This is a genomic window from Rhodoferax sp. TS-BS-61-7 (assembly GCF_002943465.1).
GTDB lineage: Bacteria > Pseudomonadota > Gammaproteobacteria > Burkholderiales > Burkholderiaceae_C > Allorhodoferax.
The window spans coordinates 340,262-454,264 of the sequence record NZ_PTQY01000002.1 but is presented as its reverse complement, the minus strand read 5'-3'; the positions used below and the strand labels follow the sequence as shown (position 1 = coordinate 454,264).

General features: G+C 62.9%; 107 protein-coding genes, 1 tRNA gene, 1 pseudogene and 1 riboswitch (2 of these 110 only partly in view). Of the genes and pseudogenes, 37 read left to right on the top strand and 72 right to left on the bottom strand.

Translation table 11 applies throughout. The features are described from left to right. Positions 1-1,088 carry the 5' end (the start) of an EAL domain-containing protein gene (locus C5F53_RS08000; RefSeq protein WP_161499902.1) on the bottom strand. The gene continues 1,942 nt to the left of window position 1, outside the view, so 1,088 of the gene's 3,030 nt are visible here — the first part of the coding sequence; the start codon lies at positions 1,086-1,088; its stop codon lies off the left edge, out of view. A gap of 167 nt (positions 1,089-1,255) precedes the next feature. Continuing rightward, positions 1,256-1,543: a hypothetical protein gene (locus tag C5F53_RS07995; protein WP_146097323.1), complete on the bottom strand. Its 288-nt coding sequence runs from the start codon at positions 1,541-1,543 to the stop codon at positions 1,256-1,258. A gap of 162 nt (positions 1,544-1,705) precedes the next feature. Between C5F53_RS07995 and ompR the strand changes: the two genes are divergently transcribed. Together ompR and C5F53_RS07985 are read left to right on the top strand one after the other, a co-directional pair. Then, entirely contained in the window at positions 1,706-2,437 is a 732-nt protein-coding gene (gene ompR / locus C5F53_RS07990) for a two-component system response regulator OmpR (RefSeq protein ID WP_105260824.1), read from the top strand. 17 nt (positions 2,438-2,454) lie between these two features. After that, positions 2,455-3,864, top strand: a complete 1,410-nt coding sequence (locus tag C5F53_RS07985) for an ATP-binding protein (RefSeq protein WP_105260823.1) — start codon at positions 2,455-2,457, stop codon at positions 3,862-3,864. Here C5F53_RS07985 and ispF read toward each other — a convergent pair. Genes ispF through ispD form a run of 3 tightly spaced genes read right to left on the bottom strand, consistent with a single transcriptional unit; the run spans position 3,851 to position 5,650 of the window. After that, positions 3,851-4,333, bottom strand: coding sequence for a 2-C-methyl-D-erythritol 2,4-cyclodiphosphate synthase (gene ispF / locus C5F53_RS07980; protein WP_105260977.1), 483 nt, complete (start codon positions 4,331-4,333; stop codon positions 3,851-3,853). The genes C5F53_RS07985 and ispF overlap by 14 nt on opposite strands. A gap of 16 nt (positions 4,334-4,349) precedes the next feature. Beyond that, positions 4,350-4,937, bottom strand: coding sequence for an adenylate/guanylate cyclase domain-containing protein (locus C5F53_RS07975; RefSeq protein ID WP_105260822.1), 588 nt, complete (start codon positions 4,935-4,937; stop codon positions 4,350-4,352). Between the two features lie 5 nt (positions 4,938-4,942). Then, positions 4,943-5,650, bottom strand: coding sequence for a 2-C-methyl-D-erythritol 4-phosphate cytidylyltransferase (ispD, locus tag C5F53_RS07970; protein WP_105260821.1), 708 nt, complete (start codon positions 5,648-5,650; stop codon positions 4,943-4,945). Between ispD and C5F53_RS20245 the strand changes: the two genes are divergently transcribed. From C5F53_RS20245 to serB, 4 genes are all read left to right on the top strand, one after another. Next, on the top strand, positions 5,649-5,804 hold the full coding sequence (locus C5F53_RS20245; RefSeq protein WP_161499901.1) for a hypothetical protein: 156 nt from the start codon (positions 5,649-5,651) through the stop codon (positions 5,802-5,804). The two genes, ispD and C5F53_RS20245, sit on opposite strands and share 2 nt — an antisense overlap. Positions 5,805-5,838: 34 nt before the next feature. After that, positions 5,839-7,998, top strand: coding sequence for a bifunctional diguanylate cyclase/phosphodiesterase (locus C5F53_RS07965; RefSeq protein WP_105260820.1), 2,160 nt, complete (start codon positions 5,839-5,841; stop codon positions 7,996-7,998). A 103-nt stretch (positions 7,999-8,101) separates the two neighbouring features. After that, positions 8,102-11,584, top strand: coding sequence for a transcription-repair coupling factor (gene mfd / locus C5F53_RS07960; RefSeq protein ID WP_105260819.1), 3,483 nt, complete (start codon positions 8,102-8,104; stop codon positions 11,582-11,584). 68 nt (positions 11,585-11,652) lie between these two features. After that, positions 11,653-12,375, top strand: coding sequence for a phosphoserine phosphatase SerB (serB, locus tag C5F53_RS07955; RefSeq protein WP_105260818.1), 723 nt, complete (start codon positions 11,653-11,655; stop codon positions 12,373-12,375). 23 nt (positions 12,376-12,398) lie between these two features. On the opposite strand, the gene C5F53_RS07950 is transcribed toward serB, so the two are convergent. Further along, entirely contained in the window at positions 12,399-13,955 is a 1,557-nt protein-coding gene (locus C5F53_RS07950; protein WP_105260817.1) for an alkaline phosphatase, read from the bottom strand. Between the two features lie 9 nt (positions 13,956-13,964). After that, positions 13,965-14,609, bottom strand: a complete 645-nt coding sequence (locus C5F53_RS07945; protein WP_105260816.1) for a DsbA family oxidoreductase — start codon at positions 14,607-14,609, stop codon at positions 13,965-13,967. Between the two features lie 111 nt (positions 14,610-14,720). On the opposite strand from C5F53_RS07945, the gene C5F53_RS07940 reads away from it, so the two are divergent. Further along, entirely contained in the window at positions 14,721-15,311 is a 591-nt protein-coding gene (locus tag C5F53_RS07940; RefSeq protein ID WP_161499900.1) for a response regulator, read from the top strand. On the opposite strand, the gene C5F53_RS07935 is transcribed toward C5F53_RS07940, so the two are convergent. Beyond that, positions 15,308-16,045 (bottom strand): YoaK family protein, encoded by a 738-nt coding sequence (locus C5F53_RS07935; protein ID WP_105260814.1) that lies wholly within the window; start codon positions 16,043-16,045, stop codon positions 15,308-15,310. The two genes, C5F53_RS07940 and C5F53_RS07935, sit on opposite strands and share 4 nt — an antisense overlap. A 6-nt stretch (positions 16,046-16,051) precedes the next feature. Continuing rightward, positions 16,052-17,239, bottom strand: coding sequence for a PLP-dependent aminotransferase family protein (locus C5F53_RS07930; protein WP_105260813.1), 1,188 nt, complete (start codon positions 17,237-17,239; stop codon positions 16,052-16,054). A 122-nt stretch (positions 17,240-17,361) separates the two neighbouring features. Here C5F53_RS07930 and C5F53_RS07925 point away from each other — a divergent pair, with 122 nt between their 5' ends. The 5 genes from C5F53_RS07925 to C5F53_RS07905 are packed head-to-tail and all read left to right on the top strand — an operon-like array spanning position 17,362 to position 21,601. Further along, the gene (locus C5F53_RS07925; protein ID WP_105260812.1) at positions 17,362-18,165 is read left to right on the top strand and encodes an HDOD domain-containing protein; all 804 of its coding nucleotides are present in this window, start codon (positions 17,362-17,364) and stop codon (positions 18,163-18,165) included. Further along, positions 18,165-18,809 (top strand): endonuclease III, encoded by a 645-nt coding sequence (nth, locus tag C5F53_RS07920; protein WP_105260811.1) that lies wholly within the window; start codon positions 18,165-18,167, stop codon positions 18,807-18,809. The genes C5F53_RS07925 and nth overlap by 1 nt, the downstream gene beginning before the upstream one ends. Before the next feature lie 15 nt (positions 18,810-18,824). Beyond that, positions 18,825-19,646 (top strand): HDOD domain-containing protein, encoded by an 822-nt coding sequence (locus C5F53_RS07915; protein WP_105260810.1) that lies wholly within the window; start codon positions 18,825-18,827, stop codon positions 19,644-19,646. 9 nt (positions 19,647-19,655) lie between these two features. Beyond that, a complete protein-coding gene (locus C5F53_RS07910; RefSeq protein ID WP_105260809.1) occupies positions 19,656-20,801 on the top strand; it encodes a GGDEF domain-containing protein in 1,146 nt (381 codons plus the stop codon). Beyond that, positions 20,798-21,601, top strand: coding sequence for an ABC transporter substrate-binding protein (locus tag C5F53_RS07905; protein ID WP_105260808.1), 804 nt, complete (start codon positions 20,798-20,800; stop codon positions 21,599-21,601). The genes C5F53_RS07910 and C5F53_RS07905 overlap by 4 nt, the downstream gene beginning before the upstream one ends. A gap of 22 nt (positions 21,602-21,623) precedes the next feature. Here the strand turns inward: C5F53_RS07905 and C5F53_RS07900 are convergent, their stop codons facing one another. The 23 genes and pseudogenes from C5F53_RS07900 to C5F53_RS07795 all read right to left on the bottom strand — a co-directional run bounded on the left by C5F53_RS07900 (position 21,624) and on the right by C5F53_RS07795 (position 46,625). Then, on the bottom strand, positions 21,624-22,178 hold the full coding sequence (locus C5F53_RS07900; RefSeq protein WP_105260807.1) for a histidine phosphatase family protein: 555 nt from the start codon (positions 22,176-22,178) through the stop codon (positions 21,624-21,626). Continuing rightward, complete coding sequence (locus C5F53_RS07895) at positions 22,175-23,044, bottom strand: adenosylcobinamide-GDP ribazoletransferase (RefSeq protein WP_105260806.1); 870 nt, start codon at positions 23,042-23,044, stop codon at positions 22,175-22,177. The genes C5F53_RS07900 and C5F53_RS07895 overlap by 4 nt, the downstream gene beginning before the upstream one ends. Positions 23,045-23,055: 11 nt before the next feature. Beyond that, positions 23,056-24,144: a nicotinate-nucleotide--dimethylbenzimidazole phosphoribosyltransferase gene (gene cobT / locus C5F53_RS07890; protein ID WP_105260805.1), complete on the bottom strand. Its 1,089-nt coding sequence runs from the start codon at positions 24,142-24,144 to the stop codon at positions 23,056-23,058. A gap of 36 nt (positions 24,145-24,180) precedes the next feature. After that, positions 24,181-25,095, bottom strand: coding sequence for a signal peptidase I (lepB, locus tag C5F53_RS07885; RefSeq protein ID WP_105260804.1), 915 nt, complete (start codon positions 25,093-25,095; stop codon positions 24,181-24,183). A 12-nt stretch (positions 25,096-25,107) separates the two neighbouring features. Further along, positions 25,108-26,715, bottom strand: a complete 1,608-nt coding sequence (locus C5F53_RS07880; protein WP_105260803.1) for a cobyric acid synthase — start codon at positions 26,713-26,715, stop codon at positions 25,108-25,110. Then, entirely contained in the window at positions 26,712-27,698 is a 987-nt protein-coding gene (locus C5F53_RS07875; RefSeq protein ID WP_105260802.1) for an aminotransferase class I/II-fold pyridoxal phosphate-dependent enzyme, read from the bottom strand. The genes C5F53_RS07880 and C5F53_RS07875 overlap by 4 nt, the downstream gene beginning before the upstream one ends. Further along, positions 27,695-28,657, bottom strand: coding sequence for an adenosylcobinamide-phosphate synthase CbiB (cbiB, locus tag C5F53_RS07870; RefSeq protein WP_105260801.1), 963 nt, complete (start codon positions 28,655-28,657; stop codon positions 27,695-27,697). Before cbiB ends, C5F53_RS07875 begins: the two co-directional genes overlap by 4 nt. A gap of 14 nt (positions 28,658-28,671) precedes the next feature. Continuing rightward, complete coding sequence (gene bioB, locus C5F53_RS07865; RefSeq protein ID WP_105260800.1) at positions 28,672-29,703, bottom strand: biotin synthase BioB; 1,032 nt, start codon at positions 29,701-29,703, stop codon at positions 28,672-28,674. Positions 29,704-29,773: 70 nt separating this feature from the next. Further along, on the bottom strand, positions 29,774-30,604 hold the full coding sequence (locus tag C5F53_RS07860; RefSeq protein WP_105260799.1) for a CbtA family protein: 831 nt from the start codon (positions 30,602-30,604) through the stop codon (positions 29,774-29,776). 28 nt (positions 30,605-30,632) lie between these two features. Continuing rightward, on the bottom strand, positions 30,633-30,824 hold the full coding sequence (locus C5F53_RS07855) for a CbtB domain-containing protein (RefSeq protein WP_105260798.1): 192 nt from the start codon (positions 30,822-30,824) through the stop codon (positions 30,633-30,635). A 95-nt stretch (positions 30,825-30,919) separates the two neighbouring features. Then, entirely contained in the window at positions 30,920-31,459 is a 540-nt protein-coding gene (locus tag C5F53_RS07850; protein WP_236635314.1) for a VWA domain-containing protein, read from the bottom strand. 128 nt (positions 31,460-31,587) lie between these two features. Further along, the gene (locus C5F53_RS07845; protein ID WP_105260796.1) at positions 31,588-32,655 is read right to left on the bottom strand and encodes an ATP-binding protein; all 1,068 of its coding nucleotides are present in this window, start codon (positions 32,653-32,655) and stop codon (positions 31,588-31,590) included. Further along, the gene (cobN, locus tag C5F53_RS07840; RefSeq protein WP_105260795.1) at positions 32,652-36,470 is read right to left on the bottom strand and encodes a cobaltochelatase subunit CobN; all 3,819 of its coding nucleotides are present in this window, start codon (positions 36,468-36,470) and stop codon (positions 32,652-32,654) included. The genes C5F53_RS07845 and cobN overlap by 4 nt, the downstream gene beginning before the upstream one ends. An 18-nt stretch (positions 36,471-36,488) precedes the next feature. Then, on the bottom strand, positions 36,489-37,559 hold the full coding sequence (cobW, locus tag C5F53_RS07835; protein WP_105260794.1) for a cobalamin biosynthesis protein CobW: 1,071 nt from the start codon (positions 37,557-37,559) through the stop codon (positions 36,489-36,491). A 14-nt stretch (positions 37,560-37,573) separates the two neighbouring features. After that, on the bottom strand, positions 37,574-38,428 hold the full coding sequence (locus tag C5F53_RS07830; protein ID WP_236635291.1) for an ABC transporter substrate-binding protein: 855 nt from the start codon (positions 38,426-38,428) through the stop codon (positions 37,574-37,576). 4 nt (positions 38,429-38,432) lie between these two features. Further along, a complete protein-coding gene (gene cobO / locus C5F53_RS20320) occupies positions 38,433-39,002 on the bottom strand; it encodes a cob(I)yrinic acid a,c-diamide adenosyltransferase (RefSeq protein ID WP_201740822.1) in 570 nt (189 codons plus the stop codon). Positions 39,003-39,026: 24 nt separating this feature from the next. Next, positions 39,027-39,827 (bottom strand): annotated as a pseudogene (locus C5F53_RS20315) (ABC transporter ATP-binding protein); the annotation flags it as partial. Continuing rightward, entirely contained in the window at positions 39,824-40,903 is a 1,080-nt protein-coding gene (locus tag C5F53_RS07820) for an iron ABC transporter permease (protein ID WP_105260792.1), read from the bottom strand. The gene C5F53_RS07820 and the pseudogene C5F53_RS20315, both read right to left, overlap by 4 nt. After that, the gene (locus C5F53_RS07815; protein ID WP_105260791.1) at positions 40,900-41,904 is read right to left on the bottom strand and encodes an ABC transporter substrate-binding protein; all 1,005 of its coding nucleotides are present in this window, start codon (positions 41,902-41,904) and stop codon (positions 40,900-40,902) included. The genes C5F53_RS07820 and C5F53_RS07815 overlap by 4 nt, the downstream gene beginning before the upstream one ends. Further along, on the bottom strand, positions 41,901-42,485 hold the full coding sequence (locus C5F53_RS07810) for a bifunctional adenosylcobinamide kinase/adenosylcobinamide-phosphate guanylyltransferase (protein WP_105260790.1): 585 nt from the start codon (positions 42,483-42,485) through the stop codon (positions 41,901-41,903). The genes C5F53_RS07815 and C5F53_RS07810 overlap by 4 nt, the downstream gene beginning before the upstream one ends. Beyond that, positions 42,482-43,330, bottom strand: coding sequence for an ABC transporter substrate-binding protein (locus C5F53_RS07805; protein WP_105260789.1), 849 nt, complete (start codon positions 43,328-43,330; stop codon positions 42,482-42,484). The genes C5F53_RS07810 and C5F53_RS07805 overlap by 4 nt, the downstream gene beginning before the upstream one ends. Next, positions 43,327-44,769 carry a cobyrinate a,c-diamide synthase gene (locus C5F53_RS07800; RefSeq protein ID WP_105260975.1) on the bottom strand — a complete coding sequence of 481 codons (1,443 nt, stop codon included), beginning with the start codon at positions 44,767-44,769 and terminating at the stop codon, positions 43,327-43,329. Before C5F53_RS07800 ends, C5F53_RS07805 begins: the two co-directional genes overlap by 4 nt. A gap of 5 nt (positions 44,770-44,774) precedes the next feature. Next, positions 44,775-46,625, bottom strand: coding sequence for a TonB-dependent receptor domain-containing protein (locus tag C5F53_RS07795; RefSeq protein WP_105260788.1), 1,851 nt, complete (start codon positions 46,623-46,625; stop codon positions 44,775-44,777). Positions 46,626-46,696: 71 nt separating this feature from the next. Beyond that, positions 46,697-46,935: riboswitch (cobalamin riboswitch) on the bottom strand. A 36-nt stretch (positions 46,936-46,971) separates the two neighbouring features. Between C5F53_RS07795 and zapB the strand changes: the two genes are divergently transcribed. The 3 genes from zapB to C5F53_RS07780 all read left to right on the top strand — a co-directional run bounded on the left by zapB (position 46,972) and on the right by C5F53_RS07780 (position 48,595). Further along, entirely contained in the window at positions 46,972-47,196 is a 225-nt protein-coding gene (gene zapB / locus C5F53_RS07790) for a cell division protein ZapB (RefSeq protein WP_105260787.1), read from the top strand. Continuing rightward, positions 47,193-47,537 (top strand): cell division protein ZapA, encoded by a 345-nt coding sequence (locus tag C5F53_RS07785; protein WP_105260786.1) that lies wholly within the window; start codon positions 47,193-47,195, stop codon positions 47,535-47,537. The genes zapB and C5F53_RS07785 overlap by 4 nt, the downstream gene beginning before the upstream one ends. Before the next feature lie 242 nt (positions 47,538-47,779). Further along, positions 47,780-48,595, top strand: coding sequence for a sulfite exporter TauE/SafE family protein (locus C5F53_RS07780; protein ID WP_105260785.1), 816 nt, complete (start codon positions 47,780-47,782; stop codon positions 48,593-48,595). Here C5F53_RS07780 and C5F53_RS07775 read toward each other — a convergent pair. From C5F53_RS07775 to C5F53_RS07755, 5 genes are all read right to left on the bottom strand, one after another. Then, a complete protein-coding gene (locus C5F53_RS07775) occupies positions 48,592-51,021 on the bottom strand; it encodes an EAL domain-containing protein (protein WP_105260784.1) in 2,430 nt (809 codons plus the stop codon). The genes C5F53_RS07780 and C5F53_RS07775 overlap by 4 nt on opposite strands. Continuing rightward, a complete protein-coding gene (locus C5F53_RS07770; RefSeq protein ID WP_105260974.1) occupies positions 51,018-52,310 on the bottom strand; it encodes an HD-GYP domain-containing protein in 1,293 nt (430 codons plus the stop codon). Before C5F53_RS07770 ends, C5F53_RS07775 begins: the two co-directional genes overlap by 4 nt. A gap of 192 nt (positions 52,311-52,502) precedes the next feature. Further along, positions 52,503-53,240, bottom strand: coding sequence for an acetoacetyl-CoA reductase (gene phbB / locus C5F53_RS07765; protein WP_105260783.1), 738 nt, complete (start codon positions 53,238-53,240; stop codon positions 52,503-52,505). A gap of 96 nt (positions 53,241-53,336) precedes the next feature. Beyond that, on the bottom strand, positions 53,337-54,515 hold the full coding sequence (locus C5F53_RS07760) for an acetyl-CoA C-acetyltransferase (RefSeq protein ID WP_105260782.1): 1,179 nt from the start codon (positions 54,513-54,515) through the stop codon (positions 53,337-53,339). Positions 54,516-54,545: 30 nt separating this feature from the next. Next, a complete protein-coding gene (locus C5F53_RS07755; RefSeq protein ID WP_105260781.1) occupies positions 54,546-56,279 on the bottom strand; it encodes an alpha/beta hydrolase in 1,734 nt (577 codons plus the stop codon). Between the two features lie 92 nt (positions 56,280-56,371). On the opposite strand from C5F53_RS07755, the gene C5F53_RS07750 reads away from it, so the two are divergent. Then, positions 56,372-56,695, top strand: coding sequence for a hypothetical protein (locus C5F53_RS07750; protein ID WP_105260780.1), 324 nt, complete (start codon positions 56,372-56,374; stop codon positions 56,693-56,695). Here the strand turns inward: C5F53_RS07750 and pgeF are convergent. Together pgeF and maiA are read right to left on the bottom strand one after the other, a co-directional pair. Further along, the gene (gene pgeF / locus C5F53_RS07745) at positions 56,627-57,439 is read right to left on the bottom strand and encodes a peptidoglycan editing factor PgeF (protein ID WP_105260779.1); all 813 of its coding nucleotides are present in this window, start codon (positions 57,437-57,439) and stop codon (positions 56,627-56,629) included. The genes C5F53_RS07750 and pgeF overlap by 69 nt on opposite strands. Next, positions 57,436-58,089 carry a maleylacetoacetate isomerase gene (maiA, locus tag C5F53_RS07740; protein ID WP_105260778.1) on the bottom strand — a complete coding sequence of 218 codons (654 nt, stop codon included), beginning with the start codon at positions 58,087-58,089 and terminating at the stop codon, positions 57,436-57,438. The genes pgeF and maiA overlap by 4 nt, the downstream gene beginning before the upstream one ends. Before the next feature lie 72 nt (positions 58,090-58,161). On the opposite strand from maiA, the gene C5F53_RS07735 reads away from it, so the two are divergent. From C5F53_RS07735 to C5F53_RS07700, 8 genes are read left to right on the top strand one after another with little or no spacing between them, the layout of a single operon-like run. Next, on the top strand, positions 58,162-58,464 hold the full coding sequence (locus C5F53_RS07735; protein ID WP_105260777.1) for an antibiotic biosynthesis monooxygenase: 303 nt from the start codon (positions 58,162-58,164) through the stop codon (positions 58,462-58,464). Positions 58,465-58,477: 13 nt separating this feature from the next. Continuing rightward, a complete protein-coding gene (locus C5F53_RS07730; RefSeq protein ID WP_105260776.1) occupies positions 58,478-59,173 on the top strand; it encodes a fumarylacetoacetate hydrolase family protein in 696 nt (231 codons plus the stop codon). Between the two features lie 8 nt (positions 59,174-59,181). Next, positions 59,182-59,727, top strand: a complete 546-nt coding sequence (locus C5F53_RS07725) for an NUDIX hydrolase (RefSeq protein WP_105260775.1) — start codon at positions 59,182-59,184, stop codon at positions 59,725-59,727. Between the two features lie 6 nt (positions 59,728-59,733). Then, positions 59,734-60,861 (top strand): exonuclease domain-containing protein, encoded by a 1,128-nt coding sequence (locus C5F53_RS07720; protein ID WP_105260774.1) that lies wholly within the window; start codon positions 59,734-59,736, stop codon positions 60,859-60,861. Next, positions 60,854-61,432: a hypothetical protein gene (locus C5F53_RS07715; RefSeq protein WP_105260773.1), complete on the top strand. Its 579-nt coding sequence runs from the start codon at positions 60,854-60,856 to the stop codon at positions 61,430-61,432. Before C5F53_RS07720 ends, C5F53_RS07715 begins: the two co-directional genes overlap by 8 nt. 45 nt (positions 61,433-61,477) lie before the next feature. After that, on the top strand, positions 61,478-62,368 hold the full coding sequence (locus tag C5F53_RS07710) for a phosphatase PAP2 family protein (protein WP_105260772.1): 891 nt from the start codon (positions 61,478-61,480) through the stop codon (positions 62,366-62,368). 40 nt (positions 62,369-62,408) lie between these two features. Beyond that, on the top strand, positions 62,409-62,987 hold the full coding sequence (locus tag C5F53_RS07705) for a thymidine kinase (protein ID WP_105260771.1): 579 nt from the start codon (positions 62,409-62,411) through the stop codon (positions 62,985-62,987). After that, positions 62,974-63,303 carry a hypothetical protein gene (locus C5F53_RS07700; protein WP_105260770.1) on the top strand — a complete coding sequence of 110 codons (330 nt, stop codon included), beginning with the start codon at positions 62,974-62,976 and terminating at the stop codon, positions 63,301-63,303. Before C5F53_RS07705 ends, C5F53_RS07700 begins: the two co-directional genes overlap by 14 nt. Positions 63,304-63,326: 23 nt before the next feature. Here the strand turns inward: C5F53_RS07700 and C5F53_RS07695 are convergent, their stop codons facing one another. The 19 genes from C5F53_RS07695 to C5F53_RS07605 all read right to left on the bottom strand — a co-directional run bounded on the left by C5F53_RS07695 (position 63,327) and on the right by C5F53_RS07605 (position 83,840). Continuing rightward, entirely contained in the window at positions 63,327-63,752 is a 426-nt protein-coding gene (locus tag C5F53_RS07695) for a DNA-binding transcriptional regulator (RefSeq protein ID WP_201740816.1), read from the bottom strand. Between the two features lie 132 nt (positions 63,753-63,884). Continuing rightward, a tRNA-Pro gene (locus tag C5F53_RS07690) sits at positions 63,885-63,961 on the bottom strand. Between the two features lie 37 nt (positions 63,962-63,998). Beyond that, a complete protein-coding gene (locus C5F53_RS07685) occupies positions 63,999-64,448 on the bottom strand; it encodes a MerR family transcriptional regulator (protein ID WP_105260769.1) in 450 nt (149 codons plus the stop codon). Between the two features lie 102 nt (positions 64,449-64,550). Beyond that, positions 64,551-64,886 carry an integration host factor subunit alpha gene (locus C5F53_RS07680; protein ID WP_105260972.1) on the bottom strand — a complete coding sequence of 112 codons (336 nt, stop codon included), beginning with the start codon at positions 64,884-64,886 and terminating at the stop codon, positions 64,551-64,553. 34 nt (positions 64,887-64,920) lie between these two features. Then, positions 64,921-67,356 (bottom strand): phenylalanine--tRNA ligase subunit beta, encoded by a 2,436-nt coding sequence (pheT, locus tag C5F53_RS07675; protein ID WP_105260768.1) that lies wholly within the window; start codon positions 67,354-67,356, stop codon positions 64,921-64,923. 51 nt (positions 67,357-67,407) lie between these two features. After that, positions 67,408-68,478 (bottom strand): phenylalanine--tRNA ligase subunit alpha, encoded by a 1,071-nt coding sequence (gene pheS / locus C5F53_RS07670; protein ID WP_105260767.1) that lies wholly within the window; start codon positions 68,476-68,478, stop codon positions 67,408-67,410. Between the two features lie 136 nt (positions 68,479-68,614). Continuing rightward, positions 68,615-68,974 carry a 50S ribosomal protein L20 gene (gene rplT / locus C5F53_RS07665; protein WP_105260766.1) on the bottom strand — a complete coding sequence of 120 codons (360 nt, stop codon included), beginning with the start codon at positions 68,972-68,974 and terminating at the stop codon, positions 68,615-68,617. Between the two features lie 25 nt (positions 68,975-68,999). Then, positions 69,000-69,203, bottom strand: a complete 204-nt coding sequence (rpmI, locus tag C5F53_RS07660; protein WP_094481090.1) for a 50S ribosomal protein L35 — start codon at positions 69,201-69,203, stop codon at positions 69,000-69,002. A 165-nt stretch (positions 69,204-69,368) separates the two neighbouring features. After that, complete coding sequence (gene infC, locus C5F53_RS07655; protein ID WP_105260765.1) at positions 69,369-69,959, bottom strand: translation initiation factor IF-3; 591 nt, start codon at positions 69,957-69,959, stop codon at positions 69,369-69,371. An 88-nt stretch (positions 69,960-70,047) separates the two neighbouring features. Beyond that, positions 70,048-71,961, bottom strand: coding sequence for a threonine--tRNA ligase (gene thrS / locus C5F53_RS07650; protein WP_105260764.1), 1,914 nt, complete (start codon positions 71,959-71,961; stop codon positions 70,048-70,050). A gap of 273 nt (positions 71,962-72,234) precedes the next feature. After that, entirely contained in the window at positions 72,235-73,566 is a 1,332-nt protein-coding gene (gene aceA, locus C5F53_RS07645; RefSeq protein ID WP_105260763.1) for an isocitrate lyase, read from the bottom strand. Between the two features lie 292 nt (positions 73,567-73,858). Beyond that, positions 73,859-75,187 (bottom strand): type III glutamate--ammonia ligase, encoded by a 1,329-nt coding sequence (locus C5F53_RS07640; RefSeq protein WP_105260762.1) that lies wholly within the window; start codon positions 75,185-75,187, stop codon positions 73,859-73,861. Positions 75,188-75,285: 98 nt separating this feature from the next. Continuing rightward, positions 75,286-76,755: an aldehyde dehydrogenase gene (locus C5F53_RS07635; RefSeq protein ID WP_105260761.1), complete on the bottom strand. Its 1,470-nt coding sequence runs from the start codon at positions 76,753-76,755 to the stop codon at positions 75,286-75,288. A gap of 45 nt (positions 76,756-76,800) precedes the next feature. Next, entirely contained in the window at positions 76,801-77,652 is an 852-nt protein-coding gene (locus C5F53_RS07630; RefSeq protein ID WP_105260760.1) for an ABC transporter permease, read from the bottom strand. A 10-nt stretch (positions 77,653-77,662) separates the two neighbouring features. Beyond that, the gene (locus tag C5F53_RS07625; protein ID WP_105260759.1) at positions 77,663-78,583 is read right to left on the bottom strand and encodes an ABC transporter permease; all 921 of its coding nucleotides are present in this window, start codon (positions 78,581-78,583) and stop codon (positions 77,663-77,665) included. Between the two features lie 8 nt (positions 78,584-78,591). Further along, positions 78,592-79,692 (bottom strand): ABC transporter ATP-binding protein, encoded by a 1,101-nt coding sequence (locus tag C5F53_RS07620; RefSeq protein WP_105260758.1) that lies wholly within the window; start codon positions 79,690-79,692, stop codon positions 78,592-78,594. Between the two features lie 87 nt (positions 79,693-79,779). Beyond that, the gene (locus C5F53_RS07615; RefSeq protein ID WP_105260757.1) at positions 79,780-80,940 is read right to left on the bottom strand and encodes an extracellular solute-binding protein; all 1,161 of its coding nucleotides are present in this window, start codon (positions 80,938-80,940) and stop codon (positions 79,780-79,782) included. A 111-nt stretch (positions 80,941-81,051) separates the two neighbouring features. Beyond that, a complete protein-coding gene (locus C5F53_RS07610) occupies positions 81,052-82,446 on the bottom strand; it encodes an aspartate aminotransferase family protein (RefSeq protein WP_105260756.1) in 1,395 nt (464 codons plus the stop codon). Positions 82,447-82,472: 26 nt separating this feature from the next. Next, positions 82,473-83,840, bottom strand: coding sequence for a glutamine synthetase family protein (locus C5F53_RS07605; RefSeq protein WP_105260755.1), 1,368 nt, complete (start codon positions 83,838-83,840; stop codon positions 82,473-82,475). A 174-nt stretch (positions 83,841-84,014) separates the two neighbouring features. Here C5F53_RS07605 and C5F53_RS07600 point away from each other — a divergent pair, with 174 nt between their 5' ends. Then, a complete protein-coding gene (locus tag C5F53_RS07600) occupies positions 84,015-85,502 on the top strand; it encodes a PLP-dependent aminotransferase family protein (protein ID WP_105260754.1) in 1,488 nt (495 codons plus the stop codon). Positions 85,503-85,515: 13 nt separating this feature from the next. Here C5F53_RS07600 and C5F53_RS07595 read toward each other — a convergent pair whose 3' ends face one another. Together C5F53_RS07595 and speB are read right to left on the bottom strand one after the other, a co-directional pair. Continuing rightward, positions 85,516-86,817: an FAD-binding oxidoreductase gene (locus C5F53_RS07595; protein WP_105260753.1), complete on the bottom strand. Its 1,302-nt coding sequence runs from the start codon at positions 86,815-86,817 to the stop codon at positions 85,516-85,518. A gap of 10 nt (positions 86,818-86,827) precedes the next feature. Then, the gene (gene speB / locus C5F53_RS07590) at positions 86,828-87,748 is read right to left on the bottom strand and encodes an agmatinase (protein ID WP_105260752.1); all 921 of its coding nucleotides are present in this window, start codon (positions 87,746-87,748) and stop codon (positions 86,828-86,830) included. Between the two features lie 127 nt (positions 87,749-87,875). On the opposite strand from speB, the gene C5F53_RS07585 reads away from it, so the two are divergent. Continuing rightward, positions 87,876-88,844 (top strand): DMT family transporter, encoded by a 969-nt coding sequence (locus C5F53_RS07585; protein ID WP_105260751.1) that lies wholly within the window; start codon positions 87,876-87,878, stop codon positions 88,842-88,844. On the opposite strand, the gene rraA is transcribed toward C5F53_RS07585, so the two are convergent. Next, a complete protein-coding gene (rraA, locus tag C5F53_RS07580; protein ID WP_105260750.1) occupies positions 88,828-89,349 on the bottom strand; it encodes a ribonuclease E activity regulator RraA in 522 nt (173 codons plus the stop codon). The genes C5F53_RS07585 and rraA overlap by 17 nt on opposite strands. On the opposite strand from rraA, the gene C5F53_RS20240 reads away from it, so the two are divergent. From C5F53_RS20240 to C5F53_RS07550, 7 genes are all read left to right on the top strand, one after another. Beyond that, a complete protein-coding gene (locus C5F53_RS20240; protein ID WP_161499899.1) occupies positions 89,348-89,500 on the top strand; it encodes a hypothetical protein in 153 nt (50 codons plus the stop codon). The two genes, rraA and C5F53_RS20240, sit on opposite strands and share 2 nt — an antisense overlap. Positions 89,501-89,526: 26 nt before the next feature. Beyond that, positions 89,527-89,961 (top strand): SWIB/MDM2 domain-containing protein, encoded by a 435-nt coding sequence (locus C5F53_RS07575; protein ID WP_105260749.1) that lies wholly within the window; start codon positions 89,527-89,529, stop codon positions 89,959-89,961. A gap of 180 nt (positions 89,962-90,141) precedes the next feature. Next, positions 90,142-91,713, top strand: a complete 1,572-nt coding sequence (locus C5F53_RS07570) for an ABC transporter substrate-binding protein (protein ID WP_105260748.1) — start codon at positions 90,142-90,144, stop codon at positions 91,711-91,713. A gap of 64 nt (positions 91,714-91,777) precedes the next feature. Next, complete coding sequence (locus tag C5F53_RS07565) at positions 91,778-92,758, top strand: ABC transporter permease (RefSeq protein ID WP_105260747.1); 981 nt, start codon at positions 91,778-91,780, stop codon at positions 92,756-92,758. A 40-nt stretch (positions 92,759-92,798) separates the two neighbouring features. Further along, complete coding sequence (locus tag C5F53_RS07560; protein WP_105260746.1) at positions 92,799-93,710, top strand: ABC transporter permease; 912 nt, start codon at positions 92,799-92,801, stop codon at positions 93,708-93,710. Positions 93,711-93,716: 6 nt separating this feature from the next. Next, positions 93,717-94,688 carry an ABC transporter ATP-binding protein gene (locus C5F53_RS07555; RefSeq protein ID WP_105260745.1) on the top strand — a complete coding sequence of 324 codons (972 nt, stop codon included), beginning with the start codon at positions 93,717-93,719 and terminating at the stop codon, positions 94,686-94,688. Beyond that, complete coding sequence (locus C5F53_RS07550) at positions 94,685-95,689, top strand: ABC transporter ATP-binding protein (RefSeq protein ID WP_105260744.1); 1,005 nt, start codon at positions 94,685-94,687, stop codon at positions 95,687-95,689. Before C5F53_RS07555 ends, C5F53_RS07550 begins: the two co-directional genes overlap by 4 nt. 17 nt (positions 95,690-95,706) lie before the next feature. On the opposite strand, the gene C5F53_RS07545 is transcribed toward C5F53_RS07550, so the two are convergent. Both C5F53_RS07545 and C5F53_RS07540 read right to left on the bottom strand, forming a co-directional pair. Next, a complete protein-coding gene (locus C5F53_RS07545; RefSeq protein WP_105260743.1) occupies positions 95,707-97,860 on the bottom strand; it encodes an NAD(P)-binding protein in 2,154 nt (717 codons plus the stop codon). A gap of 53 nt (positions 97,861-97,913) precedes the next feature. Further along, positions 97,914-99,491, bottom strand: coding sequence for a winged helix-turn-helix domain-containing tetratricopeptide repeat protein (locus tag C5F53_RS07540; protein WP_105260742.1), 1,578 nt, complete (start codon positions 99,489-99,491; stop codon positions 97,914-97,916). A 134-nt stretch (positions 99,492-99,625) separates the two neighbouring features. Between C5F53_RS07540 and C5F53_RS07535 the strand changes: the two genes are divergently transcribed. Then, positions 99,626-100,264 (top strand): hypothetical protein, encoded by a 639-nt coding sequence (locus C5F53_RS07535; RefSeq protein WP_146097322.1) that lies wholly within the window; start codon positions 99,626-99,628, stop codon positions 100,262-100,264. Between the two features lie 82 nt (positions 100,265-100,346). Here C5F53_RS07535 and C5F53_RS07530 read toward each other — a convergent pair whose 3' ends face one another. Continuing rightward, the gene (locus C5F53_RS07530; RefSeq protein WP_105260740.1) at positions 100,347-100,871 is read right to left on the bottom strand and encodes a GNAT family N-acetyltransferase; all 525 of its coding nucleotides are present in this window, start codon (positions 100,869-100,871) and stop codon (positions 100,347-100,349) included. 6 nt (positions 100,872-100,877) lie between these two features. Next, positions 100,878-102,626: a thiamine pyrophosphate-binding protein gene (locus tag C5F53_RS07525; RefSeq protein WP_105260739.1), complete on the bottom strand. Its 1,749-nt coding sequence runs from the start codon at positions 102,624-102,626 to the stop codon at positions 100,878-100,880. 254 nt (positions 102,627-102,880) lie between these two features. Here C5F53_RS07525 and C5F53_RS07520 point away from each other — a divergent pair, with 254 nt between their 5' ends. After that, positions 102,881-103,990: an SEC-C metal-binding domain-containing protein gene (locus tag C5F53_RS07520; protein WP_105260738.1), complete on the top strand. Its 1,110-nt coding sequence runs from the start codon at positions 102,881-102,883 to the stop codon at positions 103,988-103,990. Between the two features lie 144 nt (positions 103,991-104,134). On the opposite strand, the gene C5F53_RS07515 is transcribed toward C5F53_RS07520, so the two are convergent. Beyond that, positions 104,135-105,706, bottom strand: a complete 1,572-nt coding sequence (locus C5F53_RS07515; RefSeq protein ID WP_105260737.1) for an aminotransferase class V-fold PLP-dependent enzyme — start codon at positions 105,704-105,706, stop codon at positions 104,135-104,137. Positions 105,707-105,833: 127 nt separating this feature from the next. On the opposite strand from C5F53_RS07515, the gene C5F53_RS07510 reads away from it, so the two are divergent. Then, positions 105,834-106,292: an Lrp/AsnC family transcriptional regulator gene (locus C5F53_RS07510; protein WP_105260736.1), complete on the top strand. Its 459-nt coding sequence runs from the start codon at positions 105,834-105,836 to the stop codon at positions 106,290-106,292. Between the two features lie 39 nt (positions 106,293-106,331). Here C5F53_RS07510 and phhA read toward each other — a convergent pair whose 3' ends face one another. From phhA to hppD, 4 genes are read right to left on the bottom strand one after another with little or no spacing between them, the layout of a single operon-like run. Beyond that, positions 106,332-107,177: a phenylalanine 4-monooxygenase gene (gene phhA / locus C5F53_RS07505; RefSeq protein WP_105260735.1), complete on the bottom strand. Its 846-nt coding sequence runs from the start codon at positions 107,175-107,177 to the stop codon at positions 106,332-106,334. A gap of 11 nt (positions 107,178-107,188) precedes the next feature. Continuing rightward, positions 107,189-108,469: a fumarylacetoacetase gene (fahA, locus tag C5F53_RS07500; RefSeq protein ID WP_105260734.1), complete on the bottom strand. Its 1,281-nt coding sequence runs from the start codon at positions 108,467-108,469 to the stop codon at positions 107,189-107,191. Beyond that, a complete protein-coding gene (locus C5F53_RS07495; RefSeq protein WP_105260733.1) occupies positions 108,466-109,011 on the bottom strand; it encodes a VOC family protein in 546 nt (181 codons plus the stop codon). The genes fahA and C5F53_RS07495 overlap by 4 nt, the downstream gene beginning before the upstream one ends. Positions 109,012-109,043: 32 nt before the next feature. Then, positions 109,044-110,132, bottom strand: a complete 1,089-nt coding sequence (hppD, locus tag C5F53_RS07490; RefSeq protein WP_105260732.1) for a 4-hydroxyphenylpyruvate dioxygenase — start codon at positions 110,130-110,132, stop codon at positions 109,044-109,046. A 108-nt stretch (positions 110,133-110,240) separates the two neighbouring features. On the opposite strand from hppD, the gene C5F53_RS07485 reads away from it, so the two are divergent. Further along, complete coding sequence (locus C5F53_RS07485; protein WP_105260731.1) at positions 110,241-110,747, top strand: Lrp/AsnC family transcriptional regulator; 507 nt, start codon at positions 110,241-110,243, stop codon at positions 110,745-110,747. A gap of 14 nt (positions 110,748-110,761) precedes the next feature. Here C5F53_RS07485 and kdpE read toward each other — a convergent pair whose 3' ends face one another. Further along, positions 110,762-111,463 (bottom strand): two-component system response regulator KdpE, encoded by a 702-nt coding sequence (gene kdpE / locus C5F53_RS07480; RefSeq protein WP_105260730.1) that lies wholly within the window; start codon positions 111,461-111,463, stop codon positions 110,762-110,764. 5 nt (positions 111,464-111,468) lie between these two features. Next, positions 111,469-114,003, bottom strand: partial view of a DUF4118 domain-containing protein gene (locus C5F53_RS07475; RefSeq protein WP_105260729.1) — the 3' portion only. 231 nt of this gene lie beyond the right edge of the window; the window shows 2,535 of its 2,766 coding nt (coding positions 232-2,766); its start codon lies off the right edge, out of view; it ends in the stop codon at positions 111,469-111,471.

Genomic DNA, 114,003 nt, shown 5'->3' with positions numbered 1-114,003 from the left:
TCGGCGGTATAGCCATACAAGCGCTCGGAGGCCGCATTCCAGTAAGTGATCGTGCCATCGGGGGTGTAGCCCTGCACCGCCACCGCCCCCACGTTTTGCAGCAGACTGCGAAAACGTTTTTCAGACGCCTGTAAGGCCGCTTCGGCTTCACTGCGCTCGGTGACATCCCGCGCCAGCAGCACCAGGGTACGCGGCTGGCCAGGCGCCTGCTTGAGGGCGTGGGCCCGGCCTTCAAACCGGCGAACGCCCTGTTTGGACTGCAGGTCAAACACAAATGTCTGGGTGGTTTGCAAAGCCAGGGTGCGCTGCAGATGCACTAGCAGTGGCTCGGCATCCTCGGGCGGCAGCACGTCGTGCAAGCGTTTGCCCAGCAGATTCTGGCCCCGGCCGCCACGCAACAGCGCCGCGTCGGACAAGACCTCCACAAAAGTGCCATGTTCGTCCAGCACATAAAGTAAATCAGGGATGGCACCGATGGTGGCCCGCAAACGCTCCTCTTGGCTACCCAGGGCCGCCTCGGTCTGCAAGCGCGCACGCACGTCCTGCAGGATCAACCCCATCAACAAAGTAGCCGGCGAAAAAACCAGCAACATTGGCAGAGCCAGGGCCTGCAGCACAGCTGCCCCCAAATCGCCAGGCAACCAAGTGAACAGGTAAATTTCGACGCAGTGCACCAGCAGGCCAAACAGCAGCAACTGCCACCACCCCAAACCCATCCAACCCCGTTGGTGCAGCACGTAATAGGCCAGCCCCAGCCCATAACAAGCCAGCACCACCGCTACGCCCACTGTGGCGCCCACACCGCCCAGGTACCAGCGGTACACCGCGGCAATGCTAGCGGCAAGCGTTCCCACCCAAGGCCCGCCAAACAGGCTGGCCATGCTGAGAACCACGGAGCGTGCATCAAAAATGACACCGGACACGATCTGCAGCGGCATCATCATGCCAACCACACAGATACCGCCAAACAGCAGCCCACCCACGCCCTGACTGAGCCAAGGGTGCTGGCGCAAGGCGCGCACGCTATAACTGTAGAGCTGGCTCAAAGCCAGCAACAGTGCAACGCCCTTGGCAAGCTCTAATAGCAAGGGAGTCTCCTGCAGCCCGGAACGCCAAAGCACGCCAAACGCCCTCCCGCACAAGTGTTGTTGCAAACATTATGGCGCGCGGCAAGGCATTTGCGGCAGGTTTTGCGCCTCCTCTGTATGGCGTCAGGCGCGGGTGCCGGGGCTGGGTGTCTGGTTGGGCGGCAGCCTCAGGGGGCAGACTGGTCGCGCAGCTGGCGGCGCAACTCGGCACGCTCGGAAGGACTCAGCTGGCGGGCGGGTGCCCCGTCAGGCATGGCGGGCACGGCCTCTTGCCGTTGCACCAAGGCCTGGCGCAAAGCGGCCCGACGCTGGTCTTTGCTTTGCTCCGCACGTGCACCTTCTGGCAACAGCTCTCTGCCCTGCGGCTGAACAGGTGCGGCCGCGCCATTGGCAGGCCCGGCCATGCCCCCCAGGGGGAAAGCAGCCAGCGCAGCAACGAGTAAAAGATGGTGCATGGTGGTGTAACGCAAGAGAACCGGACAGTGGTGACATTGTTGGAGCCGGTGCCTGTGTATGGGCTTGCTTATTTGTAACATAGTGTCAAAGTACGGCCTGTCTACGGCATTCGCAGGCGAGTGCAACGCAAAATCGCGCCTGTTACAAATTCAGAGTACCCCATGCAACCCAACGCAAACCGTCCCAACAAGATTCTGGTGGTCGATGACGATGCCCGCATTCGGGACCTGCTGCGCCGCTACCTCACGCAAGAAGGCTTTGATGTGCTGCTGGCCGAAGACGGCAAGTCGCTCACCCGCATCATGCTGCGCGAAACGGCCGACCTGATTGTGCTGGACCTGATGATGCCCGGCGAAGATGGCCTCTCCATTTGCCGCCGCTTGCGCGCCGCCAACGATGTGACCCCCATCATCATGCTGACCGCCAAGGGGGAGGACATTGACCGCATCGTGGGCCTGGAAGTGGGAGCCGATGATTACCTGGGCAAGCCTTTCAACCCGCGCGAATTACTGGCCCGCATCCACGCCGTGCTGCGTCGCCGCCCCGCCACCGAAGTGCCGGGCGCGCCCTCCAGTGACAACGAGGTCGTCAAGTTCGGCACTTTTGTGTTTGACCTGGGCGCACGTACCCTGACCAAGGCCGGCCAGGAGTTGACCCTGACCACTGGCGAATTTGCCATGCTCAAGGCGCTGGTGCGGCACCCACGCATTCCACTGTCGCGGGAAAAACTGGCACAGCTGTCACGCGGTCGCGAGTTCGAACCCTTTGACCGCAGCCTGGACGTGCAGGTGTCGCGCCTGCGCAAACTCGTGGAAAGTGACGCCACCACCCCCCGCTTCATCCAGACCGTGTGGGGCGTGGGTTACGTGTTTGTGCCTGACGACGCGGCCTAAAGCCGGGCTTTGCCGCTGTGGCCAAAACCGAGCATGCCGACTTTGACGCCAGTGCACCTGCAGCGCTAGCCGAAGGCGAAATAACTGCAGGCCGATGGCGCTTTACGCGCCTGAGCCTGTTCTGGCGAACCTTCTTTTTGCTGGCCCTTTTGCTGCTAGGCAGCATTCTGGCTTGGCTGCAAACCTTGCGTTCGCTGGAGTTCGAGCCGCGTGCCCTGCAGACGGCGCAGCAACTCGCCTCCCAGGTCAACCTGAGCCGGGCCGCGCTGATCCACGCCGACGGCATTGCCCGTATCTCGCTGATCAAGACCATGAAAGACGAGGAAGGCCTGCGTATCGTGCCGCGCGAGCCCACGGACCAGTTTTCCCTGCTGGACAACGATGCCCTGAGCCGCCGCGTGGCCCTCGATATGAGCGAGCGGCTGGGCAAAGGCACCATCGTAGCGAGCAGGGTGAACGACCAACCTGGACTGTGGGTAAGCTTTGTGATTGACGGCGACGAGTACTGGCTGCAGACCGACCAAAACCGGGTGTCTATCGCTGGCGGCGCTACCTGGATGATCTGGTTATTTGTGGCTGCCGTCTTGTCCCTGGCCGGTGCGGCGCTGATTGCGGGTTTGATCAACCGGCCACTCAAGGATCTGTCGTTTGCCGCGAGCCGGGTGCGCGAGGGCAACTTCAGCGCCAGCCAGCTCGACGAACATGTCAACACCAGCGAGATCCGCGAGGTCAATATCGGCTTCAACCGCATGGCACAAAAACTGGCCAAGGTGGAGCAAGACCGGGCCGTGATGCTGGCCGGCATCTCCCACGACCTGCGCACGCCCTTGGCGCGCCTGCGGCTGGAGACCGAGATGAGCGTGGCCGAAGAAAGCGCCCGCGCCTATATGGTGGCCGACATCAATCAGCTCGACGCCATCATTGACAAGTTTCTGGACTACGCCCGGCCCGACCGCGTGGCGCTGGCCCCGGTGGTGCTGGGTGACGTGGTGGACGCTTGCGTGTATTCATTGCAAAAGCTGCCTGATGTGCGCATCAAGATCGACATGCAGGACGACCTGCTGGTACTGGCCGACGAGGTGGAGTTGGGGCGCGTGTTGTCCAACCTGCTGGAAAACGCCAGGCGCTACGGAAAATCGGTCCACACCGGGGTTGCCATGATCGACATTGCCGCCATTGCGCGCGAAAAGTGGGTGCTGATCAAGGTGCGCGACCACGGCATTGGCGTGGGCGAAGAGCAGCTGCACCAACTGACCCAGCCGTTTTACCGCGGCGAAGCCGCACGCACTGCGGCTAACGGTGCCGGACTGGGGCTGGCGATTGTGGACAAGACCATCCAGCGCATGGGTGGCATGTTCCGGCTCACCAACTCCACGTCAGGCGGCCTGGCCGCCCAGATCCGCCTGCAACGCGCTACGCGGCTTTGAACAACAGCACGACGGCGCGTGCTTCCATGGCACGGCCCTCACCCACCGGGCCCATTTTTTCAGCCGTCTTGGCCTTCACGTTCACCTGGCCCACATCCACCCCCAACACCGCCGCCACGCGCTCGCGCATGGGCACGATGTAGGGCGCCAGCTTGGGGGCCTGGGCGATGATGGTGCTGTCCACGTTGCCAATGGCATAACCCAGCGCCCGGATATCGGCCGCCACCTTGGCCAGCAGCAGTGCCGAATCGGCCCCCTTGTACTGGGCGTCGGTGTCGGGAAAATGCTTGCCGATGTCACCCAGCGCAGCGGCGCCCAAGAGCGCATCGGTGATAGCGTGCAGCAGCACATCGGCATCGGAATGCCCCAGCAAGCCCTTGTTATGGGGCACCTCCACGCCGCCCAGCATCAGTTTGCGCCCTTCCACCAGTTGGTGCGTATCCCAACCCTCGCCAATCCGCATTGTCATGAATTGCATTCCTGTGTCATGGGGTCGGGGTCACCGTGTAGGTGGTGACCTCCATACCCGAAATGGAAACCTGCATGGGCTGAAAACCCAGCCCCGCAGGGTCGCCCAATAGCTCGCGCACGCGTTGGGTCACCAGCACCTCGCCCGGGCGGGCAATGTCTTCGCCCAGTTTGTAGGCCAGGTTGACGGCATCGCCAAAGCAGTCCACCGCCTCCAGCAGCAAGATGTCGCCCACATCAATGCCCACGCTGAACGCCAGCAGCGGGGCATGCCCCTCTACCTGAGCGGCATTCACCATGGCCAGGGCCGCGGCCACTGCATCCGCCACATCATCAAACACGGCGAGCAGGTTGTCCGCCTCGTTCTTCACCACCTCGCCATGGTGGGCCAGCACCAGGGGTCTGGTGATTTTGTGCATGCGCCGGATCTGGCACAGGTAGGCCAGAATGCCGTCGCGCCGCACCGTCAGCGTGAAGCCGCTCATGTCCAACGCCAGCACCGCCTTGCGACGCTGGAAGGTGTCCAGAATCATTTGTTCCACCGCGGGCTTGCGCGCCTGCGGCGCAGCAATCAGGGTGTCCATCAGGGCGTCAAAGGCATGCATGGCGGTTACTCCTGGATGCGGGCCGCGAGCACGGCCTGGGCTAGCGCAAAGTCTTGCGGGTAGGTGACCTTGAAATTCTGCGCGCTGCCTTCTACCAGCAACGGAGCCTGCCCCATGAACTCCATGGCGCTGGCCTCGTCGGTCACGGCCTCGCCCGCCGCGTGCAAAGCGGTCTGCAAATCACCCAGGCGAAACATCTGCGGTGTCTGGGCCAGCCACTTGTCGCTACGGTCCACCGTGGCGGCCACCCGGCCACCCTGCTCCCGCTTTAGCGTGTCGGGCAGCTTCAGGGCCAGCAAGCCACCTACCGCGTCGCCCTGGCAGGCGTCGATCAGGGCATTGATTTGGGCGGGCGTAACGAGGCAGCGCGCAGCGTCGTGCACCAGCACCCAGTCATGCGCCACGGCCCCCTGGGCCATCAGCGCAGAAATACCATTCAAAACGCTTGCAGCTCTTGTGGAACCTCCGCAAGCAGCTATCGAAAAAATAGCATTCAGCGGTCGATCGGGCGCATCAAAAAACGTATCTCCAGCGCTCACCACCACCAGAATGCCGCCCAGCCGTGGCACCGCAGCAAAGGCGGCCAGCGTGTGCAGCACCATGGGCTGGCCGGCAATGGATTGGTACTGCTTGGGGCCTGCGGCCCCCGATCGGCTGCCGTTACCCGCACAAGGAATGAGTGCAAAAAACCGCGAGGCTGGCGTCTGCTGCATGGTCAATACCGTTCCAGGGCGGGGTGGTCAGTGGGAGATCTGCAGGTCGCGAACCCGCAGAAAGAACAAGAAAGAAAACAAACAGCTGTGGCAGAATTTCTCCATCCACCTGCAGGGCAACGATCCACCGGAATCGGTGAAAAAATGGCTGTAACCCAACACAGCGATGCATCATATCAACTGAGCCCATGCCAGCCTATCTCGTTCCCCAGTACGACCTCAGCACCGTCGCCTTGTCGCTGCTGATCGGTTGTTTTGCGTCTTTTGTCACGCTGGAACTGGCCAAACGCATGCGCTCGCCGGATCAGGCGCTGGCCCGTTTCTGGTGGCTTGGTGGGGCCATCACCATGGGTACGGGCATTTGGTCCATGCACTTTGTGGGCATGTTTGCATTTACCTTGCCCATTGAGCTGGGCTACCGGGGCCTGGAGACCTTTCTGTCCTGGGTCGCCGCCATCGTGGTGTCGGCGATTGCGCTGGGGGCCGCCAACCAGGGGCAACTCAGCCGCCCACGGCTGGTCATCAGCGCGCTGTTGATGGGTGCGGGGATTTGTGCCATGCACTACACCGGCATGGCTGCGCTGGACATGGCGCCGGGCATCGTCTGGAATGGCTGGCTGGTCGCAGCATCTGCCCTGATTGCGGTCACGGCCTCGGCGGTGGCATTGCTGATCTTCTTCTGGCTGCGCCAGGTCAACCGCCGACACCTGTGGGCCTACCAGCTCGCCGCCGCCATGGTGATGGGCGTGGCCATTACTGGCATGCACTACACCGGCATGGCAGCAGCCCAGTTTCCTGCGGGCTCCATGTGCCTCAGTGTGGACGCACTGGCGGGGCGCGAGCTGGGCGTGTTTGTGATCCTGGGCACCTTAATGCTCCTGAGCATGACCATGGTCACCGCCATTTTGGATGCACGCATGCAAAGCAAGGCGTCACGGCTCTCAAACAAACTGCAGTCCACCAACGCCGAGCTACAAAAAGCCAACGAAGTCCTGCAGCAGCATGCGTTTACCGACGCCCTGACGGGCCTGCCCAACCGCCTGCTGCTGGAAGACCGGTTGCGTCATGCCATCAGCCGCTTCGAGCGCCAGGACAAGTCGCCGGCATCGCGCAACCTCAAACGCATCGCCGTGCTGTTCATTGACCTGGACGGTTTCAAACCCATCAACGACACCTTTGGACATGCCACTGGCGACAAGGTGCTCCAACACGTGGCGCAGCGGCTACGCCAATGTGCACGCGAGGTCGACACCGTGGCACGACTCGGTGGCGACGAGTTTGTGATCTTGCTGGAGGATCTGGGCAACACCGCCGATGCGGTGACTCTGGCCCAGCGGGTGATCAACCAGTTTGCGGCCCCGCTGGAGATCGATGACCGCGCCATGCACCTGGGTGCGTCCATCGGCATTGCGCTCTGCCCCGACCATGCACAGAGCGAAAAACTGCTGGTGCATGCCGATGCCGCCATGTACGCCGCCAAACGCATGGGCGGGCGCAACTACGCCCTGTTTGAAGCCCATATGGATGCCAGCAACCACGGCGAGGTCAGCCTGCATGCGGACCTGAGCCAAGCCCTGGCCCGGGGCGAAATATCCCTGCACTACCAGCCCAAGGTGGAAAACCGGCGCGGCACCATCCGCGGCGTGGAAGCCCTGCTGCGCTGGCAGCATCCGCAGCGCGGCGCAGTGGGGCCGCACATCTTCATCCCGATTGCCGAGCGCTACGGCCTGATCAACGCATTGGGCGACTGGGTCATCAACGAGGCCTGCCGGCAAATGCAGGTCTGGCAGGCCGCAGGGCTGAACATCTCGGTGGCCATCAACCTGTCGGTCTACCAGCTGCGCCAGGACAACCTGGGCGAACGCATTGCCGCCGCCCTGCAGCGGCATGACGTTCCTGCCGAGCGCCTGGTGTGCGAAATCACCGAGTCGGTGGCCATGGAGGACATCCGCGCCACACAAACCGCCTTCGATGCCATCAGCAGCCTGGGCGTACTGCTGTCCATCGACGACTTCGGCACCGGCTACTCCAGCCTGAGCTACCTGCGCCAGCTGCCCGCCAAACAGCTCAAGATTGACCGCAGCTTCATTCTGGACATTGAAGACAGCGTGGATGCGCGCGCCATTGTGGACGCCGTCATCAAGCTCGCCCACGCGCTGGGCCTGAGTGTGGTGGCCGAAGGGGTGGAGACTGCAGCCCAGCGTGATATTTTGCTGGCACTGGATTGCGACGAAATGCAGGGCTACCTGTTTGCCCGCCCCATGACGTCTGCGGCACTGCTGGACATGGCGCGCAGCGCCCCAGGTGAAGGCCACACGGGTTTCTCCCCCTCGGTGCTGGAACCTTGAACGCCCCTTAAAATACCTGCAGCCAGCACCCGCCAGGCTTTTTCACACCCCCTACGCCACCGTTTGGGGGTGTTTTGCATTTCTTGCCGCATTCGATACCGTTATGGATTTACCTAAACTCACCAGCGGCAAACGCTACACCCTGCCCCGCCCGGCAGGTTCGGCAGATGCCCTGCTGCTGGCCCGTCTGGGCGAACGTGAAAAAACCGCTGGCCACCCCATGACGGTGGTGACGGCCAACGCGAGTGACGCTCAGCGCCTGCTGGAAGAAATCGCCTTTTTTGCCCCCACGTTGCGTTGCGCTCTGTTTCCCGACTGGGAAACCCTGCCCTACGACACGTTTTCGCCGCACCAGGACCTGATCAGCGAACGCCTGGCCACCCTGTGGCGTATTAGCCAGCGCGACAAGGAAACCGGGGCCGACGTCGTCATCGTGCCTGCCACCACCGCGCTGTACCGCCTGGCACCTCCCAGTTTTCTGGCCGGCTACACCTTTGAATTCAAGGTCAAGCAGAAGCTGGACGAGGCCCGCCTCAAAGCCCAGCTCACGCTGGCCGGCTACAGCCATGTCACGCAGGTGGTAAGCCCCGGCGAATACGCCGTACGTGGCGGACTCATTGACCTGTTCCCCATGGGCAGCGCAGTGCCGTATCGGGTGGACCTGTTTGACGACGAAATCGACAGCATCCGCACCTTCGACCCCGACAGCCAGCGCAGCCTCTACCCCGTGCCCGAAGTGCGCCTGCTGCCGGGCCGCGAATTTCCCATGGACGACGAGGCACGCGCCAAGTTCCGCAGCCGCTGGCGCGAACTGCTGGACGGCGACCCCACCAAGAGCCGGATTTACAAGGACATTGGCAATGGCGTGGCCACGGCCGGCATTGAGTACTACCTGCCCTTATTTTTTGAAGAAACCGCCACCGTGTTTGACTACGTGGGCGCAGACGCCACCGTGGTGCTGCACGGCGACCTGGAACCGGCCTTCCAGCGCTTCTGGCAGGACACCAAGGACCGCTACCGCCTGGTGCAGGGTGACCCAGACCGCCCCGCCCTGCCCCCGGAGGCATTGTTTCTGGGTACCGAGCAGTTCTACGCACGTGCCAACGCGCACGCCCAGTTGGCCATCCGCGCGCCCGGTGAAGGCGACGCGTTTGTCGAGTTCACGGGCCTGCCCCCGCTGTCGGTCGAGCGCGGCACCGAAGACCCGCTTTCCCGCCTGAAGACCCATGCCCGCAACACGCAGCACCGCATCCTGGTGCTGGCGGAGAGCGATGGCCGGCGCGAAAGCCTGCTGGACTTTGTGCGCGCCAGCGGCATCTCGCCGCCCGCGTTTGACTCACTGGCCGAATTCCAGGCCAGCGACGAAAAATTTGGCATTGCCACCGCCGGACTGACAGTCGGCTTCAGCTGGCTCGAATTCGGCATTGACCTGCTCACCGAGACCGAGCTGTTTGCTGCCGGCCCCACCACGCGCCGCCGCAAAAAGCAGGAGCAGGTCAGCGATGTGGAAGCGCTGATCAAGGACCTGAGTGAGCTCAATGTGGGCGACCCGGTGGTGCACAGTTCACACGGCATTGGGCGTTACCGCGGCCTGATCAACATGGACATGGGCAACAAGAATGCCCAGGGGGAACCCGAGCTGCAAGAGTTTTTGCACCTGGAGTACGCCGACAAGGCCACGCTGTATGTGCCCGTGAGCCAGCTGCAGCTCATCAGCCGCTACACCGGCGTGAGCGCCGACGAGGCGCCCCTGCACCGCCTGGGCAGCGGCCAGTGGGAGAAAGCCAAACGCAAGGCGGCCGAGCAGGTGCGCGACAGCGCGGCCGAGCTACTCAACATCTACGCGCGCCGCGCCGCGCGCGAAGGCCACGCCTTCCGCTACAGCCCGGGCGACTACGAAACCTTTGCCAATGACTTTGGCTTTGAGGAAACCGCTGACCAGAAGGCCGCCATCCACTGCGTGATCCAGGACATGATCAGCCCCCGCCCCATGGACCGCCTGGTTTGCGGCGATGTGGGCTTTGGCAAAACCGAAGTGGCGTTGCGCGCCGCCTTTGTGGCGGTCACGGGCGGCAAACAAGTGGCTTTCTTGGCCCCCACCACGCTGTTGGCCGAGCAGCACTACCAGACGCTGGTGGACCGCTTCGGCAAATGGCCCGTGAAGATTGCGGAGATGAGCCGCTTTCGCAGTGGCAAGGAAATCACCGCCGCGCTCAAGGGCGTGGCCGATGGCACGGTGGACATTGTGGTGGGCACGCACAAGCTGCTGAGCCAGGACACCAAGTTCGCCAACCTGGGCCTGCTCATCATCGACGAGGAACACCGCTTTGGCGTGCGCCACAAGGAGCAGATGAAGGCGCTGCGCGCAGAGGTAGATGTGCTCACACTGACCGCCACCCCCATCCCGCGCACGCTGGGCATGGCGCTGGAAGGGCTGCGCGACCTGAGTGTGATTGCCACCGCCCCCCAGCGCCGTCTGGCCATCAAGACCTTTGTGCGGTCCGAGGGCAACGGTGTAATCCGCGAGGCCGTGCTGCGCGAATTGAAGCGCGGCGGCCAGGTCTACTTTCTGCACAACGAGGTAGAAACCATCGAGAACCGCCGCCAGAAGCTCGAAGAGTTGCTGCCCGAAGCCCGCATTGCCGTAGCCCACGGCCAAATGCCCGAGCGCCAGCTGGAAGCGGTGATGCGCGACTTCATCGCCCAGCGTTACAACCTGCTGCTGTGCTCCACCATCATCGAGACCGGCATTGACGTGCCCACGGCCAACACCATCGTGATGAGCCGCGCCGACAAGTTCGGCCTGGCCCAGTTGCACCAGCTGCGCGGCCGTGTCGGCCGCAGCCACCATCAGGCCTATGCCTACCTCATGGTGCCGGACATCGAGGGTCTGACCAAGCAGGCCCAGCAACGGTTGGATGCGATCCAGCAAATGGAAGAACTGGGTTCAGGCTTTTACCTAGCTATGCACGACCTGGAGATTCGCGGGGCCGGCGAGGTGCTGGGCGAAAACCAGAGCGGCAATATGCTCGAAGTGGGCTTCCAGCTTTACAACGAGATGCTGAGCGAGGCGGTGCGCTGCCTGAAGGCCGGTATTGAGCCCGACCTGCTGAGCCCGCTCAACGTCACCACCGAGATCAACCTGCATGCGCCGGCGCTCTTGCCCGATGACTACTGTGGCGATGTGCACCTGCGCCTCTCGTTCTACAAAAAGCTGGCTACGGCCAAAAATACGGACCAGGTGGACGCACTGCTCGAAGAAATCGTGGACCGCTTCGGCAAGCTGCCGGCCCAGGCGCAAACGCTGATCGACGTGCACCGCCTGCGCGTGATTGCCAAGCCTTATGGCGTGGTGAAGGTGGACGCAGCGCCCGGCGTGATCACCATCACCTTCAAGAAAGACCCACCGATTGACCCGATGAAGATCATTGGCCTGATCCAGAAGAACAAGCACATCAAGCTGGCCGGCAACGAGAAGCTGCGCATTGAGCGCGAGCTGCTGGAGGTGAAGGACCGGGCCCAGATGGTGCGTGACATTCTGAAGAACTTGGGCCAGCCGCTGGCGGCCAGCCCACAGCCGAGTTAGGCATAAAATCGGCCTCTAGCTCCCGTAGATATTGCGCAAGCAGCTCCTAAAATAATAGCAAAATCCCCATGTCCAACACCGAACTCTCCCCCGGCCTCGTCGTCCAGAACCTGCCTGCCGCCCTGAAACTGAGCGACTACAAGCTCATCGCGTTCGACATGGACTCCACACTGATCAACATCGAGTGCATTGACGAGATTGCCGATGCGGTGGGCCGCAAGGCCGAGGTGGCGGCCATCACCGAGGCGGCCATGCGCGGCGAGATCACCGACTTCAAGGACAGCCTGCGTCGCCGGGTGGCCTTGCTCAAGGGCGTCACCGTCGCAGACCTGGAGGCTGTCAAGCGCGAACGCTTGCAGCTCAACCCCGGCGCTGCCGCGCTGGTGGCGGCCTGCCAACAAGCCGGGCTCAAGGTGCTGCTGGTGAGTGGCGGTTTTACCTACTTTGCCGAGCATGTGCGCGCGCTGCTGGGCATCGACTACACCCGCTCCAATGTGCTGGAAATTGCCTCCGGCCCGAACTGCGGCGTGTTGACCGGCGGGCTGGTGCAGCAAAGCTGGGGTGATATCTGCGACGGTGCCGAGAAACGCCGAACGCTGTTGGAAGTGGCCTCTCTCCTGGGCATAGAGCCCGGGCAATGCATTGCCATGGGCGATGGCGCGAATGACCTGCCCATGATGGGTGCGGCCGGACTGTCGGTGGCTTACCACGCCAAACCCGCGGTGCGCGCCCAGGCCCAGGTGGCCATCAATAGCGGTGGGCTGGACCGGTTGCTGGAAGTGCTGGCGTAAATCGCACCCCGCCCAGCCCGATCTCAGGTCTGGTGCACCGCCGCCCGCCCCGGCTCCACGGCAAATGTGGCCAGCGTCTGCACCCCTGAATCGGCTCGCGCCACATCGTCCACCGCTCGGAGTGTGACGCTCAGCCCCTTCGGGGTGAATTCGGCCACGCCGTAGCCGCGGCGTTCACGGTCGGCAAACACAAAGTGCGGGTTCTCTGCCAGGGTCTCTGGCACACCGTCGTTACTGCCACCGCGCGAAGTGATGCTGGTGCCGCAAAACTCCACCCCCACCGTCTTGCTCTGGGCGCGTGCGTAATCGGCCTTCACGTGGCCCACCCAGTTGGAATGCACGTCGCCACCCAGAAACACCGGGTTGCTGGCTTGGTGGCGTTGTAGTGCGTCGGTCACGCGGGTGCGGGCCGCGCCGTAACCATCCCAGCCGTCGTTGGACACACTGAGCCCCTCGCCGGATTTGAAGTCCCGCTGGCCAAACACGGTTTGCTGGCCCAGCACGGTCCATTGCCCTCCGCCTGCGGCCAAGGACTGCTCCAGCCAGTGCTCTTGCGCCGCACCTAACAACGTGCGCCGTGGGTCGGCCAAGGCTGCACAACTGGCGGGGTTAACGGTGCTGGAACCAGGGCCACCGCCTTTGGTGCAGGCCTGCGGGTCGCGGTACTGGCGGTCGTCCAGCAGGTGCAAGGTCGCCAGGCGGCCAAACGGCACCCGGTCATAGAGGCGCAACTCGCGGTTGGCACCCCACACCCCGTTCAACGCCCGGCCGAGCGCCGCAGCCCGCAGCGGCATGTGTTCGTAATAGGCCTGGTAGGCCGCGGCACGGCGGGCGGCAAAGTCAATACCCTCGGGCCCGCGGCTGCCCTGCGTGCTGCTGGCGTAGTCGTTTTGTACCTCGTGGTCGTCCCAGGTCAGCAGCCAGGGGCAGGCTGCGTGCATACCCTGCAGATGCGGGTCACTTTTGTACAGGGCGTAGCGGGCACGGTAGTCATCCAGCGTCAGGGTGGCAGCAGCGGACACGGGGCGCACGGCCTTGCTGCTGCCCCCGTATTCGTAGATGTAGTCGCCCAGAAACATCAGCGCATCCAGCTGCTCACCCAACATATGGCGGTAAGCACTGTAGTAGCCATGCTCCCAATGCTGGCAGGAGGCGTAACCCAGGCGCAGCTTTTGGGCGGCGGCGTCCGGTGCCGGGAAGGTGCGCGTGCGGCCCACCGTGCTGACCGCCGCGCCCAGCATAAAACGGTAGTGGTACCAGCGGTCGGGCGCCAAGCCCTGCAGCTCCACGTGCACGGAGTGCGCCAGCGCGGGCAAGGCCTGTGCCTGGCCCGACTGCACCAGCCGCTGGAATTGCGCGTCATGGGCCACCTCCCAGCGCACCGTGATGGGCCCGAGGGATAGCGCTTGCTCGGTCACCAGCCGGGTCCACAGCACCACGGAGTCGTGGGTGGGGGACCCACTGGCCACGCCCAACGCAAACGGATTGTTATCCAGCTTGGCCTGGCTCCAGGCGCTGCGCGGCAGCCACAGGGTGCTGGCGCTGCTGGCTGCCCAGCCCAGGAGTTGCCGCCGGTCCATCAAAACAGGTCAGCCCGCCGCGATCTGGCGCAAGGCCTGTTCAAACACCTCAGGCGGCTGGCCGCCGGAGATGAGGTGGCGGTCGTTGATCACCACCGCGGGCACCGAATGGATGCCCTGGTCCAGGTAAAACTGTTCCTGTTCGCGCACTTCCGCCGCGTAATCGTCGGTGGCCAGCACACGCTGGGCCTCGTCCACATCCAGATCCGCCGCCTGCACGGCGCGCAGCAGCACCTCGTGGTTGCTGGGGTCTTCGCCGTTGGTGAAGTAGGCAGCAAACAACGCTTTCTTCAGGGCCAGTTGTTGGCCCGAAGTCTCGGCCCAGTGCAACAGGCGGTGCGCATCGAAGGTGTTGTAGATGCGGGCGCGTTTGTCCATGTTGAAGGTGAAGCCCAAGGCTTCGCCGCGTTGGCGAATGTTCTCGCGCGCGGCGGTGGCCTGTTCGGGGGTGGAGCCGTACTTTTGGCTCAGGTGTTCGGTAATGTCCTGCCCTTCTGGGCCCATCTTGGGGTTCAGCTCAAATGGCTGGAAATGGATGTCGGCCTGCACTTCACCATCCAGCCGCTCCAGGGCGGTTTGCAGGCTTTGCAAGCCAATGGCGCACCAGGGGCAGGACACATCAGACACGAAGTCGATTTTTAGAGTGCTGTACATCAAAATTCCTTGGTTCTCACAGACAAAAATAGAGGTTGCGCCATTATGCTCAGGCTTGTCTATGGCTGCAGGCTGTGGGTGTTTCTGTGTTTTAGAGAGTCTTCCGGTTTCATGTCAGCGATTCGTTTTTTGGTGGCCGATAACAGCACCGCAATCCAAACTTTTTTGCGCCAACTTCTGGAGGGTTACGGCTTCGAACCCTCCAGCATCAAAACCACCCACAGGCCCCAGGCGGCACTGGAGGTGGCTGCCGAACACCAGCCCCACCTGCTGCTGACCGATTGCTACTCCAAAGAGTTGGTGAGTGGTTTTTCCTTGCACCAATCGCTGCAAAAGCTCAATCCACAATGCCGATTCGGGCTCATGAGTGCACACATGGGCCCCACCATGGCGGAACAGGCCCAGCGTGCGGGCGCCTTGTTTCAGCTGGCCAAACCCTTCACGGCCGCGGACATCAAGGCCGCTGTGGCCAAAGCGATGGAACACATGGCGCAACTGCACCCCGAAGTGGCCCACAAACTGCAGCCCGTCGCGGCCCGGCCCGTACTACCGACGCTACCCAAGTTCCAGGCGGGCGACGCGGTGCTGTACCAGGGACGCTACGAAACCGTCAAAGACGTGATCTTTCGGCAGGGGGAATTGGTGGTGCATTTGCAAGGCACACCCGGCATGGTGCCCGCCACCAAAATCACCAAACTTTAGGCGTGCTGCCCCTGGCGCGCGCGCCAGGCTTGGTAGTCTGCCCACAAGGGGCGCCAGACCAGCGCCATGAGAATCAGGGCCAGCGGCACCGTGGTGCTGTACCCCACCCATTTAAAACCCATGGCACCCACCAGTGCACCACCAAAAAAACAGGCCACCATGCGCAGTTGCACCCGCAGGCGCTCGCGGTTGGCTCGCACCGGGGTGTCGGTGTGGCCGTTGATGTAGACCAGCTTGCCCAACTCGATGCCCAGATCCGTCACCAGCCCGGTGAGGTGGGTGGTGCGGATCTCGGCCTTGGAGATTTTGGTCACCACCGCGTTTTGCAAACCCATCAGGTAACACAGCAGCACGATGGTGAGGGGTTCAAAAAACCAGAACTTGGCCTCGGCCGCCGAACCAAACACACCAAAACACAGCAAAAGAATGGCCTCCAGCAGCAGCGGCCGACCGAACGCACTGCGCAGCTTGCGTTGCAGGCTCCAGTTCACCATCCAGGCCGTGGTCATGGCCCCCGCCAAAAAGGCCCCCAGCGAACACAGCCCCACCAGCACGATGGACCATTGCCCCAGCACCAGGTAATCGGCCACCGAAGACACCACCCCGGTCATGTGCGAGGTGTAGGTGCCCACCGCCAGAAAGCCCCCGGCATTGGTGGCCCCGGCCACAAAGGCCAAAGCCGAACCCAGGCCAACATTGGCCTGGGAGGAGCGTTCCAGATCGGTCCAGGTCACGCGGGATTACAGGGCCTGGCCCAGACGGCCAATGCCTTCTTCGATCTTGGCCACATCGGCCGTGGCGAAGCTCAGGCGCAGCGTGCTTTGGTCTGGGTCGTGCGCGTAAAACGGCGCACCGGGCACAAAGGCCACCAGCTTGTCGATGGCCCGCTTGGCAAACTCGCTGGCGTTCTGCTCTTTGCCATGCGTGCCGGTCAGGCGGGCCCAGAAGAACATGCCCCCCTGGGGGCGCTCAAAGGCAATCGCATCCCCCAGTTCGCGCTGCAGGCATTCGGCCATCACCCGCGCACGCTCCGCATAGGTGGCACGCACAGCGGCCAGGGCCGTGGGCAGGCGGTTCAGCGTGAGGTAGTGGGCGGCCGTGGCCTGGGTCAGGTTGCTGGTGTGGGCGTCGCTGAACTGTTTGCACATGGTGGCGCGTGACAACAGCGCGGGCGGCGCAATCAGCCAGCCCACACGCAGGCCGGGGCTCAGCACCTTGCTGAAACTGCCGCAGTGCGCCAGCCAGTCGCGGCTGCCGGGCACGCTGTCGCTCAGGGCCAACAGGCTGGGCGGCGGGGCCTGGTCGAAGAACAGCTCGCCATAGGGGTCGTCTTCCACCACCAGGGTCTGGGTCCGCACAGCAATCTCCAGAATGCGCTTGCGTCGTTCCAGGCTCAGCATGGCGCCACTGGGATTGCCAAAGGTGGGAATCAGGTAGACCAGCTTGGGCTTGTGCTCGTCAATCAGTGCTTCGAGCTTGTCCACGTCCACGCCGTTGGCATCGATCGGCGCGCCAATGACCTGCGCGCCGTACAGGCGGAAGCACTGGATGGTGGCCAGGAAGGTGGGCGCTTCCATGATGACCTTGTCACCGGGCGAGATCATGGTTTTGCCAATCAGGTCCAGCGCCTGCTGGCTGCCGGTGGTGACGATGAGGCCATCGGGCGCCACGGTGGCACCCTTGCTCGCCATGTGGCTGCTGATGCCTTCGCGCAGTGGCTGGTAACCCTCGGTCGCGCCGTACTGCAGCACGGGGCCGGGGTTGTTTTTCAGCACCGCATCGGTGGACTCGCGAATGCCTTCCACATCAAATAGTGCGGGGTCGGGAAAGCCCCCAGCAAAACTGATGATGCCGGGCTTGCCCAGCAGTTTGAACAGCTCACGAATGGCGGAGGTTTCTACGTTGTTCAGGCGATCGGCAAATTGCATGGGGCTCTCTTTCGACTCACAAAGGGAAAAAATAGTACGCGGCGTTTGGCCAATTGGTCTGGAGGCCGTTGGGATTGGGGTAAATTGTCACCGATTGGGTCGCAACTTTTTTTGGAGAATCCATGGTCAATCTCGAGTCCTTCTTTGCAACTGTCAAATTGCCATCGATGTCTGAGGTCGCCCACGCGCTGATCCAGACCCTGAACGACGACGACGCCTCGGTCCCCCAGGTGCGGGACCTGATCGCCAAGGACCCGGCCCTGTCCGCCAAATTGCTGCGCCTGGCCAACAGCGCCCAGTTTGGGCTGCCGCGCGGTGTGGGCACGCTGGACGACGCCATCACCATGGTGGGCATGTCCAAGGTGCGCACGCTGGCGCTGGGGGCCTGCCTGAGCGAATCCTTCCCCAACCTGCCCGACCTGGACCGCAAGGAGTTCTGGCGCTCCAGCATGGCCTGTGCCGGCTACGCCCAGTGGCTGGCCAACCGCCTGGGTATCGACGGGCAGCTGGCCTGGCTCACCGGCATGATGCTGCGCCTGGGCGAGCTGCTGATAGCCCAGGCCGACCCCGCCACCCTGCGCGAGATTGAGAAACTGCCCCACCTGCCCGGTGTGCGCTGGCAGCGCGAGCAGCGCCTGATCGGCTTTACTGAAGGCCAAATCACCGCCGAGCTGGCGCGCCGCTGGAACTTCCCCATGCAAATGGTGCAAGCCCTGCAGCGCTCGGCCGACCCGATTACTGAGCAGGCCTTCTCGCGCCTGGGCGCCGTGGTGCACCTGGCCGGCCTGCTGGCCGAAACTGAAAATGCCGGCCCGGACTCCGTAGACGGCTTGCCCGCCGACGTGATTGCCGCACTCACGCTGGATGCCGACTGGCTGCGCACCAGATTCCCCGACACCAGCACCTTCCTGGACGTGACCGCTTAGTGACCCCAGCCGCTATCGAGACCTTTTTTGCCACCTTGCGGGCGGCCAACCCGCACCCGCAAACCGAGCTGGAGTTCAGCTCGGTGTTCGAGTTGCTGGCAGCCGTGCTGCTATCGGCACAGGCAACCGATGTAGGCGTCAACAAGGCCACCCGTCGGCTGTTTGTGGCGGCCAACACCCCGCAAAAAATCCTGGCCCTAGGCCAGGAGGGGTTGGAGCAATACATCAAAACCATCGGTCTGTACCGCAGCAAGGCCAAACACCTGATGCAGACCTGCCAGATGCTGGTGGACCTGCACGGCGGCCAGGTGCCCCGCACGCGGGAAGCCCTGGAAGCATTGCCAGGCGTGGGCCGCAAGACGGCCAATGTGGTGCTCAACGTTGCTTTTGGTGAACCCACCATGGCAGTGGACACCCACCTCTTCCGGCTGGGCAACCGTACCGGCCTGGCACCGGGCAAAACCCCGCTGGAGGTGGAGCGCAAGCTGCTCCAGCGCATTCCGCCCGTGTACATGGTGGACGCCCACCACTGGCTGATCCTGCATGGCCGCTACGTCTGCCAGGCGCGCAAGCCAATGTGCTGGCAATGTGGTGTGGCCAGGGTCTGTGGCTATACACTCAAGACCCCTACCCCCAACCGATAACCACAGTACCACCCCATGGCGGACATCAGCGCCTTTATCCAAACGGTCAAGCTGCCGGTCATGCCAGAGGTTGCGCATGCGCTGATCCGCACGCTCAACGACGAGGATGCCGATGTGGTGACGGTGCGGGACGTGATTGCCAAAGATCCGGCCCTTACCGCCACCCTGCTGCGCATGGCCAACAGTGCGCTGTTTGGCCTGTCCCGCTCGGTCACCACGCTGGACAGCGCGGTCAGCGTGGTCGGCATGTCGCAAATCCGGGCCCGCGCCTTGGGCATTTGCGTGGCACAGGTGTTCAGCCTGCCGGCCGGGGTCAACCGGCTGGAGTTTTGGCGCTACAGCATGGTGTGTGCGGGCTACGCCAAGTTTTTGGCCAACGAAGTGCATATTGATGAACAGCAGGCTTGGCTCACCGCCATGATGCTGCGCCTGGGCGAGATGCTGATCGTGCAGCACCAGCCCGCCCTGCTCGATGCGCTGCAACAACAGCCCTGTGCCCCCGGGCAGCGCTGGCAGCGCGAACGCGAGCTGCTGGGGTTTGACGAAGGCCGGGTGACGGCCGAAATTGCCAAACGCTGGGACTTTCCCGGTGAGGTGGTGCAAGCCCTGACCTTCTGCGGCGACGCGCAGGCCGCAGTGCAACAGTCCAAGCTGTGTGCGGTGGTGCACCTGGCCGGCTGGCTGGCCGACCAGGCCAGCAGCCACGCCACGGTACTGCAGGCCGTACCGCACATATCCACCGCGCTGCAGCATTACCTCCAGCTTTCGGCCGACGACCTGCAAGGTGGCCTGCCCGACCCAGACACTTTCAGCGATGTCTCCACCCTGTTGGCCTGAGGGAGGGCTGTGGGGGCCATTCTGAAGCTGGACGCACGCACCATCCTGGTCATGACGGCCATGATGGGCCCGCTCATGGCGGTGGTGCTGTACTCCATGCGGCGCAACTACCCGGTCAGCGTGCGCGGCCTGGGCTGGTGGGCCGGCGGGGCGCTGGTGCAATTTGTCGGCATTGTGCTGATCGCCACCCGCGATGTGTTGCCTACCGTGTTTTCCATTTTGCTGGGCAATGTGCTCATGATGGCCGGCAGCCTGATGTGGGTGGCCGGTACCGAAAAATTTCTGGGCCGCCCCTCCAGCATGCGAATCTGGCTGCCTCTGCTGGCCCTGGTCAGCCTGGCCGTGGCGGCGCTGCTGTTGGTCTGGCCCGACTATGTGCTCCGGGTGCTGGTTATCAATGGCAGCATGATCGCTATTGCCCTGCTGCACAGCCACCGCCTGGTGCTGCACAGCCGCTTCGAGTTTGCCTGCCGCTTTCTGGTGCTGGCGCTGATGGCCAGTGCCTGCGCCTGGCTGGTGCACGCCACCGGAGCCGTGATTGGGTATACCGGTGGCAGCGTGTTTGCCCCCACCAGTTTCAACGTGGCCTGCAACGCCGCACTGACGGTGACCACCCTCTTGACCCTGATTGGTTTTGTGCTGCTGGCCAGCGAGCGGGTGCGCGACGAGTTTGAGCGCCTGGCCACGCGCGACTCCCTGACCGGTGCGCTGATGCGCCGGGCCTGGAACGCCGCCGCACAGCTGGAAATGGACCGCCACCGCCGGCATGGCCGCGACCTGTCGCTGGTGGCCATGGACCTGGACTATTTCAAACGCATCAACGACACCTTTGGCCACCAGGCGGGTGACAAGGCCTTGATGGATTTTGTGGACCGAGCGAGCACCCATTTGCGCAGCCAGGACCAGATGGGGCGCCTGGGCGGTGAGGAGTTTGTGCTTCTGCTACCCGAAACTTCGGCCCAAGACGCGTGGGTGGTGGCCGAGCGGATACGGCACTCCTCGGAACTGGCCGAGAACGAGACACGCTACACCGTGAGCATGGGCATTGCGACTCTGCAGACACAAGACCACTCTTTGCAAGCCCTGCTGGGCCGGGCCGACGAAGCGCTCTACCGTGCCAAGGCCAATGGGCGTAACCGCATCGAGTTTGCATGAACTCGCGGCCCTGGCTCCTGCTTCTGGTGGCCGGCTGGCTGTCCACAAGCATGGCCTGGGCCGCAGACCCCGCCAAGGCCCCACAAGCCCCCGCACCGCTGCGCCTGTGTTTTGAGAGCGCCACCATCCAGCCCTGGCGCACCGCCGAGGGACGGGGCCTGAACTTCGAGCTGCTGCAGCAGGTGGGCCAGCAGGTCGGTCAGCCTTTTACCTACCAGGCCCTGCCCTGGAAACGCTGCCTGGCCAGCCTGCAGGCCAACGAAGTGGACGGCGCCTTTGCCGCCAGCTTCAGCCCCGATCGGCTGGAGATTGGCGCCTACCCCGGTGGCAAAGTGGCCGACCCGGCCAAACGCATGCACACCGACCGCTACGTGTTGCTCAAGCGCAAAGGCACGGCCGTGCAATGGGACGGCAAACAGATCAGCAACCTGGACGGCACCGTGGGCGTGCAGCTGGGGTACTCCATCGGCGCGCAACTGCGCGGCTGGGGCGTGGCGGTGGAAGAAGGCAACCAGGGCGCGCTGGCGCTGGCGCGCCGCCTCATGCTGGGCCGGGCGGGCGCCATTGCCATGGGCGGCAGCGACGCCACCATGCTCATGGCCCAGCCCGAGGTAGCCAACCAGCTCGAAGAGCTGCCCGTGCCGCTGACGGAGAAGCCCTACTACCTGCTGCTCTCGCACCAGTTGCTGGCCACCCAGCCCGAACTGGCCCAGCGTATCTGGAAAGCGATTGAGGCCGTACGCACCAGCGCCGCGTACAAAAAGCAGGAGCGACAAGCCATGGAGTTGATGCCCGACTGAGGCGCGGCGGTCACTGCGCTGGTCAGGGCAACACGCGCAACCACTGGCCAAAGGCCGGGGCCTCAGCCGGCCACTGGTCGGCCTGCTGCACGCGGCGCACGCCCTGCGCCAGCAGACTGACCGCCCGCGCCACCCCGGCATGCGTGATCCAGACCTGCACCTGACCCGCAGCACGCGCCGGCTGGCAGGCATCCCACACCTGGGCCACACGGCCCATGAATTCCGCCACCGACTCCTGCCCGCCAAAACGGTGGGCCCAGAAGTCGTCGGTCCAGGCATCCATGGCGTCCTTGTCGATGTCGGCCCAGGCCACCCCCTCGTACACGCCAAAGTGCATTTCCACCAGCCGTGGCTCGGGCTTAAAGGTCAAATCGGGCCGCAGCCCCCGTAGATATTGCGCCAACAGCTCACATCTTTGTAGCACCGAGACGTGCACTTCGGCGCCCTGTGGCAGTTCATCAGCCAACGCCTGGGCGGCACGCGCCGTGGCCTCGGGTTCGGCCGGCAGGTCCAGCGCGCCATAACAAATGCCGGGCGCCACCCGCGGTTGCGCATGGCGCACCACCCACAGTGTCATGCCAGCCCGCCGTGTGCCACCGCGCCCCAGGCCAGCGCCAGGCCCAGGTAGAAGGCCAGCTCGCAAACCTGCTGCGTGGCACCCAAGCAGTCACCGGTAAAGCCCTGCAGGCGGCGTGCAAACCAGCGCAGCATGCCCAGCCAAACCAGGCCACTGGCCAGCACCCCGGCACCCAACCATTGCAGCAAGGTCGGCCAAGCCAGCCCCGGCACTACAAAAAACATAGCTGCTTGCGCAATCACCACAAGGGCTAGAGCAACAAAAGACCATAAAACTGCCACCCACAGGCTGCCCAGGCTGATCTGGTCCGCCAGCGGTTTGGACTTGGAACCGGCCACATCGCCCACATGCGGCAGCAGCCGGATGGTGAGCAGGGGCCAGAAGCGCGACAGCACATGGCCCGTGAACAGCGCCACGCACAACACGGCGCCGTGCAGCGAGCCCAGCAGCGCCAACAGGCTCACTTTGGCCAGCAATGCCAGCACCACGGCAATGGCACCAAAGGCCCCCACACGCGAGTCCTTCATGATCTCCAGCGCGCGCTCGCGGCTCAGTGTGCCACCCAGGCCATCGGCCACATCGGCCAGGCCGTCTTCGTGGAAGGCGCCGGTCATCAGCACGCTGAGCACGGTGCCCAGCACCGCGGTCACCAGCGGTGCAAACGGGCTGGCGGGCAACAGTGCCAGCAGCAGCCACGTTCCCAGCGCCACCACGCCCCCCACCAGCCAGCCTACGCCCGGCAGGTGCGCGGCACTGGCGCGCAGCATGGCCGGGCTGAAGCCCACCCAGTCCGCCAGTCGGCCGGTCACCGGCACGCGCGTGAAGAACTGCAGCGACAGCAGGTAGTGACGAAGGAACTGGGCCATGGCGCCAGGGCTTAGTGCGCGGCGACTGGGTCGGCCGATTTTTCGGACACTCCAGCCGAGGCAAAACTCGCCATATCTCGCAAGATGGTGCAGGCCGACTGCAGCAGCGGCCAGGCGAGTGCTGCGCCCGAACCCTCGCCCAGGCGCAGGCCCAGGTCCAGCAGCGCCTGCACGCCCAGGTGCTGCAGCATGAACTCATGGCCACGCTCGCCCGAACGGTGGGCAAACACGCAGCGCTGCAACACCAGTGGCTGCAGCGCATGCGCCACCACCACCGCGCTGGTGGCAATAAAGCCGTCCACCACAATCACGCGGCGCTCCTCTGCAGCCTGCAGCACCGCGCCCACCATGGTCGCAATCTCAAAGCCACCGAAGGCTGCCAAGGCGTCCAGCGGCGCCGTGGCGTGGGCATGCAGGGCCAGCACCTCACGCAGGACCTCGGTCTTGCGTTGCACCGCAGGGGCGTCCAAACCAGTGCCAGCACCGGTGCATACCGCAATGTCCAGTCCGGCCAGACGTGACAACAGCAGCGATGCGGCAGATGTATTGCCAATGCCCATCTCGCCCAGCAGCAAGGCGTTGCCCGGCAGGCCCTTCACCAGGTCTATGCCGTGTTGCAGTGCCTCGTCGCGCTGTGCGGGGGTCATGGCAGTTTGGGCCGACGAATCTGCGGCGCCCAGTTCTGCTCCTTGGGCCTTGCGCACCTGCAAACCTGGGCGCGTGCTGCCCGCAGGCAAGCCCGCCAAAAAGTCGCGCTTCACGCCGCAGTCCACCACCGTCAGTGCAATGCCGTTCTGCTTGGCCAACACACTCACCGCCGCGCCGCCGGCCAGAAAGTTCTCCACCATCTGCCAGGTCACATCGCTAGGAAAGGCCGAGATGCCGCGCGCCGTGAGACCGTGGTCGCCAGCGAACACCACCATCTGCGGCTGGTCCAACACCGGTGCGGTGCTGCCCAGGATCTGACCGATCTTCAGGGCCACATCCTCCAGACGGCCCAGCGAACCCAGGGGCTTGGTCTTGTTGTTGATCGTGGCCTGCAACGCGTTGGTGAGGGCGACGTTGGAAATATCGGCCAGGATGGGCAAAGAAGTGGTCATGGGAATCGCTTTCAAAAATCAACACTAAAAATTTGGCTACGGTGATACGTAAATCACTTTGCCCACGAGGTGGTCTTGCGGAACGAAGCCCAAATAACGGCTGTCCAGACTGTTGTCACGGTTGTCACCCAGAAAGTAGTAGTGGTCTGGAGGTACGGTGCAAATCACTTCATCGGCTTCATATCGGCAACTCTCCATGTGGGCGAATTTCTCCGTCGGCAAGGGAACTGAGCGAACTTGCTCATCAAACACAACCTCGTACTCCTGCGCACCTGAGTTTTCTAGAAACCGCTTGTAGTAGCGCATTGAAAATTCATCCAGGTAGTCGGGCAAGGGGGAGAGAACCAGGACACGTCCATTCACGGTGAGTTTTCCGTTTTGGACCTTGACTTGATCACCCGGCAGAGCGACAACTCTCTTCACATACTGATATTTCCTCAGAGGCGGCGCCTCAAACACCAGAATGTCCCCGCGCGCAACGGGCTCAGTAACACCGAAGCGAAAAAAACTCAGTCCATAAGTACCGTAGTTACCAAAGCCCCACTTTTGAACAACCATATGTGCCCCGACCGGAATGGTGGGCTGCATGGAGCCAGCTGCAGCACGAAACGGTTCGTAGAAAAACGAACGGAAGGTCACGACACACACGACCAAGGCAACGCTAGAGAGTAGGATCCCCGACCATTGGCTGTAAGCCGGACGGGTGCGTTCGGGATCAAAGCGATTCGCCTGAACATATGCCACGCGGCAAATAAAGACCGCAAAACCCAAACTCAATAAAGTGGTCAGTCCTTCGACCCGATGGAGAGATAAAAGCTCTAGACAGGCAAGGACTAATAAGCCCAACCCGCTGGCTATCGCCCACTTCCAGCGCACTACGTACAACATGCCCAGCGGAGGCATGACAAACCCCAATAAAGCTGCCAACCATTTGTTCGGACGGTTCTTCATGCTCTCCCTTTTTTACGCGCGCTCAATCAGTTGCTCCAGATACTCTGCCGCAAAGTGCTGGCCTATGTAGTCCGCCAGCCCGTCAAACACGGTCTCCAGCGTGGGCACAGTGCCTCCCAGTTGCGCGCCAAACAGCGCTTGCAACACGGCGGCGTCTTCAAACATGCCATGCAGGTACAGGCCCATCACATTGCCGCGGGCGTTGCACCAGCCGAGGCCGTCAGGCAGCACGGCATGGGCCACGTCACCCGCGGTGGCCATGGCTGCGTGTTGCTGGGTTTGGCCGTGGTGAATCTCGTAACCAGCGACGGATACGCCAGCCAAAACGGACCAAGGCGAAGCGGAGGCTGAACCGGCACCCACGCCAGGTTCCGAGCGCGGGGAGGCAAAGTCGGGGGGCGATTTCTGCGCGTTTGGCAGTATGAGCCCCCCGGCTTCGCCTTCCTGCGCGGGCGAATGGAAATCCGCAACAAACGCAGTCTGCGTATGCCGCACCGTCTTGTCAGGATCAAACACCGTCACCAGCGGTAACAAGCCCAGGCCCGGTGCATTGCCATCAATCCCATGCGGATCAATCAGCGCCTCGCCCAGCATCTGCAGCCCGCCACACACCCCCAGCACCGCCCCACCCTGCTCCGCATGCCGCGCAATGGCAGCGTCCAGCCCTTGCGAACGCAGCCAAGCCAGATCCCCACTGGTGTGTTTGGAGCCCGGCAGGATGATCCAGTCAGTGGGGGCCAGCCCCGCCAACTCAGAAGGACTGCGCACCCACTGCAAACGCAGACCCGGAATGTTCTTCAGCGGCTGGAACTCGTCGAGGTTGCTGATGCGCGGATAAGCGATCACGGCCACCGTCATGTTTACCACGCCCTTGGCCACGCTCCGGTCGTCAAACACACCATCTTCTTCCGGCAGACCGTGGTGCCACCACATGGGCAGGGTCGCCACGGTGGGGATGCCGGTCAGGTCCTGCAACATCTGCGGCGCGGGGGCCAGCAGCGCGGCGTCGCCACGGAACTTGTTGAGCACAAACCCCTTGATGAGATGGCGCTGGTCTTCCGGCAACAACGCCCAGGTGCCATACAGGTGGGCGAAAGCGCCGCCGCGGTCAATGTCCGTCACCAGCAGGCAGGCCGCATCGCCATGCTGGGCCACGCGCATGTTCACCACATCGCTGGCGGCCAGGTTGATCTCGGCGGGTGAGCCGGCGCCTTCAATCACCACCACATCGTTCTCGGCGCGTAAATCGTCCAGCGCCTGCGCAATCTGCGGCCAGACCTTGAGGCTGCGGCCGCGCCAGGGCATGGCGCTCAGCTCTGCGCTCACCTGCCCCATCAGCACCACCTGACTGTGCGTGTCGCGCTCGGGCTTGAGCAGCAGCGGGTTCATGCGCACATCAGGCACGGCATTGGCGGCCAGGGCCTGAAAGTATTGGGCGCTGCCAATCTCGCCTTGGCCGTTGTCGGAGGCAACCACCCTTGCGTTATTGCTCATGTTCTGCGCCTTGAACGGGGCCACCTTGAGCCCCTGGCGCGCGTAGTAGCGGCACAGCGCGGTGGTGAGCCAGCTTTTGCCAGCGCCGCTGGTGGTACCTAGCACCATGATGCATTTGGCGGTCATACAGCCACTTTCAGAGTCAGGGCACGGGCAAGCGCGTCTTGCGCGGCGGGCGGCAACACGCCCAGCCGCACCCAACCCGGCAGGCCAAACGAGGTAGCGTCGCGCAGCTTGATGCCTTGGGTACGCAGCGTGGCGCACAGGGCCACGGCGTCCACACCGGTTGGCGGGCGGGCGCAGAAAAAGGGGGTGTCGCTGGTCTGCAGGGTCCAGCCAGCGGCGTGCAGCAGGTCAACCTGGCGCTGCTTCCAGCCCGCCAAGATGTCCAAACTGCTTTGCAGCCAAGCCTGTGTATCTGGCTCCGTCCAGGCCATCAGCATGGCAGCGCCATGGGCACCCAGCACCCAGGACGGCGCCAGGGTTTCCAGCTGCTGCACTGCCGCCTCGGCCCCCAGCGGCGCAATGGCGAATGCCGCGCGCACGCCGGTCAGGCCCAGCGCCTTATTGGGCGAAAACAGCTGCCATAGCTGCTGGCGCTGACTGTCACCCAGCGTGGGCTGACCCGCCAGGCGCAGCGGTGCGTAGGCACTGTCCAGCACCACGGTGCCACGCACACGGGTGAGCATGGGGCTGTGCGCCTGGCCCAGCGGGCTGGACGGCTCACAGGCCCAAACCAGATCGGCCAATACGTCCTCTTCCGCCACGGCCAAACCCCAGGCTTGCGCGGCGTGGGCGTAGTCGCCATAGGCGTGGGTGGGCAGACTGACCGTGCGGGCGCCGTGCTGCCGCGACCAGGCCGTGATGCGAAAAATGAACTCGCTGGCGCTGCCGGCCAACACGATGCGCCAGGGCGCGACCGCATAAAAGTCAGCCAGTGCAGCGCGCAGCGCGGTGTAGGCGGCATCGGGGTAACGCGTGGCGTCGGCTGCCTGCACCGCAGCCAGCGCCTGTGGGCAGGGGCCAGTGGCGTTGCTGTTGGTAGAAAAGTCGTACCGCGGTGCACCCAAGGCATCGGGCCCACCGTGGATGCGGGGAGCCTGGCTCATCGCCCTGCCCCCAGCACTATCAAAACCATAGCTGCTTGCGCAATCACCACAAGGGCTAGCAGTGCTTTTGATGCATAAACCAGCGCCCCCGCCGTATCCGCAGCCACGGCCGCGCGGCCCTGGGGGTTGAGCACATAGACACCCGGTTTGCGCAGCGCCACGTCCAGGTTCAGCGCCATGGCGGCCATGGGCCAGCCGCTGTTGGGCGATGGGGTCTGGCGCGCCTGGGCGGGCAACTGCCGCGCCAGAACGGCACCACGGAGTCCGGCCACCAACAGCAGCAGCGCTGCGGTGATACGCGCGGGCAGCCAGCTCAAGGCATCGTCCACCCGCGCGGCCCATTTGCCAGCCCAGGCCCAGTTCTGTCCTTTGTAGACGCCAGGGTAGCCCCACATGGCGTCGGCCGTGTTGGCAAAGCGGTACAGCGCGGCACCGGGCAGGCCCAGCAACACAAACCAGAAGAGGGGCGCGACCACGGAGTCGTTGAGGTTCTCAGCCAGCGTCTCGATGGCGCTTTCGCGCACTTGGGTGTCACTGAGCTGGGCCACCTCGCGGCTCACCAGCCAGCGCAGGCGCTCGCGGCCGGCGTCCAACGACTGACCCAGCGCAGCCTCCACGGCCAGCACTTCACTCTGCAGCATGGCCCAGGCCAACAAGGGTTTGAGCGCCAGGCCCAGGCCCAGGCCGGCAGCCCACCAAGGCAGCGTGAGCAAGGCCGCCTGCAGCGCCCAGGCCGCTCCTGAAACCATAGCTGCTCCCGCAATCCACACAAGGGCTGCAAGCCAAAAAGCCTTCCAATCGCAGCGTTCGGGCTGCTGCACAGCATGGCGCTGCACCCAGGCGCCCACAGCGCCCAGGTAGTTCCCCATCCACACCACGGGGTGAAAGCGCAGGCGCGGTTCGCCCCACCAGCGGTCTACCGCCAGTGCAACGAGCAATGCCAAGGCCAACGCCATCATGGGTGGACCGTGCTTCAGGACTTGGGCATGGGCTTGCCGGTGCGCAGGCCCAGGCGCTGCAGCAGCGCGCCGTCGGCGTCCACATCGGGGTTGCCGGTGGTGAGCAGCTTGTCGCCATAAAAGATGGAGTTGGCACCGGCCACAAAACACAGGGCCTGCACCGCGTCGCCCATGCTTTGGCGCCCGGCCGACAAACGCACACGCGCCAGCGGCATGGTGATACGCGCCACCGCAATGGTGCGCACAAATTCCAGCGGGTCTAGGTCCGGCTGGTCCGCCAGCGGTGTACCTTCCACTTTCACCAAATGGTTGATGGGCACGGACTCGGGATATGGCGACAAATTGGCCAGCTCCGCAATCAGGCCGGCGCGCTGCAGGCGCGACTCCCCCAGGCCCACAATGCCGCCACAGCAGACGCTGACGCCGGCGTTGCGCACACGGGCCAGGGTGTCCAGGCGGTCCTGGTAGTCGCGCGTGGTGATGATGTCGCCGTAGAAATCGGGCGCGCTGTCCAGGTTGTGGTTGTAGTAGTCCAGCCCGGCATCGCGCAGGGTTTCGGCATGGCCGTCGTTCAGCATGCCCAGCGTGGCGCAGGCCTCCAGGCCGGTGGCCTTGACGGCTTTGACCAGCTCGGCCACGGCTTCCACATCGCGGTCTTTGGGCGCGCGCCAGGCAGCCCCCATGCAGAACCGCGTGGCGCCCGCGGCCTTGGCGCGCTCGGCGGCTTCGCGTACGGCGTCGACGCCCATCAGCTTGCCGGCCTCTACGCCAGTGTCAAAGTGCACACTTTGCGGGCAGTAGCCGCAGTCTTCGGGGCAGCCGCCGGTCTTGACCGACAGCAGCGTCGCCAGCTCGACCATATTGGGGTCGAAATGCTGGCGGTGCACGGTTTGCGCCTGGAACATCAGGTCGTTGAACGGCAGCTCCAGCAGCGCTTGCACCTCGGCCACCGTCCACACGCGCTGGCCGGCATCGGGGCGCGGCGCAGGCGTTTTGTGGGGGGCGTGGAAATGCAGGGGTTGGGGGGCCATCAATATGGTTTCCATACGGGTCTTCCTTATCGTTATGCAGTTGTCTCATCCATACAGCGCTGCACCTAAGTGCAGCCTGTATCACTTACTGTGGCGCTTGTGCCGTGCCCACGGCCGGGCCCTCTGTGCGCTGGAGCAGCGTCAGCAAGGCGGGGCGCACCCAACGCTGAAACGCCAGCCCACCGGCCAAGCCCATGCTTACCCAAAACGACAGCGACACCCAGGTCGTGGCCCAGATGAACTGGCTACCTAGGTGGCGCAAGGTGGCTTGGGCTTCGCCGCTAAAACCGGCCAATGGGTCGGCCGTGATCTGCGGCGCACCGATGACATAGGGCAAAGCCAACCAGGCCGCCGCTGCCACCCAGCGCAAATGGCTGCGCAACACTGCCAGCGACGCACAGGCCAGTGCCGCACTGCCGGCCGCCAGCACCCACCAGCCCTGGCGCGAGCCCAGGCGGGCGGCGTCCATGCCGGGAATTTCGGCGTGCAAGCCCAGCGAGGGCCAGAAATGGAAAGTCAACCAGCCGGCTGCAGCCACCCAGGCGGCCAGCGCCAGCGAACGCAGGCTGCTGCCGCGGTACAGGCTCACGCCCATCACCGCAAACACCAGCAATGCCATGCTGAAGGCGTGCAACACGTTGGCCACCCAGGTCCAGAAGGCGCGCTCTGCGCCATCGGCCGGGGCCCACTCTTCCGCGGCCGCATCGGCGTGGCTGTGTGCAGCCGCGTCGGCATGTGCATGGGCTGCGGCCATGGCGGGCGCGGCCACCGGTTCAGGCGCTTCCACCTTCTGGCTCTCAAACACCTCGGCAGCCAGGATGATGGGCACCGCTTGCAACTGCTGTACGCCCGACTGCACGCTGCCCACCAGCAGCGCAACGGCCAAAGCGGCAAAGATCAATCGTTGAAACATCATGGCGATCTCCTTGTGAAGTGCGCGTGGCTCAATGGCAGGGTTTGACGGTCACGTGGCGCACGTCATGTGCTGCGTTGTGCGCCAGCGGGCTCTCGGCAAAGGCCACGCCGTAGAGCACCACCAGGCCCAGTGCGGCGGCGGCCAGCAGCGGGCGCAACACGGCCAGGCCGGGGTTCTGGGTGGCAGAGGGGGTGTGGGTCAGCGTTGTCGGTTCAGTCATAGCGGTCTCCTTGGGGTTGCGGGTTAAAAAACAAATCTGGTGACATTAAACAATGGTGGCGGGATGGGACATGGGCAGGCTCCAGGGTAGATGGCTCAGGCCTGTGCCAGCCGGTGCTCCGCGCCCCAGCGCGTGGCCCAGACGGCACAGCGGCCCAGGGTCTTCTTCGGGTCGTCAAAGTCCACGATCACCAGGTGTTGCGGCGTCAGCGGTGCCTGTGGTTGCTCTAGCGTGCGGCCATCGGTCAGCAGCCAGAGCCAGCATTCGGTGGGGCCACTGATGCGTAAGGTGCGCTGCAACAGGCGGTCGGCCTGGGCCAGGGCTTCAGCCAGCGGTGTGCCACCACCACCGCCCACGGGGCGCAGGCGCAGGCTGCCAGAGGCACGCGCGCGGCCCGGTGGCAGCAGCAGCTCCACGCCCTGCCCGCCAAAACGCAACAACGCCACATCGTCGCCCTGGCGCGCAGCCTGCTCGATCATCAATGCTGCATGGCCCTTGGCCAAGGCCAGCCGGCCGCGCTGGCGCATGGAACCCGAGGTATCGAGCACGATGCAGTGCAGGCGACCTGCGCGCAGCGCCACGGGCTGGTGGCGCAGATGCGCGCGCTGTAGCGGTGCCGGGCCCTTGGCCACCACGGTGGGCAACCAGGCAATAGCGCTGCTGCGCTGCCGTGCGCCAGGCGCAGCTGAACTTGTAGAAGGAGTTTGGGGTGGAGGCCACCGCCAGCTGCCAGGCCCGTTGCGCGGGCGGCGGCTGGGGTGGCCTAGGCTTTTTTTGGCGGCCACCCGGCGATTTTTTGCACCTTGGTCGTGCCTTCGGGCTGGGCCGGCAGCGCGCCCCAGTCACCCTGGGGCGAGGGAGCGGCAGCTTGCTGGTCTTGCAGGCGCTGCGGGTTTTGTTGTGGCTGCTGGGGCGCGCTCGCGTTGCTTGGCGCTTGCGCCGCACTGCCTTCGGGGCGGCGGTGCGCCAGCGCGAGTTCAGCCACGGCATCCACGTCGGCCACGGTCACTTCGCTGCGCCCTTCCAAAGCTGTCAATGCGCGTGCGGCACGCAGCATCACCAGGTCGGCGCGCATGCCGTCTACACCGGCGGCAATTGCGCAGGCGGCTGCATGGTGCAGCACGTCGTCAGACCAGCTCAGGCGCGGCAATGCGGTGCGTGCGGCCACCAGCGCGGCGCTCAAGACACGTTGTTCCTCAGCGTGTTGCTCGCCTAGCGCAGCAGGGTTTTCATCAAAGTCCAGCCGCGCACGCAAGATGGCCGTGCGCTGCGCAGCATCGGTCGGGTTGGCCAGCGCCACCGACAGGCCAAAGCGGTCCAACAGTTGCGGGCGCAATGCGCCCTCCTCCGGGTTCATGGTGCCCACCAGCACAAAACGCGCGGCGTGCTGCTGCGAAATGCCGTCGCGTTCCACCGTGTTCACGCCACTGGCCGCCACATCCAGCAGCGCATCCACCAGCGCATCGGGCAGCAAGTTCACTTCGTCCACATAGAGCACACCGCCATGCGCACGCGCCACCAGACTGGGCGCCAGGCGCACCTGGCCATCGCGCAGCACGTCTTCCACATTCAGCGTGCCCACCAGTTGCTCCAGGCTGGCAGCCAGTGGCAGCGTGACAAAGGGCGCGCCGGGCAGCAGCGCCGCCAGCGCACGCGCCGCGGTGGATTTGGCAGTGCCGCGCGGGCCGCTGATCAGCACACCGCCAATGCCGGGGTCGATGGCTGCGAGCTGCAACGCACGCTGCAACTGCGGCTGGCCCACCAGCGCGGTGAACGGAAAAGCCGCGCGCGTGGCGGGCTCCAGGGAAATGTTCAATGCGGGAGTACTCATACCAAAGGTCCTTCTCCGTGTTCTTCCACGCGGCGCTCCAGCGCCAGCAAATGGTCTTCAATGCGTTCACGCTGGTCGCCCGGCGCTTCCCACAGACCGCGCTGCATGGCTTCGAGCAGGCGCTCGCCAATGCTACGCAGCGCGCCGGGGTTGTGTTGTTGCAGGAACGCGCGGTTGATGTCGTCGTGCAGATACGCGTCGGCCACCAGCGCGTACTGGTGGTCGCCCACCACACCCGTGGTGGCGTCAAACGCAAACAAATAATCCACCGTGGCAGCCATCTCAAACGCGCCCTTGTAGCCGTGGCGGCGCACGCCCTCCAGCCACTTGGGGTTGACGGCGCGCGAACGCACCACGCGCGCCACTTCTTCGCCCAGCGTGCGGATGCGCGGTGCACCGGGCACGCTGAAGTCGCCGTGGTACAGCGCAGCCGCTTCGCCGGTCAGGGCTTGCACGGCCACCGCCATACCGCCCTGGAACTGGTAGTAGTCGTCCGAATCGAGCACATCGTGCTCGCGGTTGTCCTGGTTGTGCAGCACCGCGTCCAGCCCGGCGATGCGTTGCTCAAAACTGCCGCGCGCAGCCACACCGTGCTCGCCTTGGCCGTAGGCAAAGGCGCCGGCGCGCAGATAGGCCTGGGCCAGGTCCGCACCATCGTTCCAGCGGCCGCTGGCCATGAGTTCCTGCAGGCCGGCACCATAACCACCGGGGCGCGGGCCAAACACGCGCCAGGTGGCTTCGCGTTCCGCCGCCTCGGCGCTCAGGCCCTTGGCCTGTGCATCGGCCGCCTCGCGCCGCACGCGGGCGCGGATTGGGTTCACCTCATCGGGTTCATCTTCTTCGCTGATCGCAGCCACGGTGCGCACCGCCGTGTCAAACAGGTCGATCACATTGGGGAAGGCATCGCGGAAGAAGCCCGACACGCGCAGCGTCACATCCACGCGTGGCCGGCCTTTCAGGCTCATGGGCAACACCTCGATGTCGACTACCCGGCTGCTGCCGTCGGCCCACTTGGGTCGCACGCCCAGCAGCGCAAAGGCCTGGGCAATGTCCTCGCCCCCCGTGCGCATGGTGCTGGTGCCCCAGACCGACAAGCCCACTTGGCCTGGCATGCAGCCATGGTCCTGCAGATGCCGCTCAATCACGCGCTCGGCGGCCGCGGCACCCATGGCATAGGCGGTTTGTGTGGGCACGGCGCGTGTGTCCACCGAGTAGAAGTTGCGGCCCGTAGGCAACACATCGGGGCGGCCGCGCGATGGCGCACCACTGGGGCCAGCAGGCACAAACTGGCCCGACAGGCCACGCAGGCACTGCAAAATTTCTTGCGGGCCGCAGGCGTCCAGGCGCGGGCGCAGCACGGCGTGCATGCGCTGCAGCACGGGGGCGGTGTGAGGCCAGACCGCGGCATCGAATGCTTGGTCGCCCACCACGTGGTCCATCACCCACCGACGCGCCAACAGCTCCAGCCGTTCGCGTGTATGGCCCGCATGGCGCCAGGCTTCCGCACTCACACTTTGCAGTACAGCTGGGAATGGGCCACTCCACGGTGCCGCCCACTCCGGACTCAGCGCACTAAATCCATCCACACCCTCCAGCTGCAAATCTTTCGCCAGCGCCACCAGCAAGCTACGCTGTCCGGCCGCCGTGCCACCGGGAAAACGCGCCAACGCCACCAGCGTATCGATCTGCTGGCGACCCTGCGGGGAACTGCCCAGAATATGCAGCCCATCGCGGATCTGCGATTCCTTGATTTCGCACAAGTACGCGTCCAACCGTTGCAGCAGCGCCTCACGGCCCGCGTCATCGGCGGGTTTGGCAAACCCTAAGTCGATGTGCAGGTTCTCCGTCAGCACGCGGTCCAGAATGTCACCGCGCAAGCGCTGCGCGCGGCGCGGGTCCAAGGAGAGGGCCTCGTAGTACTCGTCCATCTGCCGCTCCAGCTTTTGCAGCGGGCCGTAGGTCTCGGCACGCGTCAGGGCCGGCATCAGGTGGTCGATGATCACAGCCTGCGTGCGGCGCTTGGCCTGGCTGCCTTCGCCGGGGTCGTTGACGATAAAAGGGTACAGGTGCGGTAACGGGCCCAGGATGGCATCGGGCCAGCAGTTGGCGCCCAGCGCCACGCTTTTGCCGGGCAGCCACTCCAGATTGCCGTGTTTGCCCACATGCACCACGGCGTCCACCGCAAACTGGCGGCGCAGCCAAAAGTAAAAGGCCAGGTAGTTGTGCGTGGGCACCAGGTCGGCATCGTGATAGGTCGCCACCAAATCGAGGTCACGCCCACGCGCGGGCTGGTTGCCGACGAACACGTTGCCATAACGCTGGCCCGACACCATAAAACGGCCACTGCGCACCATGGGGTCCTGCTCCGGCAATCCCCACAGCGCGTTCACCGCATCGCGGTTGGCGGCATCCAGACGGTTGAAGTCTGCCAGGTAGTCGTCCATCGCCAGGCTTTGGCTGGCAGGACGCATATCGTTGGCGTCCAGGTTGTTGGTCACACCGGCCACCAACGCAGCCATCAGCGCATCGCTACTTTCGGGCAAAGCGCCCGTGGCGTAACCCGCATCCTGCATGGCACGCAGCAAGGCCACGGTAGAGGCCGGCGTGTCCAGCCCTACGCCATTGGCCAGGCGGGAGTCGTCATTGGGGTAATTGGCCAAAATCAGCGCTACGCGCTTGTCGGCATTCGGCTTGTTGCGCAGCGTGCACCAGCGGCGCGCCAGTTCGGCCACAAAGGCCATGCGCTCAGGCTCGGGCTGGTAGCGCACGACGTCCACCTCAGTGCGCTCGCAGCGCCAGGCCAGGCCCTTGAAGCTGATAGCGCGCGTGCCGATGCGGCCATCCACCTCGGGCAGCACCACTTGCATGGCCAAGTCGCGCGGCGCCAGGCCATGCGGGTCGGCCAACCACTGCTCTTGCGCACAGCCGGCGGTGATGAGCTGCAGCACCGGGACATCGCCCGCCAGCGGCTCCATCTGCGCACCGTCTACGCTGTCTACGTCGTCGCCATCGAGTGCGGTGATGGCAAAACTTGTGGCGTTGAGCACCACGCCCACACCGTGCTGCGCGGCCAGCGACTGCAGCAGCGCCAAACTGGTGGGATTCTTCAGCGAATCCACCGCCACGGCCACGGTGTTAAGGCCCTGGTCGTGCAGCGCGGCCAGCATGGCGTCAAACACGGCGGTGTTGCCGGCCTGCACATGGGCACGGTAGAACACCAGCAGCGCCACGGGCGCGCCGACCTGCCACGCCGGGGAACCCGGGGATGCGTAGACCATGGCCGGCGGCAGCACTACGGGCGGCGCGGGACGCTCGCCCAGGCCAAAAGCGGAATGGCCGATGAGCTCATAAAAGCCGCGCGCATTGTCGCGGCCACCCTCGCGCAGGCAGCGCCAGAGCTGGCGGCAGTCTTCCTGCGCGGCGGTGCTGCGCAGCAGCAGTTGCATGTCTTCAAAGGCGTCGCCCGAAAACAGCGCCAGCCACTGGCCGCGCGCGCGGGCCAGATCGCGCACGCGCTCCACTACATAGGCCCAGTCGCTGGCCGCGCCCAGATGGTCGATGACCACCACGCGCGCATGCTGCAGCACGTCGTCCACATACATATCGGCTGACGCGGGCTGGCGCAACCACATCAGGTTGGCCAAACGCACGGAAGGAAAGCCCTCGGGCAACTGCTGCGCTGCATCGGCCAGAAGCGACAGCGTGGTGTCGGCCGCGCTGAGCACCACGATGTCACCCCGCGTTTGCTCCACGCGCACCACGCCCTGGCCTCCGTCTTCCACGTGGCCGCCGGGGCGGGTGGAGAGCAAATGCATGTTGAGCTTCTCAGTACGTTAGGCGGCGACGGGTGTCGACGATGCGGACAGTGCCGCGCTCAACTCCGCCTGCAACACCGCTGCATTGAGTTCAGAACCAATCAGTACCAGACGCGATTGGCGCGCTTCATCGGGACGCCAGGGGCGGTCAAAGTAGCTGTCAAACCGTGTGCCCACGCCCTGCACCACCAGGCGCATGGCCACTCCGGGCAAGGCCACAAAACCCTTGGCACGGTAAATCTCATGGCGCCCCACCACATCGCGCAACGCAGCCAGCAATGCATCACGGTTGGTCACGTCCAGCGCCACCTGCACCGAATCAAAGGCATCGTGGTCATGGTCTTCTTCCTCGTCGTGGTGGGTCTTGCGCGCATCGATCTGGTCTTCGACCGCGCGCTGCAGGCCCAGCAGCACGTCAATGTCAATGCGGCCATGTTGGGCATGCACCAGCTTCACGCCGGGCATGGTTTCGGCGCGGATAGCGGCTTCCACGTCCACCAGTTGCGCGGGCGTCACGCCATCGGTCTTGTGCACCACCACCAGGTCGGCCGTGGCCAGTTGGTCTTCAAACAGCTCGTGCAACGGCGAGTCGTGATCCAGGTTGTCGTCGGCACGGCGTTGAGCGTCCACGGCCACGGGGTCGTCGGCAAAGTCACCGGCGGCCACGGCTGGCGCGTCTACCACGGTCACCACGGCGTCCACGGTAAAGGTGTTGCGCAGCGCGGGCCACTGGAAGGCCTGCACCAGCGGCTTGGGCAGCGCCAGGCCCGAGGTTTCGATGATCAGGTGGTCGATCTGGTCGCGGCGTGCGGCCAGCTTTTCCATCACCGGGGCAAACTCTTCCTGCACGGTGCAGCACAGGCAGCCGTTGGCCAGTTCGTACAGCTGGCCGTTTTCTTCACCGTTCTCGTCGCAGCCAATGCCGCAGCCGCGCAGCAGCTCGCCGTCAATGCCGAGCTCGCCAAACTCATTGACGATGACGGCGATGCGACGGCCTTGCGCGTTGGCCAGCAGGTGGCGCAAGAGCGTGGTCTTGCCGCTGCCCAGAAAGCCGGTGACGATGGTGGCGGGGATTTTTCGGGTTTGCATAAGCGTCTTTCGGGTCAAGAAAATGAACGGGTTGATTCACGCGGCGGCAGTGCCTTCAGACACTCCACCAACATTTGTGCGGCCTCGGCCAGGCGCGGGCCGGGGCGTGACAGCAGGTCCATACGTTCGGTGTCCAGCAGGCACAGCTGCTGCTGGCGCACGGCCGGCAATGCACTCCAGCCGGGGCGATCGGTCAAGTTGGCCAGTGTGGCACGCGGGCCGATGATGATGTCTGGCGGGCGGCGCAGCAGCAGCTCGGGGTTGATCTTGGGGAACAGGCCCAGCTCGCTGCTCACCACATTGACCAGGCCCAGCTTGGCCACGGTTTCGCCAATAAAACTTTTCTCGCTGGCTGCGGACGATCCTGCGCCCACCTCCACATACACGGTGCGCCCACGCAAAGCGGTGGGCATGCGGCCGGCAGCCGTGTCCAACTCGCCATCGAGACGGGCGATCAACTCGGTAGCACGGGCGGGCTCGCCCAGCGTGTCGCCCAACTTGACCAGCATGCGTTTCAAATCGGCATGGGTGCGCGCGTCCAGCATGAGCACCGGTACGCCCAGCGCCTGCAGGCGTTCGCCCGCGCGGCTGCGCGGCCCTAGCAATACGAGGTTGGGCCGCAGCGTGACAATGCGCTCGATCTGCGCGTCTTCCAGTCCGCCCACCTTGGGCAGTGCCTGCACCGACGCGGGCCAAGTGGAGTGGCGGTCCGTCCCCACCAGCTGCGCACAACGCCCCAGCGCACACACGGCCTCGGTCAATGAGGGGGCGAGTGTGACGATGCGCAATGGCTGCTGCGCATGGGCCAGACCACCCAGTGCCAGGAGCAGCAGCACAAGGCGCCAGCGGGATACAAGCGAAATCAACAAAACGTCAATCCTCAATGCCACGCTGCGCGGGCACACCGGCTTTGAAGTGGTGCTTGACCAAGGTCATCTCCGTCACCGTATCCGCCAAGTCCACCAGCTCGCCCGGCGCATTGCGGCCCGTCAACACCACGTGCACATGCGGCGGGCGCTCGCGCAGGCAGGTCACGATGGTTTCCAGCGGAATCCAGCCGTAGCGCAGCGGGTACATGATTTCGTCCAGCACCACCATGAAGTGTTCACCCGCACGGATCGTCGCCTCGGCTTTGGCCCAGCCATCCAGCGCCAACTGGGCCGAGTGGTCCAGGTCCTTGCTTTTCCAGCTAAAACCGTCGCCCAGGCCTACGATGGGAATGCCCAGCTGCTCGAACAAGCGGTGTTCGCCAAAACGCGCGGTCGGCACCTTCATGAACTGGTAGACCTTGACAGCTTTGCCGCGGCCATGCGCGCGCAGAGCAATGCCAAACGCGGCCGTGCTTTTGCCCTTGCCATGGCCCGTATTGACCATGATGAGGCCGCGGCGCTCGGCTGTGGGGATGACACGTTCGTAGTCGACCGGTGGAGTTTCGATTTGCATGGGAGCCCTCTTGGGGGGTTGGGACACTTTGGGCAGCGCAATCCACTGCCCCTGTACGGGGTGAACGGCAATACGTCCGTCGAATACGTCTTCCATGGCGCGGTGCGTAGCCAGGTCGGCACACGCGCCCTGGTGGGTCACGCGGCCAGCGGCCATGACCACCATCGTGTCGGCCTGCAGTGCCATGGTGATCTCGTGCAGCACGCTGACCACAGTCTTGCCCTGGGCCACCAGCGCGCGCACCACGTCCAGCCAGTCGGCCTGGTGGGGCGGGTCTAGATTGGCCAGCGGTTCGTCCATCAGCAACACCTGGGCCTGCACCGCCAGCGCACGCGCCAGCAGCACGCGTTGGCGCTCGCCGCCGGACAGTTGGCCCAGCGCGCGTTGGCGCCAATCCCACGCGCGGGTGGCGCGCAGGGCTTGTTCTACGGCGGCGTGGTCGGCGGCACTGGGCGGTGCCAGCCAGGCCTGGTGCGGCAAGCGGCCCAGCATGGCCACGTCCCAAACGGTCAAATCGTCGGCCGAAGTTTCGTTCTGGCCCAGCCAGGCCAGTTGGCGGGCGCGCTCGCGGTGCGGCAGGCTTTGCAGCGGCTGACCCAGCAGGCTGACGCTGCCGCTATGCGGCAACACGCCGGCCAGGCACTTGAGCAAAGTGGATTTGCCAGCACCGTTGGGACCGACGATGCTGGTCCACTTTCCGGCTGCAATGTCCAGGCTGATGCCATGCAGGATGGGTTGTTTTTGCAAGCCCCCTTGCAAACCATTCCCGAGGCTAACCTCGATGGATTGTGCGCAGATAGCTATGTTTTTGGTAGCGCCTGTCATGCTGCACGCCCTCCACCCAGGCTGCTGCTGCGGTGCATCAGCCACAAGAGGTAGCCACCGCCCAGCACTGCAGTGAGCATGCCCACGGGCAACTCCTGCGGTGCAATCAGCCCGCGCGCCAGCGTGTCTGCCGCCATCAGCAGCACGCCACCCATCAGGCTGGAGAGCAGCATCAGGTGCGCGTGCGTGGTCTTCACCACCGAGCGCACCAGGTGCGGTGCGGCCAGGCCGACAAAAGCAATCAAACCGGTTTGCGCCACGGCAGTGCCCGTGGCCAGCGCCAGCACCGCCACCAGCGCGGCACGCATGGGCGCTACGGGCAGGCCCAGGCTGACGGCGGTGGCGTCGCCCAGGCTCAGCCCGTCGAGCACATGCGCCAGCAACCACGCTGCCAACACACACACGGCCCACACGCTGGCCATCAGCACGCACGACGTCCAGCCCACAAAGGCCGTGGAGCCCAGCATGAAGGCCTGCATGGCTTGCAGCGATTCGGGCGAGAACAGCAGCACCAGGTGCGTCATGGCGCCCAGCACCACACCCACCACCACACCGGCCAGCAGCAGGCGCAAGGTGTGACCCACGCCGCGTGAGAGCACCAGCGTCAGCATCACCGCAAACACGGCGCCCAGAAACGCGGCACCGGTCAACCCCACGCGCACCCACAGGCTGCTGGAGAACACGCTGACCGCCACACCACCGCTCATCATGCTGCCACCCAACATGCCCGCACCGCCGCCCAGAGCGGCCAGCGCGAGCGCGACGCCCAGCGAGGCACCGGAAGCACTGCCCAGGAGATACGGGTCAGCCAACGGATTGCGAAACAGGCCTTGTGCTACCGCACCGGCCAGCCCCAGCAAGGCCCCCGCGGCCCAGGCTCCCAGCGTGCGCGGCAGGCGGATCTGCCAGACGATTTGCTGCGCCATGGCGGTCTGCTGCGGGTCTTGCGCGGGGTTGAGTAGCGGCCCAATCAGGTTTTCCAGCCCGGCGCTGCCCACACAGATGCCCAGCGCTGTGAGCGCAAATGCGCCCAGCACACCAGCCCAGACCAGCCAGAAAACGCGCGCGGGCATCATGGTTTGGCTCCCGGGGCTTTGGTGCTCAGGCACTTGGCCATGAGGCGTGCGCCCTCCGCCATGCGCGGGCCGGGCCGCACCAGCATGTCGGCTTCGTCGGGTGGAAAGATGCAGACCCGCTGCTCGCGCAGCGCGCGAATGTTTTGCCAGCCGGGCCGCGCCGTCAGACCATCGGCGCTGCGCTGGCCGATCATGATCAGGTCGGGGTTGGCACGGACTATGTACTCGGGGTTGAGTTTGGGGAAGGGGCCGAGGTTGGCGGGCACGATGTTTTTGACGCCTAGGCGCGTGAGCGTTTCGCCGATGAAGGACGACTCGCCCGCCGCATATGGCCCCTGGTTGACTTCAAAGTACACCCGCGTGCCGCGCACATGGTCTGGCAGCGACTGGGCCGCGGCAGAGACACCGGCGTCAATCGCTCGCCAGATGCGGGCGGCATCTTGGACTTCCAGCAACTGGCCCAGCTTCAACATCACGCGCTGCACATCGGCATGGCGTTTGGGTTCGAGTGCCACCACCTTGATGCCCAGCGCCTGCAAACGCTCGCCCGCGCGCGACGAGGTGGCCATCAGCACCACATCAGGCTTCAGCGACACGATCATCTCGATATTCGGATCCAGCCCGCCGCCCACCTGGGGCAGCTTTTGCACACTGGCCGGGAAGTTGGAATACCGGTCCACACCGACCAGGCGATGGCACTGGCCGAGTTCGCACACGGTCTCGGTCAGCGAGGGCAAGAGGCTCACGATGCGTAGGGGCGCGGCGTGCAACGTGACGGTGACGCCGCGGTCGTCTGTGACCTGCAAGGCGTGGGCGGCTCCGGCAAACAGGCACGCCAACGCGATGGCCAACCCGGCCAGGCGGCGGAGCACCGGGACGTTTTGCTCCGTGTCCCCCGCCCGCTTTGCAGGCTCCTCCTTTACCTGCGCAAAACGCCCCAGCGCTCCGCCGCTTCGCAGCGCACAGAGTCGCAAAAGACTGGCAAGTTGGTACTGCGTCATGCCGCATCCTTCAACGTCAATGGGAGGCCAGCGGCCATCAGCGTCACGCGCTGGCAGGTGGCGGCCACGTCCTGATTCAGGCGACCCAACGCGTCCACAAAGGCGCGCACCTCGCGCCCCATGGGGATCACGCCCAAGCCAATCTCGTTGCCCACCAACACCACAGGGCCGGGGGCTTGGGAAATTGCTATCAAAAGAGGAGCTGTTTGCGCAATATCCACGAGGTCCAGAGGCTGATTTGACTCATATTCCGCAGGCATCAACCGATTGGTCAACCACAACGTCAGGCAGTCCACCACCACCAGCGTGTCGGGCTGGCTGTGCTTTTGAATCGCCTCGGCCAGTGCCAACGGTTCTTCCACGGTTGCCATGCCGGGCACACGCTCGGCACGGTCGACCTGGTGACGAGTGATGCGCTGACGCATCTCGTCGTCCCAGGGCTGGGCGGTGGCAATCAGCACGGCGCGGTGGCCCAACCTTTGGTCCAGCCACTGGCGCGCCAGCAGCTCGGCGCGGCGCGACTTGCCGCTCTTCTGGCCGCCCAGAATCAGTTCGCTTTTGGCAATCGTCATGGCACTCATGGCTGGAATGCTCCGGCTTGGTCTGCGTCCATCCACTGCAGGATGATCTGGTGCATCTTGGCCACGCCATCGGTCAGCGCCGCAGGGCCGGGTTGCAGGATGTCGGGCGACTTGATTTCAAACAATTGCTGGTGGCGCACCGCATTCACCGCGCCCCATCCCTCACGCGCCACCACGTTCTCGGGCCGGAATTTCTTGCCACACCAAGAGCCCAAAATGATGTCTGGGTTGCGGCGTACGATCTCGGCGCCGTCCGCAATGATGCGGTTCTTGCCCAGCGACTCAGCCGCCAGCTCAGGAAAGCAATCGTCGCCCCCGGCAATGCCGATCAGCTCCGACACCCAGCGGATCGCGCTGATGCGGGGCGTGTCCCACTCTTCAAAAAACACTTTGGGCCGGCGCGCACCTGCTGCCACCTTGGCGGCAACGGCCGCCTGCATGGCACGCAAATCGGCCTGCATCTGCGTTATGCGCTGCGCGCCCTGCTCCGCCTCGCCCACCATGGCGGCCAGCTGAAACAGCATAGAGAAAATTTCGGCCACGCTGCGCTGGTTGAAGATGGTGACCTGTACGCCGCGCTTGACCAGCTCCGCCGCAATGTCAGCCTGCAGGTCAGAAAAACCCAGTACGCAGTCGGGCTGCAACTCCATGATCTTGTCGAGCTTGGCGCTCAGGAACGCGCTGACCCGCGGTTTCTCGTCCCGCGCACGTTTGGGCCGCACGGTGTAGCCCGATATGCCGACAATGCGCGCCTCCTGGCCCAGCAGGTACAACCATTCAGTGGTCTCCTCGGTCAGGCAGACGATGCGCTGCGGGCCGGGGCTGAAGTGCAGCAGATCCGTCATGCAGTTACCTCAACCGGCGCAGTGAATAACTCCACCACCGCCTCGGGGCAGGATGGAAACCAAGCATGGAAGTAACTGGCGCGCACGCTGCCCACTTGCCACACTGCCTCGCCAGCATCCGGTGTAGGCGTGGGTGCCGTAGCGGGGCGAGAAGTCCGGGCCACCGGCTCCAAAGGTGTGGCCGTGGTCGAGTAGTGGAAGGTATGGCCACGCAAGGTGCCGCGCTCCAGTGACAGTTGCTGCGGCCCCAAACCGGCCAACAACTTTTGCATGGTCACTTCACCCGGCAACACACCCCACTGCGCGTAGCGCTGGCCGTCCAGGGTCACCAGCGTGTCAAACAAGGCCATCATGCCGCCGCACTCGGCCCACACCGGTTTGCCGGCGGCCACGTGGGCAGCCAGGCTGTTCTTGAAGCCGGTGTTCACAGCAATCGTTTCGGCATGCAACTCGGGGTAGCCGCCGGGAATCCACAGCGCGTCGCAATCGGGCAAAGCCGTATCGACCAGCGGCGAGCAGAACACGAGGTCGGCACCCAGCGCGCGCAGCGTGTCGAGATTGGCCGCGTAGATAAAACAGAAGGCCGCATCACGCGCGACGGCAACCGTCTTGCCAAGCAAGGGAAGGCGGCTGGACGGCAGAGCGTTTTGTGGAGGTAAAGGAGGAGACCGCAAAGCGGGCGGGGGACACGCAGCAGAACGCTCAGCCACCCAGCCGCCTGGCGTAATAGGAAGGGGAACTTCAGCAGCAGCGAAGTCAACGGCCCAGCGCTGCAAATCCTCCAACGTCATCTGCCCCAGCCGCGTAGCAGCCAACGCATCAGCCGCCGCGTCCAGCCGCTCCATGGCGTCCACCACCTCGGTAGCCACCGTCAGGCCCAGGTGACGCTTGGGCAAGGCCATGGTCGCATTGCGCAACACCGCACCCAACCACTGGTCTTCTGCCACGCTGGCCTGCAACATGCCCGCATGGCGCGCATTGGCCACGCGGTTAGCCAGCACACCAGCCCATGGCATATCGGGCCGGTAATGCTGCAGGCCAAAGGCCAACGCGCCAAAGGTGCCCACCATGCCGGAGGCATCCACCACCGCCAACACCGGCAGGCCAAAACGCTGCGCCAAATCGGCCGCACTGGGCTCGCCGTCAAACAGGCCCATCACGCCTTCCACAATGATCAGGTCCGCCTCCAGCGCCGCGGCATGCAGGCGTGCACGGCAATCGGCCTCGCCCGTCATCCACAAGTCCATCTGGTAGACCGGCGCACCGCTGGCCAGCGCGTGCCAGCAGGGGTCCAGAAAATCCGGCCCGCACTTGAACACCCGCACCCGCCGCCCCTGGCGCGTGTGCAGGCGCGCCAATGCCGACGTAACCGTCGTCTTGCCCTGCCCGGAGGCGGGCGCGGCAATCAGGATGGCGGGGCAGGTGGCGGTGGTGTGCATGGTGTTCAGGGTGCCCACTTCAGACCGACATACAGCGTGCGGCCTGCAGTGGCGTAGGTGTCTGCCAATTGGTACGTTGCATCGGTCACATTGTCCACGCGCAGCAGCCCACTCCACTGGGGCGACAACGGGCGCGTGGCCGACAGGTTGAGCAGCGCATAGGCGGGCAGCACGGTCGCGTTGGGAACCTTGTCATAACGCGACGAGGACAACTGTGCGTCTGCCCCGAAGGACCAGGCGCCCCAACGGGTGTGCCCCCCCACAACGGCATGGTGCGTGGCACGGCGGGCCAACAGGTCGCCAGTGACCCCATCGCGGGGGTCCTGCAGATCGAGGGACGCATGCCAATGCACATCGGCCACCACGGACTTGGCGGACAGAGTCACCCCCCGATAACGTGCCTGCGCCGTATTCAGGTAACACCCCCGTGAAGCCAGTGCCACGGGGGGCTTGTTGTTGATGCAGTTGCCCGTGCGCGAGGTGTAGGTGATCAAATTGGTTACCTCGTTGAGGTACACCGTGGCGCCGAATTCTGTGACGCCATGGCGGTAGCGCAATGCCAGCTCCTGGTTGCGACTGGTTTCGGGCAACACATCGGCGGTGCCGTATACGCTGAAGCGCTGGTACAGCGTGGGCGCCCGAAATGCCGTGCTGCCTGCCACCGTGACGCGCCATTGGGGTGTGATGGCATAACCATAGGCCAAGCTGCCGGTGTTTTGCGGGCCAAACTCACTGTCCTGGTCCTGGCGGATATTGGCTTGCACCGAATGCACCTCGCCCGCCATGCCATAACCCAGGGCCAGCGCATTCTGAAAGCGGCTGGTGTCGCGCGGCGTGGTACTGGCGTTATTGAGCTGGTCCTCGCGGCGCTCCAGCGTGGCGGTGAGCAGGTTGGCTCCCTTGCGCCATTCGTTTTGCAGCAGGTAACCCCGCAGATGGGTTGTGGTCGCGTACGGGCTGGGAATCGTTTCGTAACGCTCCAGGGACTCGTTGACACTCACCGTGGTGCGGTAGGCCTCACTCCATTGCCCGGCCCAGTTCAACCCGGTGGCCTGCAGCCGACGCAGGTTGCGGTTGTCCACCACACCGGTGCTGTCGTACTGGGAATTTTGGTCATTGCCCAGAAAACTGGCCTCCAGACGGTGCCCGGCAATCAAGGCAGCGCCCAAGCGCAGGCTGGCGGAGTCGTTCTTGTAGCCGTCGTCGTCGGGGTTTTGGCTGGCCAGCACGCGCGCGTTGAAGCCTTTGCTGCTCTCGGTGCCCAAGCCCAGGGCGTAGTCCCACTGCGCATCACCACCACTGAGCGACAGGTCCAGTTTGGACGTACCGTAGCTGCCCATCCCCATGCTGACCGAGGGTGAGAAGCCTCCATCCCCTTGGCGCGTGAAGATCTGAATTACACCGCCCAACGCGTCAGAACCGTACACGGCAGCAGCCGGTCCGCGCAGCACCTCAACCCGCTCGATCTGGGCCAGCGGAATCGCCTCCCAGGACACGCCGCCGGTGGCCTGCGAATCCATGCGTACGCCGTTCACATACACCGCGGTAAAGCGCGATTCGGCGCCACGCAGGTAGACCGAGGTGGCGGCGCCGGCACCGCCGTTGCGCACCATCTCCACACCGGGCAGGCCGCGCAACACATCAGGCAGGGCCGCGGCACCGCTGCGTTCAATCGCCTCACGGTCCACGATGGACACATCCGCCAATACATCGGTCAGGGGCTGCACTACCCGGGTGGCGGTGACCACCACCTCTTTGAGCACGCGCGGCGCGGCCTCTTGCGCTTGCACAAGCAGGCACAGCGGCCACGCGGCAGCAAGCACGGCAAGGCGCACCCAAGACACACACAATTTCATGGAACAAGAATCCGAACAGAAGCCCTCCCCGGCTTCCCCGCCAGGGCATGGGCGTCACGCAGGCGCGCCAGGCGCACCTACACCGTGTTGGCCGGTATCCGGGCTGGTGGATGCAACCTCCATCGCCTTCCCAAGCGCGTGTTCGAAAACGCTCAGTGGCCGTGATGGAAGCGGAGCTCGCGGGCTCGTCCACTTACCGTTGCGGGGGCAGCGCAGGTTAGGTTCGCTGTTGCACAGCAACACCCTCCTGCTTCCCGTTGAACTGCGGCGTGTGAACCACACCGCGAGCACCAACCCGCGCATTTTACGCTGCCCCAGCTTGCACGCACCCTACAATGCGGCTTCTATGTCGAACCAGACCCCCATCGACCAAATTGCCGAACGCGTGGAGCGCCTGCTGGTGCGCTACGAGGAGCTGCAGCGCACCAATGCCCTGCTCGCTTCGCAGGTGGAGACATTGACCCATGAGCGCGACGCCCTTAAGTCGCGACTCAACGCCGCACGGGCCCGGGTCGATGCGCTGCTGGAACGTTTGCCCGACGCCCTGGCCACGCAAAAAGACGCAACATGAAACAGCTTGAAGTTCAAATCATGGGGCAGAGCTACCTGCTGGGCTGCCCCGAAGGCGGCGACGCTCGACTGCTGGAAGCCGTGGAACGTGTGGACACCGCCATGTGCAAGATCCGCGACGCCGGCAAGGTGCGGGCACGCGACCGCATTGCCGTGCTGGCCGCACTGAACCTGGCCTTTGACCTGTCCGAACGCCCCGCTGCGGTGGCCCCCACCCCCAGCGAAACGGCCCCTGCAGCCGCCAGCGCAGCCAGCAACCCCGCGGGCGACGGCAGCCTGCTGCTGAACTCCCTGCTGGAACGCCTGGACGCCGCACTCGGAGAAGACGGTCGTTTGCTCTGAAGTCGGCCACCAAGGCCTACAATTGCAACTGTCTGCGGTGCTGCCGGGCTTTATATTTCCTGAACCAATGCTCATTGAGCCCGGGCTTGGAACATTGCCTAGCTAGCGTGATCATCTCGCGTTAGATGAACCCAAAGCCAGCGCTGACCTCGCCCACCTAAACTTCGGTTTAGGGTGACGGTCCGGTGGATCACACCGCAGACACCTTATCTCTCGCTCCACGCTTCCCTCGCGCACCCACCATGACCCTGGAACCTTTGTTGATTGCCGAACTGGTCACCCTGGGTTTGGCCACCGGTTTCATGGCGGGGCTGCTGGGCATAGGCGGCGGCATGCTGATCGGCCCATTTCTGACGCTGATCCTCTCGGCCCGCGGCGTCCCGGCGGATCTGGCGGTCAAGATGGCGATTGCCACCTCCATGGCCAGCATCATGTTCACCAGCATTTCCAGCGTGCGCGCCCACCACCAGCGTGGCGCCGTGCGCTGGAACCTGGTCAAGGGCTTGGCGCCCGGCATCGTCATGGGTGGTGCGCTGGCCAGCCTCGGCGTGTTTGCCCTGCTGAAGGGCACCACGCTGGCCCTGCTGTTTGCCGCATTTGTGAGCTACTCCGCCACGCAGATGTTTCTGGACAAGAAGCCCAAGCCCAGCCGGCAGATGCCGGGCGTGGTGGGGCTCACCGCCACGGGCAGCGTGATCGGCTTCCTGTCGGGCCTGGTGGGCGCGGGCGGTGGTTTTGTCAGCGTGCCCTTTATGGTGGCGTTTAACGTGCCCATCCTCAACGCCGTAGCCACCAGCGCGGCGCTGGGATTTCCGATTGCGCTGGCCAACACCACGGGCTATGTGCTGGGCGGCTTGCAGGTGCCGGGGCTGCCAGACTGGTCGCTGGGCTATGTGTGGTTGCCGGGCCTGCTGTTGATTGCCAGCTGCAGTGTGTTCACCGCGCCGCTGGGCGCCCGCACCGCACACCGCCTGCCGATTGCCAAACTCAAGCGCACCTTTGCCATGGTGCTCTACCTGCTGGCCGCCTACATGCTCTACAAGGGCCTGAGCGGCTAAAAGCCCAAGGCCCCTGGCAGCGGTGGTGGCAACAATCGCGCGGCCAGCGCCTCAAACTCGGCCGCCGGCAGCCCGGGCGAACACAAGAATCCCTGAAACGACGCACACTGCAGCTCCCGCAGGTAGTCGCACTGCGCCTGGGTTTCCACCCCCTCGGCCACCACCGACAGCTTCAGCGCCCGTGCCATGGCCACGGTGGCACCCACAATGGCGCGGTCACTCTCGTCCTCAGGCAGGCCCATCACAAAGGTACGGTCGATCTTGAGCTTGGAGATGGGAAATTTCTTCAGGTAGGCCAGGCTGGAGTAGCCGGTGCCAAAGTCGTCAATCGCCAGGCTCACGCCCAGCCCTGCCAGCGCATGCAGGCGGGCCAACGCCTCATTGGCATCCTGCACGAGGATGGACTCGGTGAGCTCCAACTCCAGCAGCGCGGGGGTCAGTTCGGCATCGGCAATACAAGCCGCCACGCGCTCCACAAAATCGGGCTGCTGAAACTGCAGGGCCGACACGTTGACCGACACCACCAGCGGCCGCCCGGCACGCTGCCAGACGGCAGCTTGGCGCACCGCCTCCTGCATCACCCAGCTGCCAATCGTGATGATGAAGCCCGACTCCTCGGCCAGCGGAATGAAGGTGGCGGGTGACACCATGCCCAGCTCGGGGTCAGTCCAGCGCACCAACGCCTCTGCGCCCAGCAGGCGGCCATCGTCCAGGGCGACCTGGGGCTGGTAGTGCAGGCGGTACAGGCCCGACTCCATGGCGCGGCGCATGGCGTGGTCCAGCTTCATGCGCGAGAGCAGGTCCACATTCATCTGCGGCTGGTAGAAGCGGAAGTTGCCCCGGCCGCGCTCTTTGACGCGGTACATGGCCGTGTCGGCACACTTGATCAGATCGTCCAGCGTGCGACCATCGGCCGGGTACATGGCCACACCGATGCTGCAGCTCAAAGAGAAGTTCATGGCATCTACCAGAAACGGCTGATTCAGTGCCTCCAGAATGCGCCGCGCAGCCACCTCGGCGCCCATGGCATCGGCGTCCTGCAAAAACACCACGAACTCGTCGCCGCCCATGCGACTCAGCGTGTCCACATCGCGCATGCAGTGCAGGATGCGGTCCGCCACCTCCATCAGCACGCGGTCGCCAAAGGCGTGGCCCAGCGAGTCATTGATGTTCTTGAAGCGGTCCAGATCAATGAACAGGATGGCAAAGTGGCCACCACCGCGCTCCGCCAGGCGCAGCGCAAACTCCACACGCTGCCCCAGCAACAGGCGGTTGGGCAGGCCGGTGAGTACGTCGCGGTAGGCCAGCTTCTCGATGCGGCGCTGCGCTTCCAGGCGCTCGGTCATGTCCTTGAAAAAACCGACCGTGTGGGTCATCTGGCCCTGCACATCGTGCAAGGCCACCCAAGACACCTCCACGGCCACTGCGCCGTCATCACGCGTGCGCCACACCTCACCGGCCCAAAAACCGTTGGCCAGCAGCGCCAACTCAATGTGGGTGAACAGCTGGGGGCGTGCAGGGTCGTGGAAGAACTGCTTGGCGGAGGTACCCAACAAACGCCCAGGCAAATGGCCCGCCAGGGCGGTGCAGCGGGGGTTGGCCTGTACGACCTCGAACGCGGCGTTGGTGATGAACACCGCCTCAGGGCTGGACTCGAAGACCTTGGCCGCCAGGCGCAACTGGTTCTCGGACAACACCTGGGCCGTAATGTCCCGAAACGAAAAAACGCGTCCGCGCACGCGGTGGCGGCTGCGCTGGGGCACGCTGCGGCGCTCCAGGGTTTTGCCATTGCGCAGCCTCAACACGTCCACGCGCTCCAGGGTTTCGTCGGCTAGCAACAAGCCCTCAGCCGCCAGGTAGGCATCCAGGTCCAGCACCTGGGTCTGCAAATAGCCAGGCAATTGATCCCGGGCTGGGGGTTGCTGTGCGTCCCCGGGCAGTGACCAGAGTTCGGTAAAACGCCGGTTGAAGTTGCGCACCTGCCCCTGCAAATCGGTCACCAAAATGCCGTCGCCGGTGGATTCGAGCGTGGCGCTCAGTTCGGACACACGGTGCTCCAGCGTGTCTTCGGCGGCCTTTTCAGCGCGCAAGTCACGCAGGGCCACCAAGTAGCAAGGTATATCCGGGCTGAGCCAGATCCGGCTGACCTTGCGCTCTACGGCAATCGCATCCCCATCCCCACCACGCAGCAAGGCGTTGGAGTGGATTCCATGGGCCAGCCCCGCGGCCACGTCTTCCCAGAAAAACATGTCCTCAGGGGTGACCGCCAGCGCAATGGCCGGCATGCCCACCAGCGCCTCTGCAGCCATGCCCACCAAGGTGGCTGCTGCGGGGTTGACTGCGGTGATGCGCAGGCTCTTGGGGTCTACGAGCCAGATGGCGTCCAGCGTGCCGTCGAGCAGCCCCGCCAGGCCCTCTTCGGTCATGCCACAGGTTCAGGCGACTCGGGGTCTGGAGCCTGTTCGAAGAAATAGCAGATACGCTGGCGCGGTGCCAGGTAATCGAGCGCCGACGGAGGCAGATTGGCGGGTTTGAGGCTGCGCCGGATACCCAGCTGCGGTGCGTATTCCAAGTCCAGGATCAAGGCCTCGTGCTTGGGCACGCTGGGTTCGTGCACGATCACGCGGGGCTTGAGCGGACGCGCCGAATTAACCGACACCACGATGGCGTAACGGTCGTCGATGAGCTGCACCACCGAACCCGGTGGGTACACCCCCATCATGCGGATGAAGGCGCTCAGGGCGGCAGCATCAAAACGGGTCTTGAGTTGCGCAAAGATCAGCGACAGCGCCTCATGCGGCGTGAGCGCCGTGGCCGGGCGGCTGGGGTTGCACAGGTTGTCGTAGCGATTCACCAGCGCCAAAATGCGGCCGGCCACCGACATGGCATCGCCCTTGATGCGGGCCGGAAAACCACTGCCATCGGCCAGCTCGTGGTGCTGGGCTATGGCTAGTTGCGCACCAGGGCGCAGCTCCATGGCCCGGGCCAGGTTGACGCCCTGGGCCACGTGCTCCTGGTACATGCGGTACTCGGCAGTAGAAAAGTTTTCTTCCACCCAGCGCACGCGGTCGGGCACATTGACTTTGCCAATGTCATGCAAAAAGGCGGCCATTCCCAGGTCCTGCAGCTCGCCCGATTGCAAGCCCATGGCCTTGCCCAGCAGCAGCGAGACAATGGTCACGTTCACCGGGTGCATGGAGGACTTGTCGCCCGCCGCCTCGGAGAGCAGGCGAATGGAGGCCTCCCCATGGTCCAACAACTCAGACACATAGGTGCCCACCATGGCCTGGCATTGCTCGGCCACTACTTTGGGCTGGGTCTGCACCTGGTCCAGTGCCTTACGGTACAGGCGCACCGATTCGCCGAAACGGCGCTCGCACACCACCAGACTGCGGTCCTGTGCTGCCAAGGCGGCTGCGCGTAGGCGGCGCTGTTCTTTCTCACGCAGGGCCGCGAGCTGGCGTTCGTCCAGTGCGGCCGTTTGTGCGCGCGCGCGCGCGGCTTCCTGCTCTGCAGCGGGATCGGGGTCACTCTTGGAGGGAATACAGCGGATGCGGGGCTGACCCAGGCTCTGCAGGGTCTCGATCTGCTTGTGCGAGCTGATCTTGAAGCTTCCCGTGGGGAAGGGATGGGACATCCAGCCCACATCCAATTCAATATAAAGCCCGACGCGCAGCAGCTTTATATCTACCCAAACGGAATCTTCAATAGTCATATTCAGTTGCTTGCGATGCGCCTTGCGTCTGTCAAGTGTGCTGAGCATACCCCACGTACAGAGGGAAAAAACCCAGTTAGGACTGCAGTTTTTGTATATGTGTAACAGCGGTGGCGAAGGCACACCATGCAAAAGGCCCGCCGAAGCGGGCCCTCAGGCGCAGCCCCGGTCGATGCCGGGGCATGGCGGGCATCAGCCCATGTGCAAACCACCGTTGACCGAGAAGTCGGCGCCCGTGGCGTAGCCACCTTCATCAGACGCCAGCCAGGCAATGATGGAGGCGATTTCGGACGGCTCACCCAAACGCTTGACGGGCACGGTGGCCACGATTTTGGCCAACACGTCTTCGCGGATGGCCTTGACCATGTCGGTGCCGATGTAACCTGGGCTCACGGTGTTCACAGTCACGCCCTTGGTCGCCAGCTCTTGCGCCAAGGCCATGGAGAAACCGTGCATGCCGGCCTTGGCAGCCGAGTAGTTGGTCTGGCCGGCCTGGCCTTTTTCGCCGTTGACCGACGAGATGTTGATGATGCGGCCCCAGCCCTTTTCCACCATGTCGGCGACCACTTGTTTGGTCACGTTGAACATGGAGTTCAGGTTGGTCTCGATCACCGAGTCCCAATCTTCGCGCGTCATCTTCAGGAACATGCGGTCTTTGGTGATACCGGCGTTGTTCACCAGCACGTCGATGGTGCCGTGCTCGGCCTTGGTCTTGCCAAAGGCCTCCACGGTGGAATCCCAATCGCCCACATTGCCAACCGAGGCGTAGAAGGTGTAACCCAGCGCCTTTTGTTCATCCAGCCACTTGGTGAAGTCACGCGTGGGGCCGCAGCCGGCGATGACCTTGAAGCCATCTTTGTGCAGGCGCTGGCAGATGGCGGTCCCGATGCCGCCCATGCCGCCGGTGACGTACGCTACTTTTTGTGTCATGTTGACTCCTTGTCTAGTTTTACTTGCTATAAAAACAGGAGCTGCTAGCGATTACTCTACGTGGGCTAGCAGCCCATTTCATAATTTTTTGGCGAACTATCGCTCCACCGCCAAAGCCACGCCCATGCCGCCGCCGATGCACAGCGAGGCCACGCCCTTCTTGGCGCCGCTGCGCTGCATTTCGTGCAACAGCGTTACCAAGATACGGGCGCCAGACGCGCCGATGGGGTGGCCGATGGCGATGGCACCACCGTTCACGTTCACCTTGGCGGGGTCGATGTCCAGCAGCTTGTTCACCGCGCAGGCTTGTGCGGCAAAGGCTTCGTTCAGCTCAAACAGGTCCACGTCCTGCGCCTTCCAGCCCGCGCGGGCCAGGGCACGCTGGGTGGCGGACACGGGGCCCAAGCCCATGAGGGCGGGGTCCAGACCGGTGGTGCCAAAGCTGGCGATGCGGGCCAAAGGTGTCAGGCCCAGAGCCGCCGCCTTCTTGGCGGTCATGACCACCACGCCGGCCGCGCCGTCGTTGATGCCAGAGGCGTTGCCCGCAGTCACGCTGCCGGCCTTGTCAAACGCGGGGCGCAGGCCGGCCAGGGCTTCGGCATTGGTTTTCTTGTTGATGAACTCGTCAGCATCAAAGACGATGGGGTCGCCCTTGCGCTGGGGGATGCTCACCGGCACGATTTCGTCCTTGAACTTGCCGGCCTCTTGCGCCGCAGCGGCCTTTTGCTGGCTACCCAGCGCCAGCGCATCCTGCTGTTCGCGGGTGATGCCGTTGGCCTTGGCCACGTTTTCGGCGGTGATGCCCATGTGGTACTGGTTGTACACGTCCCACAGGCCGTCGGTGATCATGGTATCGACCATCTTCCAGTCACCCATGCGTTGGCCGTCGCGGCTGCCCAGCAGCACGTGGGGCGATGCGCTCATGTTTTCCTGGCCACCGGCGATCACGATCTCGCTGTCACCCCAAGCCACCGCCTGGGCCGCCAGCATCACGGCCTTGAGGCCGGAGCCGCAGACGGCGTTGATGGTGAGTGCGGGCGTCTCTTTGGCCAGGCCAGACTTGATGCCCGCCTGGCGTGCGGGGTTCTGGCCCACACCGGCCGCCAGCACCTGGCCCAGGATCAGTTCGCCCACGGCGTCCACGGGCAGGCCGCTGCGCTCCAGCAGGCTTTTGATGACGATGCTGCCCAGCTCGGTGGCGGGGGTCTTGGCGAGTGAGCCACCAAACTTTCCAACTGCAGTACGGGCTGCAGCAACGATAACGATGTCTTCCATCAGGTGTCTCCTTCTTAGTGAATCAAAAACTCAAGCTTTGGCTTGAACATAACGCCCAGGAGCCGCCTCTATGGCTTTGTACTTGCCTTTGCCATAGCTCTTGGGCGCAGCAATTTGCTTGCCAGCATGGCCCTTGAGCCACTGGGACCAGTCGGTCCACCAGCTGCCGGCATGCTCGGTCGCGCCCTCCAGCCACTGTGCGTGCGTCTTGGGCAATTTGCCGTCCGCACGGATCCAGTGGCTGCGTTTGTTCTTGGCCGGTGGGTTGATCACACCGGCAATGTGGCCCGATGCGCCCTGCACAAAGCGTTTCTTACCCGGCAGCACCTGGGTGGAGGCGTAGGCACCGCCAATCGGCACGATGTGGTCCTCGCGCGAACCATAGATGTAGACCGGGATGTCCAAGGCGCGCAGGTCCAGCTTTTCACCACAGACGGTGAGCTTGCCGGGCTTGACCAGGTTGTTTTCAAGGTAAGTGTTGCGCAGGTACCAGGCGTAGTACGGGCCAGGCAGGTTGGTGCTGTCGCTGTTCCAGTACAGCAGGTCAAACGGCGGCGGGGTTTCGCCCTTGAGGTAGTTGCCCACCACGTAGTTCCACACCAGGTCATTGGGCCGCAAAAAGCTGAAGGTGCTGGCCAGGTCCTGACCCTTCATGAGGCCGCCCTTGCCCAGCTCGCCTTCGCGGTATTTGACGAAGCTCTCATCGATGAACACGTCCAGGATGCCGGTGTCCGAAAAGTCGAGGAAGGTGGTGAGGAAGGTGGCGCTGTCCACGGGTTTTTCACCCCGCGCAGCCAGCACGCCCAGCGCGGTGCCCAGCATGGTGCCACCCACGCAAAAGCCCAGTGCGTTGATGGTGGGCGAGCCGCTGATGTCTTGGGCCACACCAATGGCGCGGATCACGGCGTGCTCGATGTAGTCGTCCCAGGTCTTGTGGGCCAGCGTGGCGTCGGGGTTGCGCCAGCTGACCACAAAGGTGCGGTGGCCCTGCTCCACCGCGTAACGGATCAGCGAGTTCTCGGGCTGCAAATCGAGGATATAGAACTTGTTGATGCACGGGGGCACCAGCAAAAACGGTTTCTCGTAGACCTTGGCCGTGAGCGGCTTGTATTCGATGAGCTGGAAGAGTTCGTTCTCGAACACCACGGCGCCCTCTGTGGTGGCCACGTTCTTGCCAACCTCGAACAGGCTCTCGTCCGTCATGGACACGTGGCCCTGCTGGATGTCGTGCACCAGGTTCTTCATGCCTTTGGCAATGCTCTCGCCCTTGGTCTCAACGGCTTTCTTCTGCGCTTCGGCGTTGAAGGCCAAAAAGTTGCTGGGCGCGGCGGCGGCCATCCACTGTTCAACGGCAAAGCGGATGCGGCTCTTGGTCTTGGCATCGGCGTCCACGGCCTCGGCCAGGCCCATGAGCGTGCGGGCGTTCAGCAGGTAGACCGCGGCGGCGTAAGCAGCGACGGGGTTGTCGCCCCAGGCGGGCGCGGCAAAGCGGCGGTCGGTGCTGGCGGGGGCTTGCGTCGGGTGGCTCAGGCCTTCGCTGAACAGGCCCATGGCCTCTTGCAGGTACTGCTGCTGCAGGGCCTGCAGTTTCTCGGGGGCGAAATGGATTTCGGGTGGTTTTTCAGACATCGCGGGGAAGCCCGCGCCGGCAGACCCCAGGTCCAAACCCTGGAAGGACTCCAGCGCCTTGGACCAGCTCTGGGTGAATGCCTGCTGAAACTGTTGCGTTGCCTGGGCCAAAAAGTCGGAATTGGGTTGGGTCACGCCATCACCTTCGGAATTAGTGTCTCTAGTCTAACGCCCAAGTATGGCAATCTTGGACCTGCGCTATCCTGACATGCGCTAAGAGAAACCCTATGTACATCATTCCCATCGCCTGGCTCTACGTCGCCCTCATGATGAGCGTGGCCGAAGCCACCAACTCCAACGGCACCGTGTTGGGCGCCATCGTCACTTTTGTCCTGTACGGCCTGCTGCCCATCGCACTGATGGTGTATTTCATGGGCACGCCGGGGCGCAAACGGAAAATTCGGGCGCAGGAGATGGCGGAGCGTGAGGCCGCCATTGCGGCCCATGCGGCTGCGGCTGCTTCCAATGAAGCCGCTACAGCTTCAGTCCAGCCAGATGCAGCCAGCCAGCCGCCCGCTGACCCGGTCGCGCCGGTGGGAAAAGAAACGTGAGGGGTTGCCGACGGTGCACCAAGGCGTGCTGCCGTCGTTGCCGTAGACCGCTTTAACCCCCGCCGCCTGCAGCCGCTGGCGTGCCAAGGCTTGCAGGTTGGCCCACCACTTACCGGGGCCGGCGGGCACAAAGCAGGCTGCCGCTTCAGGCATGCCATCCACAAAGGCTTGGCGCACCTCGTCCCCCACCTCAAACGCCGTGGGACCAATGCAAGGGCCGAGCCACGCTATTGTTTCAGGAGCTGCTTGCGCAATATCCACGGGGGCTAGAGCCTTATTTGATGCATAAATGGCCGCCAGCGTGCTCTCCACCACACCCACACCGCCCTGCCCGGCCAAACCGCGCCAGCCCGCATGGGCCGCAGCCACCCAGGTGCCCGTGCTGTCGCACAGCAAAATGGGCAGGCAGTCCGCCACCATGATGGTGCAGGCCACGCCGGGCTGGGTGGCCAAGCAGGCGTCCGCCACCGTGCCATCGGGCGTGTCAAGCGCCAGGGGTTGCACCTGCGTGCCATGCACCTGCGCCAGAAACACGGGCCGCACGCCCAAGGCCTGCTGCAGCACGGCGCGGTTGGCCTGCACATCGGCTGCGTCGTCGCCCACATGCGTGCCCAGGTTCAGGCCGTCATAGGGCGGGCGGGACTGGCCGCCGCGGCGCGTGGTGAACAGGGCATGGACCCCGGCGGGCGCGGGCCAGTCGGGCACCAGCCAGTCCGCGGGCGCGCCTGGGGCAGGCGCGCTCATGGCGTGAAATCCGGGCAGCGGCTGGGCTGGGCCGCGTCAAACGCGGGCAAGGCCATACAGGCGTCAAACGCGGCCAGGGTTTTGGGCAGGCCGCTAAGGTCGGTGTCAAAGCGGCGGGCGTTGAAGATTTGCGGCGCCAGCAGGCAGTCGGCCAGCGTGGGCGCGTCACCATAACAAAACGCCGTGGGGCGCAGGCCCAGGGCGCTCAGCGCATCCAGCTGGCGCTCGAACGCCAGCAGGCCCTGGCGCACCCAGTAGCGGTACCAGGTGGCTTTTTCCTCTTCATCGCACTGCAGGGTGCCGCTCAGGTACTTGAGCACGCGCAGGTTGTTGAGCGGGTGGATCTCGCAGGCAATGGTTTGCGCCAGCGCCCGCACCTGGGCGCGGCCCAGCGCGCTGGCGGGCAGCAGGGGCGGCGTGGGCCGGGTTTCTTCCAGGTAGTCGATGATGGCCATGGACTGGCTGAGCGTGTGGCCATCCACCTCCAGCACGGGTACCAGCGCGTCGGGCGAGCGTGCGCGGTGGGCCTCCTGCAGCTGCTCACCGCGCACCAAGTGCACAGGGATGTAATCAAACGGCAGGCCCTTGAGGTTGAGCGCAATGCGCACGCGAAACGAGGCGGACGATCGGCAGTAGTTGTACAGCTTCATGCCCGCGAGGATAAACCCGAAGCCGTTACCATTGGAGACCCCATTACCGACATTCCCCCGCCTGGAGCCCCCATGATTCTGGAACTTGCCGACATCCGCATCCACCCCGGCCAAAACGCCGCCTTTGACGAAGCCATCGCCCGCGGCCTGCGCGACGTCATCTCCCAGGCCAAAGGTTTCCAGGGCTACAAGGTGAACAAGGGGATCGAGAGCCCGGAGCGCTACATCCTGCAAATCTTCTGGGACACGCTGGAAGACCACACCGTGGGCTTCCGCGAAGGCGCGCTGTTTCCCCAATGGCGCGCCATCGTGGGCCCCTTCTTCGCATCGCCCCCCGTGGTGGAGCACTTTGACCTGGTGGTGAAGTCGGCCTGAAAGGGAACGCGCCATGAGCTTTGTTGTCACGCCTCCTGCCATTCCCTCCATCCCCGTGGTGGGCGAGTCGGCACGCTTCCCCATCCACCGCATGTACTGCGTGGGCCGCAACTACGAAGAGCATGCCAAGGAAATGGGTCACACCGGCCGCGAGGCGCCCTTCTTCTTCATGAAGCCCGCCGACGCGGCCCTGGTGGCCGAGGCCGGCCAGACCGTGGCCATGCCCTACCCCACGCTAACCAGCAACCTGCACCACGAGGTGGAGCTGGTGGTGGCCATTGGCAAGGGCGGCGCCAACATTGCAGCAGCCAATGCCCTCCAGCACATCTACGGCTACGCCGTGGGCCTGGACATGACACGCCGTGACCTGCAAAACGAGATGAAGAAACAGGGCCGCCCCTGGTGCATTGGAAAGGGCTTTGACTTCTCGGCGCCCATCGGCCCCATCACCCCTGCGGCCCAGGTACCCGCCATCCACAGCGCGGCCATTGCGCTGCAGGTGAATGGCCAGGAACGCCAGCGCAGCACCATCGCCAAACTGATCTGGAACATTGCCGAGACCATCGAGCAGCTGTCCGCAGCCTGGACGCTGCAGCCCGGCGACCTGATCTTTACCGGCACGCCCGAAGGCGTGGGCGCCGTGGTGCGTGGCGACGTGTTGCTGGCCAGTGTGGAGGGGTTGCAGCCCCTGCACGTGCAGCTGGTCTGAGCCCCCTCATGCTGCGCACCCCGATCCAACATTGCAAACAATGCGGCACCGCGGTGGTTTACCGCGTGCCCGACGATGGCGACACCAAAGAGCGCGCCATCTGCACGGCCTGCGGCACCATCCATTACGAGAACCCGCTGAACGTGGTGGGCACCGTGCCGCACTGGGGCGATCAAGTGCTGCTGTGCAAGCGCAATATCGAGCCGCGCTTTGGCAAGTGGACACTGCCCGCGGGCTTTATGGAACTCAACGAGACCACGGCCGAAGGTGCCGCGCGCGAGACCGATGAAGAGGCCGGCGCGCAGTTTGAAATGGAAGGGCTGTTCACCCTGCTGAACGTGGCGCGCGTGGGCCAGGTGCACATCTTCTACCGCGCCCGCCTGACCAGCGACCAGTTCAACCCCGGCACCGAGACCATCGAAGCCCGCCTGTTCCGCGAGGACGAAATCCCTTGGGACGAGATCGCGTTTCGCACCGTCAAGGAAACCCTGGAGCGCTACTTTGCCGACCGACGCACGGGCCAGTACGGCATCCACACCATAGACATCGTCTAGCTTCCCATGCTGCCCTGTTTTGTTTTGCTGGATCTGGAAACCACCGGAGGCAGCGCAGTGCACGACCGCATCACCGAGATTGCCGCAGTGCGTGTTGAAAACGGCGTCGAGGTGGCACGCTGGAGCACGCTGGTGAACCCCGGTATGCCTATCCCATCGTTCATCCAGAGCCTGACCGGCATCACCGATGCCATGGTGGAAGACGCGCCCATGTTTGCCCAGGTGGCGCCCCGGCTGCTGGCGCTGTTGGACGGTGCCGTGTTTGTGGCACACAACGTGGGCTTTGACCATGGCTTTGTGGTGCACGAGCTGGCACGGCTGGAAAAGCCACTGAAAACCCAAACCCTGTGCACCGTGCGCCTGTCGCGCAAGCTGTACCCGCAACACAAGGGCCATGGGCTGGACGCCATCATGCAGCGCCACGGCCTGCACACCCAGGCGCGCCACCGCGCCATGGGCGATGTGGAGGTGGTGCTGCAGTGGCTGCAGCTCGCCCAGGCCGACTTGGGTGCCGAGGTCGTGCAACGCGAAGCGGCGGCCCTCTTGCGTGGCGGCAGCAGCGCACCAGCCCAACTCGAAACTCCGGTGGACGACATCCCCGACACACCCGGCGTCTACCTGTTCTACGGCGAAGGCCCCACACCGCTTTACATCGGCAAAAGTGTGAACATGCGCACCCGCGTGTTGGCCCACTTCCAGAGCGCGGAGAAGGTGGCACGCGAGGCGCGCATTGCGCAAGAAATTCGCCGCGTCGAATGGCGTGAGACGGCCGGCGAGCTGGGTGCTCTGTTGTTGCAGACGCGCTTGGTCAAGGAACTCAAGCCGCTGCACAACCGCAAGTCCAGCAAAAAGTCCCAGGTGGAGCTGGTGCAGCAAACCCTGCAAGGCTGGCCGCACGCTGGCCGCATTGGCATCCGCGAGCACCACGCGCGCACCGGCCGCACCGATGTCCATGTATTCGACCAGTGGTGCCATGTGGCCACGGTGCACTCTGCCGAAGACCTGGACGATGTGCACCAGAGCCGGCAAACGCTGGTCTTTGACCTGGAAACCTACCGAGTGCTGGCCAAACGCTTGGCAGCCCCCATGGGCCGCGACAGCGCGGTCTTCCCCCTGGAGAAAACCCATGACTAAACGCAGCCGGCCGTTGCGTGCGCAGATGGCCGACGCGATTCTGGAGCTAGTGGTGCAGGTGCCGGCCAGCGCTGAGCTTCCACAGGCACACCCCGCCGAGCGTGCCCACGCCATTGCGCGAACCACCGCGCGCAAGGCCAGCCTGCTGGCGGGCTCGCTCTCGCTGCCGCCCGGCTGGCTGGGCTGGGTCACCGTGCTGCCGGAAATGGTGGGCGTGTGGAAGCTGCAGACGCAGATGGTGTCGGACATCGCGGCGATTTACGGCCAACACACCACGCTGACGCGCGAGCACCTGCTGTACTGCCTGTTCAAGCAACTGTCCGCCCAGCTGTTCCGCGACATCGCCGTGCGCATGGGTGAGCGCGTGGTGGTGCGGCCCACCACCGTCAAGGTGCTGCAGACGCTGGCGCAAAAGCTGGGTGGCATGCTGGCCGTGGCGGCGCTGCGCAAGGGCGCATCGCGCTTCGTACCACTGCTGGGTGCGGTCAGCGTGGGCGCCTATGCCTACTACGACACGCTGCAGGTTGCCCACAACGCTGTCGCCTTGTTTGAGGATAAAACAGGGGCCTAGCCCCCGTGGATATTGCACAAGCAGCTATAAAAACAGGAGCAAACGATGAACATTCTGCATGACTTGCAGTGGGTGCTGCCGCTGCGCTCAGCCGCTGGAACGCAGCTGGCTATGGCGTTTTCGTGGCTGGGTTACGCCACTTTTTTGATGTTCTTCATGTCGATCGGCTACTGGGTATGGAACAAGGAGCGCTTCTTTCGCCTGCTGGTGGTCGTGGCCTGCAACGCACTGCTCAACGCCTATGCCAAAGACCTGTTCCGGGACCCGCGCCCGCCGCTAGAGATTCGCCTGGACGACCTGGTCGGCGCCAGCTACGGCCTGCCCAGCGGCCACGCCCAAATGGCCGTGTCGCTCTGGATGTGGCTGGCCTGGGAGGTGCGCCGCACCTGGGTCTGGTGGGCCTGCAGCGCAATTGCACTGGGCGTGATGTTCAGCCGCCTGTACTTGGGCGTGCACGACCTGGAGGATGTGCTGGCAGGTGCGTTGCTGGGCGTTGCCAGCCTGTTGGTGTTTGCCTGGGCACTGCGCCAGTCCAGTCCGTTGCACCGCTCCCTGGTCTGGCAGCTGGCTGCCATCGTGGGCGTGGCTATTGCAGCACTGCTTAGCTGGCCGGGTGGTCAGCCACCGGACTACGTGCCCATGCTGGCGGCCTGGCTGGCTACCGCCACCGCGGGCCTGCACTGGGATCGGCGGCATACGCAGTTTGCGGCGCCCAGCGGCCCCGCGCGCATCGTCGCTGCGGCCCTGCTGGGGGCGCTGCTGTTTTGGGGTGAACAAAAATTGCTCAAAACGCTGGGCCTGCAGCTGCAGTGGGAACCTACACTGTGGTCTGCGACCAAGGGCCTGGCAAGCGGCGCGTTTGTGGCCCTCCTGGTTCCCTGGGTGCTGCGCACGGTGCGGCTTGCCCCTGCCCGCAGCACACAGGCTCGACTCTGAAACCTGATTACCCCATTTCCGTACTGCTTTCCTGCGCACCATGGCCAAACTGTTTTTCCGCTACTCGGCCATGAATGCCGGCAAATCCACCTCGCTGCTGCAAATTGCCTACAACTACGAGGAGCAAGGGCAGACTGTGCAGCTCTTCACGGCTGGCATTGACGACCGCAGCGGCCACGGCAGCATTGCCTCGCGCCTGGGCATCCAACGCCAAGCCCAGGTGTTTGATGCGACTACCGATTTTTTGGCGCTGCTCACACCACAGACACAGCTAGCCTGTGTGCTGATCGACGAATCGCAATTTCTGACGCCTGCCCAGGTGCGCCAGCTGCACCAGATCGCCCACACGGTAGATATCCCCACCATATGCTTTGGCCTGCGCTCCGACTTTCAGGGCAACCCCTTCCCCGGTGCCGCCTACCTGCTGACGCTGGCGGACGACATCGAAGAAATCAAGACCATTTGCGCCTGCGGCCGCAAGGCCACCATGAACATCCGCATCGATGCCCAGGGCCGGCGAGTGCGCGAGGGTGAACAGGTGGAGATAGGTGGCAATGAACGCTACCAGCAGGCCTGCGCTCGCTGCTTTTACCGGGAGCCTGGCGATGGACAAATCTGACATCTCCCCTCCGCCCTGGCCCCAGGTGGGCGCGGGCCTGTGGACCCGGTGGTGGGGCTACCTGGCCAGGTGGCTGGTGTTTGGCATCGTGGTGGGCCTCTTCCAGCCGGTGGACGACGGCGTGGGCGAGCTGTGGCAACGCATGTCGCTTCGGCTGGCGCTGGGCGCGTCCTTTGGCGTGGTGGCCGCAATCCTGTTCACCATGGCGGAGAACACCTTCAACACCGTGCGTGTCTGGTGGAAAACCTGGCTCTTGGTGTTGTTGACCTGGGCAGTCGTCAAAGCCCTGTTCGTGACCGCCATCGCACTGGTCTAGTTCGGGCCAGCGCTCGCCTGCGCTCAGGCCTCTAGCTGTTTAGCGGCTTCGCGTTTGCCCATCTTCATCACCGCGGCAATCTTCTGCAACTGGGCGGCCCTGGGCTGGGCCTTGCCGCCTTCCCATTTGTGGACCGAAAGGTAGGACACGCCCAGCAGCGTGGCCAATTGGGCCTGGGACAGCCCCAGCTTGGCGCGCAGTGCCGCAAAACGCGCTGCACTAAAGCGAATGCCGGGTGCCGCAGCGGCGGGAACCTCTTGCCCACGGGCCTTGGAAGCCCGTGTGCCCGCCTTGACCGCAGAGGCCAGCGCCTTGACCTCGCGCTTGAGTGCCGCAATCTCGGAGCGATGGGCTGTCACGGCCTTGCGCAAGGCCAGCAACTCATCCTTGAGCTCCTTGCGGGCCACGCGGGCGATCTCGGACTTGAGGGAATTGATCAATGAGCTCATGGGGAAGATACCAGTCCTGAAAGAATGTCCATCAATGAAGTACCTTGGCATTTGATTGCAACCAAGCGCCCACGATTCTCCAATGAAAAAAGCCTCCAAGCATCACTGCTTGAAGGCTTTTCACATTTATCGTGGTCGGTGTGAAAGGATTCGAACCTTCGACCCCTTGCACCCCATGCAAGTGCGCTACCAGGCTGCGCCACACACCGATCGAGCCTCGAATTATAACCTCTGTTTTTAGCGCTTTCAGGCAGCTTCCGCAAGAAGTTCGCGAATCTCAAACAATTCACGCTTGAGTTGCACCAGCTCCATCGCAGGCAGGTCCGGGGCATCGACCAACTGGCTGTCTTCAAAGTCGTCCAGGTCCATGTCGTCGACTTCAACCACTTCCAAACCATCGAGCATGACCTCGCCATTGCGCTTTTTGTCGCGCTCGTTTTGCAACAGCTCCTGCATCTTGTTGCGCGCACCGCTGATGGTGAAGCCCTGGTCGTACAACAAATCACGGATCCGGCGGATCATCAGCACCTCGTGGTGCTGGTAGTAACGGCGGTTGCCACGGCGCTTCATAGGGCGCAGCTGCGTGAATTCCTGCTCCCAATACCGTAGCACGTGAGGTTTGACGCCGCACAAATCCCCCACCTCACCGATGGTGAAATAGCGTTTGGCGGGAATGGGAGGGAGCGTTTTCTCCATTGAAATCAATGCTGTACGAGGCAAAGCGCAGAGGTTACTCTAAGTTTTGCCCGCATGCAAAGACCATTTTGCGGAGAGGCGCCAAATGGCGGCCTGGTGTTGCTAAACGGCGCTGGCCGTCTTGCCTTCGTCCTGAATTTGCTCTTTGAGCTTGTGGCTGGCGTGGAAGGTCACCACGCGGCGCGCCTGAATCGGAATCGCCTCCCCCGTACGCGGATTGCGGCCCGGCCGCGGCGCCTTGGTGCGGATCTGGAAGTTGCCAAAGCCGGAGATTTTCACGTCGGTGCCGTCCACCAGACTGGCCGCGATCAGGTCGAAGAACGCGTCGATCATGTCCTTGGACTCGCGTTTGTTCAACCCGATTTGCTCAAACAGCATGTCGGCCAACTGGGCTTTGGTCAGCGCCGGCGTTTCCAGGCTTTCAACAGAAAAATCCATGGTGGCTAGAACCTTTTCTGGGGAATGGGTCAGGTCAAACGCGCTGGCGGGCAGCAACGGCTGCAACCAGTTGGTCCACCACAGCTTTCACCGCAGTTTCAATTTGCTCTTCGGTCAGCGTCGCCTCGTCGCTGTTAAGCGTCAGGCGCACGGCCAGGCTGCGGTCGGTCGCACCGTCTGCCGCCAGCGCGTCCTTGGCCAGCTTGGGTCGGTAGACATCAAACAGTTGGGCGTCGCGCAGCAGGCCCGATGTAGGCACGGCCCACACGGCGGCCATGAGCGCAGCGTGGGTCACGCTGTCAGCCACCACCACGGCGATGTCGCGCTGCACGGCCTGGAACTTGGCTACCGGCTTGAACTCGGGCACGGGGCGGGCCAACACGGCGTCCAGCACCAGCTCAAACACGACCGGTGCGGTCGCCAATTCGTAGGATTGGCGCCACTTGGGATGCAGCTCGCCCACATGGCCAATCACCTTGCCATCCAGCACCACCTGGGCGCAGCGGCCGGGGTGCATGGCTGGATGGGTGCCAGGCGCAAACTCGGGCTTCAGAGGCGCCAACAAGGCTTCCACATCACCTTTGGCGTCGAAAAAGTCCACGCCCTGCTCTTTACGGCCCCACTGCAGTGCGTCGGCGCTACCGCCTACCAAACCGGCGATACGCATGGGCTGGTCAAATCCTTCGACGGTGCTGTCGGTGCTCTTGACGGATGCGTCACGCAAGAACACGCGGCCCAGCTCAAACACACGCACACGCGGTGCCTTGCGGGCCGCATTGAAGCGCAGCACCTGCACCAGCGAACCGATCAGCGAAGAGCGCATCACGCTCATTTGGCTGGCAATCGGGTTCAGCAGCTTGATGGGGTTGGGGTTGCCGGCCAGCTCATGCTCCCAGCGCTCTTCCACAAAGCTGAAGTTGATGGTTTCCTGGTAACCCAGGGCAGCCAGCGCACGGCGCACGGCAAATGGGCTGCGCTGCGCCTCGGCGCGGATCTTGGCCGTGATGGGCGCCAGCGGCGGCGTATGCGGCAGGTTGTTGTAGCCCACCATGCGCGCCACTTCCTCGATCAGGTCTTCCTCGATCTGCAGGTCGAAGCGGTAGCTGGGTGGCGTCACCGTCACCGTGCCCTCGCCTTCTGTCACGGGCAAGCCCAGACGTTTCAAGGCGTCCACACACTGCGCCTGGGTCAGCGGCATGCCAATGACTTTGACGGCACGTACCACACGCAGGGTGACGGGCGCAGGTGTGGGCACGTTCGCTTTTTGGTCGTCCACAGGACCGCAGGTGCTGGCTGGCGTGCCGCAGATGTCGATGATCAGCTGTGTGATGCGCTCGATGTGCTCCACGGTCTGCGCGGGGTCCACACCGCGCTCGAAGCGGTGGCCGGCGTCGGTGGAGAAGTTGAAACGGCGCGAACGCCCGGCAATCGACTTGGGCCACCAGAATGCGGCCTCCACATAGATGTGCTGCGTGTCGTCGGACACGGCAGTGGCGTCGCCGCCCATGATGCCGGCCAGCGACTCCACCTGGGCGTCGTCGGCAATCACGCCAACCTTGTCGTCCACGGTGACAGTGTTGCCATTGAGCAGCTTGAGCTGTTCACCAGGCTTGCCCCAGCGCACATCCAGACCGCCATGGATTTTGTCCAGATCGAAAATGTGTGACGGGCGGCCCAGCTCGAACATCACATAGTTGGAAATGTCCACCAGCGCGGTCACACTGCGCTGGCCGCAACGGGCTAGACGGTCCACCATCCACTGGGGTGTCTTGGCCTGGGTGTTGACGTTGCGCACCACGCGACCCGAAAAACGGCCACACAGATCGGGGGCGCTAATCTTCACCGCTACCTTGTCTTGATTTGTCACCGCCACGGGGGCGATAGGCGAGGTGAACAGCGGTGCTCCGGTCAGGGCAGCCACTTCACGCGCCACGCCGTACACGCTCAGGCAATGCGCCAGGTTAGGCGTGAGCTTCAGGGTGAACAGGGTGTCGTCCAGATCCAGGTACTGGCGAATGTCCTGGCCCAAAGGCGCGTCCAGCGGCAGTTCCAGCAGACCACCATGGTCTTCGGACAGCTTGAGTTCGCGCGCCGAGCACAACATGCCTTGGCTTTCCACACCGCGCAGCTTGCCCACCTTGATGAGAAAAGGTTTGCCATCCTCACCGGGCGGCAGTTCGGCGCCAACCAAGGCGCAGGGAATGCGAATGCCCACGCGGGCATTGGGCGCGCCACAGACGATGTTCAGCATTTCGGGCTGACCTACATCCACCTTGCAGACACGCAGGCGGTCGGCATTGAGGTGTTGTTCAGCCTCTTTGATCTCACCCACTACGATCTTGGTAAACGGAGGAGCGACGGGCTTGAGTTCCTCAACCTCCAGACCCGCCATGGTGAGCGTCTCCGCAAGCTCGGCGGTGGAGATGGAGGGGTTGCAGAAAGTACGCAGCCAGGATTCAGAAAATTGCATGGTCAGTCAGGCGAGGTATTTGGCGGTGGACGATGGCGAAGGCTTGTCGGTTTACTGGAACTGGGACAAGAAACGGATGTCACCGTCAAAGAACAGGCGCAGGTCGTTCACGCCGTAACGCAACATGGTCAGGCGGTCCGGGCCCATGCCAAAGGCGAAACCAATGTATTTCTCGGGGTCCAGGCCCATGTTGCGGATCACATTGGGGTGCACTTGGCCCGAGCCAGCCACTTCCAGCCACCGGCCGGCCAGCGGGCCAGTCTGGAACTGGATGTCGATCTCGGCACTCGGCTCGGTGAACGGGAAAAAGCTGGGGCGGAAACGCAGCACCAAGTCATCCGATTCAAAGAAGGTGCGGCAAAAATCGGTGAAGACGAACTTCAAGTCTTTGAAGCTCACGTTCCCGCCCACCCACAGGCCTTCGCACTGGTGGAACATGGGGGAATGGGTAGCGTCGCTGTCCACACGGTAAGTGCGGCCTGGGGCGATCACGCGAATCTCGGGCATGTCGCCAGAAAACAAACCGTCGGCGGAGGCACCTGCGGCAGCGCGATGCTTCTTGACGTGTTGCACCGCATAACGTATCTGCATGGGGCTGGTATGGGTGCGCAGCAAGTTAGGCGCAGTCTCCGAGCCACCTTCGACATAGAAGGTGTCGTGCATGGAGCGCGCGGGGTGGTCTTCAGGCGTGTTGAGCGCGGTGAAGTTGAACCAGTCGGACTCGATCTCGGGGCCCTGGGCCACTTCAAAACCCATGGAGCCGAAGATGGCCTCGATGCGTTCCAGCGTCAGCGACACAGGGTGCAAACCGCCCTGCCCGCGCTGGCGGCCTGGCAGCGTCACGTCCAGGGCTTCTGCTTGCAGCTGCGCTTGCAGCTCAGCATCGGCCAGCGCCTGGCGGCGCTCGGTCAGCGCGGCTTCAATCGCCTGTTTGGCTACGTTGATCGCAGCACCGGTTGACTTTTTCTCTTCCACGCTGAGCGCAGCCATGCCTTTCATGAGTTCGGTCATGCGACCGGACTTGCCCAAAAACAGGGCCTTGGCATTTTCCAGATCAGCGGGCGTCACGGCCTGCGCGAAGGCGGCTTTGGCGGTGTCAACGATGGCGTTCAACTCGGTCATAAATTCTTGTGTGACTGTGTATGTCATTGGAAATGGCGGAAGCCATTTCAAGAAAAAGGGCTAGTGCTTTTTCAAGCGCTAGCCCTTGTTTCTGGTGCGCAGAACGCTACAAAATCAGTAGCATTCAGCCGCGAACTCAAGCAGCCAGTTTGGCTTTCACTTGTTCCACGATGCCAGCAAAAGCAGCCATGTCATGGATTGCGATATCGGACAGAACCTTGCGGTCGATCTCGATGTTTGCTTTCTTCAGACCATTGGCAAACTGGCTGTATGTCAGACCGCATTGGCGGGCCGCAGCGTTGATACGCGCGATCCACAACTGACGGAAGACACGTTTCTTGGTACGACGGTCACGGTAGGCATATTGCCCAGCCTTCATTACTGCCTGTTTGGCAACACGGAAGACATTACCGCGGCGACCACGGAAACCTTTTGCAAGGGCCAGAACTTTTTTATGGCGGGCGCGAGCCGTTACACCACGTTTGACGCGAGGCATGAGATTACTCCTTGTTCGTCGTTAATTAAATACCACGACCGGGCAGCATCTGTGCCATGTGACCCATATTGGTCTCATGAACTCCAGTGGAGCCGCGCAAGTGGCGTTTATTTTTAGTGGTCTTCTTGGTCAAGATGTGACGTTTGAAGGCTTGACCGCGCTTGACGGTGCCACCTGGACGGACGCGGAAGCGTTTCTTCGCCGCGCTCTTGGTCTTCATTTTGGGCATGTAAATGCTCCTTTTCGTTTGTGCTCGTGAGGCGTCTGGAAAACTACTTCCAGCCTTGTTGGCCCCGAGCCACTTTTAAAGTGGAGCGTTTGACCGCTCCACTGGTGTGGCGAATCCAAAGATTCGCCGTTCACCCCAGCAGGTGACCAGACCTGCCGAGAGAATTTAGGCCGCAGGTTCCGCTGCGGGCTTGGGTGCGCCACCACCGGGCTTTTTACGGCCGGGGGCGATCATCATGATCATCTGGCGGCCTTCCAGCTTCGGGAATTGCTCAACGAGGATGGTGTCGCCCAGTTCGTCGCGCATGCGCTGCAACATCGCCAAACCAATTTCCTGGTGGGTGATTTCGCGACCCCGAAAACGCAAAGTGATCTTGCACTTGTCGCCATCGGCCAAGAAACGCCGGATATTGCGCATCTTGATGTTGTAGTCGCCGTCATCGGTCCCCGGGCGGAACTTGATTTCCTTGATCTCAATGACCGTCTGCTTGGCTTTCGCTTCCGCTGCCTTTTTCTGTTCCTGGTATTTGAACTTGCCATAGTCCATCAACCGGCACACAGGCGGGTTAGCAGTCGCGGCAATTTCAACCAGATCAACATCCAGCTCGCCTGCCATACGCAGGGCTTCCATCAGGCTAACGACACCAAGCGGTTCATTTTCAGGGCCAGAGAGGCGAACCTCTGGGGCCATGATTTCCCGGTTTAGACGGTGTTTGCGCTCTTCACGCTGACGGCGGTCACGAAATTCAGTAGCGATGGCTCAATCCTTCACAATTTTTGCTACACAAATAGTAGCGATTGCCGCACAGTACACGCCGTCAAACCGGGTTTTCTTGGGTACAACCTCAAGCCGCTGATTTGTTGGCAATGTCACTCGTGATTCTTTGAACAAAGGCATCAAGGGACATTGCACCGAGGTCTTGACCACCCCGGGCGCGCACTGCGACGGCGCCTGCTGCCATCTCTTTGTCGCCAATGACGACCAAATACGGCAGCTTTTGCATCGAATGCTCCCGTATTTTATAGGTTATTTTCTCATTGCGCAGATCTAAATTGACCCTAAGCCCTTGATTTTGCAGCGTTTTAGCCACGGAACGGCAGTAATCGGCCTGTGCGTCGGTGATATTGAGCACCGCCACTTGCACCGGAGCCAGCCAGGCCGGCAAGGCGCCAGCACTCTCTTCAATCAGGATGCCGATGAAACGCTCCAGACTGCCGACGATGGCGCGGTGCAGCATGATAGGGCGGTGGCGCGCACCATCTTCGCCCACAAATTCAGCGTCCAGACGCTCGGGCAAGTTGGGGTCGACCTGAATGGTGCCGCACTGCCAGGGGCGGCCCAGCGCATCTTTCAAGGTGTATTCGATCTTGGGGCCGTAAAAAGCGCCCTCACCCGGCAGGTATTCGAAGTCGCAGCCAGATGCACGCAAGCCCTCGGCCAAGGCATGCTCAGCACGGTCCCAGCTTTCTTCGGTGCCGATGCGTTTTTCGGGGCGTGTCGACAGCTTGTAGATGATGTTGGTGAAACCGAAGTCCTTGTAGACCTTTTGCAGCAGCGTGGTGAAGGCCACCACTTCCGCCTGGATCTGGTCCTCGGTACAGAAGATGTGGCCATCGTCCTGGGTAAAGGCGCGCACGCGCATGATGCCGTGCAGGCCACCCGAGGGCTCGTTGCGGTGGCAAGCGCCGAACTCGCCAAAGCGCAGCGGCAGGTCACGGTAACTCTTGATGCCGTGTTTGTAGATCAGGATGTGCCCAGGGCAGTTCATCGGCTTGAGCGCGTAATCCCGCTTTTCGGACTCCGTGACAAACATGTTCTCGCGGTACTTGTCCCAGTGCCCAGTCTTCTCCCACAGGCTCTTGTCGAGGATCTGCGGACCTTTGACTTCGAGGTACCCGTTGTCCTGGTAGACCTTGCGCATGTACTGCTCCACACCCTGCCAGAGCGTCCAGCCCTTGGGGTGCCAGAACACGGTACCCGGAGAGTGCTCGTCAATGTGGAACAGGTCCAGCTCGCGGCCCAGCTTGCGGTGGTCGCGCTTTTCGGCTTCTTCGAGCATCGTCAAATGCTGCTGCAGCTCATCCTTGGTGGCCCAGGCCGTGCCATAGATGCGTTGCAGCATCTCGTTTTTATGGTCACCGCGCCAGTAAGCACCAGCCACCTTCATGAGCTTGAAATGTTTGAGCTTGCCGGTGCTGGGCACGTGCGGGCCACGGCACAGGTCCTCAAACTTGCCTTCGCGGTACAGCGAGACATCTTCATTGGCAGGAATACTGGCGATGATTTCTGCCTTGTAATGCTCGCCCAGGCTCTTGAAATAAGCCACCGCTTCATCACGCGGCAATACACGACGCACCACGGGCTCATCCAACGCGGCCAATTGCGCCATCTTCTTCTCGATGGCGACCAAATCTTCCGGCGTGAATGGGCGCTTGTACGAAAAGTCGTAGAAGAAGCCATGTTCAATCACAGGACCGATGGTGACCTGAGCCTCAGGAAACAGCTCCTTGACGGCATAGGCGAGCAAGTGGGCCGTGGAGTGGCGAATGACTTCCAGGCCATCGGCGTCCTTGGCGGTGATGATGGACAACGCACTGTTGGCTTTCATCTGGTAGCTGGTGTCCACCACCTTGCCGTCGACCTTGCCGGCCAAGGCCGCTTTGGCCAGGCCAGCGCCAATGGAGGCGGCGACCTCGGCCACGGTGACCGGGCCGGGGAATTCACGTTGGGAACCGTCGGGGAGCGTAATTTGAATCATGGTGTGCCTAACAAAGCGTCGAGAGCAAAAAGAAAAAGCGCGGAAGGGTCCGCGCTTTACTATGAATTTGGTAGCTGCTTGCGCACAAGGCGCGCGGACTACGGCCTTATTCGCTGATGAATGTCGCCGGTGTAGTTCGCGGTGTCATAACCAAACTGCCTTTCTCGCTCTTATACAAAGTTGATCTGAAGATTTTAACCCCAGTCAAGCGCCCCAGTAAAAAGGGCCGGACTCCCCTCACGAAAGTCCGGCCCAGTGCTGCAAGCAGGCAGCTTAGTGGAACTGCTCTTCTTCGGTAGAACCGGTCAGTGCCTTCACAGAGGAAGAGCCGCCCTGGATCACGGTGGTCACGTCGTCAAAGTAACCAGCGCCAACTTCTTGCTGGTGCGACACGAAGGTGTAACCCTTGTCACGGGCTGCGAACTCAGGCTCTTGCACCATGTTGACGTAGTGCTTCATGCCTTCGCCGTTGGCGTATGCATGGGCGAACTGGAAGGTGTTGAACCAGTTAATGTGGATACCGGCCAGTGTGATGAACTGGTACTTGTAGCCCAGCGCAGACAGGTCTTCCTGGAAGGACGCGATCTGTGTGTCGTTGAGGTTCTTCTTCCAGTTGAAGGAAGGCGAGCAGTTGTACGACAGCAGCTTGCCGGGGCAGGCAGCGTGCACAGCCTGTGCAAATTCACGGGCAAAACCAATGTCTGGCACACCGGTTTCGCACCACACCAAGTCAGCGTAGGGCGCGTAAGCAACGCCACGGCTGATGGCTTGTTCCAGACCGTTCTTGACACGGTAGAAACCTTCTTGCGTGCGCTCGCCGGTCAGGAAAGGCTTGTCATTGGCATCGTGGTCCGACGTGATCAGGTTGGCTGCTTCAGCATCGGTACGGGCCAGAACGATGGTGGACACACCCATCACGTCGGCCGCAAAACGTGCGGAGATCAACTTTTCGCAGGCTTCTTGGGTAGGAACCAGCACCTTGCCGCCCATGTGGCCGCACTTCTTCACGGCAGCCAGTTGGTCTTCAAAGTGAACGCCAGCAGCGCCCGACTGGATCATGTTCTTCATCAGTTCGAACGCGTTCAGCACGCCGCCGAAACCGGCTTCCGCATCGGCCACGATGGGCAGGAAGTAGTCGATGAATTCCTTGTCACCGGGGTTAATGCCACGGCCCCACTGGATTTCGTCCGCGCGCTTGAAGGTGTTGTTGATACGGCGCACCATGGTGGGCACCGAGTCGTAGGCGTACAACGACTGGTCGGGGTACATGGTTTCGGAGGTGTTGCCGTCAGCGGCCACTTGCCAGCCCGACAGGTACACGGCTTCCAGGCCAGCCTTGGCCTGTTGCATGGCCTGGCCGGCGGAGATGGCGCCGAACGCGTTGACGTAGCCCTTCTTGGCGCCGCCGTTGATCTTGTCCCACAGCTTTTCAGCACCGCGCTTGGCCAGCGTGTGCTCGATAGGCAGCGAACCGCGCAGGCGCACCACGTCGGCAGCGCTGTAACCGCGCTTCACACCCTTCCAGCGGGGGTTGGTCGCCCAGTCTTTTTCCAGTGCAGCGATTTGTTGTTCGCGGCTCAATTGTTCGTTGATGGATTGCGGCATGAGAACACTCCTAGGTTGGTTGATTGGCTGCGCACCGTTTGCCTTGCAATTCTGGTGCCCATGGATGAATTCTATGTCTTATATAAGACATATTTTTAATCTTATGTCTTATATAAGACATAAATTTATTCATTACAAATCAACAACTTAGATGACTCATTTCTCAATACAAAATTAAAGACATGTATATGGAATACAAGCCGTGGAAAATCTCATTGTCAATTTCACAATAAGAAAAGGGCTGACGCATATCGAAATGCGGCAGCCCTGGTATGCACCAAGCCGGGACACGTTAGAAGGTCTGCGCGTACCGCGCCATCTCCCAGGGGCTGATGTGTTGGCAAAACGCAGCCCATTCGGCCCGCTTGAGCTGCAGAAACTGCGCACAAAACGCCTCTCCCACGCCCTGGCGCAACACCGCGTCCTGATCCAGCGCCCTTAGCGCCGCGTTCAGATCGGCCGGCAAGCTTGGTGGCAACGCGTCACCCGCCTGGGCACGCTGGTACAAATCGTCGGCCACCGGTGCAGGCGGCTGCAGGGCCCGGTCTATGCCTTGCAAACCGGCCACCAAGGTGGCGGCAATGGCGGCGTAGACATTGCACGACGGGTCGGGCAAGCGCCACTCCAGCCGACCATCCACCACGCGCACCAAACAGGTTCGGTTGTTGGCGCCATAGGCCTTCCAGACGGGAGACCAGGTGGTGCCCGAGGCACTGTCGCTGGAGGCCAGGCGTTTGTAGCTATTGACGGTGGGCGCACACAGCGCGGCCAGCGCATCAGCATGGCGCAGCAAGCCGGCGGCAAACTGGTGCCCCGCAGGGCTGAGCCCCAAGTCACCTTGGGGCTCAGCGAACACTGCGCACCCCTGCGCGTCGGTGATGCTGATGTGAAAGTGCAAGCCGCTGCCTGGCGCATGCGCCAAGGGTTTGGGCATGGCGCTGAAGACCATGCCATGGCGCTCGGCCACCGCGTGGGCGGCCAGCTTGAACAGCATGTAGCGGTCCGCCGCGGCCAGCGCGTGGTCAAAACGGTAGTTAATTTCGTACTGGCCACAGGCGTCTTCGTGGTCGATCTGCTGCAGCTCAAAACCCAGCTGCACCAGCGTGCTGCGCATGTCCTCCAGGTAGGCCGCATTGCGGTGGATGGACTTGAGGTCGTAGGAAGGTTTGTCCAGTTGGTCCTGCGCATCGGCCACCTGCCAGGCGCCGTTCACCTGGCGCAGCAAAAAGAACTCCGGCTCAATACCCACCCACATGCGCCAGCCACGCGCCTCCAGTTGGGCAACGGCTGCCTTCAGTACTTGGCGCGAGCAGGTGTCCAGCGCCTCACGGCCGGCAAAGCCATCACACACGGCACGCGCCACACCCGGCATAAAAGGCAGCGCCTGCAGGGACTCGGGCAACACACGCCCGTAGTACTCGCTGCGTGGCCCCATGCGCGGCAAGCCCGTACCCCAGATACTGGGGCCGGCAAAACCTGCGCCCACCTCCACCCACTCCTGCAGTTTCTCCAACGGCACCAGCTTGCCCTTGGCCACACCATGGAGATCACAAAACTGGGTGAGTACGGAGTGCACACCCTGGGCTTGCAGGGTACGGATGGTATCAGCGTAGTTATGCATGAAATTGGCCTCTAGCCCTTATGGAATATGCGCAAGCAGCTATCAAAAAAGGAGTGAACGAAGTCCCCAAGCCATCACTGTGGCCCGGGTGACGGGGCTCATACCGGGCTGTCGATGCGAATCCAGGTGGTCTTGGTTTCGGTGTATTTGTCGAAGGCGTGCAGGGACTTGTCGCGCCCTACCCCGCTTTGTTTGTAGCCGCCAAACGGCACGGTGATGTCGTCTTCGTCATACTGGTTCACGTGCACCGTGCCGGCGCGCAGCGCACGCGCCACACCATGGGCCTTGTTCAGGTCGCTGGTCCACACACCGGCCTGCAAGCCATAGACACTGGCGTTGGCCATGCGCACCACCTCGGCCGTGTCGCTGAACGACAGCACCGACAGCACCGGGCCAAAGATTTCTTCACGTGCGATCGTCATGTCGCCACGCACCCCGTCAAACACCGTGGGCTGCACGTAGCAACCGCCGGTGGACTGCAGCACCTGTTCGCCGCCGGCCAGCAGCTTGGCGCCTTCGGCCTTGCCGCTTTCGATGTAGCGCAGCACCGTGTTCATCTGCAGCGTGTCCACCAACGCACCCATCACCGTGTCGGGCAAGGTAGGGTTGGCCGGCGCATAGGCGGGCACCAACGCCAACGCCTTCTCCAGAAACTTCTCCTTGATGCTGTCTTGCACATACAGGCGCGAAGGCGCGTTGCAGCTCTCGCCCTGGTTGAAGAAGATGCTGCCCACCGCAGCCTCCACCGCGCGGTCGAGGTTGGGGCAATCGGCAAACACGATGTTGGGCGACTTACCGCCCAGCTCGGTCCAGGCGCGCTTGAGGTTGCTTTGCCCGGCCATCACGTGGATTTGTTTGCCCACGCGGGTGGAACCGGTGAAGGCGATGCAGTCCACATCCATGTGCAGCGCCAGCGGCGAGCCGGCCTCGGGGCCAAAACCCGGCACCACGTTGAACACACCATCGGGAATACCAGCCTCCAGCGCCAGGTCCGCCAGGCGCAGCGCCGTGAGGGGCGATTTTTCACTGGGCTTGAGCACCACGCTGTTGCCCACGGCCAGCGCCGGCGAAATCTTCCAGGCGGCCATGATCATGGGGTAGTTCCAGGGCACCACCACGCCCACTACACCCACGGGTTCGCGTGTGATGAGGGCCAGCGCCGTGTCGGCCGTGGGGGCGATTTCGTCGTACACCTTGTCCACCGCCTCGCCGTACCAGCGGATGCAGTTGGATGCGCTGTTCACGTCCACGGCGCGTGCGTACTTCACGGGCTTGCCCATGTCCATCGTTTCGGTCAGGGCCAGGGCATCGGCGTTTTCCAGCAGCAGGTCGGCAAAGCGGACCATGATGCGTTTGCGCTGCGCAGGTGGCAGGCCACGCCAGCGCTTGTCGTCAAAGGCGGCACGCGCTACGCCCACCGCACGGTCAATGTCGGCCGCGCCGCACTGCGCCACCTCGGTCAACACCCGCCCGTCCACCGGCGATATGCACGGGAACGTGGCACCACTCAGGGCGGCCACACGCTGGCCACCAATCACGGCGCGCCCATCAAACTGCAATTGGCTCATGTCGTCCTCGTTCTTGTAAGCCGCCCGCAGCGGGACGGCGGTTTTTCAGCGCGGGGCGCTTTCGGCCCGGGTAGCTGCGGCAATTTCACGCTCCCGTTTGCGCGTCTGCCGCGCTACCCACACGCTGTAACTGATGATGACAATCGTCACTGTAAAGATGAGCAGCGTGGCGGCCGCGTAAATGGTGGGGTTGATGCCGCGACGCGCGTAACTGAAGATGACCTGGGGCAAGGTGCTCACACCAGGGCCAGACAGGAATTCCGAAATCACCACATCGTCAAACGACAGCGTGAACGACAGCAAAAACGCCGCCAGAATGCCCTGCGCAATATTGGGCAGCGTGACCAGGAAAAACACCTCGTAGGGCTTGGCGCCCAGGTCCATGGCGGCTTCTTCGAGCGAGCGGTTCACCTCCAGCAGGCGTGACTGCACCACCACCATGCCGTAGGCCATGCCCAATAGCGTGTGGCCCAGAATGATGGTCAGCATGCCGCGCTCGGGCCACCCCATGAGGTTTTGCGCCCCCACCATCAGCAACAACAGCGACAGGCCAATCACCACCTCGGGCATCACCAGCGGCGCATTCACCATGCCGGAGAACACCGTGCGCCCCAGAAAACGGCGGTAACGCACCAGCACAAAGGCCGCAAAGGTGCCCAGCACGGCCGACAACACCCCGGTGACCGTGGCCACCTGGATGGAGAGCCAGAAGCCTTCCACGATTTTGGTGTCGCGTGTCAGCGCCTCGTACCAGCGCAGCGAGAAACCTGTGAAGTTCGCGTCCTGGCGGGTGCTGTTGAACGAGAACACCACCATAAAAATCAGCGGCATGTACAGGAACAGGTAGACCAGGGCCATCCAGCCCTTGCCAAAGTGTTTTTCAATCCACGGTTTCATGGCCTGCCCCTCATGCCTTGCCGGACGTGTCGTTGTCGCCGGTGTAGTGGTAATAAACGGCCAACGGCACGATGATGAGCGCAATCATCACCACCGCCAGCGCCGTGGCGCGGGGCCAGTTGTTGCTGGTAAACATTTCGTCCCAGACCACACGGCCGATCATGATGTTCTCGGGCCCGCCCAGGAGCGAAGGGATCACAAATTCACCCACCGCAGGAATAAACACCAGCATAAAACCCGCCACGATGCCCGCCTTGGACAGCGGCACCGTGACCAGCCAGAAGGCCTTGAAGGGCGTGGTGCCCAGGTCGTAGGCGGCCTCCAGCAGGCGGAAGTCCATCTTCACCAGGTTGGCGTACAGCGGCAGCACCATAAAGGGCAGGTACACATAGGTCATGCCCACCAACATGGACACATTGGTGTACAGCATCTGGATCGGCTCGCTGGTCAGCCCCAGTGCCATCAACACCTGGTTGACCACGCCCTGGTCCGCCAGAATGCCCTTCCAGGCATAGACGCGCAGCAAAAACGACGTCCAGAACGGCAGCATCACCATCATCAAGAGCGCCGGGCGGGCACTGGGGGCCGAGCGGGCGATGAAATAAGCAAACGGGTAACCAATCGCCAGACACAACACCGCAGTGCAGAGTGCATACCAGATGGAACGCAAATAGGCTTCGATGTAGATGGTCTGGAACAGGGCCCCGTCTTCGCTGTTGCGGAAGATGGACCAGTAGTTCTCGTACTTGAGCTTCAAGAGCCCGGTGGTGCTGTCCCAGATCGGCTTGAAGGGGTGGATGTCGCTACCCATGTCCACAAAGCTGATGTAAAGCAGGATCAGGAACGGCAGCAGGAAGAACACCACCAGCCAGGCGTAGGGCACGCCTATAACCAGGCGGCGGCCGGGCATGGAAAGGGAGAGTTGTGCCATGGCGTACCTCAATCGCGCAACACGATGGCAGAGCGATCACCCCACCAGAAGTACACATCGTCTTCCCAGGTGATGTCGCTGAGCTCCTGGCGCGAGGTGTTGGCCTCGGTGATCTTCACCTTGGTGCCGTCGGTGGCCACCACGATGTAGGTGTTGTAGGAGCCAAAGTAGGCAATCTCCTTGACCCGGCCGGTGAACAGGTTCACCGCCACATCGGGTCGCACCTTGCTGATTTCGATCTTCTCGGGGCGCACGGCAATGCCCACGGGCATGTTCAGCGTGCCACTGACGCCGTGGCCTACCTGGATTTCGCCAATACCGGTCACAGCGGCGCAGCGGTCGTGTTCATCAATACTGAGGCGGCCTTCAAAAATATTCACGTTGCCAATGAAGTCGGCCACAAAACGGTTGGCCGGGTGTTCGTACACCTCTTCGGGTGAACCCACTTGCTGCACACGGCCCTTGCTCATCACGGCAATGCGGTTGGCCATGGTCATGGCCTCTTCCTGGTCGTGCGTCACCATCACACAGGTCACACCCACTTTTTCGATAATGTTGACCAGTTCAAACTGGGTTTGTTCACGCAGTTTTTTGTCCAGCGCGCCCAATGGTTCGTCCAGCAGCAACAGCTTGGGACGTTTGGCCAGGCTGCGGGCCAGCGCAACGCGCTGCTGTTGCCCGCCCGAGAGCTGGTGCGGCTTGCGCTTGGCGTAGGTACCGAGTTGCACCAGGTCCAACATCTCACCCACACGCTGCTTGATTTCGTCTTTGGGCAGGCCTTCGCGTTTGAGGCCAAAGGCCACGTTCTCCCAGATGTCCAGGTGTGGAAACAGCGCATAACTCTGGAACATCATGTTGATGGGGCGGTCATACGGCGCCAACTTGGCCACGTCCTGCCCACCCAGCAAAATCCGGCCGGAGGTGGGCGATTCAAACCCCGCCAGCATGCGCAGAAGCGTGGACTTGCCACACCCCGAGCTGCCCAACAGCGCAAAAATCTCGCCCTGCGCGATGGACAAGGACACCTCGTCCACGGCGGTGGCTTCGTCAAAGCGTTTCACCAGCTTCTCTGTCACCAGGTAGCCTGGTTTTCCGGATTGCACTGTCATCTCAGGGCCTTTGCATCTGTCGCACACAATAAAAAGGGCTGTTTATACCTGCGTACAAACAGCCCCGGCTGGCATTACGCCAAGTTTTTACTTACCTTTTTTGAAGGCGTTGTAGGCGGTTGCCAACGCTTCACGCGCTTCGTTGCTGAAGCTGCTGGGGGGAATCATCTTGGCGAAGTAATCGGACTCCACAAAAATGGTCTTGTTACCGGCGATTTCGGGCTTGATCTTGTCGATGGCTGCCTTGTTGCCGGTGGGGTAGCTCATTTCATTCGACATCAAAGCTGCGTTTTCGGCACGCAGGTAGAAGTCGATGAACGCAGCGGCGTTGTTGGGGTGCTTGGCATCTTTGGTGATGGCCATGGTGTCAAAGAAGATCAGCGCACCGGTGCTGGGCAGCAGCGATTCGATTTCGTCCTTGGAACCATTTTCCTTGGCGCGGCCCGCAGCGATGTTGATGTCGCCAGACCAGCCTACGGCCACGCAGGCTTTGCCGCCAGCGATGTCGTCGATCATGGTGGAGCTGAACAGGCGCACGTCCTTGCGCACCTTGGCCAGCATGGCGGATGCCACCTTGTAGTCTTCGGGGTTGTTGGAGTACGCGTCTTTGCCCACGTAGTGCAGCGCCACGGGCATGATTTCGGTGGGCGAATCCAGGTAGGCAATGCCGCAAGACTTGAGCTTGGAGCTGTACTTGGGGTCAAACACCAGGTCCCAGGCGTTTTCGGGCATGGGCAGGCTGCCCAGGGCCTTGGTCACTTTGGTCTTGTTGATGCCCACGGTGGTGAAACCCCAGGCCCATGGCACCAGGTGTTTGTTCTCGGGGTCAGCCTTGGTCAGGGTCGCCATGATGGCCGGGTCCAGGTTGGCCAGGTTCTTGATCTTGGCCTTGTCCAGCGGCTGCAACAAGCCACCTTCGATCTGGCCCTTGGCAAACACGGTGCCGGGGACCACGATGTCGTAGCCGGTATTGCCGGCCACCAGCTTGGCTTGCAGGGCTTCGTTGGTTTCAAAGGTGTCGTAGTTCACCTTGATACCGGATTCTTTTTCAAACGCGGCAATCATGCCCTCTGGAACGTAGTCGGGCCAGTTGTAGATGTTGAGCACCTTTTCTTCGGTGTTCACTGGCTCGGCGGGTGCGCTGGCCACCGGGGCTGCAGCAGGCGCAGCAGCGGGAGCTTCTTCTTTTTTACCGCAAGCAGCCAAGGCTATTGCTGTCAGTGCAAAAGACCAGAGGTATTTTTTCATGGCGAATATGTCTCCACTAAAAGAGAGTTGGGTTACGGACAATCAAAACGGCTTGGTGTGAATAAGCAAATTTCAGACCAAAAAAGATTATAGAAGTGCAAATCAGTCGCTTTACAGCAATCCACGCGCTTTCAGGTCCCGCTGGGTCAGATCCAAGGCCAGGTAAATAAGGCGCATCATTTCGTCAATGTCGCTGCGGGTCATCACCAGGGGCGGCGCAATGATCATGCGGTCACCCACGGCGCGCATGATCAGCCCGTTGCCAAAACAGTGGCCGCGGCACACCATGCCCACGCCGTCGTCGTCCTTGAAGCGTTCCTTGGTCTTCTTGTTCTTGACCAGCACCAAGCCACCGACAAAACCACAGGTTTCGGCCAGGCCAACCAGCGGATGGTCATTGAGCTCTGCATAACGCTGGGCAAAGTAGGACCCGATCTCGCCATGCACCTTTTGGGGGAGCTGCTCCTGCTCCATGATGCCTATGTTGGCCAAGGCCACGGCGCAGGCCACCGGGTGGCCGCTGTAGGTGTAGCCGTGGTTGAACTCGCCGCCCTGCTCAATCAGCACCTTGGCCACGCGGTTGCCCACCATCACGCCACCCAAGGGGATGTAGCCACTGGTCACCGCCTTGGCAAAGGTCACCAAGTCGGGTTTGTAGCCAAACTTCTCGTAACCAAACCAGTGACCCAGGCGGCCGAAGGCACAAATCACTTCGTCGCTGATCAGCAAGATGCCGTACTTGTCGACAATGCGCTGGATCTCGGGCCAATAGGTGGCCGGCGGAATGATGACCCCACCCGCGCCCTGCACCGGTTCGGCGATAAAGGCCGCCACCTTGTTCGGGCCCACAGCCAGAATTTTTTCTTCCAGCCAGCCCGCGGCGCGCACGCCAAACTCGTCGGCGGTTTCGCCGGGCTTGCCGTTCTCAAAAAAGTAGGGTTGCTCTATGTGGGTGATGTTGGGAATCGGCAGGTCGCCCTGGGCGTGCATGCCACTCATGCCGCCCAGCGACGCGCCGGCCATGGTGCTGCCGTGGTAGGCGTTGTGGCGGCTGATGATGACCTTGCGCTGCGGCTGGCCCAGCAAGTCCCAGTAACGGCGCACCATGCGCACATTCGAGTCGTTGCTCTCGCTGCCGCTGCTGGAATAAAACACGTGCTGGAAGCTGCGGTCCCCCACCGTGGGCGCCAGGCTGGCCAGCTTGGCCGCCAGTTGCACCGCGGGCACATTGGTGGTCTGAAAGAAGCTGTTGTAGTAGGGCAGCGTCATCATCTGTTGGTGCGCGGCATCGGCCAGTGCCTTGCGACCATACCCCACGTTCACACACCACAGGCCACTCATGGCGTCCAGGATTTTTTTGCCTTCAGAGTCCCAGACATAAATGCCCTCGGCCCGCGTGATGACGCGTGCGCCGCGGCTGGACAGGTCCTTGAAGTCGGTAAAGGGGTGTAGAAAGTGGGCGCTGTCCAGGGACTGGATCAGGGCAGTGTCGACAACAGTGTTCATGGCGTTGGGCTAAAAGGTTGAATGGCTTACACGTGCAGCAACAGGTGCTCACGCTCCCAGGGAGAAATCACTTTTATGAACTCGTCGAATTCGAGTTCCTTGATCTCGGAGTAGACGGTGATGAACTCTTTGCCCAGCACCTCGTGCAGGTCGGACTCCTTGCGCAACCAATCCAGCGCTTCGCCCAGGCTGCGGGGCAAGGCGTAGGGCGACAAATAGGCATCACCGCGCATTTCGGGCTTGGGTTTGATCTTGTTCTTCAAGCCCAGGTAACCGCAGGCCAGGGTCATGGCCATGGCCACATAGGGGTTGGCGTCCGCACCAATCACGCGGTTTTCCACACGGCGCGCAGCCGGTGACGAGATGGGCGAGCGAATGCCCACGGTGCGGTTGTCATAGCCCCATTCGATGTTGATGGGTGCAGCGGTGTTTCTCGACAAGCGACGGTAGCTGTTGACATACGGCGCCACCAAGACCATGGCCGCCGGGATGTAGCGCTGCAGGCCGCCTATGTAGTGCATAAAAGACTCGGACGGCGTGCCATCCTCGTTGCTGAAAACGTTCTTGCCGGTGGCCACATCAATCAGGCTCTGGTGCACATGCATGGCACTGCCCGGCTCGCCGGCAATCGGCTTGGCCATGAAGGTGGCGTACATGTCGTGGCGCAAGGCGGCCTCACGCACCGTGCGTTTGAAGAAAAACACCTCGTCGGCCAGGCCCAGGGGTTTGTTGTGGAAGAAGTTGATCTCCATCTGCCCCGCGCCCACCTCGTGGATCAGTGTGTCCACGTTGAGCTCCATCTTGTCGGAGTAGTCGTAAATCTCTTCGAACAGCGGGTCGAACTCGTTCACTGCGTCGATGCTGTAGGCCTGGCGCGAAGTTTCGGCCCGGCCACTGCGGCCAATCGGGGGGCGCAACAGGGTGTTGGGGTCGGTATTGCGGGCGGTGAGGTAAAACTCCAGCTCGGGCGCCACGATAGGCTGCAGGCCTTCGGCCGCAAACAGGTCACAAACCCGGCGCAACACGCTGCGCGGCGCAAAGGGCACCAGTTTGCCTTCGTGGTCAAAACAGTCGTGGATCACCTGCGCAGTGGGGTCGGTGGCCCAGGGAACAATGCGCACGGAAGACGGATCGGGACGCAGCTGCATGTCCTTGTCGGTAGGGTCCACCACATCGTAGTAGGGGCCACTCTCGGGGAACTCACCGGTCACGCCCATGGCCACAATGGCCTGGGGCAGGCGCATACCGCGGTCTTCGGTGAACTTGCCACGGGGCAGGATTTTTCCGCGCGCCACACCGGTCAAGTCAGGTACCAGGCACTCCACCTCGGTCACCCGGCGCTCGTTCAGCCATTGCTCCAGGTCATTGAAGGTCATTGTCTTGTTTTCGGTCATTCTCCATCTCCTTGCGGCGCACCCTGGGGGTGGTCATTGTTGGGCCTGAGCCACTGTAGCAGTGCGCGCTGTTAAACCATTCTGCGGCAGAATTGGCTGGCAAACAGTGCCATTTGGCAAAACCTGATGGTGCCACTTTAACCCGCTCTCAGCACCACCCCAAGCGCCCACACCATGTTGTCCGAACTGCTCCTGACCGATATGCACCACAACAGTGGTGCGGCCGCCCTTCCCTTGCACCGCCGGCTGTACGAGGGTTTGCGCCGTGCCATCCTGAACGGCCACCTGGCCGGCGGTGACCGCCTGCCTTCCAGCCGCGAACTGACGCAGGATCTGCAGCTCTCTCGCAACACCGTGATGGCCGCGCTGAACCAGCTCAGCGCCGAGGGTTACCTGGTCAGCCGCGTGGGCAGTGGCACCTTTGTGAATGAACAGCTGCCCAGCCCGCGCCTGCGTGGCCGCACCGGCAGAACCACCCACGCCGGGGCCCGGCTCTCGCGCCGCGGCACGGCGCTGGCCACCCAGTTCACCTCGGCGGAGCTCGAAATCCAGCCCTTCACACCGGGGGTGGCGGACTTCAGTGCTTTTCCGGTGGCGCTATGGCAGCGCCTGCAAAACAAACACTGGCGCATGAGTTATCCCGACATGCTGGACTACTGCTACTCCGGCGGCCACGCCCCGCTGCGTCGGGCGGTGACTGATTACCTGCGCGTATCGCGCAGCGTGCCGCTGGACATGGACCAGGTCATCATCACCAGCGGCACCCAACAGTCGCTAGAGTTGTGTGCCCAGATGCTGGCCGACCATGGCGATACGGTCTGGCTGGAAGACCCGGCTTACTGGGGTGCGGTCAAGGCGTTTATGGCCAGCGGCCTGCGCACCCATGGTGTGTTGGTGGACGCGGACGGCATGGCGCCCACCGCCGCAGACGAACGCCATGCGCCCCGGCTGATCTACACCACCCCCTCGCACCAGTACCCCACGGGTGCCGTCATGTCGCTGGCGCGGCGCCAGCAACTGTTGGCCCTGGCCCAAAAACACCAGGCCTGGGTGCTGGAGGACGACTACGACAGCGAGTTCCGCTTTAGCGGCCCCCCCATTTCCTCGTTGGCAGGCCTGTCCCCCGACGAACGCGTGTTGTACCTGGGCTCGTTTTCCAAGGTGCTGTACCCCGGCCTCAAACTCGGTTACCTGGTGGTGCCCAAAGCACTGGCGCCCGCCTTCCGCCAGGCCCACTACGACCTGAACCGGCCCGGGCAAATGCCGCTGCAAGCGGCGCTGGCCGAGTTCATTGAACTGGGCCACTTTGCCAGTGCGCTGCGCAAGGCGCGCCACAGCTACGCCCAGCGGCGCCAGCAGCTGCTGGACGCCCTGCAACCCTGCCTGGGCCCGCACGCCCATATCAGCGGCGCCGAACAAGGCCTGCACCTGTGCCTGCGCCTGCCCACCACGGTGGACGACCAGGCCCTGGCGTTGCGCATTGCCCAGCAAGGCATGACGGTGCGCGCACTGTCGGCCTACTGCCTGCAGCGCAGCGATGCCAAGGGCTTGGTGATTGGTTATGGCTACGCCACGCTGGAAGACATTGCGCACTGGGGACCGGTGCTGGCGAGCACAGTCAAGCGCGCGCTGGCGGCTGGCCGTAGTGGCAAAAAGAGCTGAAAGAAATCTTGGCCTACAACCGGTCCATCAGCCGGTGGTACAGCATGCCCATCACCAGGCTGGGGGTGCGCAACAACGCGCCGCCCGGAAACGGTCGGTGTTGCACACGCGCAAACACATCAAAGCGCTCAGCCTGCCCCGCAATCGCGTCTGCCGCCAACTGCCCGGCCAGACCGGCGAGTGCGACACCGTGGCCGCTGAACCCCTGCAGGTAATACAGGTTGGTGCCCAGACGCCCAAAGTCGGGAGCCCGGTTCATGCTGATGTCCACAAAGCCGCCCCAGACAAACTCCACGGCAACACCCTTTAGCGCAGGGAAGATGCTCGCCATGCGCTGCGCCATGAGCGCCTGCAGCCCGGGGGGCGTGCGTGTGGAGTAACTCACGCGCCCGCCAAACAACATACGGTGGTCCGCGCTGCAGCGAAAGTAATCCAGCACAAAGTTGTTGTCGCACACCGCAGCACCCGAGGGAATCAGGGACTGGCACTGTGCTTCGGTCAACGGCTCGGTGCCAATGATGTAGGTGCCCACGGGCATGGTGCGCGGTGCAATGTCCGGTGCTACCTGCGGACCATATTCGGGCAAGGTGCAGTTGCCCGCCAGCACGCCAAAACGCGCCGTGACCGAACCTTGAGCGGTGCGTGCCACCAGAGGTTCACCACGCCGCAAACCAATCACTGCGGATTGTTCATACACCTGTACCCCTAATGCCAGCGCCGCACGCAACAGGCCCAAGCCATATTTGAGCGGGTGCAAATGCCCAGACGTGTCTTCCACCGCCGCCGCACAGTAGCGTGTGCTGCCAATGTGTTGCTGCACCTCGCTGCCCGTGTACAACGCCGACTCAAACCCGTAACGGGTGCGCAGCAACGCCACCTCGGCTTCCAGTACACGCGCCTTGCGCGGTGAATCGGCCACGGTCATGTAACCCTTGCGCAGGTCGCAGCTTATGTCGAATTCGCGCACGCGCTGCTCCAGCAAGGCAATCGCGTCCAGCGACATGTCCCACACCTGTCGGGCCGCGGCCAGGCCCAACTGCGCTTCAAACGGGCCCTGCCCGCTGGCCAGGCCCACGATGAACTGGCCGCCGTTGCGCCCAGAGGCACCGCTGCACACCCGGTCGGCCTCCAGCACCACCACCTGGTAACCACGCTGGGCCAGCGCGATGGCGGATGAGAGTCCGGCAAACCCGCCCCCCACCACCAGCACGTCAGCGCGCACCTCGCTCCGCAACGGAGGCAATGCAGCAGGCCGCTGCACGCTGGCCTCGTAGTAACTCTTCTGGTTGAGTTGGGTGTCAGATTGCAGCAACATGGGGGCGCTCTCAGGCTGGGCGCTTGGCCACCTGGGAGGCCAGGTAGGTCCACACAAACGTGGCGGCAGCGTTGCTGGTGAGCTCGGCATGGTCGTAGGCCGGGGCCACTTCCACACAGTCCATGCCCACAAAGTTGAGGTCGGCCAGCTCTTCCAACAGCGTCAACACCTGCGAGCTGCTCATGCCGCCGGGCTCGGGTGTACCGGTGCCGGGCGCAAACGCCGGGTCCAGACAGTCAATGTCCAGCGTCAGGTAACACGGCTGCTGGCCAATGCGCGCGCGGATCTGTTGCACCACCTCCTGCAGGCCTGCCCCGTCGCGCCCGCGCAGCGCACGCGCCGTGAAGATCAGTCCGCCCTGGTCCTGCACATACTCGCGCGCCGCACGCGTACCGCTGGAACGCAGGCCTATCTGCACCGTCTGGCTGGGGATGACCAGACCTTCCTGCAGCGCCTCGTAGGTCCAGGTGCCGTGGCCGGAGGGTTCGCCAAAATGGTCCTCCCAGGTGTCGCAGTGGGCATCGAAATGAATGAGCGAGACCGGTCCATGCTGGGCATGTAAGGCGCGCAACAGCGGCAGCGTGATGGAATGGTCACCACCCAAAAAGACGCAGTGGTGGCGCGCCATCAACGCTGCGGCCTGGGCCTGGATGGCCTCGCGTACCTGGGTCAGCGCGCTGGCATTGGGCAGACGCAGATCCCCCGCATCGCCCAAGGCCTCCAACGGCGACACACCAAACACCGGGTGCAGCCCGTCGCACAACATCAGCGAGGCACGGCGAATCTCTTGCGGGCCAAAACGCGCGCCGGGGCGGTTGGTCACCGCACCGTCAAAGGGCACGCCCACCAGCGCAAACGGCTGCGCCTGCAGGGGTGCTGACGCGAGAAAACGGTTGCTGTTGTTGGCGTAGGCAAACTCTCCAATGGCCATGGTTATCCTCGTCGGGTTCAACTCAATGGACTGCACGTTAACGCAAATTGATGTCTGCGATGGAGCCACTTGGCGCGCTGCGCATGGTGTAGGCTTGCACGCTTGCCGTTTCCACTCCCTGCCCTGCATGCCCCACTCCACCACCGCCCCCAGTCGCCTGTTGGCCTACTTTTTTTTGGCCCTCAGCATGGCGCTGGTGGGCAGTTATGTGGCCCTGTCCAAGCCGCTGGTAGCCGCGTTACCCATTTTTCTGCTGGCCTGGATGCGCTTTGGGATTGGCGGCCTGGCCATGCTGCACTGGCTCAAACGCCCGGCCGGTGAACCCACCATGACGCCGCACACACGGGCGCTGGTGTTTCTGGAGTCGCTCTTGGGCAACTTCCTGTTTTCCATCTGCATGTTGTTTGGCGTGAGCATGACCAGCGCGGTGTCGGCCGGTGTCATCATGGCCAGCATTCCTGCGGTGGTGGCGCTGATGAGCTGGGTCTTTCTGCGCGAACACATCGGCCTGCGCACCTGGCTGGCGGTGGGTTGCGGTGCAATCGGCATTGGCTTATTGGCGCTATCAAAACAGGAGCTACCCGCGCAGTCTCTATCGGGACCAGAGGCCGATTTGGCATATAACAAGGCCTTGTTGGGCAATCTGCTGGTGTTTGGTGCCGTGCTGTGCGAAGCAGCGTATGCAGTGATTGGCAAAAAGCTGACCGGCGCCCTTTCGCCCAAACGTATCACCGCCCTCATCAACCTGTGGGGGTTTGTGCTGATGACGCCCCTGGGCCTGTACGCGGCCTGGCGTTTCGACTTTGGCGGCGTGGCCACCGGCTCTTGGGTGTTGCTGGTGTTCTACGCGCTGGCGGCCAGTGTGTGGACGGTGTGGCTGTGGATGACCGGTCTGAAAACCGTGCCGGCCGCACGTGCCGGTGTGTTCACGGTGATGCTGCCGATCTCGGCCGCGCTGGTGGGCGTGCTGGTGTTGGGCGAAAGCCTGACCGGCATACAGCTGGTGGCGTTTGCCGTGGCACTATTGGGCGTGGTGCTGGCCACCTTGCCCTCGCGCAGTACAGGCGCGACAACGACAGCTACACCAGCGCCGTAGCCGACACCACGATGCCGTCTTCGTCGGCATACAACCAGTCACCGGGGCGTACCCACACGCCCTGCAGCTGCACTGCCACACCGGCCTGCCCCTGGTTTCGTTTTTCGGTCGGCATGGGCATGGCAGCCAGCGCGCGGATGCCCACGGCCTGCGTGGCCAGCTCTGCGGTGTCGCGCACACATCCATCAATCACCACACCGGCCCAGCCATTGCGCGCAGCCGCAGCCCCCAGGTTGCCGCCCAGCAGTGCCCGGCGCACAGAAGCACCACCGTCCACCACCAGCACCTGCGCCACACGCCCGGCGTCGGTATCGACCCAGCCTTGGGAATCCACCGCGGCCTTGACCAGCGTGTTGTCCTCAAAACACTTCACGGTGACCACCGGGCCGGCGAACTTGCGCACGACACCAAAGTCACGAAACACCGGGGGCAGCACCCGAAAATCGCCGCTGGTATCGGCTTTGTGGGCATCGCAAAGGTCACAGGTGGCAAAGGCAATCGGCATGAAAGAGGCTCCAGAACAAGATACAGAGCCATTCTCCAATGAAAAAAACAACATCCCAGAGGGAAAAATGCAGTTCCTCCCTTGGAAACGTGCTTTTTTGCCATTAGCATCCGCAGTACCAGTGAAGAAGCAGTTTTTTGCTGGTGATTAATCAATCTTCTAGAAGGACAATCAATCATGGCAACTGCGAAAAAAGCACCGGCAAAAAAAGCCGCTCCCGCAAAGAAGGCGACTCCTGCTAAGAAGGCAGCCGCTCCCGCGAAAAAAGTCGCTGTGAAAGCAGCACCCGCAAAGAAAGCGGCCCCCGCCAAAAAAGTAGCTCCCGCTAAAAAGGTCGCTGCCAAAAAAGCTCCCGCCAAAAAGCGCACCGTGAACGCCGCGTTCATGAAGGCCCTGACCCCCAGCTCCGCATTGGCAGCTGTGGTGGGTGCAGCCGCTCTGCCCCGCACCGAAGTGGTCAGCAAGCTGTGGACATACATCAAGAAGAACAAGCTGCAAGACGCAGTGAACAAGCGCATGATCAACGCTGACGCCAAGCTGAAGGAAGTCTTCGGCAAAGCCCAGGTGTCGATGTTTGAGATGGCTGGCCTGATCGGCAAGCACCTCAAGTAATCCCCGCTTGATTCAAAAAGGCCGCACTTGTGCGGCCTTTTTTTTTGGCCTGCGTGGGCCTATACGAAAGTGCATATACCGCCTATCGTGCCAAGACCTCACAAACCTAGGGTTAACCGCCGTTTTTTTTGGGCATGCTTTATGCATAATCGCCCGCTTTCATCCCAAGGATCTTTGTCCATGAAACTCAAGATACTCGCTCTCGCCGCCACCCTGGCATTTGGAGCAACCGCCCTGCAGGCCAAAACATTCAAATGGTCTAGCGCCAGTGACATTGCAACCTGGGACATCCACTCCCAGAACAATGCCTTGCAAAACGGCATCCACGCCGCTGTGTACGAAAGTTTTGTTTACTACAACAGCAAAACCTTCAAGATAGAACCCGTGCTCGCCACCGCGTGGAAAGAAATCAGCCCCACCCAAATGCGCTTCACGTTGCGCACCGGTGTGAAGTTTCACGATGGCAGCCCGCTGACCACGGACGACGCGGTGTTCTCCATCCAGCGCGCCATGATGCCCACCTCCAACTTCACCCCCTACATCCAGGGCGTGGACAAGGTGGTCAAGGTCAACGACACCACGTTCGACGTCTACAGCAAGACGCCCAACCCCGTGTTGCTCAACCAGATGACCGAATTGCGCGTCATGAGCAAGGCCTGGGCAGAAAAGAACAAGTCGGTTGCGCCCAAAGACATCAAGACCCAGGAAGAAAACTTTGCGCACCGCAACGCCATGGGCACAGGCCCCTACGTTCTGAAGGAATGGCTGCCTGACCAGAAGCTGGTGCTGACGCAAAACAAGGCCTGGTGGGGCAAAGCCGACACCAATGTGACCGAAATCGTCTACACCCCCGTCAAGGCCGTTGCCACCCGCATGGCAGCCCTCTTGTCTGGTGAAGTGGACCTGGTGCTGGACCCCAGCCCCCAGGATCTGCCCCGTGTGCGTTCCAACCCCGAGCTGAAGGTGATGGATGGCGTGGAAAACCGCACCATCTTCTTCGGCATGGACCAGTTCCGTGACGAACTGGTGGGTAGCAACATCAAGGGCAAAAACCCGCTGAAAGATGTGCGCGTACGCAAGGCCCTGTACCAGGCCATTGACGCAGACGCCATTGCCCGTGTCACCATGCGTGGTCTGGGTCAGCCTACCGGTGCCATCGTGGCGCCCCAGGTCAACGGATGGACCGAAGCGGTCCACAAGCGTTTCCCGTTTGACGTCGCTGCGGCCCAGAAGCTGCTGGCTGACGCCGGATACAAGGACGGATTCGAAGTGGACTTGGCCTGCCCCAACAACCGCTACATCAATGACGAGCAGATCTGCCAGGCGGTGACCGCCATGTGGTCGCGTATTGGCGTCAAGGCCAAGCTGCGCACCCTGCCCCTGGTCACCTACTTCCCCATGATCCAGCGCAACGAAGCCAGCATCTACATGCTGGGCTGGGGCGTTCCTACGTTTGATGCGCTGTACAGCCTGCAATCCCTGGTGCGCACCGTGGGCGCGGGTGGCGACGGCAACTACAACGTGGGCCGTTACAGCAACCCCCAGATGGACGCTTTGGTGGAACGCACCAAAAAAGAGACCGATCTGAAGTTGCGCACGGAACTGCTCACCAAGGCACTCCAGTTGCATAACGACGACGTTGCCAATATTCCTTTGCACAACCAAGTCATTCCTTGGGCCATGAAAAAGAATATTGACGTGGTGCACCGTGCAGACAACCGTCTGGACTGGCGCCTGATCAAAGTCAAGTAAGACCGCATACCCTTACAAAACAGGGCCGCGGCAGCTTGTCGCGGCCCTCATTTTTTTTGAATCCATGTTTGCATTCATAGTGCGGCGCTTGGCGCAAGCGGCATTGGTGATGGTCACCGTTGCCCTCATATCTTTCATGCTGTTCCAGTACGTCGGCGACCCGGTCGTCTTCTTGCTGGGGCAGGATGCCACCCAAGAGCAAATCCGGGAACTCCGGCAGGCCTTGGGTTTGGACCAGCCCTTCATTGTCCAGTTCTGGCATTTCTTGGCGAACGCGGCCCGGGGAGAGTTCGGATTCAGCCTGCGCCAGGGCACCCAGGTGTCGGCGCTTATCGCAGAGCGCTTCCCAGCCACGCTGGAGTTGGCCTTGGTTGCGGGCTTTCTGGCACTGGCGGTTGGTATCCCGATGGGGGTGTACGCCGCCCTGCGCAGAGGTTCCTTTCTGAGCCAAGTGTTCATGACACTGTCACTCTTGGGCGTCTCTTTGCCAACCTTTCTGATCGGCATTTTGCTGATTTTGGTGTTTGCCGTGACCTTGGGCTGGTTTCCCAGTTTCGGGCGTGGGGAAGTCGTGAAGATCGGCTGGTGGACCAGTGGTTTGTTGACCGCCAAGGGCTGGCACCACATTGTGTTGCCAGCCGTCACACTCGCCATTTTTCAGCTCACGCTGATCATGCGTTTGGTGCGGGCCGAAATGCTGGAAGTGCTGCGCACGGACTACATCAAGTTCGCCCGCGCGCGCGGCTTGACCACCCGGGCAGTTCACTTTGGCCATGCGCTCAAGAACACGCTGGTTCCGGTCATGACCATCACGGGCCTCCAGCTGGGCGGGCTGATTGCTTTTGCCATCATCACCGAGACCGTCTTCCAATGGCCGGGCATGGGGCTGCTGTTCATTCAGGCGGTCACCTTTGCGGACATTCCGGTGATGGCCGCCTATCTGTGCCTGATTGCGCTCATTTTTGTGGTGATCAACCTGATCGTGGACTTGCTGTACTTTGCCGTGGACCCACGGCTTCGTGTTGGCAAATCCGGCGGCCACTGAGCCACTCCCGAACCTTTCTTCACACCAGAGGAATCTTGAATTGAAAAACCTGTTTCACCAATGGTGGGATGGCGATGTGGGCTACAGCTTTCGCACGTCTCCCACCGCCGTTTTTGCCGCGCTGATCGCGCTGATTTGTCTGGTCTGTGCGCTTTTTGCGCCATGGATCGCGCCCCACAACCCCTTTGATCTGGCAACGCTCCAACTGGACAACGCCCGACTGCCCCCCGCCTGGAGTGTGGGTGGCAAATCGGAGTACTTTTTGGGCACCGATGACCAGGGCCGGGACATCCTCTCTGCACTCATGTACGGGGCCAGAATTTCCCTGGCCGTTGGCCTGGCTTCGGTGGTGCTGTCCCTGTTTGTGGGCGTGAGCCTGGGGCTGCTGGCCGGATTTCTGGGGGGATGGGTGGACGGACTGCTCATGCGCCTGTGCGATGTGATGTTGTCCTTCCCCGCCATCCTGGTGGCCCTGTTGATCGCAGGGGTCGGACGCGCCCTGTTTCCCAACGCCCATGAGTCACTGGCATTCGGCGTGCTCATCGTCTCCATCTCCTTGACCGGCTGGGTGCAGTACGCCCGCACCGTGCGCGGCAGCACCATGGTGGAGCGCAACAAAGAGTACGTGCAGGCGGCCCGCGTGACCGGTGTGGCACCGCTGCGCATCATGCGCAAACATGTGCTGCCCAACGTGCTGGGACCGGTGCTGGTGCTGGCCACGATCCAGGTGGCAACCGCGATCATCACGGAAGCCACGCTGTCCTTCCTGGGTGTGGGCGCGCCACCAACGTCCCCTTCTCTGGGCACCTTGATCCGGGTGGGCAACGACTACCTGTTTTCCGGCGAATGGTGGATCACCATCTTCCCCGGCGCCATGCTGGTGCTGATCGCCCTGAGCGTCAATTTGCTGGGCGACTGGCTGCGTGATGCCCTCAACCCCCGTTTGCGGTAACCCTGTATGAGCTTGTTACAAGTTAAAAATCTGGTGGTGGAGTTCTCATCACGCAAAGGCACGCTACGCGCCCTGGACGATGTGTCCTTCAACATCGCGCCCGGTGAAATTTTGGGCGTTGTGGGTGAATCCGGTGCCGGTAAATCACTGACAGGCGCCGCCATCATTGGCCTGCTGGAGCCCCCGGGCCGCGTCGGCAGTGGCGAAATCCTGCTGGAAGGCCAACGCATTGACAACCTCCCTTACGCCCAGATGCGCGCCATCCGCGGGCGCAAGATTGGTGCGATCTTCCAGGACCCGCTGACCTCACTCAACCCGCTGTATTCGGTCGGGCGGCAGCTCATCGAGACCATCACCACCCACTTACCGCTCAATGCGAGCCAAGCGCGTGCGCGTGCCATCGAGCTGCTCAAAGACACCGGCATTCCGGCGGCCGAGCAACGCATTGACCACTACCCGCACCAGTTCTCTGGCGGCATGCGACAACGTGTGGTGATTGCGCTGGCGCTCGCCGCAGAGCCCAAACTCATCGTGGCCGATGAGCCCACCACGGCGCTCGATGTATCCATCCAGGCGCAGATCATCACGCTGCTCAAAACCATCTGCAAGGAGCGTGGCGCTGCCGTCATGCTGATCACCCACGACATGGGCGTGATTGCCGAAACCTGCGACCGCGTGGCCGTGATGTACGCCGGGCGCGTGGCCGAAATTGGCCCCGTGCATGACGTGATCAACCGCCCGTCACACCCTTACACCGCCGGCCTGATGGCCTGCATTCCCGACATGAGCCAAGACCGCGAGAACCTCCACCAGATCGATGGCGCCATGCCACGACTCAACGCGATTCCGCAAGGCTGTGCCTTCAATCCGCGTTGCACCAAAACCTTCGCCAAATGCGGGCAACAACGCCCCAACCTGATACAGGCCGGGAACACCCACGCGGCCTGCTGGTTGCACGAAACCGGAGGTGCCGCATGAGCGATACCCCACAACCCCTGGTCCGCGCCACCGACCTGGCCAAGACGTTTGACGTCTCGCCCCCCTGGTTGAACCGCGTCATCGAGCGCAAGCCCAAAATGCTGCTCAAGGCAGTGAATGGTGTGAGCTTTGACATCGAACGTGGCAAAACCCTGGCCCTCGTCGGGGAGTCTGGCTGTGGCAAAAGTACCGTCGCCCGTCTGCTGGTCGGTTTGTATGAGCCCACCCGTGGTGGCTTTCAGTTTGATGGGCAAGATGCCCATGCGGCCTTCAAGACGAAGGAAGGCCGCAAGCTGCGCCGCCGGGTGCAAATGGTGTTCCAGGACCCCTATGCCAGCCTGAACCCGCGCTGGACCGTGGGCGACATCATTGCCGAGCCACTGCGGGAGCATGAAATCCTGAGTGACAACGAGGCCATCGCGCAACGCGTTGTAGAGTTACTGCAATCCGTAGGCTTGTCAGCGCAAGACCGGGTGAAGTTCCCCCACCAGTTCTCCGGCGGGCAGCGCCAGCGCATCTCCATCGCCCGGGCCCTGGCCACTCAGCCGGAGTTTCTGGTCTGCGACGAACCCACGTCTGCGCTGGATGTGAGCGTTCAGGCACAGGTGCTCAACATCATGAAGGACCTGCAGCGCAAACACGGCCTGACCTATTTGTTCATCTCCCACAACCTGGCCGTCGTACGCCACGTGAGCGATCAGGTGGGTGTGATGTACCTGGGCGGCCTGGTAGAGCTGGCGGACAAACACACGCTGTTTGACACCCCACGCCATCCCTACACCCGCATGCTGCTGGAAGCCATCCCCAAGATGCACGACACCGGCAAAGCCCGCACCGCCGTGGCAGGCGAGGTGCCCAACCCGCTCAACCCGCCCACGGGTTGTGCCTTTCATCCCCGCTGCCCACACGCCAACCCACGTTGCAGCAGCGAAAAACCCGAGATGAAAAACTACACGGGAGTGCGTGTGGCATGCCACGCGGTCGAGGAAGGTCGTATTTAGGTCCGAACCAGGGCGGGCTAGGCCCGCCCTTGCAATGTGGGGTAGCCCACAATGTCCTGCAGCGCCGGGTAACCCGACACCGCAAACGACGCCAACCGCCCGCCCATGACGGCACCTTCCACACTGCCCACGTTCAGGCCGGTGTAAATCCAGTCGCCCGCCAGCGTAAGGTTGGTAAAGCCGCTGCCCCAGGCCTTGAGGCGCGCCTTGGTGCTGCCTGGGGGCGACGTGACATAACTCTCGGTTGGGTCGATATTGGCGCGCCAGAATTGCTGGTTGAAGCGCTGCACACCCACGCCCGGGTGTGCCGGGTCGGTGCGCAGCAGGCTGAAGTCCAGGCCCACGGGATCACCCGGTGGATTCACCACATTGGTGGTGGCCAGGGGCAACAGCGGCCCGATGCTGGCCTGCAGGTACTGCACACACTGCGCCTGCACACGGGCATGGGCACGGGCCGGGTAGCCGGTGTCGGTAAACGGTGGCGGGGCTTCGTACTCGGCCATAGCGCCGCTGAAGTACCACAGCGATTTGGGGGCTGACGCCTGCGGCCAATCCTCCCACTGCAGCAGGTGGGTGAAGTCCACCTGGCCGTCCAGCGGGTTCAGGTAGGTGGCGCCAATCACGGTGTCGGTCGGGTTCTGGAACGGGATGTCCCAGCCCAGTTCGGTGGTGCTGCGGTTCATCCACAGCTGCATGGTCTGGGTCTGCACCGTGGTCACCTTGTCCACCATGGTGCGCCACGGCAGGCTCGTGTCCAGCAGCTCGCGGCACAGGTAGGGCACGGCGCCAATCGAGATGGCGAACACCAGTTGGTCAAAGCCCTCACCCGCACGCAGCGTGCGGTGTGCCACGGGCTGCCAGCCGCTCCAGTACGACTCCAGGTCCACCCGCCCATCCCGCAGCGCATCGCCCTGCTCCAGCTGCTCGTGGCGTGGCTGGCCCGGCCACGATGGCAGGCCCTTGACCGAGATCAGCGGCTCGTAAGGGCGGTGTTTGTCTTTCAGCGTGGCCTGCACGGCGAAGTGCACCTCCTCCACCTGCGATTGGTCGGCACTGAGCTTCAGCGACTCGACCTTGTGGAAAAATTCGAACTTCACACCACGCTGGCGCAGCACCTCATACAGCGGCGCAATCACGGTCTCGCCCGTGCCGGCCTCAAACAACCAGGCAAAGGCGCCCGCGTAAGCAAAGCTGCGCAGCGTCCAGTGCAGGTAGCAGCCCGCGCCCATCAGCGCCGTGCGTGCGGTATCGCCCTTGGGGTATTGGTAGGACAGGTTCACCGTGTTCAGCGCCATGGGGCTGGATGCCACCATCACCGACGCGCCGTGGCGCACCAGCCAGTCGCTGAAGTTTTCTTCGTCCAGTGGGTCAAAGCCTTTGGTGGCCACTTCGTCCGCAATACAGCCACGCACGATGGCCAGCAGGAACTCGGCCACGATGAGCAGGCGGCGCAGCTCGGTGTTGTCTTTCACCAGCGTTTCGGCCGCATCGCGCACCCAGTGCCAGGCAGCGTCCAGCGCCTTCCACAGCGCCGAGTCCACGCCGTGCAGCGCCACGGATTCCGATTGGAGGATAGCCACTATACCCTTCACCATCGTGCGTCCCAGTGCCCATTGGGCAGACTTCACCAGCCCCAGGTCGGCATAGGCGTGCGCATGGTGGTCCAGCAGCGCGTCCAGCACATCGGCGGTGGCGGCAATCCAATGGGCCACCGACTGCAGCTTGGCCATGGAGGCTGGGTCGCCCGGCACCAAGGCATTGCGTGGCGAGGTGAAGGGCCAGCGGGTCATCTTGCCGTCGATGTACTCCCACATCAGCACAAAACTCTCGGGCTTGAAGGCTTCTTCAAAAGTGGCCAGCGGCTGGTCCGGCGTGCGGCCCAGGGCTTCGTAGCAGCGGCGCATCACCGGCAGTGCGTTGTAGTAGCTGCCCAAAAAGCCGTGGATGCCGTGTTCCTCGATGCGCATGTGCTCACCGCGTGCGGTGGCGCATTTGCCGCCCAAGCGCCAGCCCATCTGGTAGAGCGTGATGTCCAGTGACTGCTCCCAGCCGGGCTGGCTGGTCAGTTCAAACGCGGTGGTGAGTGCGGAAATACCACCACCCAGAATGGCCACCTTGCGGGGCCGGGCAGATGGAGACAGGGGACTTGCATCAGGGGTGGCAATGGGCACGACGGACTTTCAGGATGCTGCAACAGCACGGCGCCGCCACAAAGCCTGAAAGTTTAAGCCTCCCACCCCGCATCGCGCAGGGCGCCAAGAAACTTTTCCCGGTGCTCGGCCTTCACAAAAGGGTGGCCAAACATGAGGGACTGCAAGTTGTAGCCCCTCCCGCTCAGCGCCTTGGTCAGGCTGTCTTGTGCAGACGCCATATCTCCCACCGCCGACAGGCAGGCCGCCATCAGCAGGTGGTTGAAATACCAGTCGGCACGCTTGGCGGTGGCCTCGCGGGCGTAGCGCACCGCGTCGGCATAGCGGCCATCGATAAAGCAGGCAATCGCGCGGCTGCGGATCCATAGGCTCAGGTGCGGGTCGTGCGGGCTGGCGTCGATGGCCTGCAGGATGAACTCCTCGGCCTCTTCGGTGCGGCCCGAGAACACCAGCAAGCGCCCCAGCTCGCCCGCCGCGGCCGAGGCCTGCGGGTACAGGGCCAGCGCACACTCCATCTCGGCAATGGCGGCCTCCATCTGGCCGGCGCACGACAGGGCCGTGCCCAGCGTGAAGTGGGCAAAGGCATCACGCTCGTCATTGCGCACTGCCACCAGGGCCAAGCGGTTGGCCTCCGCCACAGTGGCGCGTGGGTCTTCGGCCCAGGCGCCCCAGATTTTGGCCAAGTGGGTAAAGGCCATCAGCGACAGGCTGGGCGAATCGTTGGGCTTGATCTCCAGCGCCCGTGTCAGCAGGGCTTGCGCCTGCACCACGTGGTCGGGCGTGGTGCGCCAGAAATGCCAGCGCGCCCGCATCAGCAGGTCCCAGTGCTCCAGACTCTGGTTGGGCACCTCGGCAGCCACCTTCTCCTCGCTGTGCAGGTAGACCGGCTCAATGGCGCTGACGATCTGCGCCGAAATCTCGGCCTGGATGGCAAACATGTCCGTCAGGGGCCGGTCAAAGCGGTCAGACCACAGAGTCTCTGCGGTGGAGGTGTCCACCAGCTCGGCCGTCATGCGCAGGGTCTGCCCTGCCTTGCGCACCGTGCCCGACACCAGATAACGCGCGCGCAGCGCCTGCCCCACGGCTTGGCTGCTGTCGCTGGACTTGCGGTAGGCAAACGACGAGTTGCGCGACACCACCAGCAGCCAGGGCGAACGGGTGAGGTAGCTGATGATGTCCTCGGCCAGCCCATCCGAAAAATATTCCTGCGCGGGGTCCGCATTCAGGTCCACAAAAGGCAGCACCGCAATGGTGCGGCGGTAGGCCGGCTGGTCGGACGCGCGGCCCTGGCTATTGGCAGCGCGCACAGGCGCCGCGGCGGGTGCAGGGCTCTCGGCCATACGCATGGTGAAGCGGTAGCCGCGCCCGGGCACGGTGGCAATCGCATCGCCCCCCAGAATGCGCCGCAGGCTGGAGACGTGCACCTGCAGGTTGTTCTCTTCCACCACCAAGCCGGGCCAGACCAGGTCAAACAGCTGTTTTTTGCTGACCAACTGGCCCGCATGGTCTACCAGCACACACAGCACATCAAAAGCCCGGGCGCCCACCATGACGGGTTGGCCATCGCGCAACAGGCGGCGTTCATGCCGTTGCAGCACGCACGCTCCAAAAACACTGATGTCGGAATCGTTTTTGGCGAGGGAAGGTGTCACGGGCAAAGCGATCTTTCTTGGCGGTCCTGAAGACCTGGTCAGTCACGAATTCAGGAATTTTAAGGAGTGATTGAGGACTTTTGGGGAGCAACTCAGCAAACTCAGCCCAAGTCGTTGAAAGAAAAGAACATTCCATGCCAAAAACCACCGTGACTGCTCCACAAAACCCCATGTCTTACGAGCCACGCCCATCCCAGGGAGTGCAATGGCAACAGACCGTTGTCATGCGCAACGCGCAAAAGCAGGAGGAAGCCTTCAGCATCGGCCCGGACGGCTGCGTGTGGAGCTTTATCGCCGACAGCGGTGACAGCCGTTTTGACGCCAGCGGCCAGCGCCTGGAAAATCTGGGCCTGAAGGCCGATTTTCTGACCGTGGGCCGCAATGTTGCGGGCGCCTTGGTGGTGATTGCGGCCAAGGGGCTGAACACCCAGTACCGGACCGAAACTCCGGTAACCGCGCTGGACGCCGCAGAAAGCCTGGGCCGCCGCTGGTCGCCCGCCCAGTCCATCCACCTGCCAACCATCCAGGGCGCCACAGGTGTGCGCCGCCTGTACACGCAGTCCGACTTCAGCGGCATGCGGATTGCCATGATCGTGGACACCGAACAGCCCGGCGTCGGCAGCAGCTATGTGATGGCCTGCTCCCAGTGGCACGACAGCGGCCCGGGCCCGTTTATTCTGCTGCCCCCCTTGGGCGCCCCCGCGACGGGACAGGCCAGCAAGCCTGCGGGCCACAGCAGCCCGCCTCTCTTTCGCATGGCACATTCAGCATAAAAAAGACCTCTAGAGCACGCCAATACTGCGCGAGCAGCTATTGATTTAATAGCAATATCGCACCCCAGCGCTGCCCACCTGCTCAAGCCAGGTGGGGCGCATGCAGGTGGCACCACATGTGCACCTTGGACACATACCCACTCCCCACCCGCACTGCCAAGGGCTCGGTCCCAAAGGGCACAAAACCGAAAGACGCGTACAAGCCACTGGCTGCAGCGTTGCCCTCGGTCACCGTGAGCTGCACCAGCAGCGTGCCGTTGCGGCTGCGCCCATAGTCGAGCACAGCTGCCACCAACTGGCGCCCCAAGCCCAGACTGCGGTGCTGGGCATCCACATACATGCCAAACAGCGTGGCTTTGTGGCGGGCCTTCTCCCGCGGCTCAAACGACAGGCCCGCCAAGCCCACCAGCGCGCCCTGCTCCCAGGCGCCGAACAGCACTTCCGTGGCATCGTCACCAGCGGCCAGCCGGTTTTCCCACCAGCTGAGCGGAAAACCGCTGCGCTCGGTGGCGCTGGTGGTGAAGGCGTCCGGGTGCAAGGCATAGGCTTGCAGAATCAGCGCCCGGTAGGCCGCTGCGTGCTCGGGCGTCAAGCGGATGATGGGCATGGCAGGTCAGCGCTGCAACGCAGCTTGCGTCATCGCGGCCAAGGTGCCGCGCGTGCTGATGAGTTCAGGCTCCAGCACCACCTCGATCACCGTGCCATTCGGTCGCACCAGCGCGGCCAGCAGCTCGGCTTCAAAGTCGGCACTCTTGCGGATGGTGACGCCCGCATAACCATAGGCACGCGCCAGCGCCGCAAAGTCGGGGTTGTTCAGCGCCGTGCCCGCCACACGCTGCGGGTACTCGCGCTCCTGATGCATACGGATGGTGCCGTACATGCCGTTGTTCAGCAGCAGGATGATGCTCTTGGCACCATGCTGCACCGCCGTGGCCAGCTCTTGCCCGTTCATCAGAAAATCACCGTCACCGGCAATGGTGAAGGCAGTGCGCCCGGTGGTGATGGCGGCTGCAATGCCGGCCGGCACGCCATAACCCATGGCGCCATTGGTAGGTGCCAGCTGGGTCTTGTGGCCCGAAGCCAAGCCGGTGTAGCGGTAGAAGCGGTGCAGCCAGCTGGCAAAGTTGCCGGCGCCATTGGTCAGCACAGCATCTGCAGGAAGGTGCTTTTGCAGCGTGGCGATCACACTGGGCATGTCCACCAGGCCGCGGTCGTTGTCAGCGGGCAGGTCTTTGATCACGCTGGGCACGAGGTTGGCCTGGTAGTCGGCGTTGCAGCCCTGCGTCCAGGCCTCCCAGGGCACATTCACCGGCGCGGTCAACACCTCCAGCGAGCGGGCGGCGGCGCGCATGCTGGCGTGGATGGCCAAGTCGGCCTGGTAGACGCGGTTGAGCTCTTCGGCGCTGCTGTGGATGTGTACCAGCGTCTGCGCCGCCTTGGGTGCCTGCAACAACGTGTAGCCACCGGTGGTCATCTCACCCAGGCGTGGGCCAATGGCGATGATCAGATCACTCTCGCGCACACGTTTGGCCAGCGCCGGGTTGATGCCAATGCCCACATCGCCCGCGTACTGCGGATGGTGGTTGTCAAAGGTGTCCTGAAAGCGAAACGCATTGCCTACCGGCAGGCGCCAGTTTTCGGCAAAACGCTGTAACGCCTGTGCGGCCTGCGGCGTCCAACCACCGCCGCCCGCGATGACAAACGGGCGCTCCGATTTCAATAGCAGTTGGCGCAGATTGCGCAAGGCTCCAGGGTCGCTCCAGGCCTCCACCGGCTCTACCCGGGCCAGCGGTTGCGGTAGCTTGCCAGCCGCATCGGCCACCAGCGGCTGCGTCAGCATGTCTTCGGGCAACACCAGCACCACAGGGCCGGGGCGGCCATTCATGGCGGTGGCAAAGGCGCGTGCGATGTATTCGGGAATGCGCGCCGCGTCATCAATACGCTCCACACGTTTGGCCATGCCCAGTGCGCTGGGGCCGAACATGACGCGGTAGTCCATCTCCTGAAAGGCCTCGCGGTCGCGCTGGTCACTGGCCACGTCACCCACCAGCAGCACCATGGGTGTGGAATCCTGGAACGCCGTGTGCACACCAATGCTGGCGTTGGTGGCGCCGGGCCCGCGCGTCACGAAACACACGCCGGGGCGGCCGGTGAGCTTGCCGTGGGCCTCAGCCATGAAGGCGGCACCGCCCTCTTGGCGGTTCACGACAAATTGGATCTGCTCGCGGTACAAATGAAAACCATCCAGCACGGCCAGGTAACTTTCACCGGGTACACCAAAGGCGTGGGTTACGCCCTGTTCAACCAGGCATTGCACCAGCAGGTGGCCGGCGAGTTGGGAGATTGGAGAAGCTGTAGTCATGCACTCCATTGTGCCGCCAACATTCCGCACATTGTTTGATGCACACCGTCATGTTGCGCAAGCTATAGTGCCAATGCCGTGCACGCTCATTGAGTTAGTAGTGCAACTGTGCGAAGACACAATGTGTCTTGCTGTTCAGCTGGAGAGCAGCCCCATTTCGGGAGGATTAAATGGTCGGATTAAGATTCAGCAGACAGACTGCATCTCTGGCTTTGCAGCATGGGCATTGGTAGGCCTCAGAGGAGATAGCCAATATGGCAGGCTTACAAAAAATCGGTCGGAACGACCCATGCTGGTGCAAGTCCGGCAAAAAGTACAAGCACTGTCACCTCAATCGAGAAGCAGAGAAGCCACTGCCTACGGCTGCGCTCCTAAACCTCAATCGCCAGCAATTTATAAAGAAAGAATGCTTGCACCCGCATGCAGCGCAAGGAGTGTGCAACGGCATCATTGATGCCCACACGGTTCAAAGAGCTCGCACTCTTCAAAGTCTATTGGACAGCGACAACCATGTCCATACTTTTTATCCTGCCGAGAGAGATGCAGGTGGTCTTCTAAAGGTTCATAGGAAAGGCTGGAGGAAAGCATCAACGTTTACCGGCTTCTGTGGTACCCATGACTCACAAACATTCGCACCATTGGAAGTAGATGCATTTCGTTTTTCTGCAGAGTCAACCTTCCTTCTAAGCTATCGTGCGCTCTGTCACGAGCTATATCAGAAGCAAGGCGCTGCACGCTCGCTAAGGCAGCTTGCCCCATTACTTGACCGTGGGCTGCCACCACTAGAACAGGAAGAGATTCAGCGGCGCAATGAAATACAAATCGCCGGAAATCAGAAAGCGGTTGGCGAACTCGTATCTCAAAAGCATTGGGCCGATCAAGCCCTTCTTTCGCAGACGTACTCAGACTGGAGATTCGTGTGTTTGGAGTTTGAAGGTCCGTTATGCATCGCCACATGCGGGGCGCCAACGCCGACAAAAGACATTGAAGGCAACCAACTTCAGGTGTTGCATGACCCGAACAACCAGCTGCAGCATTTGTATCTATCAGTGGTCTCGTGCCCAGTCGGCGCCGCGGTAGTCCTAGGATGGAGAAAGGAGTTCGTAGCGCCAGAAAAAATGGTCGAATCACTCCTGCGACTCCAAAATGACATGCTGGCAACTTTTATCGTCCAGTATGTGTTTGCTCATCTTGAGAACGTCTGCTTCTCTGAAAGTTGGTGGAGCACCCTTGACTTGAAGCAACAACATCACATTCGCCAGCTTGCGGGCATCGCCAACCCTTACTACACCCAGCCTCCCTATTCAACGGAGTCTTTGGTTCCTTGGAAGCTTGCCTCGTTACATCGATATGGTGAAGCCTAATCGCCCTCTAAAGACCTGACTCGGGAAGACGAGCACGTCACTTACGTCAGACTTTTTAGTCAAATTGCCGCGCTCACTCGGCAGAACATATTTAACGACGAACTAGCTGGATATCAGCCATTTTTGGAGTGGGCGAAATATCCACTATGACGACAGTGCCAGTCCTCCACCCAAATGCCAAGCCTGACCATGACCGCGTGCGCGCAAAGCCTGCACAGCCTGCAGACTGCGCCCTCCGCTGCGGCAGAAAAACACCAGGGGGCGGTGGCCTTCATCCAACCAGGCTGGCAGGTGCTGGCCCAGGGTGGCCAGTGGCACATTACACAGCGCCGGTGTGGACCAAGGCAGGCTGTGTTGGCCCACCGCGTGTTCAAACGGCTCGCGCACATCCACCAGCAGCGCGTCAGGGTGGCTTTGCAGAAACGCGGGCAAGGTAGCGGCGGTCAGTGAGCTCTCTTGCATATCAGGCAAAGACGCTGCGGGTACCACAGGGGTGATCGCTGGCGGTTGCACCGCGGTCGCGGCGCTTTGCAGGGCCGCGCCACAGCGGGCAATACGCGCGCAGGCTTCGTCTATCAGCGCGTCATCGGTGAGCGCACCAATGGAGAGGCGTGCCGCGCCCTCCGCCTGCCAGGCCGGCAGTCCCATGGCGCACAGTACAAAGCTGGGCTCCGCCTTGGCCGCGCTGCAGGCACTGCCTGCACTAATGCGCATGCCGGCCGCGTCAAACAGGTTGAGCAACGCCTTGCTGGACAGGCCCGGCACCGAAAAATTCAGCGTGGTGGGCAACGAGCCGTCGAAGGGCATGTTGAACACCAACCCTGGAAAGGCATTACGCAGTGCTTCGGCCAAGCGCAGGCGCGCCTGCTGCAAAAAGGTGGTGGAACGGAACACCCCACCCTCCCCCGTTTCCAGCGCCTGCAGCACCGCGCCCAGGGCCGCAATACCCGGCATGTTCTCCGTGCCCGAACGCTGGCCCGCCTCCTGCCCACCACCCACCATCAGCGGCGTGAACGGACTGCCGGCACGCACATACAACATGCCAATGCCCTTGGGGGCGTAAAGCTTGTGGCCTGAGAACGGTGCGTAGTCGATGCGCGTGCCTTGCAGGTTCAAACTCAGCTTGCCCAGCGCCTGCACACAGTCCACCAGCCACAGCGCACGGGAGTTCGTCGCGTGCAGCAACGCCTCGATACCTGCGATGTCAGAGATCACGCCGGTTTCGTTGTTGGCGGCCATGGTGCACAGCAGGCCGGCATGGGCGATGTGGGCTTGCAGAAAGGCCATGTCATGCAGACCGTTGCGGTCCACGGGCACTTCCACAATGGGCAGGTTCAGGCCCAGCACGCGGTTCCAGTGCGCCAGGCTTTGCGGCACGGCCTTGTGTTCGGTGGCGCCCACCAAGAGCGGACCGTCCACGCGCTCGCCCGCATCACGGCGTTCGCGCAACGCGCACAGGGCAGAGAGCACGGCAGTCTGTATGCCTTCGGTCGCGCCACTCACAAACAGCAGACGCCCTGCCCCCACGCCCAGCAGGCGGCTGGCACGTGCCCGCACGTCATCGACCCATGCCCGGGCACGCAAGCCGGTGCAGTGGCTGCTGCTGGGGTTGCCAAACTGCGCTTCCATGGCCTGCAGGGCCGCATCGCGTGCCGCAGGCAGCAGCGGCGTGGTGGCATTGCAGTCCAGGTAAATCTCGGTCAGCGGGGTGTACATGGCGGGCCTTGCAAGCAGTTGTAATTGCTGCAAATCTTAGGTGGCCCACCGCAAAAATTCGTTTCGTATTTACCGAATAATCGGCGCTTTGTAGAATGAACGTTCTTTTAATAAGAAGATTAGCAGCATGAAAGAACTAGACCGCATGGACCGCGCCATCCTGGGCGCATTGCAGGAAGACGGCACGCTGTCGGCCGCCCAGCTCGGCGAGAAGGTGGGTTTGTCATCCACGCCTTGCTGGAAACGCGTCAAGGCCATGGAAGAGTCTGGCCTCATCGAGAAGCGTGTGGCCATCGTGAACCGTGCGCAGGCCGGTCTGCCGGTGACCGTGTTTGTGAGCCTGCGCACCAACCGGCACGACGAAGCCTGGCTGCGCAAGTTTGCGGCCTCGGTGTCTAGCATGCCGGAGGTGATGGAGTTCCACCGCATGAGTGGCGATGTGGACTACCTGCTCAAGGTGGTGGCCGCCGACATTGCAGGCTACGACCGCTTCTACAAACGGTTGATTCAGAACGCGCAGCTGGCGGGGGTGTCGTCGGCGTTCTCGATGGAGGAGATCAAGAGCACCACCGCGCTACCATTGTGATAGCTGCTCGCGCAATACCCATAATGGCTAGAGGCCAATTTAAGCGCTAACTGCAGTGTGAGCACAGTGGTAGGCACCGCTGCCACGGTGCAACACCGTGTCGGTGGGCAACACGTCGCCAGGCTGGTAGCTGGGGCCGTGGTTCAGGCGCTCGTAGACCGGGGCAAAGTCGATGCGGGCCAGACCCAACAGGTCGTCCAGGCTGTCCAACACAAAGTAGCTTTCCTGAAAATCGTCAATGCGGTAATTAGTGCGCATGACGCGCTCCAGCTCAAAACCAATGCGGTGCGGCGACGCACTCTGCACCGCGTACACACTCTCGGTAAAGCTGGAGGCAATGCCCGCGCCATAGATGCGCAAGGCCTGCGCACCGTTCACCACTTCCTTCACCAACCCAAACTCCACCGTGTACCAGTAGACCCGTGCCAGCTCGGTCAGCTTGCCGATGCGCTGCGCGCGCAGCCCGGCCTCGCCATACATCTGGATAAAGTCCGCCATCACGGGGTGCATGAGCATGGGCACGTGGCCGAACACGTCATGAAAGACATCAGGCTCCTGCAGGTAATCCAGCTGGTTCGCCCCGCGGATGAAGTTGCCGCTGGGGAAACGCCGGTTCGCCAGGTGCTCAAAAAATACCTCGTCCGGAACCAGCCCCGGCACGGCCACCACCTGCCAGCCCGTTTGCGGCTTTAGCACGTCGTTGAGCTCTGCAAAGTTGGGAATGCCCTGGGCCGAGATCGGCAGGTGGCGCATGCCCTCTACAAATTCGGCGCAGGCCAGCCCGGGCAGCAGCGCGGTTTGTCGTTCAAACAGCGTCTTCCACACCGCGTGGTCTTGCGCGGTGTAGTGCTCCCAGCGCTGAGGAATGGTGTGGTCATGTGCCATGCCCGCGTTCCTTATCGCACCGCCAGCACCGTGCCGCGGCACTCGCCAAAGCCAATGCGCCGTGCGCCCGCACGCGCGCAGCTGCCGCGCAGGATGATGCTGTCGCCGTCCTGCAAGAAGGTGCGCGTTTCTCCATTGGCCAGCGTGAGCGGAACCTTGCCACCCTGCGTCAGCTCCAGCAACGAACCGCCCTGCTCCGGTGCCGGGCCCGACAGCGTGCCGGTGCCCAGCACATCGCCTGGGCGCAGGTTGCAACCGTTCACCGTGTGGTGGGTCACCAGCTGCGCCAGCGTCCAGTAGGCGTCGCGCATATTGGATTCCGACAAGCGTTCGCCCGCGCTGCCCGCGGCGCGCATGGCGGGCGTCTGCAGCCAGACTTCGAGCTGCACATCCAGCGCACCTGCGCTGCGGTTGTGTGCCGAATCCAGGTACTCCAAGGGCTGCGGGTCGTCCGCACTGCGCGTGAAGGCGGCGCGGAACGGCGCCAGTGCCTCCATCGTCACCAACCAGGGCGACACGGTGGTGGCAAAGTTCTTGGCCAAGAAAGGGCCCAGCGGCTGGTACTCCCAGGCCTGCACATCGCGCGCGCTCCAGTCGTTGAGCAGCGTGAGGCCGAATAGGTGGTCTTCCGCCTCCGCTATGGAAACAGGAGCACCCAGCGCATTGTCCATGCCGACCCAGGCCGCTATTTCCAGTTCATAGTCGAGCCGCGCAGTGGGTCCAAAGTCCGGCACCGTAGCGCCGGGCTTTAACGTTTGCCCACGCGGGCGGTGAAACTGCTGGCCGCTGGCACCGATGCTGCTGGCGCGGCCGTGGTAACCAATGGGCACCCACTTGTAGTTGGGCAAGAGCGGGTTGTCTGGGCGGAACAGCTTACCCACGGTGGTGGCATGGTGGATGCCGGTGTAGAAGTCCGTGTAGTCGCCCACCTCGCAGGGCAGCCCCAGCTCCACCTCGGTCTGGCGCAGCAGCGCGTCCGTCCACACCTCCTTAAGAGCCGAGCCCTCGCGCAGGCCTTCCCAAATGGCCAGACGCAGCGCGCGACGCTCTGCCACGGGCGCCGCCATCAGACGCGTCATGTCGTTGTGGTCGATGAGGCCCGTGGCATGCAAGTCCAACACACGGTCGCCAATGGCCACGCCAATCTGCCAGGGTTCCAGCCGGTTGTGGCGAAAGCGGCCAAACGGCAGGTTCGGGATGGGAAAGTCGGTGTCCGCCACGTTGGCCGACTCCACCCAGCTTTGCGTCGCCGGGTCATGCGTGGCGTCCAAGGTGATAGCGGGTGCGCTCATGCCTTGGCCCCCAGCTCTTTGGTATGCAAAAACGCCGCATGTTTGGGTGCACGTTTGGTCACGCTCCATTCCTCCAGCATGGCCCACTTGACCGCATCGGCCTGCGCAATCTTGGCAATCTCTTCGGGGTCCGGGCAGGCCAGTTCCAGGCGGTGGCCGTTGGGGTCGAAGAAGTAAATGCTATGGAACATGCCGTGGTCGGTCACGCCCAGCACATCCACGCCCTGTGCCTCCAGGTGTGCCTTGAATTCCAGCAGCTCCGCGCGGTCTTTCACGCGGAAGGCGATGTGCTGCACCCACTCGGGCGTGTTCGGGTCGCGGCCCATGGGGGGCTGCGTAGGCAACTCGAAGAAGGCCAGCACATTGCCCATGCCGGCGTCCATGAAGATGTGCATGTAGGGGTCGGGTGCCTTGGTGCTGGGCACCAGGTCTTCGGCAATGGCCAGCACAAAGTCCATGTGCAGCATCTTCTGGTACCAGAGCACGGTCTCTTTGGCGTCTTTGCAGCGATAGGCCACGTGGTGGATGCGGTCGATTTTCATGGTGTTTCCTCGGGCCGATTAATAGCGTGTTGTTATGCAGTTTCGAGTGCGCCACGTTGAATTTGGTCGCGCTCCAGCGACTCAAACAGGGCCTTGAAATTGCCCTCTCCAAATCCTTCATCACCCTGGCGCTGGATGAATTCGAAAAACACCGGGCCCAGCTGGGTTTGCGAGAAGATTTGCAGCAGCAGCCGTGGTGTGCCGCCCTCGGTGGAGCCATCCACCAGAATGCCGCGCGTCTGCAACTCGGGCACCGGCTGACCGTGGCCCGGCAAACGGCCTTCCAGCATCTCGTAGTACACCTCATTGGGCGCGGTCATCAGCGGCACGCCGGCCAGCGCCAGTTTGTCCACGGTGGCGATCAGGTCATCGCAGATCAGCGCAATGTGCTGGATGCCTTCGCCGTTGAACTTCATCAAATACTCTTCAATCTGCCCACCACCCTGGCGCGCCTCTTCGTTCAGCGGGATGCGGATCTTGCCGTCGGGTGCGGTCAGCGCCTTGGAGGTCAGGCCGGTGTACTCGCCCTTGATGTCAAAGAAACGGATTTCGCGGAAGTTGAACAGGCGCTCGTAATAGTCAGCCCAGAAGGCCATGCGGCCACGGTAGACGTTGTGCGTCAGGTGGTCGATCAGCTTGAGGCCATGGCCCACGGGGCGGCGGTCCACGCCTTCGATGAATTCGAAGTCGATGTCGTAGATGGACTTGCCGTCCTCGTAGCGGTCAATCAGGTACAGCGGTGCGCCGCCAATGCCCTTGATGGCAGGCAAGTTGAGTTCCATGGGGCCGGGACGCAGCTCCACCGGTTGGGCGCCCAGCTCCAGGGCACGTTTGTAGGCCAGGTGCGAATCCTTCACCCGAAACGCCATGCCGCAGGCACTGGGGCCGTGCTCGGCAGCAAAGTAACCGGCCACGCTTTTGGGTTCGCGGTTGACGATGAAATTGATCTCGCCCTGGCGGTAGAGCACCACGTCTTTGGAGCGGTGTTTGGCCACCAGCGTGAAGCCCATGCGTTCGAACACCGGCTCGATCACACCCGCGATGGGCGACGCAAACTCCACAAATTCAAAGCCCATCAGGCCCATCGGGTTGTCAAACAAATCACCTGTTGCAGTGGCCATGGTCGTGCTCCTCAAACGCTGTTCTTGAAGCCTTGATTGTGGTCATTTGGACATGCAAAGGGTGTGCAAGTTGCAGGTCGCCAGCCCACTGAGATGCATAATTTATGCATGAAACCTGAGAAACACGAAGACTCATTGCTGGATAGCTTTGATATCAGCCTTCTTGCTGCACTGCAGCGCGATGCACATGCCACCCACCAGCAAATTGGGGAGCAGGTACATCTATCGGCCTCGCAGGTCAGCCGTCGGGTGCAACGGCTACAGGCCAGCGGCATCATCCGTCGTTATGTGGCGCTGCTGGAGCCCGCGGCCATTGGCCTGGGCGTGCGCGCCATTTCCTATGTCACGCTGACCCGCCACAGTGGGGACGAAGGCTTGGCGTTTGAACGCGAGATTGCCAGCTTCCCCGAGGTGCTGGAGTGTTACTCGGTGGCCGGTGAATCGGACTACATCCTGCAGATCGTGGCGGCCGACCTCAGCGTGTTGTCGGAACAAGTGCTGCGTCGCCTGACCCGCATCCAGGGCGTGGGAAGTATCCGCTCCAACATCGTGCTCGCCCGCATCAAGAGCAGCACCGAGCTGCCTTTGGCGCACCTCAAACGTGGTGCCGGCTAGGTTTCGGCGCCGAGCTACACCATCAGCCGGTAACCAACGGCTGTTTCTGTCAGCAGATGCTGCGGCTGGCTCGGGTCGGCCTCCAGCTTTTGCCGCAGATGGCCCATGTAAATGCGCAGGTAGTGGCTCTGGTCGGCGTGCGATGGCCCCCACACCTCGCGCAGCAACTGGCGATGCGTCAGCACGCGCCCCGCGTTGGCCACCAGCACCAGCAACAGGCGGTATTCGATAGGGGTGAGATGCACTTCGGTACCCGCACGGCGCACCAGCCGGGCCTGACGGTCTACCTCTACCTCGCCAAATACAAATAGCGAATCGTCGGCTTTGCCCTCGGCACTGGCCGCGCGGGGGCGGCGCAGATTGGCGCGCACGCGGGCTAGCAGCTCCCCCACGCCAAAGGGTTTGGTCAAGTAGTCGTCGGCACCGGCGTCCAGCGCGGCAATCTTGTCGCCCTCGTCACTGCGGGCAGACAGCACCACGATGGGCACGGCCGACCAGCTACGCACATCACGGATCACCTCCAGCCCGTCGCCATCGGGCAGGCCCAGGTCCAGCACCAGCAGGTCGGGCTTGCGGGTGGCGGCGTCGCGCAGGCCCAGCTGCGCGGTCTCGGCCTCAAACACCTGCCAACCTTCGGCCTCCAGCGCCGCGCGCACAAAACGGCGGATCTGGGGCTCGTCTTCAATCAGAACGGCAACGGGCGCAGGGGTAGACATGGGGCTTAAAGTTCGTCGGCTTCGGTAGGTGCCTGGGGCGGCGCACGCCGCGGCAAGGTGATGGTGAATTCTGCACCACCGCCATCGGCATTGCGTGCGCTGATGCGCCCTTTGTGCGCGTCCACCACGGCTTTGCAAATAGCCAGGCCCAGGCCCACGCCGCGCGTGGACGACTCGTTTTTGCCACGGGTAAATTTCTCAAACAGGTCCACCTCCCTGCCCTGACTGGCGGGCGGCAGGCCGGGGCCGTAATCACGCACCCGCAGCTCCAGCGTGCCAGACGTCACCTGCGCCGACACCTCCATGGCGGGCGTACGCACCGGGGTACTTACACCGTACTTGGCAGCGTTCTCCAGCAGGTTGACGAGCAGACGCTCCATCAACCCGGCATCAAACTCCACCAGCGGCAGATCGGGGGCAATGGCGGTGTGCACCGTGAGCGGCCCCAGCGCGTGCCGTGCGGCACGGATTGCACCGCCCACCACTTCCTCCACCGACTGCCACTCCAACCGAAGCTCCACCTGGCCACTCTCCAGCCGGGCCATCTCCAGCAGGTTGCCCACCAACGCACCCAACTCGCGTGCTTCATGACTTACGGCGTCGGCCGAAGCCTTCTGGTCTGGCGTCAGCGGCATGGAGCTAGCTAAAGATTCGGCCTGACCGATGAGTGCTGTAAGCGGCGTGCGCACGTCATGCGACATTGCCGCCAGCAGCGTGTTGCGCAGACGCTCCGATTCCATTTGCACCACGGCGCCCTGCGCTACGTCCACATAGTGCACGCGCTCCAGCGCAATCGCAATTTGCCGCGCCAAGGTGTCGAGCTGCTGCACCTGTTCGGGAATCAGCAACCACCGGGCCTGCGCCGGCTGTAGCGCCAGCACACCGCGCACCCGCATGGGGGCTTGCAGCGGCACATAGTGCCAAGGGTTGGAAGGCAGGGTCGACGTGGCCATTCCAGCGGGTTGCCCGTTATTAAAAGCCCAATCGGCAATGCTGCCGTCCAGCCCCGGTGGCAGGTCTGCGGGCAACGCCAGCTGATCGCGGGAGTCGGGCAGCAGCATCTTGGCCTGGCCGCCAAAGGTACGTCGCACGGCGGCCTCGCCCAGCTCTACCACCTGCTCGGTCTGCAGCGCGGCGGACAGTTCACGTGTGAGCTCAAACAGCGCTTGCGCACGCCGCTCACGGCTGGCTGCAACAAAAGCCGAGAAACGCAGATTGGCGGTGAGCTGCCCGATCAGCAGGCCCACCACCAGCATCACCGCAAACGTCACCAGGTACTGCACATCACTCACCGCAAACGACAGGCGCGGCTGCACATAAAAGAAATCAAATGACGCCACGGACAACACCGCAGCCAGGCTGGCCGGCCCACGCCCCAGCTTCACGGCCACCAACACCACGCCCAACAAAAACAGCATGACGATGTTGGCCAGGTCAAACCAGGGCAACAAGGGCTGTGTGACCACGGTGGTGAGCAGACACGCCGCCACCGCACCACCGTAACGCATCCATTGCGTGCGCCAGCGCGAGGCAGCGGGCTCGTCGTCGACCCTGCGACCCAAGGGCTGCCCCAGCTTGCGCACGCTGTCGGTAAAACCCACCTCCACAATGTCCAGCGCGGGTGCCAGCGTCGCGAGCTGGCGTGTCAACGTCGGGCGCAACACGCGCAACAGGCCACGCCAGTGGTGCCGCACCGGGCGCCCCAGCACCAGCGTCGCGCAGTTCAGAGTCTGGGCCTGTTGTAAGAGCACCCTGGCAATGCTGTCCCCCGTCAGCACCGCGGTGCTGCCCCCCAGTTCCTCGGCCAGCTTGAGCACGGCCAGCGTGCGGTCGCGGTCCTGCGCGGCCAGCCGCTGCAGCGCCGGCGTTTCCACATAGGCAGCATGCCAACGCACATTGAGCTGCCCAGCCAGGCGTGCTGCCGTGCGCACCGCGTGTTCGGCCCCCGCCTGCGGACCCACACACACCAGCAGCGCACCCGAGGTGTTCCAGGCCGGTTGATCCGTGGTGTCCTGCTGGCGCGAGGTTTGTGCCAGGTGCTGGCGGTAGCTGCGCACATCGTCGCCCACGTGTTCGGCCGTGCGGCGCAGTGCAATCTCGCGCAGCGCGATCAGGTTGCCTTTGCGAAAGAAATTCTGGCTGGCGCGCTCCGCCTGCTGTGGGATGTAGACCTTGCCGGCCTTCAGGCGCGCCAGCAGTTCATCCGCCGTCACATCCACCAGTACGATTTCATCGGCCCCATCCAGCACGGTGTCGGGCACTGTCTCGTTCACGCGCACCCCAGTGATGGCGCCCACCGTACCGTTCAGGCTTTCCAGGTGCTGCACGTTGAGCGCGGTCCAGACATCAATGCCCGCATCCAGCAGCTCCTGCACGTCCTGCCAGCGCTTGGGGTGGCGGGAGCCCGGCGCATTGCTGTGGGCCAGCTCATCTACCAACAGCACATCGGGCTGCGCAGCCAGCGCGGCGTCAATGTCCAGCTCCAGCAGCACCTGGCCACGGTAGGCGATCTCCTGCAAGGGCAACACCTGCAGCCCAGT

Bases quoted from the DNA above. Each gene is read 5' to 3' on its own strand.
- C5F53_RS07995 (WP_146097323.1), bottom strand. From the start codon at position 1,543: ATGCACCATCTTTTACTCGTTGCTGCGCTGGCTGCTTTCCCCCTGGGG.
- ompR (WP_105260824.1), top strand. From the start codon at position 1,706: ATGCAACCCAACGCAAACCGTCCCAACAAGATTCTGGTGGTCGATGAC.
- ispF (WP_105260977.1), bottom strand. From the start codon at position 4,333: ATGACAATGCGGATTGGCGAGGGTTGGGATACGCACCAACTGGTGGAA.
- C5F53_RS07975 (WP_105260822.1), bottom strand. From the start codon at position 4,937: ATGCATGCCTTTGACGCCCTGATGGACACCCTGATTGCTGCGCCGCAG.
- C5F53_RS20245 (WP_161499901.1), top strand. From the start codon at position 5,649: ATGGTCAATACCGTTCCAGGGCGGGGTGGTCAGTGGGAGATCTGCAGG.
- ispD (WP_105260821.1), bottom strand. From the start codon at position 5,650: ATGCAGCAGACGCCAGCCTCGCGGTTTTTTGCACTCATTCCTTGTGCG.
- C5F53_RS07965 (WP_105260820.1), top strand. From the start codon at position 5,839: ATGCCAGCCTATCTCGTTCCCCAGTACGACCTCAGCACCGTCGCCTTG.
- mfd (WP_105260819.1), top strand. From the start codon at position 8,102: ATGGATTTACCTAAACTCACCAGCGGCAAACGCTACACCCTGCCCCGC.
- serB (WP_105260818.1), top strand. From the start codon at position 11,653: ATGTCCAACACCGAACTCTCCCCCGGCCTCGTCGTCCAGAACCTGCCT.
- C5F53_RS07950 (WP_105260817.1), bottom strand. From the start codon at position 13,955: ATGGACCGGCGGCAACTCCTGGGCTGGGCAGCCAGCAGCGCCAGCACC.
- C5F53_RS07945 (WP_105260816.1), bottom strand. From the start codon at position 14,609: ATGTACAGCACTCTAAAAATCGACTTCGTGTCTGATGTGTCCTGCCCC.
- C5F53_RS07940 (WP_161499900.1), top strand. From the start codon at position 14,721: ATGTCAGCGATTCGTTTTTTGGTGGCCGATAACAGCACCGCAATCCAA.
- C5F53_RS07930 (WP_105260813.1), bottom strand. From the start codon at position 17,239: ATGCAATTTGCCGATCGCCTGAACAACGTAGAAACCTCCGCCATTCGT.
- C5F53_RS07925 (WP_105260812.1), top strand. From the start codon at position 17,362: ATGGTCAATCTCGAGTCCTTCTTTGCAACTGTCAAATTGCCATCGATG.
- C5F53_RS07915 (WP_105260810.1), top strand. From the start codon at position 18,825: ATGGCGGACATCAGCGCCTTTATCCAAACGGTCAAGCTGCCGGTCATG.
- C5F53_RS07905 (WP_105260808.1), top strand. From the start codon at position 20,798: ATGAACTCGCGGCCCTGGCTCCTGCTTCTGGTGGCCGGCTGGCTGTCC.
- C5F53_RS07900 (WP_105260807.1), bottom strand. From the start codon at position 22,178: ATGACACTGTGGGTGGTGCGCCATGCGCAACCGCGGGTGGCGCCCGGC.
- C5F53_RS07895 (WP_105260806.1), bottom strand. From the start codon at position 23,044: ATGGCCCAGTTCCTTCGTCACTACCTGCTGTCGCTGCAGTTCTTCACG.
- cobT (WP_105260805.1), bottom strand. From the start codon at position 24,144: ATGACCACTTCTTTGCCCATCCTGGCCGATATTTCCAACGTCGCCCTC.
- lepB (WP_105260804.1), bottom strand. From the start codon at position 25,095: ATGAAGAACCGTCCGAACAAATGGTTGGCAGCTTTATTGGGGTTTGTC.
- C5F53_RS07880 (WP_105260803.1), bottom strand. From the start codon at position 26,715: ATGACCGCCAAATGCATCATGGTGCTAGGTACCACCAGCGGCGCTGGC.
- C5F53_RS07875 (WP_105260802.1), bottom strand. From the start codon at position 27,698: ATGAGCCAGGCTCCCCGCATCCACGGTGGGCCCGATGCCTTGGGTGCA.
- cbiB (WP_105260801.1), bottom strand. From the start codon at position 28,657: ATGATGGCGTTGGCCTTGGCATTGCTCGTTGCACTGGCGGTAGACCGC.
- bioB (WP_105260800.1), bottom strand. From the start codon at position 29,703: ATGGAAACCATATTGATGGCCCCCCAACCCCTGCATTTCCACGCCCCC.
- C5F53_RS07860 (WP_105260799.1), bottom strand. From the start codon at position 30,604: ATGATGTTTCAACGATTGATCTTTGCCGCTTTGGCCGTTGCGCTGCTG.
- C5F53_RS07855 (WP_105260798.1), bottom strand. From the start codon at position 30,824: ATGACTGAACCGACAACGCTGACCCACACCCCCTCTGCCACCCAGAAC.
- C5F53_RS07845 (WP_105260796.1), bottom strand. From the start codon at position 32,655: ATGAGTACTCCCGCATTGAACATTTCCCTGGAGCCCGCCACGCGCGCG.
- cobN (WP_105260795.1), bottom strand. From the start codon at position 36,470: ATGCATTTGCTCTCCACCCGCCCCGGCGGCCACGTGGAAGACGGAGGC.
- cobW (WP_105260794.1), bottom strand. From the start codon at position 37,559: ATGCAAACCCGAAAAATCCCCGCCACCATCGTCACCGGCTTTCTGGGC.
- cobO (WP_201740822.1), bottom strand. From the start codon at position 39,002: ATGCAAATCGAAACTCCACCGGTCGACTACGAACGTGTCATCCCCACA.
- C5F53_RS07820 (WP_105260792.1), bottom strand. From the start codon at position 40,903: ATGATGCCCGCGCGCGTTTTCTGGCTGGTCTGGGCTGGTGTGCTGGGC.
- C5F53_RS07815 (WP_105260791.1), bottom strand. From the start codon at position 41,904: ATGACGCAGTACCAACTTGCCAGTCTTTTGCGACTCTGTGCGCTGCGA.
- C5F53_RS07810 (WP_105260790.1), bottom strand. From the start codon at position 42,485: ATGAGTGCCATGACGATTGCCAAAAGCGAACTGATTCTGGGCGGCCAG.
- C5F53_RS07805 (WP_105260789.1), bottom strand. From the start codon at position 43,330: ATGACGGATCTGCTGCACTTCAGCCCCGGCCCGCAGCGCATCGTCTGC.
- C5F53_RS07800 (WP_105260975.1), bottom strand. From the start codon at position 44,769: ATGCACACCACCGCCACCTGCCCCGCCATCCTGATTGCCGCGCCCGCC.
- C5F53_RS07795 (WP_105260788.1), bottom strand. From the start codon at position 46,625: ATGAAATTGTGTGTGTCTTGGGTGCGCCTTGCCGTGCTTGCTGCCGCG.
- zapB (WP_105260787.1), top strand. From the start codon at position 46,972: ATGTCGAACCAGACCCCCATCGACCAAATTGCCGAACGCGTGGAGCGC.
- C5F53_RS07785 (WP_105260786.1), top strand. From the start codon at position 47,193: ATGAAACAGCTTGAAGTTCAAATCATGGGGCAGAGCTACCTGCTGGGC.
- C5F53_RS07780 (WP_105260785.1), top strand. From the start codon at position 47,780: ATGACCCTGGAACCTTTGTTGATTGCCGAACTGGTCACCCTGGGTTTG.
- C5F53_RS07775 (WP_105260784.1), bottom strand. From the start codon at position 51,021: ATGACCGAAGAGGGCCTGGCGGGGCTGCTCGACGGCACGCTGGACGCC.
- C5F53_RS07770 (WP_105260974.1), bottom strand. From the start codon at position 52,310: ATGACTATTGAAGATTCCGTTTGGGTAGATATAAAGCTGCTGCGCGTC.
- phbB (WP_105260783.1), bottom strand. From the start codon at position 53,240: ATGACACAAAAAGTAGCGTACGTCACCGGCGGCATGGGCGGCATCGGG.
- C5F53_RS07760 (WP_105260782.1), bottom strand. From the start codon at position 54,515: ATGGAAGACATCGTTATCGTTGCTGCAGCCCGTACTGCAGTTGGAAAG.
- C5F53_RS07750 (WP_105260780.1), top strand. From the start codon at position 56,372: ATGTACATCATTCCCATCGCCTGGCTCTACGTCGCCCTCATGATGAGC.
- pgeF (WP_105260779.1), bottom strand. From the start codon at position 57,439: ATGAGCGCGCCTGCCCCAGGCGCGCCCGCGGACTGGCTGGTGCCCGAC.
- maiA (WP_105260778.1), bottom strand. From the start codon at position 58,089: ATGAAGCTGTACAACTACTGCCGATCGTCCGCCTCGTTTCGCGTGCGC.
- C5F53_RS07735 (WP_105260777.1), top strand. From the start codon at position 58,162: ATGATTCTGGAACTTGCCGACATCCGCATCCACCCCGGCCAAAACGCC.
- C5F53_RS07730 (WP_105260776.1), top strand. From the start codon at position 58,478: ATGAGCTTTGTTGTCACGCCTCCTGCCATTCCCTCCATCCCCGTGGTG.
- C5F53_RS07725 (WP_105260775.1), top strand. From the start codon at position 59,182: ATGCTGCGCACCCCGATCCAACATTGCAAACAATGCGGCACCGCGGTG.
- C5F53_RS07720 (WP_105260774.1), top strand. From the start codon at position 59,734: ATGCTGCCCTGTTTTGTTTTGCTGGATCTGGAAACCACCGGAGGCAGC.
- C5F53_RS07715 (WP_105260773.1), top strand. From the start codon at position 60,854: ATGACTAAACGCAGCCGGCCGTTGCGTGCGCAGATGGCCGACGCGATT.
- C5F53_RS07710 (WP_105260772.1), top strand. From the start codon at position 61,478: ATGAACATTCTGCATGACTTGCAGTGGGTGCTGCCGCTGCGCTCAGCC.
- C5F53_RS07705 (WP_105260771.1), top strand. From the start codon at position 62,409: ATGGCCAAACTGTTTTTCCGCTACTCGGCCATGAATGCCGGCAAATCC.
- C5F53_RS07700 (WP_105260770.1), top strand. From the start codon at position 62,974: ATGGACAAATCTGACATCTCCCCTCCGCCCTGGCCCCAGGTGGGCGCG.
- C5F53_RS07695 (WP_201740816.1), bottom strand. From the start codon at position 63,752: ATGAGCTCATTGATCAATTCCCTCAAGTCCGAGATCGCCCGCGTGGCC.
- C5F53_RS07685 (WP_105260769.1), bottom strand. From the start codon at position 64,448: ATGGAGAAAACGCTCCCTCCCATTCCCGCCAAACGCTATTTCACCATC.
- C5F53_RS07680 (WP_105260972.1), bottom strand. From the start codon at position 64,886: ATGGATTTTTCTGTTGAAAGCCTGGAAACGCCGGCGCTGACCAAAGCC.
- pheT (WP_105260768.1), bottom strand. From the start codon at position 67,356: ATGCAATTTTCTGAATCCTGGCTGCGTACTTTCTGCAACCCCTCCATC.
- pheS (WP_105260767.1), bottom strand. From the start codon at position 68,478: ATGACCGAGTTGAACGCCATCGTTGACACCGCCAAAGCCGCCTTCGCG.
- rplT (WP_105260766.1), bottom strand. From the start codon at position 68,974: ATGCCTCGCGTCAAACGTGGTGTAACGGCTCGCGCCCGCCATAAAAAA.
- rpmI (WP_094481090.1), bottom strand. From the start codon at position 69,203: ATGCCCAAAATGAAGACCAAGAGCGCGGCGAAGAAACGCTTCCGCGTC.
- thrS (WP_105260764.1), bottom strand. From the start codon at position 71,961: ATGATTCAAATTACGCTCCCCGACGGTTCCCAACGTGAATTCCCCGGC.
- aceA (WP_105260763.1), bottom strand. From the start codon at position 73,566: ATGCCGCAATCCATCAACGAACAATTGAGCCGCGAACAACAAATCGCT.
- C5F53_RS07640 (WP_105260762.1), bottom strand. From the start codon at position 75,187: ATGCATAACTACGCTGATACCATCCGTACCCTGCAAGCCCAGGGTGTG.
- C5F53_RS07635 (WP_105260761.1), bottom strand. From the start codon at position 76,755: ATGAGCCAATTGCAGTTTGATGGGCGCGCCGTGATTGGTGGCCAGCGT.
- C5F53_RS07630 (WP_105260760.1), bottom strand. From the start codon at position 77,652: ATGAAACCGTGGATTGAAAAACACTTTGGCAAGGGCTGGATGGCCCTG.
- C5F53_RS07625 (WP_105260759.1), bottom strand. From the start codon at position 78,583: ATGGCACAACTCTCCCTTTCCATGCCCGGCCGCCGCCTGGTTATAGGC.
- C5F53_RS07620 (WP_105260758.1), bottom strand. From the start codon at position 79,692: ATGACAGTGCAATCCGGAAAACCAGGCTACCTGGTGACAGAGAAGCTG.
- C5F53_RS07615 (WP_105260757.1), bottom strand. From the start codon at position 80,940: ATGAAAAAATACCTCTGGTCTTTTGCACTGACAGCAATAGCCTTGGCT.
- C5F53_RS07610 (WP_105260756.1), bottom strand. From the start codon at position 82,446: ATGAACACTGTTGTCGACACTGCCCTGATCCAGTCCCTGGACAGCGCC.
- C5F53_RS07605 (WP_105260755.1), bottom strand. From the start codon at position 83,840: ATGACCGAAAACAAGACAATGACCTTCAATGACCTGGAGCAATGGCTG.
- C5F53_RS07600 (WP_105260754.1), top strand. From the start codon at position 84,015: ATGTTGTCCGAACTGCTCCTGACCGATATGCACCACAACAGTGGTGCG.
- C5F53_RS07595 (WP_105260753.1), bottom strand. From the start codon at position 86,817: ATGTTGCTGCAATCTGACACCCAACTCAACCAGAAGAGTTACTACGAG.
- speB (WP_105260752.1), bottom strand. From the start codon at position 87,748: ATGGCCATTGGAGAGTTTGCCTACGCCAACAACAGCAACCGTTTTCTC.
- C5F53_RS07585 (WP_105260751.1), top strand. From the start codon at position 87,876: ATGCCCCACTCCACCACCGCCCCCAGTCGCCTGTTGGCCTACTTTTTT.
- C5F53_RS20240 (WP_161499899.1), top strand. From the start codon at position 89,348: ATGAAAGAGGCTCCAGAACAAGATACAGAGCCATTCTCCAATGAAAAA.
- rraA (WP_105260750.1), bottom strand. From the start codon at position 89,349: ATGCCGATTGCCTTTGCCACCTGTGACCTTTGCGATGCCCACAAAGCC.
- C5F53_RS07575 (WP_105260749.1), top strand. From the start codon at position 89,527: ATGGCAACTGCGAAAAAAGCACCGGCAAAAAAAGCCGCTCCCGCAAAG.
- C5F53_RS07570 (WP_105260748.1), top strand. From the start codon at position 90,142: ATGAAACTCAAGATACTCGCTCTCGCCGCCACCCTGGCATTTGGAGCA.
- C5F53_RS07565 (WP_105260747.1), top strand. From the start codon at position 91,778: ATGTTTGCATTCATAGTGCGGCGCTTGGCGCAAGCGGCATTGGTGATG.
- C5F53_RS07555 (WP_105260745.1), top strand. From the start codon at position 93,717: ATGAGCTTGTTACAAGTTAAAAATCTGGTGGTGGAGTTCTCATCACGC.
- C5F53_RS07550 (WP_105260744.1), top strand. From the start codon at position 94,685: ATGAGCGATACCCCACAACCCCTGGTCCGCGCCACCGACCTGGCCAAG.
- C5F53_RS07535 (WP_146097322.1), top strand. From the start codon at position 99,626: ATGCCAAAAACCACCGTGACTGCTCCACAAAACCCCATGTCTTACGAG.
- C5F53_RS07530 (WP_105260740.1), bottom strand. From the start codon at position 100,871: ATGCCCATCATCCGCTTGACGCCCGAGCACGCAGCGGCCTACCGGGCG.
- C5F53_RS07525 (WP_105260739.1), bottom strand. From the start codon at position 102,626: ATGACTACAGCTTCTCCAATCTCCCAACTCGCCGGCCACCTGCTGGTG.
- C5F53_RS07520 (WP_105260738.1), top strand. From the start codon at position 102,881: ATGGCAGGCTTACAAAAAATCGGTCGGAACGACCCATGCTGGTGCAAG.
- C5F53_RS07515 (WP_105260737.1), bottom strand. From the start codon at position 105,706: ATGTACACCCCGCTGACCGAGATTTACCTGGACTGCAATGCCACCACG.
- C5F53_RS07510 (WP_105260736.1), top strand. From the start codon at position 105,834: ATGAAAGAACTAGACCGCATGGACCGCGCCATCCTGGGCGCATTGCAG.
- phhA (WP_105260735.1), bottom strand. From the start codon at position 107,177: ATGGCACATGACCACACCATTCCTCAGCGCTGGGAGCACTACACCGCG.
- fahA (WP_105260734.1), bottom strand. From the start codon at position 108,469: ATGAGCGCACCCGCTATCACCTTGGACGCCACGCATGACCCGGCGACG.
- C5F53_RS07495 (WP_105260733.1), bottom strand. From the start codon at position 109,011: ATGAAAATCGACCGCATCCACCACGTGGCCTATCGCTGCAAAGACGCC.
- hppD (WP_105260732.1), bottom strand. From the start codon at position 110,132: ATGGCCACTGCAACAGGTGATTTGTTTGACAACCCGATGGGCCTGATG.
- C5F53_RS07485 (WP_105260731.1), top strand. From the start codon at position 110,241: ATGAAACCTGAGAAACACGAAGACTCATTGCTGGATAGCTTTGATATC.
- kdpE (WP_105260730.1), bottom strand. From the start codon at position 111,463: ATGTCTACCCCTGCGCCCGTTGCCGTTCTGATTGAAGACGAGCCCCAG.